Below are 115343 nucleotides of genomic sequence, written 5' to 3'. Positions count from 1 at the left end.
GCATTACCTCGCGTGCGTAATTCTCATCCGGATCGCGCGTAGCATCCCCTTTGTCGTTTCCCTGCATGGACAGAAACATGCCCATCATCGGATTCAATGTCACATCCTGCAGAAGCTGGCGGAAGTTGCCGAAGGCGTCGGCTCCGAGAACGTCGTAATAGTTGGCCATCCCTCGCGGCATGGCCGCGACTCCGGGATTGGTGCTCGCAATCACGAACAACTGTGAGAGCGCATAGGTCACGCGTTGCCGCAATTGATCTTGTCCAGTCAAGGCCTGCTGCCAGAAGCTCTGCTGCCAATAGTTCTCGTCGGATGCGTTGTCAACAAAGAGTGACGCATTGCACTGTATGTCTCCGGCGTTGCATGGCGGGTTATACAAAGCGAGTGCCTGATCGACGAAGGGCTCATGCAATGTGGCCGGGGTGTTGAATTGCTCGCCGAGCCATGCGGGAAATCCGATCGTCGACAAGTGATGGATATCGGCGTCGGTCGCACCAAAGGTCGCCTGGGCCAGAAAACGAGAGGCGTCTTGGGGCGACACCAATTGCACCGGCAGAGTGCCGTTCACCTGCGCGATCAGGTCGGTGGAAGCCGCAGGTCCGGGGCTCGGATTCAAGACCTGGAGATCGAGATTGCCGGGATTGGGAGCGGTGAAACTCGCAGTCAGTTGTCCGCCGCTGTTGAACGTCGTCGATACCGCCGCACCGTTGACCAGGGCCTGCGCACCATTGATGAAGTTGCTGCCCGCGAGGACTACGGTGTTTGTTCCGGCATTGAATGCCATGGGCGTCGCTGACACAAGAATGGGGATCGGATTCATTACGCTGATATTCTGCGAGGCCGACACCTTGCGATTGTCTACGCTAATCGCAGTCAGCTGAACAGTGTTACTCGGGCTTGGCACTATGGCCGGAGCGGTATAAGTTACGCTGCCGTCGGCATTCGATACTACAGTGCCAATCTGCGCATTGCCTCCGGCAATTCCATTGGCGGTCAGGGTCACGCCCGTGTTGTTGGTGCCGTTCACCATCAGTCCGATGGTGAGCGGATTGCTGACGCGTACGCTGGTGCCGTTCGTGGTTTGCCACGTAAGCACTACCTGGCCGGGCCCTACCTGCTCCGAGATCGTAGCGGCATTGGCCGAGCCCGGATCGGGATTGCTGACGGTCAGCGGATATGTGCCGGGAGTGGGCGCAGCGATCGTGGCTGCCAATTGAGAATCCGAGACCAGCGTGGTTGGAACAGGTACTCCGTTCCACACAATCTGTGCGCCATAGACGAACTCCGACCCACTGATGGTGATCAGCGTCGTTCCTTCGGTGAGAGCGGTAGGTGTAACCGTCTTGATGATCGGAATCGGATTGAGGACACTGATGACCGCCGACCCCGGCTTGTCGTCGGGAAAGTCTGTGGCCAGGCTGGTGATAGTTACTGCGTTATTCGGAGTGGGAACACTACCCGGCGCGGTATACAAACCATTGGCGTCGATAGTTCCCAGCTGTGCATTGCCGCCCTGGACTCCATTAACCCAATAGGTGATTGGAGAGCCGGTGAGCTTCGACTGGTTGTTTATTTGCAGCGTCTGCCCAACGCGGACTGAGCTGCTTGGCGCAGAGATGGCCGAGGCTGCACCGTTGTTGGTCAAACCAACTCCGCATCCTGTGATGGCCCATGCGGCGAAGATCGTCGGAATACCGCACACCATCGCGCGGATAAAAAGTTGAGAGTACTTCAGTCTCCGCAGCATACCTACTCCGCATCGGTGTCAAATGGCTCTATGTTGAAGGGTTGGAACGAGGCATTAACATCGGCACTTTTCAGGGGAGTGCCAGTACTTCTTCGGTTCGCGGCCTACAACGAAAGTTGCAGATTGCCGAGAATCGGGCATTGCGCGAAAACCGCAGATTGAAATAAAGGGCAGTGCGAAGGGGTAGGACCGGGTGAGCTCCGATGGCACATCAGTGGTCTAGCCACGGTGCGAGTCATGGACTTTTGTGCAGCATGGCCTTGTCGGTGCGGCGAGAGAAAGATGGCTCCCGGCATGACCAATGACGCGGGAGCCGTCGTTTCTTTAGATGGAGCGCTGCCCAAGAAAGACAGGCGCAATGTGACGCTGATACAGATTCTCCGTCACATTTTTTGCAATGATGGCTTCATTGGCCTCAAGCAGGTCGAGGTAACGGTGGCCCATCTTTGCCGCGATCTTGAAGCCCACATGCAGTAGCTGTCGCAGGCTGCTGTTGTAAGCCGGTGATCCCGGAACATGGCGCAAGGCCGAAGTATATTGTTCCGACGTCCACACGGCTACCTCCTGCGGAGAGGGCAGTTTCGTCGGGTCGATATCGATCACAGTGGCGTAGGGCGCGCATAGCTCGTCCGCGTGAGCGAAGGCCTCCGCGTAGATCTGTTTCGCGAGCGCCAGGCCGTCGCCGTCCGCTTCGGCAAGACCAATCAGTTCTTCGAGCCACGTAGTTCCAGCAGTTTTGAGATGTACGCCTGCGTCAAACCGCCGCATGGTGGCGTGAATTGCGGGATAGATGGAAAACTTATCGCTGCCGGAGTGCACGCTGAGCTTCAGATTATCCGGAAGTCCATATTGGCGGACCGCATACGCAATTGCCGCCACGTCGAGCGCCATCTCCTTCTCGAACTGTGCCACGTCGCCGACATAATCCACGCCCTTGTTGAAGCGGCCGCTGAATTTAGGCGCGATGGTCTGAATCGGTATCCCTTCATCCGCAATGGCAGCGAGGATAATGAGCAACTCGACCGGGCTCTGCGCACGATCCGTCTCGTCCATCGAGATTTCGGGGATGAAGTTGCCGGCGCCCTTCGCGCTTTCGATCTTGCGATAGACCTTTCCAGCCTGTTTGACTGCAGCCAGAAATTTCTCCGCAGTATTTTTCAGGTGTTCTGCGGTGATGCCGAACGCCTCATCGATGCCGCTCAATTGGATCTTCCCCAGGAGCTCCGGATGACGGTTCACAAATTGGTCGATATCGCTTGCGGGCGCGTGTTGGCCAATCGCATCGGCCACATCGATGGTGTAGAAATCGCAAGGCGCGAGAAAACGGTCGACCGTCTGCAGCGTAATGTGGTCGGCGTCACAGAAGTAAGGCTTCTCCCAATGCAGTGCCTTCACCGCAGCGTCGGCTGCCTGTCGCGTCGATGTAGGCTCGGAGCCGATGATGGTGTGCTCGCGGTTGGATTTGTTCCATACCGGCGTCACCTCGACGCCCTGCTGCGAGGCCAGCAGACATGCCTGCAGCTGTGCTTTGGCCTGATGTGCGAACCGATCGCCGGTTCCAACGGAGTATTTATTCAACCGCAATGCCGTGGCTCCTGGGACGCCGCTGTGCGCGGCGGTCTGACCACTAGGATACACGCTCGGGATGGTCAAAGGACCGGCTAGAATTTCTTCCGACCGAAAAAAACCAGTGCTAAGCTCGTTCTTTCCGGTTCCAGCAAGAATTGAAGGAGCTTGCTCAAAATGCCCGGGCAAAAACAGGATGTCAGCGATACTCACCGGACCATGCAGGTGGTGAACCACATCACCTCCCTCATTGAAAACGGCTCCCTTCAGCCGGGCGACAAAATTCCGCCCGAACGTGAATTCGCACGCGCGCTCAAGATCAGCCGGGCCAGTCTTCGCACCGGCATCGGCTACCTTGCCGCGATGGGAGTGATGAAAGTCCGGCACGGAGTGGGAACCTTCGTCGCTGAAGGTCCGGCGCAATTTGGGAAGTCGTCTTTCTCGCTCATGGGCGCCCTGCATGGCTTCCAGCCGTGGCAGATGTTTGAGGCGCGCGTCATCCTGGAAAGCAATCTGGCGGCGCTTGCGGCGGAACGCGGCAGGGAAGAGCATCACACCGCGCTCGCGGAAGAAGTGGCCGAGATGTATGCCGCGGTCGACGCGCCGTCCGAGTACCTCATCCATGATGTGCTCTTTCATCGCATTATCGCGCAGGCATCCGGCAATCCGATTCTCGCTGCACTCATGGAAACGATAACCTCTGCCATGTATGAGAAGCGGCGCAAGACCGCCGAGCGCTCACGCGATCTGCGCGAATCCGCAGAGATGCACCGTGAGATCTATCGCGCCATTCGCACGCGCAAGCCGGAGGAGGCGCGTAGCGCCATGGAACAGCATTTGCGCATGGCCGAAACCGCTCAGGGACTGGAGCGCCCCGCGTCGAAGCAGAACGGGCAGGGCGTGGCCAAGCGAAGAAACAGCCCGCATAAGACGACCTCGGCCTGAGATCTCTTCGCATCCCGGCGAGGGAAGAGTCCTCGCAGTGGTTAGACCACCAAGGCGCGCACCGCGGCAATTCCCGTTATCTCAAAGAACGCAGATGGATGGAGCAGCTAGGCCACTCGGCATAGTGTTTTTCTGCGATCCACCCAAGCGTGCCAGCCAAAATGCCAGTCGGGATCGTTCGAGCATCCAGCAAAGGGCAATTTGAGGGGGTTTTCTCCAAAAAGCACGTAGAATTCTGGTCTCGCCAGCCGATAGAGATGCTTGGAGAACGTTTATCCCACGGGTTGCGAGCGAGGCTGCAAATGCGGAAGTTCTCTGTTTTGGGGAAAGAAGCATCGCATCGACCGCCTGTAGTTTTCTCCATCCGACTGGCGATGATCGCCCACCTGGCGCTTCTCGCCGCCTTAGCCTTCGGGCAAAGCACCCCGGTTGTGATGCCTTCCGTCCAGCTGACCCGCGCCTCTGAGATCCATGAACTGCCGCCCGATCAGGCTTCCCGCGGCAAAGTGCATTTGGTGGGGACGGTCACATACTATGACCCGCTCGACTACGATCTCTTTGTCCAGGATGCAAGCGGCGGCGTCTTCGTAGCTACCACACACCCTTACCCGATCCACAATGGTGACCTGGTAGAGATCACCGGCGTCACTCATCAAGGCTATCGCACGGAAATAGCACCCGACCCCAGCATCCGCGCGATCGGACGCGGGCAGAAATTTACCGCACGCCGCTATGAATATGCGGAATTGGCTACGGGCAAGGAAGATTCTCAGCTCGTCACCATCCGAGGCAAGGTTCGTGCTTTGGATATCGAGCAGCACGAAAATGCTTCCTACATGCACCTGGACGTAGGGCTGGCCGGCGGCGAAGTCGAGGTCTACCTGGGATCTTCCGCCGGCTTCGATCCTAAGTCGGCGCTGGGCTCTCTGGTTGAGATTACTGCCGTCGCCGGCGGCGTCTTCGATGCCAAAACGCAGCTCACCGGGATTGTGCTCTACGCGCCGGACGCCTCGGCAATCCATCGTCTCAGCTCATCGAAGGTCGACCTCGATCAGCTTCCGTTGACTGACATCGACAAGGTCTTTGAGGCTCAAAGGATCGACGATACTTCGCGCCGGGTAAGAGTGCGCGGCGCTGTTACGTATTATCGCAAGGGCGACGCAGCGGTTCTGGAGGGAGATGGCAAAAGCATCTTCGTTCAGACGAGGGAGACGAACGACCTTGCCATTGGCGACGTCGTCGACGCCTATGGGCTGCCTAGCAATCGCGATTACGCTCCGAGTCTTCGCCAGGCGATCCTGATCAAGACGGGCGGCCACGAGCAGATCGAACCCAGGGCGGTCAGCTACGCAGACGCATTCAGCGGCATCTATAGCGACAACCTGATTTCGCTCTCTGGAGTCCTTGTCTCCCAGTTACGAGATAGCGGAACAAACACCCTGGTGATGAATATCGACGGGCATCTGGTGAACGGGTCTCTGCGCGGCAAGACCTCGCTGCCGACGTTCCCCATCGGGAGCCGCATACGCATTGCCGGCATCTGCCGAATCGTCCCGGGAGGCCCGTGGCGGGCGCCGGTCCTCTTTCATCTGGAGATGCGCGATGCCTCCGACATTCAGGTGCTCTCCGAACCCTCCTGGTGGACGGTCGGCCACCTCTTCGGACTCGTGGGCGCACTCCTGGTGTTGGCACTGGTGATCACGGTGTGGGCGGTCATGCTGCGAAAACAGGTAGGCCGCCAGACCGATCGCATCAACCGTTCGATGGTTTTGGCCGGGGAGCGCAGCAGGATTCTTGAAAAGATCAGCTCGAACCACAATCTTGACGCAATTCTCGCGGAGATATGCAAATCGGTGATGGTGTTGCTTCCGGGATTCGCATGCTCCTACTGCCTCACACCGGAGGCCGAACCGGCCAAGGGTGTCGACGAGCGAACCGGCGGCGCCGATGAGCTCACTTATTTCGAGCTGCCGCTTCTTGGCGGTGTCAGCAATGCGATCGGCAAAGTCGTCGTATCGGGGCCGCGCGATCTTGTTCCTGCCGAGGACCAGCAGGAGGTGTACGCGACGCTGTCGGAGCTGGCGACCCTCGCAGTGGAGCGACTGCAGCTCCACCAGCAGCTAGTTCATCACTCCACGCACGATCCGCTCACGGAGCTTCCTAACCGGCGCCTCTGCGATAGCAAGCTGCAATCGGCCCTGGAAGACGCGGTGCGCCAGCAAGCACAGCTGGCCATCGTTTACATCGACCTCAATGGGTTCAAACAAGTCAACGATCGCTATGGTCACAAGATCGGCGATTTATATCTGAAGGAGATCGGCGCTCGCCTTCATGCACAGATGCGTTCCGCGGATACGCTGGCGCGCATTGGCGGCGACGAGTTTCTGGTGATTGCGCCGGTGACCCAATCCACCAGCGCAACCACCCTCATGAAGCGCCTGCAGGCTTGCTTCGATCCGCCATTCCAGTTGGATGAGCATCGGGTCGAAGGATCGGCAAGCTTTGGTCTCGCCCTCTATCCGCAAGACGGAAACACGGCTGAAGAGCTGAAGCGCAACGCCGACCAGTCGATGTATCGCGCCAAGCGCAAGGCTGCCGAAATGCCGGAGGCCGCAAGCCGCACGGGAACCTCCGGGCGAGTTCTCCCCATGCCGCTTGCTCAAGGCACCGATCTGTAACAGGTGCGCATCGATTGCCGCCGCGCGAAGGAACTTGGGCCAGATCCACTGATCCTCGCCTGTCTCGCCGCGTTGATATCGATATTCAACTCCCCTATACTGAAGATGCTTCCGGTGTCTGCTTCTCGCGAACAGACAGAAAAGGGAATCCGGTGAAGTCCGGAACTGCCCCGCAGCGGTAAGCAGGAACGAAAGCCCCGAACAAGGCACTGGTTCTGCAAAGGACTGGAAAGCCGGGGCGAGTAGGCAGCCTGCAAGTCCGAAGACCTGCCGTAAGCAATGTCCCAATGGGCATAAATCGCACGCGCCTCCGAGGGGAAGGTCGAGTGATTGCAGCTTTTGTGCCTGCGCTGCACTCTCCGACCCGGCCATTCGAGACAGAAAGACGTTCCCTAGATGAGAGTCGGCGACAGTTTTTGCCCAGGAATTCTCCATGCCGTTCCTGCGAAAGACGGTCTGCTGCTTCGCATCCGAATCCCCGGTGGGTTGATCGATGCAAGCCAGCTGCGCGCGATTGCCAGGATTGCAGAGACTCTCTCTGATAGACAAGTTGAGATCACCTCCCGCGCCAACGTCCAGCTGCGAGGAATGCAGCAAAAGGATCTCAATCACGCGGTCGAGGGCCTCGAATCCGCGGGCATGTTGCCCTCGCGAGCGCATGATCGAGTCCGCAATATCATTGCCAGTCCTTTCGCCGGTATAGACGGCGACGAATTATTGGACACATCGCCCCTGGTGCGCGAACTGGACGCTCGTTTGTCTGCAGATCCCATGCTGGCGGAGCTTCATCCCAAGTTCAGCATGTCGCTCGACGGGGGCGGGAAGTGGTACAGCCGCGAGCTCGACGACCTCGCACTGCGGGCGGTGACGAGCGGGGGCGAACCTCATTTTCATCTTGCTGTTGGCGGCTTGCCTGCGGGGCTGAGCGTGGCCAGCGATCAGGCGATCGATTGCATGATCGAAGCGGCGAAGCTCTGTCTTCAAATTTCGAAACAATTCGAACTACCGGTTCGCGCCAAGCGAATCGCCGCCGTTCCGGAAGCATGGGAGCGAATGCTTGAAGGCCTCTCCGCATTCATGCAGCCATATGTACCGGAGAAGCAGGTCATCGCCGAACAAGTCATTGCCGAACAAGACTGGCCGATCGGCGTCCACGCAACGCGGCAAGCTGGAGTCGTGAGCGTCGTCCCCTCGATCCCGCTGGGAAGATTGAATGCGCAACAGGCGCAGTTGCTCGCCGCAATCGCGAACGAGTGCGGCGCGAGTTTGCGATTAGCTCCATGGCGCGGCATCGTCCTCGGCGCCATTGCTTCAAAAGATGTATCCAATATCAGCCGGCAACTGGAAGACGCAGGCCTTTCGCTCGACGGACGAGACGGCTATCGCGGCCTTTCTGCCTGTGCCGGGCTTGGCTGCGATGCGTCATTCGCGGATGTCAGAGCGGATGCGATGTTGCTTGCGCAGAATCTCGCCGGCCGTGAAACGGGGCCGGGCTGGTCGGTGAACATTTCGGGATGCGAAAAACAGTGCGCCATGCGAAACGGCGCGACGGCCGAGCTGATTGCGAATGAATCGGGCTACTCTTTGAAACTCCGCGGGACCACCGTCGCATTGCACTGCGATGCTAAGAACGCGATTGAAGCTGTCGCTGCATGCCACGCACAGCTCGAGGCTACAACTCATTGATGAAGATGAATTACAAGAAAGATGCGGCTGCAATCTATCGCGAGTCGTTTTCCATTATCAGGGCTGAAGCGGACTTATCGGCCTTTCCGCAGGATCTCGCCCGCGTCGTGGTGCGCATGATTCACGCGTGTGGAATGACCGATCTCCCGCAGTATGTAGCGGCCTCTTCTGGAGCTGCAGAGATCGGCTTCCGGGCCCTTCGCGACGGCGCAACCATTCTTTGCGACGCTAAGATGGTGGCCAACGGCGTCACTCGGTCCAGGTTGAGTGCGGACAATGAAGTGCTCTGCACGCTGGGCGATCCTCGCACCGCGGAATTAGCCGAGAAGCTTCAGACGACGCGAAGCGCCGCAGCCGTAGAGTTGTGGCGTGACAAGCTGGAAGGCTCAGTGGTTGTGATCGGCAACGCGCCAACGGCACTCTTCCACCTGCTCGAAATGCTGGAGGGACACGTATCGCGCCCGGCGCTCATCATCGGAGTTCCCGTAGGCTTTGTCGGAGCCGCGGAATCGAAAGAGGCTCTTATCGCGAATCGCTTGAACCTTCCGTATCTAACCATTCGCGGCCGCCGCGGCGGAAGCGCCATCGCTGCCGCCGCGGTCAATGCGCTTGCCAGTGAGGAAGAATGATCGAAGCGCAAATGATAGGCCGATTGTTTGGAGTAGGACTGGGTCCTGGCGACCCTGAGTTGGTGACGCTCAAAGCTCTTCGAGCGGTCCGGCAAGCGGATGTGATCGCGTATCCGACGACGAAGCTTGGACAGAGCAACGCGCGCTCCATCGTGAGCGCGGAGCTGACGAGCGAGCAGATCGAATTGCCTATGATGTATCCCGTGACCACGGAGCTCACCGATCATCCCGGCGGCTACGAAGGCGCGATGTCCGGCTTCTATGACGAGATGGCGAAACAGATCGCTGCTCATCTGGAGAGCGGCCGAAACGTGGCAATCCTCTGCGAGGGTGATCCATTTTTCTACGGATCGTATATGTATCTCCACGATCGGCTCGCTCATCGCTTCGCGACCGAAGTGATCCCCGGAGTTCCTTCGATTATGGCTGCAGCTGCAAGGCTTGGAACTCCGCTGGTAAGGCGAGACACCGAGCTTGTGGTGTTGCCCGCAACTCTTTCTGAAGAAGAATTGGCGGCGCGGCTGAATACGTCAAGCGCCTTTGCAATTATCAAGCTCGGTCGCAACTTTGCGAAGGTTAGAAATGTTCTTGTCCGTTTGGGTCTGGGCGACAAGGCGCTCTTCATCGAGCGAGCCACGATGGCATCGGAGCGAATTCTGAAGTTGAGCGAGGTCGATCCGCTCAACGTCGCGTACTTCTCGCTGATTCTGATTCCGGACTCGCGTGAAAACCACAAGGATCGTGTTGCAAATGGTCCAGGACGAATCACCGTTGTGGGATTGGGCCCAGGCTCTCCGGGATGGATAACTCCGGAGGCTCAGCAGGCGCTCTGCGATGCAACGGACCTCGTTGGATATCACACCTATCTCAATCGCGTTCCTATGCGGCCAGGTCAAGGCCGTCACGGCTCCGATAATAAGGTCGAGGCCGAGCGCGCGCGCCATGCGCTGTCGCTGGCCGAGTCGGGCCGCCGTGTCTGCGTCATTTCGTCCGGTGATCCGGGCATCTTTGCCATGGCATCGGCGGTGTTGGAGTCGGTCGAGCAAGGGCCGTCGGCATGGCGTGCGCTCGACATCCACATCGTTCCTGGCCTGTCGGCGATGCAGGCTGCAGCCTCTCGCGTGGGCGCTCCGTTGGGGCACGATTTCTGCGTGCTCTCGCTCTCCGATCGGTTGAAGCCGTGGGAGATCATCGTCAAGCGCCTGCACGCCGCGGCCTCCGCCGATTTTGCTCTGGCTATCTATAATCCGGTTTCCTCGGAGCGCAAGTGGCAGTTGGCCGAGGCGCAGGCCATTCTCTCCGAATATCGCTCGCCTGAGACGCCGGTGGTGCTGGCGCGCAGCGTAGGCAGAGACGACGAAAAAGTAGTCTTCACGGATCTGGGCAGGCTCGATACGTCGCAGGTCGACATGCAAACATTGGTTCTGGTTGGATCCTCGACAACCCGCCATCTTTCGCTCGCAGACGGCCGCCAGCTCATCTACACTCCGCGAAGCTATGGTGCGTGACTCGATGCAAAACGCCACGCGTGCAACGCTGGAAACCGCAGTCCAGCGCTGGTTGACCATCGTCGGTATTGGCGAAGATGGCTGGGACGGTCTCAACTCTGAGGCAAGGCAAGCGATCGAGTCGGCGGACATCCTCTTCGGTGGCGTGCGTCATCTCGCTCTTGTACCTGCGGGAGCAGCGCCAAGAATAGCGTGGCCATCGCCCATGATGCTTGCTGTGCAGGAGCTTCTGACCAAGCATAGAGGCCAGCAAAATATCGTCGTCTTGGCCAGCGGAGATCCCATGCTCCACGGAGTTGGAGTGACTCTAACCCGCGAGCTGGCGCGGACGGAGTTCCGCGTGATCCCACAGATCTCCGCTTTCTCTCTCGTATGCGCGCGAATGGGCTGGCCTGCGACTGAGACGGGCCTGGTCTCGCTGGTGAATCGCCCCATCGAACAGCTGCATCGCCATCTCTATCCGGATCAGCGAGTCGTGGTTTTTTCTGAAGATGGAGCAACTCCCGCTGCGGTGGCGCGGATGTTGACGAGCCGCGGCTACGGATCGAGCCGCATGTGCGTCTTCGAAAGCCTCGGAGGCACGTCGGAGAAAGTTATTGAAGAGGCCGCACGATCCTGGTCCGCGGAGCGCAGCAGCGATCTGAATGCGATTGCGCTGCTCTGCGCCGCAGATGCGGACAGCATGCCTCTGTCTTTAGTCCCAGGTTTGCCCGAAAGTGTTTTCGAATCCGATGGCCAGCTGACCAAGCGAGAGGTTCGTGCGATCACGCTGGCGCGACTCGCGCCATTACCGGGACAACTGCTGTGGGATGTTGGCGCAGGGTCGGGAACCATCGGCATCGAGTGGATGCGTGTGCATCCTTCCTGCTCCTGCATTGCGTTTGAGGAACGAGCCGAGCGAGCGGAGCGAATTCAAACGAATGCGAAGCACTTGGGCGTACCGGCTCTGAAGGTCGTAATGGGCAGCGCTCCATCGAGCTTTGCTGGAATGAATGTGCCGCACGCGATCTTCATCGGAGGAGGGCTCAGCAAAGATATGTTTGAAGCATGCTGGGATCGACTGGCCAGCGGAGGCCGGCTGGTCGCAAACGCGGTGACTGTAGAGAGCGAAGCCATGCTCTCCAGCTTGCAGAAGTTATATGGCGGTGACTTGACCCGCATCCAGGTAGCTCGCGCCGAGCCGGTGGGCGGCATGCTGGGATGGAGACCGTTCATGCCGATTACGCAGTGGGCGGTGGTGAAGCCATGAGCCGATCTGTTTCGATAGGCATTGGCTGCTCTTCGCGCACGACGGCAGGCGATGTGCTCGACCTTATACGTACCTGCGGAGTAGAACTCGCTCCCGATATCGTTCTCGCAACGCTCGATCGCCACTCAACCATCGCGCAAGCGGTCTCGGAAGAACTAGGACTAAGTTTGAAACTCTTTCCCGCAAACATACTCGCCGAAGTTTCCGGCGTAATTACTCATTCGTCGCTGGCTGCGGAAAAGGTCGGCACCTCCAGCGTCGCTGAGGCCTCGGCCTTGGCTGCTCTCGGTCCGGATGCAAAGCTCACCATGCCGCGCCGGACCGGCCATCTCTGCACCTGTGCCGTGGCGGTGCTGCAATGACCGTTCATTTCATCGGCGCTGGCCCGGGAGCCGCGGATCTGCTCACCCTGCGCGGGCGGGATCTGATTCAGAGATCGCAGGTCTGTCTCTATGCGGGCTCGCTGGTTCCGAAAGAGGTGATTGCCTATGCGCCTCCGGGAGCGAGCGTGATCGATACCGCGGAGATGAACCTCGACGAGATCATCGCGGAGATGGTTGCGGCCAATAAAGACGGCCATGATATCGCTCGCATTCATTCCGGCGACCTGTCGATATGGAGCACCATGGCGGAGCAGATTCGCCGCCTCGCCGAGTTGCGCATCCCCTACGATGTGACGCCGGGTGTTCCTTCCTTCGCTGCCGCAGCAGCGGTTCTAGGGCAGGAGCTGACACTTCCGCATGTGGCGCAAACGCTGATATTGACGCGCACCTCGACCCGTTCGACACCGATGCCCATCGGAGAAGATCTCGCGACGCTGGGAAGATCGGGCGCGACCATGGCCATCCATCTCTCCATCACGAATCTGGACATCGTCACCTCGCAGCTGTTGCCTCTCTATGGAGCGGATTGCCCTGTCGTCGTTGTCTTTCGCGCGACCTGGCCCGATCAGGCAATCCTGCGAGGAACCTTGTCCACCATTCAGGAGATCGTTGCCGCATCCGGCGTGGATCGAAACGCACTCATCCTGGTCGGGAAGTCACTCGGTCAACCTGGATTCGGAGAAAGCTATCTCTATTCGACCGGCAGGGAACGCGACGCGTAACTACGCTCAGGAAAAATGAGAAGTATGCAGAAGCTAAGCGGCGAGGCATCGATAACCGGCAATCGGCTCCCCGCTGCTCCGGAGCAGGCCCACCCACGCGTCCTCATCCTCGGCGGAACAGGAGAAGGCGCCGAGCTTGCCGCTTGCCTCGCAGAGAGACAGGACATAACAGTGGTGTCGTCGCTCGCCGGTCGCGTCGCCGAACCCAGGCTGCCAGAAGGATTGGTCAGGGTCGGAGGTTTCGGCGGTGTCGATGGGCTTGCGCTCTATCTCGTGAATGAAAAGATAGCCGCAGTGATCGATGCAACTCATCCCTTCGCGGCAAGGATTAGCCGAAATGCCGAGGCAGCCTGTACTCGGACAGGAGTGCCGCTGATCCTGTTGGCTCGTCCCGCGTGGAAGAGCATCGAAGGCGATCAATGGCACGAGGTAGCCGACTTCAGAAGCGCGGCTCAGTTTATCGATGCGAAGGACGCGCGTGTTTTTCTTTCCATCGGCCGCCAGGAACTGGAGGCGTTTTCCGACTGCAAAGATACCTGGTTTTTGATTCGCGTCATCGATGAACCCAGCGGGCCGCTTCCGCAAAATCATAAACTGCTCTTCCGGCGAGGTCCATTCAGCTTCGAAGACGAAGTGCAGTTGCTGCGCGATCACTCCATTGACTACGTGGTGTCCAAGAACAGCGGCGGCCCGGCGACCTATTCCAAGATTGAAGCTTGCCGGTCGCTTGGCATCCCCGTAGTGATGATTGGCCGGCCATTCAAGTATGCATCCCAGCCCGTTGAAACGGTCCAGGAGGCAATCGTAGCGCTGGGTCGTATTCTTATAGACAAGTTTTGACCCGGAGATACATCAAGAATGAGGAAGCTCTACATCATCGGCATAGGCGCGGGCGATCCGGAGCACGTCACAATGCAAGCCATCCGAGCCATGAATGCGGTCGATGTGTTCTTCTTCTTGGACAAAGGTGAGAGCAAGAGCGATCTGGTAAAGCTTCGCCAGGAGATATGCGAACGCTATGTCAGCAGACCGTATCGAGTGGTCGAAGCAGTCGACCCCGTTCGCGATCCATCGATAGAGTCTTATACGGAGCGTGTGGAGGCTTGGCATCGACAAAGAGCTCTTCTCTACGAGGCGTTCATCTCAGAAGAATTGGGCGAGGAAGACTGCGGTGCAATTTTAGTGTGGGGAGATCCCTCTCTCTATGACAGCACGCTGAGGATTGTCGAGAAGGTCATCGCGCGAGGCAAGGTCAGCTTTGACTACGAAGTGATTCCGGGAATCACCAGCCTTCAGTCTCTGGCCGCGAGACACAAGATCGTTCTGAACGGCATCGGGGAGTCGGTGAGCATCACAACCGGCCGGCAGTTGGCCGCGAACGGATTACCACCCGAGACGGAAAACAGCGTCATCATGCTCGATGGCAACAACTCTTTCAAGCATCTTCTAGGACAGAATCTCAGCATCTACTGGGGTGCGTACCTGGGAACGGAGAAAGAGATTCTATTGTCCGGGAAACTCGATGATATAGCTGAAACGATCGAGGCAACACGCCGCGAAGCGCGGCAGCGCCATGGTTGGATCATGGACATCTACATGCTGACCAGACCTGCTGTATCGAACCATCGCTGACCGCTCAAATTGACTCGTGCGAAACGCTATGTTTCGATGGGACTGGTGACTCAGAAACTTTCTCTTCCGGTGGATGCGCTTCTGCCGGAGATTCTCTCTTCGCTCGCGCGCAATCCCAACCTGGTGATCGAAGCGCCGCCTGGCGCAGGCAAGACGACTCGCGTGCCGCCCGCGCTCCTGAAGAATATTCGGGGCGAAGTGGTGGTTCTCGAACCGCGTCGCATCGCGGCTCGACTTGCTGCGCAGAGAGTTGCCGCCGAGCTGGGCGAGAAGGTCGGAGAAACCGCCGGCTATCAGGTTCGGTTAGAGGAAGCGATAGGTCCGCGCACGCGCATTCGTTATCTCACCGAAGGCATACTGACGCGGCGTCTGCTCTCAGACCCGGAGCTTAAGGGCGTCGACGCGGTGGTGCTCGATGAGTTCCACGAACGTCATCTGGAAAGCGACTTTGCTCTCGCGTTATTGAAGCGTCTGCAGCGCACGCGTCCCGAGTTGCAGGTCGTGGTCATGTCCGCCACTCTCGATGCGGCTCCGGTAGCAAAATATCTGGGTGGATGTCCCATGCTGCGTTCGGAAGGAAGACGTTTCGAGCTTTCCATCGAACATCTGCCATACTCTCCCGAGCCGCTCCAGAAGCAGGTCAGCTCGGCCGTTGAGCGTCTAGTCAGGGAGTCGCCCACCGGCCACATCTTGGTCTTTCTGCCGGGCGCGGCAGAGATTCGCCGCGCAATGCGTGAGTGCGAGCCTGTCGCGCATCGGACCGGGCTACTGCTGCTGGCATTGCATGGTGATCTCTCATCCGCAGAACAGGATCGTGCCGTCTCGCCTTCGTCGCAGCGAAAAGTCATCCTGGCAACGAACGTCGCCGAAAGCTCGGTCACAGTGGAAGGCGTAACCGCGGTCATCGATAGCGGTCTTGCGCGCTACGCCACCTACTCACCATGGACTGGTTTGCCATCGCTTCATATCGGGCGCGTGAGTAAGGCCTCCGCCATACAGAGAGCGGGTCGCGCAGGGCGCACCGGGCCAGGAAGCGTGCTGCGCCTCTATCCCGAAGAAGATTATCTGCGCCGACCGGATCACGACGCGCCGGAGATTGTGCGCAGCGATCTGTCGCAGCTATGCCTCGCGCTTCGCTCGATGCGAATTCCTCACTTCGACAGCATCGAGTGGCTGGACGCGCCTCCCGTCGCCGCCATCGAGAGTGCCGAATCGCTGCTCGATCGCCTCAACGCTTCCGGAGAGATGGCGAAGAAGCTGGCGCGCTATCCGCTGCCTCCGCGTCTATCGCGCATCCTCGTCGAGGCGATAGATCGCGATGCGGGTGACGACGGTTGTGCCGCGGCCGCGCTGCTGGGATCGGGAGCGCGGAGCGAAAAGAACGATCTTCTCGAAGCTCTGGAACTCCCGCGAGACTATCGCACCGAGCAGCATCTGAAGCAGCTTCGACGAATTGCGCGCCTCTCGCGTCAGACGAGTCATAATGACGATGCCCTGCTGATATCTGTGCTCGCCGGATTTCCGGATCGCGTCGCGCGCCGGCGAGCGGGTAATCAAGTGCTGCTGTCGACAGGTGGATCCGCGGAGGTTGCAGGCGCGCCTCCGGCCTATGAGTTTATGGTTGCCGTCGATGCAGAGGATCGAAAAGAGAAACCGCTGCCGCTCGTTCGCATGACCGCGCGCATCGAGCCGGAATGGCTGGTCGATCTCTTCCCAGACCATGTGCGCGAACAATCGAACGTCGTGTGGAACCGCACTGGGGAGCGGGTCGAAGAGGTCAGCGCTCTCCTCTATGACGAACTGGTGATCCAGGAATCGCGCGGTGCGGCGAAGGATCAGGCGGCCGCGGCTGAGCTGCTCGCACAGCAGGCGCTGGAAGCCGGCCTCGAGCGCTTCATCGATGGAGAGGCTTTCGAGCAATGGAAAGTACGAATGGAGTTTGCCGGTTTTGAAATACCGGATATCTCAGGCGCATTGCGCAATCTTTGTTCGGGACTGCGCAGTTTTGCGGAGTTGAAAAATGCGGCGAAGGATTTCATTCCGCTACTCGAACAGACATTGGACGCAAGACTTCTCCGCGAGTTCGCTCCCGTCAGCATCCGGCTACAGAATGGGCGCCCGACAAAGATTAACTATGAGCACGGCAAGGCGCCGTGGATCGCATCGCGGCTGCAGGATTTTTTCGGCATGCGCGAAACGCCGCGGATCGGGCGAGACAAAACGCCGGTCGTGGTCCACCTGCTCGCGCCAAACCAGCGGGCCGTGCAAACCACCACCGATCTCGCCGGCTTCTGGGAGAGGCTCTATCCGCAGGTACGCCGGGAGCTGATGCGCCGCTATCCGAGACACAACTGGCCCGAGAAGCCCTAGGCGCCGTCTCGTCAACGGCGCTTATCAAGAGCGCTCGATTTGAACAATGACCTCAACGCATTGACTGCGATGACGTCCTTGGGCGTAACTCCCGAGTATGCCAGAGCAATGGGCGCAGCCGGGCATGCATTGCCTCCTCCCTTGAAGGTGAAGATCTACACCGTCTCTTCGGGAACACTCGTGAAAGTAAAGCTCACCGTCTGCGAACCCAATCGCGGATGTGTCGCTTTGAGAGTTACAGTTCCCGCTACCTCCTTGGCGCGAACCCAGACAGCTCCGGTTCCTCCGATCAGAGAAAACGGATTGTCGCCGATCAACTCGGCCGGCCCTTCCAACGTGAAGCTCACCGCATCGTTGGCATAGGTTCGCATCGCGCCGAACTCGTCGGTCACGCGCAGAACAACTCGCGTCGTGTCTGCGCCGTCGGCCATGAGCGTAAGATCGTCAGGCAGCAGCGCGAATTTGGTATCGACGCCACGGCCAGAGAGCGACTTCGAGATGACCTGTTTCCCATTGAGATAGCCGTCGATGCGCAGGTCGCCCCAGCCATCCCGGTATTTGCTTACGTCAAGAACAAAGGGAGGATACTTCAGGTGCTCAAATTCGGTGCGGTCGGGATCGAGCTCGGCCAGAGCCACCCACGGATTGCTTTCGATGCTGCCGGAGCGTGTGAAAACCTTGAGGTGATCGCAGTTCGAACAGATCACGGCCTTCGAAAAACCTACTGACTCATCGCCGCGCGCCCAGTGAAAGGCCGGCTCCAAAACGATCTCCTCTTCGGGATCGCACTGCGATTTGTAAAAACCTGCAGCAGCCTTCGGCTCGCGAAAGATATCCGTGACGCCGTGGTAGCAGATGCGGTCGCCGGAGCCGAAGTTCGCATGCGTGTTGTAGTCGAACGCGCACCAGCCGATGCCTCCCGCGTATTGCGGATCGGAAGCAAGCTGGTTGTGAATGCGCGCGTGCCGTAGAGTGTGCTCGCGCTGGCGTTCGTCGTCATCGGTTGTCTTCGTTGGAAATGTGTGGCCGACAAATTCGGTATTCAGGTAGCGAGGGTGATTGGGCTTCTTGAGCGGAAAGCCGAAATCGTTCATCGTAAACACATCTTCGAGGAACTCCGACTCCTGAAAGTAGCGAATGCCGCCTGTCTGGCGCGTCTGATCGAGAGCGTGTGCGAGTGCGTTGGTGCGCACATAAAAGTTGTGATTGTCCTTCGACTCGTTAATGCGCACGCCCCACAGAATAATGGAGGGATGATTCCAGTCGCGGCGAATCATGCGCCCCACGTTGTCGATTGCCACAAGCTGCCACGCCTCGTTGCCGATATGCTGCCAGCCGGGGATCTCCTCCAGCACCAGCAGGCCGATCTCGTCACAGCAATCGAGGAAGTGCCGTGACTGGGGATAGTGCGAGGTGCGAACGATGTTGCAGTGCAGGTTGTGCCGCAGAATCTTCGCATCCTGCCGCTGCGCGCGGGCAGGCATCGCCTGCCCAACGAACGGGAAGGTCTGGTGGCGATCCAGTCCGCGAAGCTTGATGATCTTTCCATTGAGAGAGAATCCGTGATCGGTGAACGTTGCTTCACGAAAGCCAACGCGGCGTTGATCTTCGTCAATCGCCTCTCCGGACTGTAGCAAACGAACATGAACGGTGTAGAGCTGTGGACTGGAAAGATCCCAAAGTTTTACGCTGCCCAGTCCGGTTAGAGTGATGGTCGAGCGCGCCGGGTCGTCGGTCGTTTCGATGCTGGCGTACGCCGGCGCCGGAGTTACAGGGTCGATAGTTGTATCAGCTGTAGCCGCGGAAGGTTTGCGCGGAAGCGCATGAGTACCTTTAGCGATGACCTGGTCTCCATCGCGTAATTCGACTTCGAGCGAGAGTTTGCTCGCAGTAAGATCTCCGGCGAGAAAGCAATCGACATCGATCGAGGGACTGCCGCTCATCACATCCTTGGGGCGGGCGTGAATATTGTCGATGTACGTGTGAGGGACGGCGCGAAGCGAGACCTCGCGATAGATGCCGCCGAAGGTCATGTAGTCGACCTCGTAGCCGAAGGGCGGGATGTCCGCTCTTTCTGTCGAATCGACCTGAACCACAAGAACGTTTTCTTCCTGGGAGCGAAGATGGGGTGTCAGCTCAAACGAAAATGGCGTGAATCCTCCCTTATATTCGCCGAGCGGAACACCGTTGATCCATACCGTTGACGCGGTCATCACGCCTTCAAAGTCCACGAAGACCCGCTTGCCCGCTGCCGATGCGGGAAGCTTGAAACGCCGCCGGTAGGTTGAGACGAATTCGTAATCTTTGTCGTCGAAGTTATGCCAGGGAAGCTTGATATTCGTGTGTGGAACCACAACCTTCTCGAACGTTGAATCGTCGAAGGCAATCGCTTCGGCACCGTCGATCTTCGACGGGTGATATCGCCAATTCCGGTTCATGGGGAGAATCGTGCGGCCTTTTGCCAAAGGCTCTTCGCCCAGCGCCGAAGCATGCGGAAGTGCGGCTGAGGCTAACAACGTACCAGTAGTCTTGAGAAAAATGCGTCGATCCATAAGTTTTACCGAATAGCTCCCATCGAATTGGCTGAAGGCATGTGTGAAATTTGGTGTCTGATTTGTAGAGATTGAGTATTCAAGCGCGAGGTGAAGATCGTCATGTGGTGGCTAACCTCAGAAGCTCCGCGAGATCGACTGCCGAGCTCGACTCCGTGTTGCGAGGCAGCGATGGTCCAATGGCTACGGCTTTATCGTGTCCCTCAAACCACACAAGAAACGAAGATTGATTCCATCCCGGCAGGCGCTGCTGGTTGAGCCAGTGATAGTAGCTGCCCATGTCCGCGTCGACCAGCGAGCCGACAGTGTCGAGCTCAGGGTTGCTGTCTCCATTGGCGAGTAGCTCGTTCATCGGCTTCTGCCGTTGCCGCGGAGCAAAGCGCACCAGCATGGTAAGCGCCTGGGCACGCCGCAGGACCTCGCGGGTTGTCCACTGCGCGAAGGTGGTGCTGAAGATCTGTGTTCCCGAGCCTTCTGTGAACAGCTTCATTTGAAAGCGATCGAGCACGACGTCGCCGGATCCTTTCACCCCGATATCCGATATTGCGAGCTGTGCGAGGTGGGTGCGCAGCTCCTCCGGCCCCATGCCGGGCTTTGCGATTTCCGTCTGGATGTTTTTCAGCAGTGCTGCGCGCATCGGTTCCAGGCCGTGATATGAAGTGCATGTCAGCAGCGCGCTGTGATTGGCCTCTTGTCCTCCATCGATGTACCAATGGCCGTAAGGCGCAGGATGCGCTTCCGCCCGCGCCGCGATGCCTGCCAGCAGTTTTTCCAGTCCGTTATCCGGCTTCACCTTTGTGAAGTAAGTCCCATGCTTGCGCAAATTGCGGAACAGCGGCGCATCGTATGCCGTCACGCCTTGTCCTATGATCGCGATGCCCAATCTCGGCATGGAAAGGGAATCGGTAGGCATTACCGGCTGCAAGCGGTTCCCATACTCTGTCGCAGCCTTGCGGAACGCATCCATCTGATGCGTGCTCCACAGGTATGCAGAGAGCTGCTCTGTAAATTGCGCCGGCTGATTGACCCAATCCACTCGCTCGAGTTTCGGAGAGAGCGATAAGTCGGAGAAGGGTTGAAACCATTCGCGCCTTTGCGCCGGCGACAGAGAGGAGAGCTCCGCCAGCTCGCTATCAATCGTCTTACGCTCCGCCGGAAATCGATAATCGTAGTCGATGATCTCGCGCAACAGGCTGGGCATGAAGCTGAGCGGCAACTGCCGTAGAACTTCGAGATGCGCAACTACCAGCGCCCTCGCCTCGGGAGGATATCCCGAGAATTGTTCGGCTTTGAGATCGCTGGGCAGCATACGTTTAGAGCAGCTCCTTGATGGGCGTGCCCTGGGAAAGCGCCGGGGAGAATCCCATCATCGCGCCCAGGCTCGGCACCAGATCGATTGATTGCACGGGTCGGTCATAGATGACTCCCTCGCGAACTCCAGCTCCCATGGCGATCATCCAGGTGGTGCGCGAAGCTGCGTCACCCGTTCGATGATGCTGAAATCCGTTGCCGCCGGAGTCTTCATCCGCATCCCGGCCGAAATCCGGCAGGATGAAGAGCGTCGTGTTGCCTGCATATTCCGGGTCGCTCTGCGCCGCCTGCCACAGTTCCGCGCATAGTCGGTCGGTGCGCTGGATTGCATCGACGTAGAGCGAATACGCGCCGGAGTGCGCAATATCGATATCGTGCATGGTGATCCACAACAGGCTTGGAGACTCCTGCTGCATCAGGCGGCGTGCAATAAATACAGATAGCTCGTCCGGACTCGATGCGGTCAGGGCATGAGCCTTGAAGTCGTCGACCGAGAGCTTGAGGATCCTCTCCAGTTGCTGCAGCTCAAACTCGCCGCCTGCAATCGGAGGCGTATAGAGCGGCGTCTCATAGTTGTCGCGCAGCAGATGTTCGTAGTCCGTCGATCCCGAGATAGCGGCGCGCAGCAGATGCTTCGGCAGAACCACGCGCGCTCCCAGGTCCGGGCCATAGGAGCGGTTTCCGCTATCGCCAATGCGATTGAAACCGTTGCTGGGAGCGACCACCCACGCGTCCGACGCTGGGCGGCGCAGATCTTTGCGGAAGTATTCGAAGACGGTCGGATGTTCGGGAGGAACTGCGGAAAAATTATTCAGCGTTTCGTAGACTCCGGTCGCCAGGCTCGCTGTTGCGACGTAGTGGCCGAGGATGCCCTGGTTCATCACCTGCGTAAAGAAGCTCGCCTGCGGGATCAGGTCATGAAGCATGTGCGGAATATTCTCCTGTCCCTCCGGCGCAAATGTTTCCTGATCCCGGGCGCCGCCTCCGAAGGTGATCACAATCACTTTCCGTTTCTTTGCCGCCTTCTGGCCATGCACAAACGGGCTAGCGCTCATCAGCGCTGACCCCGCGGCTAATCCAGCCGCTCCGCGCAGGAAATCGCGCCGGCTGCGTCCGAGATATCCCGAGACTTCGCGTGGCGAGCATCGCGACAACATCTCCGCGAACGAGGAACTACGGGATGGAAAAACATTGCTCAAATTCAAATCACCTTCAGCTTGCGAAATACATGTTCAAAGTCGCCGATTCTCAGCCAATCATGGTTTGCTTACGGGCTCAGTTTTGGCCGCATACACGAATTGCTGCACGTCTGCTTTCTCTTTATCGATCACGGCCATGTGTTCGGCGCGCTGCTTCTGATAGACGATGAATTCCGCCTGCGCCTGGTCTTTCCTGCCGGTATGGATGTAGTCCTGCCCCAGCCGGTAATGCGCATCGGGAAGATTCTGGTTCAGCTCCAGCGCCCGGACATATTGCGGTATCGATTTGTCATAAGCATGCTGCCCATCGTAAAGATCTGCCAGCTGTACATGAGCCTCGGCCAGCGAGGGATCGAGTGCGATCGATTTCTGAAGCAGCTCCTCGACCTGGTGAATATCCAGATTCGAATCGCCCGTTCGCTTGCCCTTCCATAAACTCATCGCGTAGTAATACTGCGCCAATCCATTGCGCGGCTCAAGCTCAGCATAGCGGCGGAATCGCTGAATCACCTCGTCCGCCTGCTGCAGCGAGCTGTCATAAGCCTTCGAGAGAAAGAGATAACAGCGTGGATCGCGTGGCGTGAGATCGGCGGCGGCCACCAGCGACTTCACCGCCTCATCGTACTGGCCGCGCGAATACAGCGTGACCCCTAGCCCGATGCGGAGCCGCGCCGAGTCAGGATAGCGTTCGATCGCCTTCTTATACACGTCGATCGCGGGCTCGTAGGTGCGGTGCAGGAGAAATTCGCACGCAAGGTCAAAGAGATTCTCCTCGCTGGGCTCCATCTGCGCGGCGATCTCGAACTCTTTCGCCGCCGCTAGGAACTTCCCATCCTTCTCTTCTACTTCGCCGAGCAGGTTGTGCAGGTCGCCAGAGTTCTTCTGGGCGATCAGAGTATCGATAAGCTGCCTCGCAGCATCCAGCCGCCCGGAGAGAAAGTAGGCCAGCGACAGATCATAGCCATTGTCGTAGGAGGATGAATCCACGCGTTGCGCCTCTTCGAGAAGAGGCAGCGCATCCGTAATCTTTCCGGCGTGGATGTAAAACTCCCCGAGGTTATGGTTCGCATTGTAGTTATGTGGTTCCAGCTCCAGCGCCTTTCGGAATTGCTCTCCGGCTAAATCGAAGCGTCCCGCGTGCGAGAAGGTCGCAGCAAGATTCGTCCTGGCCTCGGGAGAATTGGGTTTGAGCTCGACCGCGGCTTGCAGATGTTCGATCGCTTTCTTGTTTTGCGACTCTGAGGCATACACCAGCCCCAGCAGTTCCTGGACTTCAAAGTTTTTCGGAAGCTGCGGTAGCAGCTCTTCCAGTTGCGCCGCTGCCTGGGGATACTGGCCAGCCTTGTATTGCGCGACCGCCGACTGGAATTCGCGATTGAGTTTTTGTTCCCGGTCATCTGCGGCAAAGCTGAAATCAGCAGAGAGCAACAGCAGGGAAAGAATTGTCAGCCCGAACTGAGGCCTTCTGCTCAACGTTCACCTCCGTGCCGTAGCGTGAGCAAGTCGCTACATAAAAGAAGAGCACCTCGGAATGATCCCGCTTGGGCGGGCATTCCGGGGTGCTCTCATCTTAGCTTAGAAGAACAACTTCAGAGCGAACTGGATCTGTCTCGGATCGTAGGGAGCATCGCGGGTCGATCCAATCTCGCCGAAGGTGGAGCTGGTAAAGTTGCCCGAGTTTCCAACCGACGTAACTCCGTTGCCGCCGAAGTTAGGTGCGTTGAAGTTCGGATGATTGAGGATGTTGAAGAACTCCGCTCGGAACTGCATCGAGAAGCGCTCGTTGATGGGAATCGCCTTGAACGCGGACAGCGTGAATTGGCGGAGAGGCGGTCCATACGTGGTGGAGGGTCCGCCGCCGAGGATGCCCCGGCCGGTTAATGGGAAGCACCCTGCCGTCGGCGTCCCACCCAACGGGCAAGGCTGCTGGAAGGCGTTGGGGTTTCCAAACCAGCTCAGCTTGCCATTCGAATCGGTATGCAGCCCCAGCTTCTGGCTTTGCCCGGGAACTTCGACGTCGTTGCAGTTTGTTCCCGAGGTGGTCGCGGTGGGGCAGGTGAGTGAAATGGGCTGTCCCCCCTGGATAGTGACGATGGTGTTAAGGCTCCAACCTCCTACGACCTCGTCCGCAAGCCTTCCTGAGTTAGCCAGGAACGCCTTGCCCTTGCCGAAGGGCAACTCGTATCCGCCGCTGAGATGGAAGACATTCCGAACATCGAAATCGGCCAGGCCCCAGTCGAATCGTGGACCGTAGCCCGGTAGCCATGGAGCCCGATATCCATTCGTACTGCCTCCGTTGAGCAAGTCACCCGCGTCGGAGAGCGTTTTTGAATAGGTGTAGGTGACGAGATAGTTCAATCCGTTCGACAGCTGCTGTTCGAGCTTGGTCTGCAGGCCGTTGTAGACGCTGCTTCCCGCTGACCGCTGGTAACTTGCTCCCTGTGAAAAGTCGGGGAACGGCACATAGGGTGTCGTGCTGATGTTGGCCGGCAGCAGCTGAGAGACTTCGTTGTTGCCAATACCGATCTGCAGGGAGCTGGCGTCGGTAAGCACGTAGGCCACCTGCGCAGACAAGCTGTGTGTGAGTGCGTATTGCAGGGTCAGGTTCGTGCTGAAAGTACGCGGGGTTACGTAATCGAACTGGAGTCCCTGCAGGCTGAGGCCCGCAGCGTTCACCGCCAGAGGCGTGAATGCCGCGCAGCTCAGGCCTACGCCAATCGGTGCGGCTCCTCCGTAGGGCGCTGCCGTTGCGCAGCTCCCGTAAGGATTGGGGCCGGAGCTGAAGGGTGCGGAATCCGTCGTTCCCTTGAAGTCGAAGTTGTAGACGAAGGGATAGTTCTCTCCGATGTTCGGTCCGTATCCCTGGTTTTCGAATGCGTTGAAGAAGAGGCCTGCACCGCCGCGTGCCACAAGCTTGGGCGTCACTTCAAAGGCGAAGCCGAAGCGTGGTGCGAAGTTGTGCTGCTGCGTCTGGACCAGCGCATTTCCGTATTTGCTGGTCTCTCCCAAAGCAATCTTGTCCTTGGCCAGCAGGTCGAGGAAGCCTTGGCCGTTCAGGGCTGGATTGTTGGCCGTCGATGAGAGTTGCCGGTTGTCCTTACCCGATGCCGGAATCAGGTAGATCGGCCCTCCCGCCGGCGGTCCGGTTTGAACGAAGTTAGCCTGTCCGCCGTTCGTCTCAGAGATCGGGCTGAAATAATCCCAGCGCATGCCCAGGTTGAGGGTCAGCCGCGGGGTGACCTTCCAGTCATCCTGGAAGTAGAAAGCCAGATAGCTTCTCTGGTCATATGTTTTGCTGATGTTCGAGGCGTGGACTTCATTGGCGCCGCCCACGAAGTTAACGCCTCCGGGGACGGTTGCTGCGATGGGAGTTAGCAGAAGCTGTGCGCGGCCGGTCTGATCTCCGCTCTGTCCCGGAACGCCCGCAAAGTTCCCGTTGAAATCAAACTCACCGCGCGCGTAAGCGGGCTGCAGAGTATTGAAATCGACAGTCTGATATTCGAGGCCAGCTTTAAAGCTGTGCTTTCCGTAAATCTTCGTGAAGTCGTCAGCCACCTGCAATGTCTGGCTGACTTCATCCGAAGGGAGGTAGTCATTGCTGCCGAGTTCCTGCAGGCCCTGAATAACAATGGCGGGAAGGCCGCCATTTTCCGAGGTCTGCTGAACGCCCTGAATCCCAAACTGCGCCGGGATGCCGGTCACCGAGCCTTCCGGTCCGAAGCGTGTGGTGTGAAGGTGGTTGAATCCAACGCGTGCGACGTTCACCACGCTGGGCGAAAACACATGAGTCCAGGCGAGAACAGCCTGATCCGATTTGGCAGTCTGCAGACCTTGCTGGAAGCCGCCGCCGTCAGCTACGCCCCCGAAGATGCCGGGGATGAACTGCGGATCGTCCACGTAGCTGAAGCGGAAGAAGATCTGCTCTTTCTGCGAGGGGTTGAAGTCCACGCGAGTATCGAAGGCATTGCGATGCTCGTAGAGGGCAGGGCTCGATGTAAAGTTCGTGCTGAACGAGCCGTTCGTCGGTGTCGGGTAGAGGTTGAGCAGTTTGACTGCGTTCGCATCAATACGGCCCGCGGGCAGTTGGTTCAGGTTGCAGGTGCCAAGCGTGAAGGTCGTCGTGCCCGCTCCGCAGGTTCCGAATGGGTCACGAACAAAGCCGCTTTGGGTTGCCGTTAATCCTGACACGGGATCGACCGTGCCTGCAGTTACCGCGCGAGTCGTAGCCGGATCGAGAATGGTGCCATAAGGAATCGATCGGCCCAGGGAGTCGATGCGCGGCGCGCCGTTCTGTCCGGTGATCAGATCGGAGAGGTTAGTGAAACCGCTGTTGCGTTCCGTAAGAGTCGGCACCGTGCCGGGAAGCACTGTTCCTTGCACGCGCCGCAGACCTTCGTAGTCGCCGAAGAAGAAGGCTTTGTCCTTGATGATCGGACCGCCGATCGCTCCACCGAACTGGTTCTGCCGAAGTTCGCCCTTCTTGATGCCAGCGTTGTCTTCGAACCAGTCGGCAGCATCGAGCTTGTCGTTGCGGAAGAACTCCCACGCCGCGCCGTGGATGCTGTTCGTACCCGATTTGATCGTGGCATTCAGAACCGCTCCGGCGGAGCGTCCCAGCTCAGCGCTGAAATCTCCCGTCTGCACCTTGAACTCCGAGATCGCATCGACCGGCGGAAGAATGACGAAGTTAGTGCCGTTCAGAAAATCGACGGCGTTCGAGTTGTTGTCGATTCCGTCCAGCAGGTAGTTATTTTGCGCCGGACGCAGGCCATTGGCAGTAAATGCGCCGGAAGCGGCATTACCGCGCGTATCGGCCTGGGGCGAGTTGACGCCGGCCCCGAGCTGGGCCAGAAAGGTAAAGTTGCGGCCGTTCAGCGGCAGGCTGTTCACGCTATGCTCGGTGACCGTTTGCCCGAGTGAAGCGTCTTCCGTCTGCAATTCCGCGGGAGCCGTGGTTACTTCCACGGTCTGCGTTGCTGCGCCCGGCTTCAGCTGAATGTTTACTTGCAGATTCTGCGATACGTTCACCTGCAGATTCTTCTGGGTGGTGGTTGAGAATCCCGGCGAGGTCACCGTGATCATGTAGTGCCCGATGCGGACCGGCGAGAAGGTATATTCGCCGTTCGCGTTGGCCGTTGTCTCCAGGGATAAGCCTTGGTCAGTGTTGAGCAGCGTCACATGCGCACCCGGGATGACTGCGCCTGTCGGATCTTGGACAATTCCAGCGATCGATCCTTCATCCACTTGAGCGAAGGCATACCGGTTCTGGGCCAGGAATACCAGGATGCAGCAGAGTGCTGCGTAGCCGAGACTCCGTAGGAGATACCCGGCCTTCATCGTTTTTGCATTTTCGTGAGGACCCATTCGAACAGCCTCCAATTTTGTACTTCTCTCGTTCAAAAGCTGCGGTGTCGGACGTTTGCAACCGCTTACAATCGCGTCAGTAGAAACAACTCGCAATAGCGGGATGAAAGCTACCTGTGTGTAGATAAATTTGTCAATCAAAATGATGAGTCTTCTCCGCATCCTGGGATGGATAAGAGATTTCGGCAGGAAAATCACCGCTTTTGCCGAGGCAAAATGCGAATTGGGATATACCAATTTGGAGAGGATCGGCCCCGATGCTAGCATTGCGACTTCCGGACTGATCACGGGGAACTGCACAAAGATGTCGCATCACCATAACGAAGGAAAGCCGTTTTCCCGGCGATCGATCCTGAAAGGCTTTGCAGCTGCGCCGTTTTTCTTTCGTGCAGCTCCCTTCCTCGGCTGCTCCCCTTGGTCCGGCCTGTCCGAGTTTCCTTCTGCCGCGAATGGCGTGCTCCCCTTTGCGGACGTCCGCTTTACACCGCATTATCCCGCCCAGTCGCCGGTCGAAAATCTATTCAGCCTCGTTGCTCCGGGCAGCGATGAGTTCGTAACTGAAAAATATGCGTACGAAATTGGCCTGCTCCTCCAACGATGGAGTCAAGCCTTGCAGTCGGGCGCGAATGATCTCTCAGCGCTGGCAGCGTTTCTCGACCCCGCCTGTGAAATCTCCCCGCTCACGCCAACTCAGGAACACAAGCTGAGGAGCGGCAGCGGGCTTGAGATACGCAAGAGGCAGTTTGAGTCGAAGAAGCAGCTCATCCCGGGCCGCGAGCGCGTGCTTCACGAAATCCGCAGCTGGCTCGGGGGGACTGCCAAGGTGCGGACGGCGGAGTTCGAGATCACCGCCATCGAGGAGATTGCAGAGACGCCCCTCACCCTCCGTCTGGACATTCGCTACGACATCGTCGCGGAGCTGGAATCCGACCGCCGCGAAGAGCGGGTGGGCGCCTGGCTGACCGAATGGCTGCAGAACGATTCGAAGGAGTGGAAGGTTCGCAAGTGGGAGGCCCGCGAGGAGACAGTAAGCGAAATCCGTGGCCCTGCCTTCGTCGATGTGACGGGGCACGCAATGACGGCGGCTGAATCCTACTCAACCCAGCTGCTTCACGGAACCGACTACTGGCGCACCGTGCTCGACGGCGCCTGTGGGATCGACGTTTACGGGAACAACGGCGTCTCTGTTGGCGACTTCGATAACGATGGCTTCGATGATCTTTACGTCTGCCAGCCAGCGGGATTACCGAATCGTCTCTACCGCAATCGCGGCGACGGCACCTTCGAGGATGTCACAGAGAAATCGGGAGTCGGCGTTCTCGACAATACTGCCTGCGCCCTCTTCGCCGACTTCGGAAACAAAGGCGTACAGGATCTCCTGGTCGTCTGCGGCAGCGGTCCACTCCTGTTTCTCAATCAGGGCAACGGAACTTTCTCGCTCAAGCGCGATGCCTTCAAGTTTAAGCAGCAGCCGCAGGGAACCTTCACTCATGCGGCGATCGCCGACTATGACCGCGATGGCCGCCTCGATATCTACTTCTGCCTTTACAGTTACTATCTCGGCCTCGACCAGTATCACTATCCCGTGCCCTACTTCGACGCCCGCAACGGTCCGCCGAATTACCTGATGCGCAACCAGGGCGATGGGACCTTCGAAGACCACACCGAAGCCGTCGGCTTGAATGCCGAAAACGACCGTTACAGCTTTGCCTGCGCCTGGGGGGACTATCAAAGCAACGGTCTTCCCGATCTCTACGTGGCCAACGATTTCGGCCGCAGCAACTTCTACCGCAATAACGGTGATGGCACCTTCGCCGCCATTTCCGAAGCAGCTCACGTCCAGGATGCCGGAGCCGGCATGAGCGCCGCGTGGAGCGACATCGACAACGACGGCAAGCCGGACATCTACGCCGCCAACATGTGGTCAGCAGCCGGGCAGAGGGTTTCGCAGCAGAAGAATTTTCATGAGAAAGCGCCGGAAGATATCCGCGCCCTCTATCGCCGCCATGCCCGCGGCAATTCGCTTTACCGCAATCAAGGGGACGGCAATTTCCAGAATGAGAGCGCCCGGATTGGCATCGAAATGGGCCGATGGTCGTGGTGCTCCGACTTCTGGGATTTCGATCACGACGGCTATCCCGATCTCTATGTGGCCAACGGATACATCTCCGGCCCCAAAAATCAGATTGACCTGGGCAGCTTCTTCTGGCGTCAGGTCGTGGCCAAATCGCCCGACGACACCACCCCGTCGCAAGCCTACGAGCACGGCTGGAACGCATTGAATGAGCTGATCCGCTCCGACGCGTCATGGAGCGGCTATGAGCGCAACGTAATGTTCGCGAATAACCGCGACGGAACCTTCTCCGAAGTCTCGGGAACCGCCGGACTCGACTTCCCCGAGGACAGCCGTTCGTTTGCGCTGGCCGATCTCGATCACGATGGCCGGCTTGAAGTCATCCTGAAAAATCGCAACGCCCCGCAATTGCGGATCCTGCACAACAGTATGCAGGACATCGGCAAGTCGATTGCCTTTCGCCTGCGCGGCACGAAGAGCAATCGCGACGCCATCGGTGCAGCGGTCACAGTAGAAGCGGGCGGCCTGCGCCAGACAAGATATCTGCAGGCCGGATCGGGATTTCTCGCGCAGCATACGAAGGAAGTTCACGTGGGCATCGGGAGTTACGATGGAAATGTTCGCGCCACCGTCCACTGGCCCAGCGGGCTGACGCAGCAGTTCGAAAATCTTCCCCCAAACCATCGCATCGAGATCGAAGAAGGCGCGTCGACATTCAACGCTACGCCCTTCGCACCGCCGCCGGTCATATCTATTGGAACGGCACCCTCGACAGCCCCAGAATCCCTGCCCTCGCAGGTGGAAACATGGCTGCTCGAGCCGTTGAAGGCTCCGGAATTTTCGCTGCCCGACCTCACCGGCAACATGCGCAGCTTGCAATCGCTGCAGGGCAGCTTCCTGTTGCTCAATTTCTGGTCGACGAAATCACCTCAGAGCAGCGATCAGCTCCGAATATTCCAGCAGCAGCATGCCGCGCTGACAGCGAGCCATTGCGAAGTCCTCGCCCTCAATGTTGACGACCCCTCCGATCTTCACGCCGCACAGGCCGCCGTCTCACCAGACCATTTTTCTTTCCCGGTTCTCTTCGCGACCGAAGAAGTCGCCGGCATCTACAACATCATCTTTCGGTTTCTCTTCGATCGCCGCAAAGACCTGCCCATCCCATGCACGTTTCTACTTGACCGCGAAGTCATGATCGTCAAGATCTATCAGGGGCCGGTGGACCCCGCGCGCGTGCTCGACGATATGCGAACCATACCCACCAATCCGAAAGACCGCCTCGCGAAGGCGCTGCCCTTCGGAGGAGTGCTCTATCAGAGCGCGTTGCAGCGCAACGATTTCACCTACGGCATCGCTCTGCTCCAGCACGGATATCTCGATCAGGCCACAGCATCTTTCCAGCAGGTGCTCGCCGCCAAGCCGGATGATCCCGAAGCCTGCTATAACCTCGGCACTCTCTATCTGCGCAGAAACGATCTCGACCAGGCGAAGAAATATCTCGAACGTACAGTAGCCTTGCGCGCTGACTATCCTGAGGCCTGGAACAACCTCGGCATGATCGCCGCGCAGCAGGGCCGCGCGGACGATGCGATGCAGAACTTTCAGCGATCGCTGCAGCAGAGGCCATCCTATGCCATCGCGCTCGTGAACCTGGGAAATCTCTATCGCCGCCAGGGCGCATTCGACAAGGCGCAGGACCTGCTCACGCGCGCTCTTGCAATCCAACCTGACGATCCGGAGATCGACTACGGTCTGGGCATGCTCTACGCGCAGCAAGGCCAGATACCTCAAGCCTCTGACTATCTCCAGAAGGCCATCGCGCTGCGCCCCGACTACCCCGAAGCGCGCAACAATCTCGGCATCCTTTACGTGCGCGCGCAAAATTACTCCGAAGCGGAAGCGCAATTCAAAACCTGCATCCAGCTCGTTCCGAATTTCGATCAGTCCTATCTCAATCTCGCGCGTCTCTACGCCATGCGCGGCGACCGCGAAAGCGCAATCGCCATGGTGCAGGAGCTGCTCCGCCTGCAGCCGCAGAATCGCGGCGCACTGCAAGCTATGGAAGCACTGCGATGAATCTTCCCCGCCGCCGTTTCCTCGGCTCCGGAATCATCGCGCTCAGCGGCACGCTGACTGAAGCGCTCGCGACGCCGCTGTGGAAGTGGCGCGATCCGTCGCTCCTTCAAACCGCGACGTCTCCCCATGTCGAAACATCTCCAGTCCAACTTGTCGACGTCGCGCAGCACTCCGGTCTCACCGCGCTCAACGTGTGGGGCGGCATCGATCACAAGCGCTCCATCATCGAAGCCAAGGGCAGCGGGCTGGCCTTCTTCGACTACGATCACGACGGCTGGCTCGATATCTATCTCACCAACGGCAACAGGCTCGACGCGCAATGGGCTCCGGGCCAGGCTCCCACGTCCCACCTGTATAAAAATAATCGCGATGGCACCTTTACCGATGTCACGGAAAAATCCGGCATCGGACGCACCGGCTGGCAGACCGGCGTCTGCGTCGGCGACTACAACAACGATGGTTGGGATGATCTCTTCTGCTGCTTCTGGGGACACAACATCCTCTTCCGCAACAATGGCGATGGCACATTTACTGACGTGACGCAGAAGGCCGGCCTTGCGCAGAACATCTATCGCTGGGGCACGGGTTGTACCTTTCTTGATTACGATCGCGATGGCCATCTCGATCTCTTCGTCTGCAATTACCTCAAGCTCGATCCGGAGAAAATTCTTCCAGCCGATAAGACAACCTATTGCCAATGGAAGGGCGTGCCGAGCATGTGCGGCCCGCGCGGACTGCCTGGCGACACCAACATCCTCTACCGCAACAACGGTGATGGCACCTTCACCGATGTTTCGGAGAAATCCGGCATACTGAAGCCCGGCCCGCGCTATTCGATCACTGCTGTCTCCTATGACTTCGACAACGACGGCTGGCCCGATATCTACATCGCCGTAGACTCCGAGCCAAGCATCCTGTTCAAGAACAATCACGACGGCACGTTTACCGATGTCGCTGTGATGGCCGGCTGCGCCTACAGCGACAACGGACACGAGCAGGCCGGCATGGGCGTAGCCGTCGCCGACTACGACTGCGACGGCTTCTTCGATATCTTCAAGACCAACTTCTCCGACGACACCTGCAACCTCTACCACAACAACGGTGACGGCACATTCACCGATGTCACCTTCGATTCAGGCATCGGAGTCAACAATCGCTACGTTGCCTGGGGCTGCGGCTTCGTCGACTACGATAACGACGGCTGGGCCGACATCATCCAGGTGAACGGGCATGTTTATCCGGAGATCGATAACTACAACTTCGGCCAGACATTCAAAAACCCGCGGCTCGTCTACAAAAACCTAGGCAATGGGCGCTTCAAAGACGTCTCAGCAGAGCTGGGCCCTGGCGTCAGTGAACGATTCTCCAGCCGTGGCGCGGCCTTCGGCGACTACGACAACGATGGCGACATAGATGCCGTTATCCTGAACCTCAACGACCCTCCCTCGCTGCTCCGCAATGACGGAGGCAATCGACAGAACTGGATCAAGATTAAGCTCATCGGCACCAAGTGCAATCGCACCGCCATCGGCGCACGTGTCCGCGTGATGGTCGGCAAGCACATCCAGATGGACGAGGTGCACAGCGGGACCAGCGTAATGTCGCAGAGCGACCTGCGCCTCCACTTCGGCCTTGGCAAGGCCGACACCGTAGACCTCATCGAAGTGAAGTGGCCCACCACGCAGAAGATCGAGCGCTTCGAAAAGATGAAGGCAAACCAGATCCTCACCATTCGCGAAGGCGAAGGCGTCATCAAGTGATGGGCAATCTCGACAATGTTAAATTGAATTGCTTTCGGTAGGGCATGGCTTTAGCCATGCCATCACTGGCGTGCAAGAAACGCGGCTTCAGCCGCCGAAAGAAATTCTATCCGCAAAAGCCTGCCTCAGTTCACCGTGGCCGGCTTGTCCTTCAGCACTACTAGAAACTGCTTGATCTCTTTCCGCTGCTGCTCAATCGCGGCCGCCTGTTGCTGGTCCAGCTCACGATAACGGGCAAATTCCGCTCGCGACTGATCATGCTCACCGATGCGCGCATACGCCATGCCGAGCCGGTAATGCGCAGCACTCGACTGCGGATCGGCAGAGACCGCGCGTTGAAAACAATCCGCAGCTTGCTTGAAGTTGCTCTGCGAGAAATACAGGATGCCCAGCTGTAGCAGCGCATCTTCAAACTTGGGATCGGCGGTAACCGCCCTGGTCAGCAGCAATTCGACACGCTGAAGTTGCGCCTTGCTCTCTGACGACTGCTCCGCCTTCCACAGCGTCATCGCGTAATAGTAATTCGCAAGCGCGCTCTCCGGCTGTTGCTCCAGATAATGCGCCAGCCTGGGCTCGACGCATGCAATCGCTGTCGGCGCAGCGAGATCGATCTTGCCCAGAAAAATATACGGAGCCGCATCGGCCGGATTCAAGTCCGCCGCCTCGCACACGCGCGATGCGGCCTCGTCATTGCGTCCGCCGGCAAACAGCGCGGCTCCCAGCGCCGCCAGCATGCGCGACGATTTGGGATAAGCCTTTGCGCCATCTCCAAAAACCTCGATCGCTGGCTTGACCGCGCGATGAGTCAACAGCTCCGTGCCCCACTGAAAATAATTCTCTTCACTGGGATCGAGACGAACCGCCCTCTCATCTTCATTGACCGCAAGCAGCGGCTCACCCAGCTCTTCGTCCAGATCGCCCAGCAGCCGATGGGCATTGGCATTCTCCGCATGAGCCAGTAAATGCTGAGCATGATCGCGTGCCTGCGCCAGTTGCCCAGCGCCTTGGTAAGCGAGAGCCAGGTCGTACTCGTTGCTCGCATTCGCCGGATCGATCTCGTAAGCCGCCTGCAGTGCGCGGATCGCCTCGTGAAAATCTTTTTCGCGCAGACAGAACTCACCCATCCGATGATTCGCCTCGAAGCTGTGTGGATCTTTTGCCAAAGCCGCGCGCAGACTGCTCTCGGATTCGCTCGCGGCATCTTTCGACTTCGCCGAACTGGCCTCGGCCGGTTTGAGCACAACTGTCGCTCGCGTGAGGTCTTCGCTCGTCCGCAATCGCGCGTCGGAGCCGTGTCCGCCCGCGGCAGTCCAGTCGGTTACTCCTGCGACAGTGAAGTTGGGCAGATCGGCAAACTGCATCGCATCGGCAGCGGATGGAGAAGGGGGCGCAGCTGTAGAAGACGGATTCGATTTTGCCCCTGGCGTATTTGCAGCTTCGAGCACAAGATCGACGCGCCGATGCTCGTCTGCTGCCATGACCAGCGGATCAGTCACGCGATTGTGGAGCCCGTTGAGTTCCGAGGTGATGCGATACGTGCCGGCAGGCAGTGCAGAGATGACATAGGCCCCGTTAGAGTCCGTCACAGTCTGCAGCACGCGATGCCCATCCTGAGATTCAAGCCGCACCAGCGCGTGAGCAACCGCCTTGTGATCCGCCTCGACAATGGTTCCCTGAATCGTCGCGCCAATCGATTGTTGCGGAGAGGCTGACTGAGCCAGGCATGTCTCAAATGCCGAGGCCATCGACAACAATAGAAACAGGCCACACACGCAACGAAGGTCTCGAAACCGGCGAGTGCACCACGCATTCCACAGATGAGCCGCGATGCCGGGGTTCTCCTTTGCCGCGACTGGAGTTTCACGACCGCAGGTCAATCGGACAATCTCCATGAGGGATCAACGCTTGCGCCATGCAACATAGTAATACCAGGCTGACGAAGCGGCATCGCCCATAGGGTCTATCGCGACATGGCAACCCGCGCCGGAACCAGCTCTTCCGTCTTGAGATAGTTGCCGTACCCGATGATCAGCGTGGAAGCAATCAACAACCCGAGCCCGGACGCTACCAGTGTCCGGGTCCGCGTGCCCGTTCCACGCCACTCTCCCAATATCAGGCCCCACAACGTCGCGAAGATGATGATGCTGGCCATGTGCAAAGCCCAGCTGGAAAAGTCATACTTGCCCATCTTGGTCTGGCCCATCGAATAGAAAAAGAATTGAAAGTACCAGATGACGCCGGCCAGCGCGGCGAGGATGTAATTTCTCGTGAGTGGCCCGGCGGCGATGTGCTTGGTGAGTGTGCGGGGATCGACATCCTGCAGCGTTGTGCCCGTCTCCGCGCTGGTTCCCAGCGGATTGCTTCCCGGCTGGCCGCCGAATTGCGCGAAAGAGCGGTTTTTCAGAATAAGAATCAGCGACCACACAAAATTTGTAATGAAGCCGCCCCACAATACGACAATCAGCACCGGCAGGTTCTGCCACAGATCCGAATGTCCCGAGGCCAGCAGCTGGACCTTCGCAATCTCTCCGATTGGTTTGCCGGCAGCCAGGCCATAGGCGAAGCACGAGCTCATGATGCCCGCGAAGATGGCCACAGCCATGCCGGTGGCGAAGGAGAAATCGCGCTCGCCGGAGCTGGCCTTTTCTTCCTCTGTAATCTCTTTCTCTTTTGACATCCCGGCCAGGCCGTTGATGGCGACCGCAATCAGGCAGACCAGCACTCCGATGAGGATGACACGGCCCGACGCCTGATGTGCGATGATGACCAGTTGCATATGGCCGTTCTCGCGGCTGAAGATGGGAGGCATGAGCGTGCCGAAAGCAGTGCACAGGCCGAGCGCAATGGCATAACCCAGACCGAGTCCCAGATAGCGGATGGCCAGCCCGAAGGTAAGTCCTCCTGTGCCCCAGAGCATGCCCCAGAAGATGGCGTATCCGATCGCGGATGACGGAGCCTGATGCAGAATGCCGAAGACGTGAGGAACAAAAATAGAGGCCAGCAACGTCGGGGCGATCAGCCATGCGGCCACGCCTTGGATGATCCAGTAAATCTCCCACGACCAGCGTTTGATGCCACGAAAAGGGATGAAGTTGGTGGCCGAGGCGAAGCCGCCGATCCAATGATAGATGACGCCTAAGAACGGGTTAGGTCCCACAAAGAACCCTCATAACAAGAAGAATAACGGCATACAAAGGTAAGACGATTTATCGTAATTGAGTGCACGTGCCATTGGGAAAATATAATCTCTATTGAATTTAATGAATTTCAGGAGGACGGCTCTGCGCGTCGCGCTCTTCATCACCTGCTATAACGACACCCTGTTTCCGGAGACCGGCAAAGCCGCCGTTCGCGTGCTGGAGCGGCTGGGGCACACTGTCGAATTTCCCAGCGGACAGACATGCTGCGGCCAGATGCACTGGAATACCGGTTACCAGGCCGAAGCGCTGCCGCTGGTGCGACGGTTCGTCGAGCAGTTTCGCGATGCCGAAGCCGTGGTGGTGCCGTCGTCCTCTTGTGTAGCGATGATGCGGGATCATTATCCTTTGATGGCCGGGGAGCTGCACGACGAGGCGCTCAAGAGGGATCTGAATGTCCTTCTGCCCAAGGTGTGGGAGTTCTCGGAGTTCCTCACCAAAAAGCTGGGCCTGGAAGATGTCGGCGCCTCTTATCCGCACAAGGTCACCTATCACGCCAGCTGCCACGGTTTGCGAAACCTTGGACTGGGCGATGGTCCGATCCAGCTGTTGAAGTCGGTCCGCGGCATTGAACTGATTCCGATCGAAGGACTCGAGCAATGCTGCGGCTTCGGAGGCACCTTCGCGGTCAAGAACGCGGATGTCTCGGCCGCCATGCTGGCGGATAAGACAAAAGCCGTGATCGATACCGGTGCAGAGATTTGTACCGCCTGCGACAACTCCTGCCTGATGCACATCGAAGGCGGATTGCATCGCCAGCGAACCGGCGTCCGCACGCTGCACCTCGCCGAAATTCTTGCCGGAGAAGAGAGATGAGCCGCATACCGCTCGATCCGGCAACCGCGCCCGCCTTTCCCAAGGCGGCCAAGGTCTCGCTCCATGACTTGCAGCTGCGCAGGAATGTGAAGCACGCGACGAACGTAATCCAGACAAAGCGCCAGCGCGTCGTAGGCGAGCGGCCCGACTGGCAACAGCTGCGCGAGGCCGGCCGGCAGATACGTGAGCATGCACTGGCATACATGGACGAATACCTCGAGCAGTTCGAGCGCAACTGCGAGGCTGCCGGCGGACACGTTCATTGGGCGCGCGATGCCGAAGAGGCGCGGCAGATTGTCGTCCGCCTGGCCACGGAAGCCGGCTCCCGCGAAGTAGTCAAGATCAAGTCGATGACCACCGAGGAGATCCATCTCAACAACGCGCTCGAGGCTGCGGGGATCAACGCGATCGAGACCGACCTCGCGGAGCTGATCATTCAACTGGGCCAGGATCAGCCATCGCACATCGTCGTGCCCGCGCTGCACAAGAGTCGTCACGAGATTCGCGAGATCTTTCTGCGTGAGATGGGACTGAAGCATCTGGGCGAGGAGCCGGCCGATCTGGCAGAGGCCGCGCGGACTTATCTGCGCAAAAAATTCCTCACGGTGCAAACAGCGATCAGCGGAGCGAACTTCCTCATCGCCGAAACCGGCAGCGTCTGCATCGTCGAGTCCGAAGGCAACGGGCGAATGTGTCTCACCTTGCCGCAGACGCTCATCACCATCGCCGGAATCGACAAGGTGCTGCCGCGCTTCCAGGATCTCGAAGTGATGCTGCAGCTGCTGCCGCGTTCGGCCACCGGCGAGCGGATGAATCCTTATAACTCCATCTGGACCGGCCTCCACGAAAACGACGGGCCGCGAAATTTCCACGTCGTGCTGATGGATAACGCCCGCACCGATGTTCTCGCCGATCCCGAAGGCCGGCAAACCCTATATTGCATTCGCTGCGGAGCCTGCCAAAACGCCTGCCCTGTCTATCGCCAGACCGGCGGCCACGCGTACGGCTCGGTCTACGCGGGGCCCATCGGAGCGATCTTGACGCCGCAGTTGCAGAAGATGGAACACGCGCAAAGCCTGCCTTATGCCTCATCGCTCTGCGGAGCATGCTACGAGGTCTGCCCGGTCAAGATCAATATTCCCGAAGTGCTGATTCACCTGCGCAATAAGGTAGTAAAGCAGCAGACGCGGGGGATGGGCAGATTGAATCCCGAAGCCGTCGCGATGAAGGTGCTGGGCATGATCTTCCGCAGCGAATCGCGCTTTCGTGCAGCGCAGAAATTTGGACGGGCAGCAGAGAAGCCGCTCGTCAATCGCGAGGGATGGATCGGCTGGCTGCCCGGCATGCTGGGCGGATGGACGCAGGCGCGCGATCTGCACGCCATGCCGCAACAGACATTCCGCGAGTGGTTCGATGCGCGGGAAAAGAAAGATCGCGGCCATGCCTGAGAGAACCGAAGCACGAGCACAGATTCTGGAACGGATTCGCGCCGCGAAGCCGCAAGCTCCGCCGAGCGATGCGGCCGCGGCATGGGAGAAGATTCGCAGAGAATACAAAGTCGCGCCCGATCTGCCGCCTGCGGAAATTCTTCATCTCCTCGAAGACCGGCTCCGCGATTACGACGCCCAGGTCTTTCACTGCGTTCCAGCGGAGATCGCCGGAGCCATAGCGCGGGCATTGCAGCAGCGCGACAAGCAGAACATCGTGATAGCGGCCGGCACACCGAACGAGTGGCTGCCGCCGGATTTTCATTTTGTAGAAGACTCGAATCTCGACGCGCACGCACTCGACCAGCTCGATGGCGTTCTCACCGGTGCCACGCTGGCCATCGCCGATACCGGAACCATCGTGTTGCAGAATGTGCCCGGACAAGGCCGTCGCGCCTCCACCCTGATGCCGGATTATCACCTGTGCGTGCTCTTCGCGAGCCAGGTGCTGCAATCCGTTCCCCAGGCCATGCGCATGCTCGAGCAAACCGCGACTCTGCCGACCACGTTTTTCTCCGGACCATCGGCGACGGCCGATATCGAGATGACGCGCATCAAGGGCGTTCACGGGCCGCGCTTTCTGGATGTGATCCTGGTACAAGACATAGTGCAGGTACGTTGGATGGCGTCCGATGATTCTCCTCCGATGAAAAGCATTTCCGTTTCAATAGGCAGTTTGTTTCCCAATGAGTGCTGTTCTGGGTAAAATCGGGTGATGTCTCATTTGAATAACCATTCCGGCTCTGCACATGGTGATACGGAGCGCGTGTTTCAGGCGCTCGACAGCTTCCGTATCGAGCTTCCTTCGTGGGGATTCTCGAACACTGGCACGCGCTTTGGAAAATTTGTGCAGCCGGCGGCGGCCACCAATCTCGAAGAGAAGTTTGCCGATGCGGGTCAGGTCAACGCGCTCACCGGCGCCAGCCCTACCGTCGCCCTGCATGTGCTCTGGGATACTCCCAACGGCGTGAAGGATGCCGCCGAGGTTCGTTCGCTCGAGACGAAGTATGGCGTGCGCGCCGGCTCCATCAATCCAAATCTCTTTCAGGATCAGAAATATAAATTCGGCTCGCTGGCCAATCCCAGCGCGGAGATACGGCAGCAGGCAGTCGCGCATTGCATCGAGTCGGTCGAAGTCGCGAAGGCTCTGGACTCGCGCGATATCTCGATGTGGATCTCCGACGGAGCCAATTATCCGGGATCGCAGTCCATCCGGCGTCGCATCGACTGGCTGCAGGAAAGCCTGAAGACCATTCATGATGCTTTGCGGCCCGATCAGCGCATGCTGGTCGAGTACAAACCGTTTGAGCCTGCGTTTTATTTCACTGACGTTGCCGATTGGGGCATGGCGCTCGAGTACGCGCGCAGCGCAGGTCCGCAAGCGAAGGTGCTGGTCGATACCGGCCATCACTACCAGGCGCAGAATGTGGAGCAGATCGTCGCGTGGCTGCTGCATCTGAAGGCGCTCGGCGGCTTTCACTTCAACGACCGCAAGTATGCCGACGACGACCTCACGCTGGGCTCGATCGACCCCTACCAGGTGTTTCGAATCTTCTACGAGATCGTGAGCGGCGCGGGCGACCAGCTCAACGACATCGCCTTCATGATCGATCAGAGCCACAACCTGAAGGGCAAAGTGGAAGCCATGGTGCAGACCGTCGTTGCAGCGCAGGAGCTCTACGCGAAGGCTGCCCTCGTAGACCAGGCTAAGCTGGCCGGGTTGCAGGATGAGTGCCGTCTGGTGGAAGCCGAGGAGCTGTTTCGCGGAGCCTTCTACACCGATGTTCGTCCAGCCGTAGCGCAATGGAGAGTGACCCGCGGCCTTCCTCACGATCCGCTGAAAACGTTATACGAGAGCGGTTACGTGGAGCGTGCCGCCAAACAGCGAGCTGCTAAAAATGCCGGCAGTGTCAGCAGCTATGCCTGAAGTTCAATACGTAAAACTGAAGAACGAATTTCCTATTGGAAACATTACCTTGCCGGGCATAATAGGATTCGATCCCCAGTTCGGAGCAGGTTTTGCGTAAATCGAATAAGCGTCTCTACTTAATCCCCGTTCTTTCCAAGGCGCTGGACATTCTGGAGCTGCTGCAGAATGAAAACCAGCCAATGTCGCTCGAGTCCATCTATCAGCGCACCAAAATATCCAAGACCACCGTCTACCGGGTGCTGAAGACTTACACGCATCGCGGCTATCTCGCGCAATCAACAGACGGGCTCTATCGCGCCGTAAGCCGTCCGAAGAAATTGCGCTTCGGTTTCGCCGGGCAAAGCAAGGACATGCCCTTCAGCGTCGCCGTCACCGAGAGCCTCAAGGCCGCCGCTACATCCATGGGTGTGGACCTGATGATTCTGGACAATCAATATGACGCGACGATCGCATTGCGCAATGCGGAAGAGTTCGTGAAGAGCCGCGTGGACCTAGTCATCGAATTTCAGGTCGAGCAGGAAGTCGCTCCGGTGATCGCCGACAAGATTTCAGCGGCGAAGATTCCGCTCATCGCTGTGGATATTCCTCACCCCCACGCTACTTTTCTCGGCGTAGACAATTACCGCGTAGGCCGCGACGCCGGCGAACTGCTTGCACAGCACGCGCAGGCCAACTGGGGCGGTAAAGTGGATTGGGTCATCGGCCTCGATCTGCCCGAAGCCGGAACGCTGGTGCAGAGCCGCACCACCGGCGCATTTGAAGCCATCAAGTCGGTGCTCGGAGAGATGCCGGTCGAGTCGTTCGTCCGCGTCGACGGGCGCGGCATGCGCAATGTAAGCAGGGAATTGGTTGCGGATTTCCTCAAGCGGCACTCGAAGGAAAAACATATCCTGATCGCGGCTGCGACCGACACCAGCGCTCTCGGAGCCGTTGATGCGGTGCGCGAGGCGAAGCGCGAACGTCATGTCGCGGTCGTAGGCCAGGACTGCATCCCGGAGGCGATGGAAGAGATGCAGAAGCGCTCCTCGCCACTGATCGGATCGGTCTCACACGAAACCGGAACCTATGGCCCGGCGCTGGTGAGCCTGGGGCTGGCATTGCTGAGCGGGCAGACGGTTCCGCCCTACAACTACGTGAGCACCAGGACAGTCACGCCGTCGCTCCTCAACACTCCGCCCGCCGGCGTTTGACCAGAATGATCGGATCGCGAAATGCCGCTATATTCCTGCTCACTATGTGCCTATAGGAATAATTGATCTATTGGTAAAACCGTGAAACGATGGTTCGGGGCGCTATGCGTCCAAATTGAAGGATGGATATCGATATGGCTGTGAAAAGTGGTCTGCGTTTCCTCGAAGACCGCTGGGACGATGCGGTTGCCGCCAAGCTGGATGCGCCCGAGCTGCTGCGCTACCGCTCGAATTTGCTTGGCTCCGATCTGCGCATTACAAACTTCGGCGGCGGCAACACCAGCTCCAAGCTGGACCAGGTCGATCCCTTGACCGGCCAGAGCGTGAAGGTCCTGTGGGTGAAGGGAAGCGGCGGCGACCTGGGCAGCATCAAGCGCCAGGGCTTCGCAACGCTCTACATGGACAAGCTGCTGTCCATGGAGAAGGTCTATCCGGGCGTCGCCCGCGAAGACGAGATGGTGGCGATGTACCCGCTCATCACCTTCGGCAACAACCCTGTCGCGGCTTCAATCGATACCCCGCTTCACGGCTTTCTACCCTTCCCGCACGTCGATCATCTCCATCCCGATTGGGCGATTGCGTTGGCCGCGTCGGCCAACGGCAAGATCAAGATGGAGGAGTTCAACAAGCAGTTCGGCCACAAGCTGGTATGGCTGCCCTGGCAGCGTCCGGGCTTTGAGCTGGCCATGATGCTCAAGCGTGCTGTGGAAGAGAACCCCGGCTGCGACGGCATCATCCTCGGCGGCCACGGCCTGTTTACCTGGGGCAACACGCAGCGCGAAAGCTATCTGAACACCATTACCATCATCGACCAGATCGGCCAGTTCATCGATGCCCATGCCACAAAGAAGAGCGCAGCAGCATTCGGCGGATCGCTGCATAAGACGCGCGAAGACCGCGCGACGGTTGCGCAAGCGATCTTTCCCCGGCTGCGTGGAGCGGTATCGCGCAAGCAGCGCTGGATCGGCACTTTCACCGATTCGCCGGATGTGCTGGAGTTTGTGAACTCGAAGCAGGCGCAGAAGCTGGCGCACCTGGGCACCAGCTGCCCGGATCATTTCATCCGCACCAAGATTCGCCCCATGTATCTGCCCTGGAATCCCAAGGGCGATGCGAAAGAGCTGCAGGCGTTGATCGACACGACGCTCGAGACCTATCGCAAAGAGTACGGCGAGTATTACGCGAAGCATGCGCTCAAAGATTCGCCGGCGATTCGCGATGCTAGCCCGACCGTGGTGCTGGTTCCTGGCGTGGGCATGTTCACCTTCGGGAAAAATAAGACCGAGTCCCGGCTGACCGGCGAGTTCTACACCAACGCGATCCATGTGATGCAGGGCGCGGGATCGCTGGGCGAAGAGATCGAATGTGTCGATGTGCCGCAGGCTGGTCCGGCCGCCGGTCCCGGTGAATTTACGGTGTACGAGAATTACGTTGCATTGCCGCCGAGCGAAGCCTTCCGCATCGAGTACTGGGCGCTCGAAGAGGCGAAGATTCGTCGCCAGCCTCCCGAGAAGGAGCTGAGCCGCCGCATCGCGTTAGTGGTCGGCGGAGGCAGCGGCATCGGTCGCGAAGTTGCGTTGCTCGCAGCCGAGCGCGGAGCGCATGTAGTAGTAGCCGACCGCGACACCGCAGGCGCCGAGAAGACGGCTGAGGAGTGCAAGAGCATCGCGGGCAAGGAAGCGGTTCTTGCCACTTCGATCGACATTCGCAATCGCGAGACGATCAAGGCCGCGCTGCATGCGACGATCAAGCAGTTCGGCGGCGTGGACATGATCATCAATACCGCCGCGATCTTCCCCTCTTCGCCTGATGGTGTCGTCAGCGATGCGCAGTGGGCATTGACGCTCGAGATCAATGTGACGGCGAACTACCTTCTGGCCGACGAGGCGCAGAAGATCCTCGACGAGCAGGGGCTGGACACCACGCTGACTCTGACCAGCTCGGCAAACGCGGTAGTCGCGAAGAAGGGAAGCGAGGCTTACGATGTCTCGAAGGCCGCTCTCAGCCATCTCATCCGAGAGCTTGCTGTCAGGCTGTCTCCGCGTACGCGCGTCAACGGCATCAGTCCAGCCACCGTGGTGAAGGGCTCGACCATGTTTCCGCGAGATCGCGTGAAAGCCTCGCTGGCCAAATACGCCATCGCCTTCGCGGAAACCGAAAGCGACGACGAGCTGCGCAACAAGCTGGCGCAATTCTATGCACAGCGCACGCTGACCCATGTGCCGATCGATCCGAAAGACTGCGCGCAGGCGATCCTGTTTCTCGCCGGACCGCTCACCCCCGTAACCACAGGCCATCTCATCCCGGTGGATGGAGGTCTGGTGGAGGCGTTCCTTCGTTGAGCGATTCGCCAGACCTCGGCCGCACTCCGGCTGATCGCCGTGCACTGGTTGCTGTCGATCTTGGAGCCGAGAGCTGTCGCGTCTCGCTGTTGCGTTGGCGCGACGGACGGCCGCAGTTTGCGGTCGTGCATCGCTTCGACAACCGGCCTCGCGAAGTGGATGGCGGCTTGCGTTGGGATCTTCGCAGGATCGAAGCGGGCATCGACGACGGAGTTCGTAAGGCTGCGGAGATCGCCACGGAAGGCATTCGCTCCATCGCCGTCGATGGCTGGGCCGTCGATTATGTTCGATTGAATGATGATGGAAGCCCGGTAGCCGATCCCTTCTGCTATCGCGATGAACGCACGGTCCACGCATTCGGCTCTGTGCACGGCAAGTGCAGTCCCGACCGCATGCACGCGTTGACCGGAGTGCAGCAGCTGCGCATCAACACCCTCTATCAGCTCCATGCCGATCACTTGGCCGGTCTTCACCATGACCGGCCGTGGCTCAATCTTCCCGAGTACATGCTGGCTCGCTGGGGAGGAGATCGTGTCGCCGAGCTGACCAACGCAACGCACACCCAGTTAGTGAAGCTGGGCAAGGCGGAATGGTGCGAGGAGATTTTTCACGCAGTCGGCATCGATCCCGACGTGGCCGCAAAGATCGTTCAACCGGGCGCCATCGTTGGTAAGCTCCATGGCTCCCTGGCGAAATTGTCCGCGCTTCGCGATACTCTGCTGATCGCGCCTGCCTGCCACGACACAGCCTCGGCCATCGCCGGTATTGGCGCGGCTGGCGATGACTGGGCTTACATTAGCTCCGGCACATGGTCTCTGGTCGGAACAGTATTGAACGAGCCATGCAACAGCCCCGCCGTGCGCGCGGAAAATTTCACCAACCTTGGCGGAGTCGGCAATCGCATCTGCTTTCACAAGAACGTGAACGGCATGTGGCTGCTGCGCCAATGCATCGAGCAATGGTCGATCGAGGGAAGGGATTGGATCGTCAAGGACCTGGTCGCTGAAGCCGAACATGCGACGCTGCCCCCTGATCTTATCGACGCCGAGGCCCTGCTCGATCCCAATGCTCTGATCGATGTCGATGACTCCGATCTGCTGCTGCAGGGCCACATGCCTGCGCGCATCAATGCGCAGCGTGCGGCTCGCGGCCTGGCCGCGCTCGATGAGCGCCCCGCGAACGCTCCGCAATTTGCGCTCTTGATCTTCCACTCCCTCGCGGCACGCTACGCCGAAGTGCTGGCGCGCATCTCGGAGCTCAGCGGGAAAAACTTCAAGCGGCTCTACATCGTTGGAGGAGGCAGTCAGAACGATCTCCTCAATCGCCTTACCGCGGCGGCAACCGGCCTCGAAGTGCACCGTGGAGCCGTCGAAAGCTCGACGATCGGCAACTTTGCGGTGCAACTCGCCGCTCTCAATCAAGATCGGAATGGCGGCAACGGCGTCTCCGCAAAAGCCGTCTCCGCATGGGCCACGCTGCTGGGTTCGGCGCATCACACCGCTGCTGGATAAACGACGCGGCCGAAGATGAGATGTAAGAAATCTGTTCACCCTGGCTCATGGCAGCGGTTATGAGGATGGCCGCCCATGCGCATGCAAGCCAGGTGAAATCATTCAAGAATTCGTAAAAATAGTCATTTCCCTTGACGCCGGATAGCTTATGTTGATATCAACATAAGCTATCGAGCCGTCCGGAAAATCGGCCATATCGAAAAAGATACGCACTTGCGGAAATTCGATAGGCGCCGATGCAAGCGACGATAGGGTGAAGATTGACAGCAGAGATCGTCTTGCGCTTGAGAGACTGCAGAACCCCATAGAGCCTGTTATGCACTTTTGGACAGCGTCGCCGGGAGCCAATTTTTTTGGATTCTAGAAGTGAGGAGCGACGAATATCGGGAATCTTCGAGCGACGAGCGACAACGAAGCCGGAAAAATTGGCCCCGGCCCTTCGGGTTGCGGCGCAAAGCGGTCCATACTTCGTTGTCGCCCTCGGCGGTGGGACCGCCACAGCCTTCGGACGCCGTCTCGTCTGGACCGCTTTTCGCTCGCAACGACAACTGCCCAAAAGTGCATGACAGGCTCTAAACCAAGCTGCCCGAATGGAGATCGTTATGTCATTCGTTCGTGATTTGAAAATCGCCATCCGCTCGCTGTCGCGAGTTCCGGCGCTGTGGATCACCGTTGCCCTGACGCTGGCCCTCGGCATTGGAGCCAACGCAGCCATCTTCAGCGTGGTTCGCGCGGTACTTCTGCGCCCGCTCGCCAATCGCGATGAGGATCGCCTGCTTTACATCCGCCAGAGCGCTCCCGGCATCGGCGAGAGCAATGCGACTTTCTCTGTTCCTGAAATCCAGGATCTCGGCAAGGGCCTGAAGAGCATCACCGAGCTCGGAACCTTCTCCGAGATCAGCTTCACCGTTGTGGGTCTCGGCACTCCGCGTGAGATCCATGCCGGCGTAGTCGATGGCAACTACTTCGATGTGATGGGTCTGCGTCCCGTGCTGGGCCGTTTGCTGACCTCTGCCGACGATGGCCCCAACGCCGCCGGTGCGGCCGTGCTCACGTATCGGTTCTGGAACACATCGCTGCACTCCGATCCCGGAGTGATCGGGAAATCGGTGCGTCTGGAAAGCTTCGCAGGCCCGCGCACCGCGGTCATCGTTGGAGTGCTCGAGCCATCGGTGCCTTATCCGGTTGAGACCGAGATCATCGCCAACGTGGTCACCAGCCCTCATCATCTCTCCGCAACCATGGTGACCGGCCGTGAGCATCGCATGACCGAGGTCTTCGGACGGCTCGCGCCCGCTGCCAGTCTCGACACGGCTCGAGCCGAGCTGCGGACGGCCTACTCCGCTATGGTGGCCGCGCATCCTGAGGTCTACAAATCCAGCGATCACTTCCAAATCGATGTGAAGCGGATGCACGAGCAGATCAATTCCCGCGCGAATACCATCCTGTGGATCTTGTTCGCCGCATCCGGCCTGCTGTTTGTGATCGCCTGCTCCAACGTTGCCAATCTGGTGCTCGCACGAACCGTGCGCCGCGAACCGGAGCTGGCCGTGCGCTCGGCGCTGGGTGCAAGCACGGCAGCTTTGCGCCGATCGCTGCTGGCCGAAAGCATCGTTCTATGCGGAAGCGGAGCATTGGCTGCGTTGCTCATCGCTGCTCCCATGGTGGCAATCCTGGGGCGCTATGCGTCGCGCTTCTCGGTGCGCGCTGACGGCTTGACCCTCGACTTCAGCCTGGTGTGGTTCGGAGTGATTCTTTCGCTGGCCGCCGCTGTCTTTCTGGCCTTTGTCCCGCGCCTTCCCACTGCCGATGTGTCGCGAGGCCTCGGTCTGGCCAGCAGCGGAACGCGCGTCGCAGGTGGAAGCAGCCGGCGCCTTCGCATCTTTGCCGTAACGCAGATTACCGCCTCGTTCCTGCTGCTCGCCGGTGCCGGCGCGTTGATGAGAACGCTCTTTGTGCTCGAGAAGACGCAGCCGCAATTCGAAACCGCGCGTGTTCTGGCGGTGAATCTGCCTGTGATGTCCTATGGCCGAACTCCGGAGCAGGTGAGAAATTTCTATCGCGACGTGCAGCAGCGTGTGAGCGCCCTGCCGGGAGTCGCGCATGTGTCTTCAGGGTTCAGTGTTCCATGGCGCGATGGCCAGGGCCTGGGCATAAGCTTCTCCTTCGCCGTGCAGGGCGCGGTGCGCAAGAATGGTCTCGACGATTTGCGTGCCCGCTTCCGCTCCGTCTCGCCGGGATTCTTCGAAACACTCGGGATTCCCGTTCAGGAGGGCCGCGATTTCCGCGACACCGATAAAGAGGGCTCCGAACCCGTGGTCATCATCAGCCGAAGCGTCGCGCAGACCCTCTTCCCGGGTCAGCAGGCGCTGAATCGCGAATTGCGCTGGACGGACGGTGTGATGAAGTTCATCGGCATCGGCACCGAGCCGCGCAGGATCGTCGGCGTCGTCGCCGATATTGACGATGAGAACATCATCCCCTCGCCGGCCATGACCGTCTATCAGCCCTCTGAGCAGGAGGGATGGAATGGCCGCCTGTTCGTGCGCACCCAGGGCGATCCGTACACCCTCGTGCCGCTCATCACCCGCACCATTCATAACATCGCAGCCGATCAGCCGGTGGAGCGGGCTAACACGCTCGAAGATATTCGCGCGGAAGTGCTGACACCCAACCGCCTCAATGCCGTCGTCTTCGGCGGCTTCGCCGGCGTCGCTCTCCTGATCTCTGTGGTTGGAGTTGCCGGCGTTCTCGCCTTCTCGGTAAGCGGACGCACGCGCGAGTTCGGCATCCGCATGGCTCTAGGCGCGCAGCCGCGTAGCATCCTCACCAATGTTCTCGCCGAAGGCCTGGTGATCGCGTGCATCGGAGTGGCTGCAGGATTTGTCGTTGGCCTGGCCTTCGCGCGCATCGTAAGCAAATACGTGGCCGAGGCGCAGCCCCCGGGCATCCTCGCCTTTGTCGCATCAGCCGCAGTGATAATAGCCGCGGCCATCGTCGCATCGGCTGTGCCCGCCGCGCGCGCTGCACGCATCAATGCCGTAGAGGCCCTGCGCTCCGAATGAGGATCAATCACCGCAAGAAAAATGGGAATGCCGTCACCGGCATTCCCATGAAAAATGAACTACATCCTCGCTATTTAGAACGCGTAGCGCAGGCTGAACTGCAGCTCGCGATCCGACGCGTAGGTATTTCCCTTCGAGGTCACCTCACCAAACGTTGAGCTGGTAGGGTTGCTCTGTGGCGCATCCAGGTTGGGATGGTTGGTGAAGTTGAATGCCTCGGCCTTGAAGGTCAATACATGATTCTCCCTGCCGGGGATGATATGGATGTTTTTCAAGAGAGCCATGTTCCAGCTCTGGAAGCCAGGACCATAGACCAGATTGCGGGTGCCGCGCGGGGCCAGCGTTCCCGGAGCCGGCTGCACGAAGACTGTCGGGTCGAACCAGTCGCCCGTGCTTCCGTTTCCGCTGAAATGTTTTTCGATATGCGGGGCGCGTGTCACATCCCACAGCTGCGTTCCCGCTCCTGGTCCCACTCCAGCGAAGTCATCCCCCGTGCCGATCTGGATGGGAATTCCCGACTGTGCCTGGGTCACACCGGAAGCCTGCCAGTTGCCAAGCACGGAGCGAACCACTCGATTGCTCGCGTTGGTCCCGTATGGAATATCCCAGACATAGTTGACGACAACGATGTTACGAATATCGAAGTCGCTGGGGCCGTAATTCGGTGCAGGATTGTAGACGTTCGGAAGCTCATAACCGACACTCGATCCGAAGTCCATGCTCTTCGACCACGTATACGCCACACCGAACAACACATTCTTGGTCATGCGGCGTTTGAGGTTGACTTGCAGCGAATGATAGATCGAGCTTCCGCCATTCGAGTTCTGCAAAATCGTCGAGAATCCCTGATAGGGACGTAGAGCATCCGGCGCGATTACATTCGGATTGGCCTGCACCGTACCCGGCTGGAGCTGGTTGATGTTCTCCAATTGGGGCAGGTGAATTCCTCGCCGTCCGACATAAGCCATGGTGAGTGTAGCGAAGCCGGGGACATCCTGTTCGACCGTGGCATTCCAGCCCCACGATTCCGGATTCGGAAAGTTGTAAGCCTGCGATGAAAGCGCCAGAGGCAGAGCATTTGTGCCTGCGCCTCCCGGGTTATCCGCGGATCCGGCGGTGACCGTCTCGCTGTCCTGGAAGGGTGCATTTCCACCCACCTGCACCTGGTCGCTAACACCCAGACGCTGGACGAAGCGGCCGGCTCCAGCCCGCACCACGGTCGTTGGAGTAAGTTGATACGTGATGCCGAAGCGCGGCTGAACATCCGACCATACGGTCTTCGAATAACCCGCGCCGAATCCGCGAAAGAGATCCTGAAATTGGCCGCTGAGAATGTTTGCCGGCAGATGTCCTTGAGCAGAGCTGGGAAATCCACTGCCCGGAATCACCACGCCATCATAAGGATCGCCTCCCGTAGCGAATCCCGTCGTGGGATTCACGGTTGGCGCGGTTGCGGGGTTATACGAGCCTGGATTGAAGACCGATTGATTCCTCCACAGAGCGTAGTAAGGCTGGATCACGCTGTATCGCACGCCATACTCCAGCACCATCTTCGGCGTGGCGCGCCACTGATCCTGTCCGAAGCCTTCGTACATATGCCCGCGGAAAAGCGTATAGGTCTTTTGTCCGATTTCGCCGTAGGTATCGAAGAGGCCGAGCGCGGTATTTGCAACCGCCGCGTTGGTTGTTGGATGGCCCGTGCGCGTGTCAGTAAAAATAAACTGACCATTCTGATTATTCGTCGCGCCGGGAGTCGTGCTGCTCACGCTGATCTGGTCGTTATCGTTTTCTCCCGAGTATTGCCACACCCCGCCAAAGACCAGTGTATGTCTTCCTAACACCTTGGTTAGGTTATCGGCAAAGTTGAAGATGGGGCCGCCGGAGTGCGAGGGATAAGGACCGCCATTGAGTGTGGTGAAGTTGGCGATCTCGATCGTAGGTATCTTGTTGGGCGTCTCTTTCTGTGCCCCCGGAAACAGATAGGGATAATCGATTCCGTACAGAGCACGGTTATACAGGCCGCTGGATAAGTCATTGGTGATGGTGACATGATCGGCAGACGCCGAAAACGTCGCATCATTCACGGTCGTCGGACTGATCGTCCATGTGTAATGGACGATGCCCACCTGGTTCGGCCAGTTCCACACCTGAGGCAGTTGCGTGAAGTTGCTGGAGAAGGGACTTATCTGGTTGTAGTTGTAATTTAAGACGCTGAAGCGGATGTGGTGAGCCTCCCCCGGCGTATAGTCCAGGACCAGCGTGTCCTTCCTCTGATTTTGCGGGTAGGGCTCGGAGGCCTCCCAGTTGAAGCCGTTATTACCCGTCTCGTTCGCCGCAGGATACGCATTGAGCAAGCCGATTCCGTTAGGGCTGAGACCGGTTGTGATTACATTGTTCGGATAGGGAACGCCCGTCGCCGGATTCACGATCTGCACCGGCTGCTGATAAAAAATATTCGGCCCCAGCAGCTCGCTGAAATTTCCCTGGCGCATCAGCGCAGTCGGCACCGTGCCGGTCTGCGTTGCATTTTGCCGGTAGCGAAGAAACTCCTGTCCCGCTTCGAAGAAAAGCTTCTGCTTGCCCTGATTGAAGAGGTGCGGAATGTATACCGGTCCGCCGAGATTCCATCCAAACTGGTTGAAGCGAAATGGCGGCGGATGTCCGTTCAGCAGCGCCTGGTTCGACTGATTCCTCGTCCACGTGTTCGCGTTGAAGAAGGAGTTGCGCAGGTACTCATATCCGGTGCCATGGAATTGGCTCGTACCGCTCTTGGGAATCTGAACGATCACACCGCCCGAGGTCCCGCCGTATTGTGCGGGATAAGTCGTGGTCAGAATCTGGACCTGTGAGATGGAGTCGACATCGGCAACACCGATCGTCGTCCCATCCGCGCGAGTGCGGATCATCGGTGCTCCGTCCAGCGTGACCAGACTCTCGTTGCTGCGTGCTCCATTGATCGTCGGACCGCCAAAGTCAGGAGTGAAGTTGAAAGAAGACAAGGGCGCATTGCGGGCAACACCCGGCTCCAGCTGCGAGAGATAGATGGGGTTACGGCCGTTGAGCTGAATGGAGCGCACCTGCTCGCTCGTGACTAACTGTCCTACGGCAGCGGACTCAGTCTGCAGCGTATTCGCATCGGCCTGCACCGTCACCGTGGTGCTCGACTCGCCGGGTTTGAGCGCGGCGTCATAGCGGCTGCCGATGTTCGGATCGAGATGCGTTCCTCTCTGCTCCACGGTTCCAAAGCCCTTTGCCTCCACCTTCACCGTGTAATCTCCAGGCAGCAGATTGGTGATGGTGTAGGAACCCGAATCATTCGTCTGAACCGTACGCTCTTCTCCGTTGGCATTGTTGTGCGCGGTCACGCGTGCATTCGGTACCACGGCTCCGGTTGGATCGGTCACCGTTCCGCTAAGTGAAGAGAAGTTTGACTGCGCATTGGCAATCGGGGGCGATAACTGCAGAAACACCAGAAAGAATGCCGCCGCCACTGACATACGACGACGAAGAAGAACACCAAACGGGGGAAAATCGTAAATCCTGACGATGCAACTCAGAATGAAAGATTGAAGGGAATTGCTCTTCACCATAGTGTGCACAGCACCTCCACAAAGACAGCTTGTCGTTTTTTGTTTGCGTGGGAACTTACAAGACATTCGGGACTGTTTCGCAAATTGGGAACGTTCCCAAATCGCCTCAAATAGTAAAACTGCTCTTCACTTTGTCGTGATAGCACCTCCACACAGATTGGCTTGCCTTTTCGTGCTGCAGATTCTGCGTGATGCTGAGAAGCAGCACTTGGATTGGGAACGTTTCCAGCCTGCCGCCAATATTAGAAAGGTTGTGAGTTAACTGTCAATAATTTGTTCCACAGGCGTCTATTCGCTGCATTCCATTGGCGAGCGCATGGAGTTTGTGAAACCATCCTTGCGAATGGAGTGGACTGCATGGATCTGGGTGATTCGGATCGTCAATGAGTAAGAGACACGCGCAGCCCACCCTCTCTGACGTTGCTCGCCTCGCCGGCGTAGGCGTCGGGACGGTATCGCGCGTCGTGAACGGCGGAATTAATGTAAGCCCGGAGACATTCAGGAAAGTCGACGCCGCCATCCAGCGGCTTGGCTACAGGCCGAACCACGCTGCCCGCGTGCTCAAAGGGGGACGCACCAAGACCATCGGCCTGCTGGTGCCGAGCATCGCTGACTCATTTTTTGCGAGCTGCGCAGAGGCCGCAGGCCGAGTGGCCAGATTGCACGACTCGCTGCTGATCGTCTCCGTCACCAAAAATCGGCACGATGCGGAGATGAACAGCCTCGACGTGTTGATGAGACATCGGCCCGATGGGTTGCTTCTCGTGCCGTCGAGTTCTTCCCAGACGGACTTATCTCGTTTGCTCAACAGAAGCCCGATTCCAGTGATCACCTTTGACAGACCGCTCCCTGGAAGCGGCTGCTCGAGTGTGCTCACCAACAGCTTCGAGTCGGCGCGAGAGGCAACCGCGCATCTGATTGGACATGGCTACAAGCGCATCCTGTGTTTTGGCGGTGAGCCGGAGCTGTACACCATTGCGGAGAGAGTGCGCGGCTATCACAAAGCAATGGAGGAAGCCGGCCTGCCTCCCATGATCGATACGAGCCTGGGGCCTGACGCAAGCCGGGCATCCTCGCTGCTCGCCGTTCATCTCAAAAGCAAACGGCCTCCCGACGCCATCCTCACCCTCAAGAACAGCTCAACCATCGGCACCTTTCAGGCATTGCAGGAGCTCGGAGTTCCGGTGCCCTCGCGCGTGGCGCTGCTCGGCTTCGACGACTTCGAGCTGGCGACGACATTGCGGCCCGCGATCAGCGTCGTGCAGCAGCCGATCGAAGATATTGGCCGAACCGCCGCCGAGCTGCTCTTCGCACAACTCGAGGGCGCTTCCCGCACGAAGACCTCAAACAGGCTCAAGCAAAATCAGGTGATACTCGCCAACCGATTGGTGATACGCCGTTCCTGCGGATGCGGCTCCGTCTAGAAGCCGTCTGGACCGCAATATCCAACCAATACTTTGGTATGGATCGATACTTTAGTCCAATGGATTCGCCGCTGCGCTTCTGCCAATCTCGCCTTGAAGAGTCACCGCTCGACATGGAAGCGAGCACGAAATGAACGGCACAAATGGACTGAAAGATGCCACAGCGTGACCGCTCCTGTCCCGTCGAGCACCCTGAGTGTGAATGTTTTTACCGCCCCGGGAAAAGCTATGGTCGGCGAGCGGCCAAAGCCCTTCGGCGAACCGCTCGGCTTTGACCCGGCCACGTCGACGTTAATCTTCGGCAAGCACGATCGGACTGATCGTCGCTGGAGACGTTGTGTACAACCAATGCCGCATGTACGTCGGCGACACCAACTCCAAAACCCGAAAGAACTGGATCGAGGCGCTCGACCGGTTGGCGGCGCTGAACCCGTCGATTGTTATCGTCCACTTCAACTACATACGAGCATAGTCAATCGAAATGAGTCATCAATGAGCAGCGTACAAGTCGAGCAGAAGAGCTATGAGATGCCCCCGCGAGAGGGGCTCAGCATCGCGCATTTTCTCACCGTCGCCGACATCAAGCGGTCGGCTCGCTACTACGAAAAGGTCTTCGGCGCTCGCATTCTGAGCCTCGGCGACGGCGATGCGCCTGGATACCTTCAGCTTGCGAATATCTGGATGATCCTCAACGTCGGGGGCGGCCCGACCCCCGACAAGCCGACGGTAACGCTCAGCGTCCCCGACCCGAGTCACATCAACAGCTTTTTGAATTTCCGAGTTGCGGATATTCAAGCGTGCTACGAGCTATGGAAAAGCCGAGGAGCAGAGTTCATCACAGAACCTATCCCCAAGTATGGCGAGACGCGCTGCTACATCCGCGATCCTGACGGATATCTCATCGAGGTCGGACAGAGCACAGACGTCACGTACGGTTGACGCTCGGCCCGGAAAAAGCATTCCGGAAGAAGCATTCCAGATAAAGCATCAGCATTGGAGCCAACCACTCTGCATAGGCTCCTTCAGCGCGCGCGAAAACTTCACCCGAGACCCTTCAATCTGCCCAACCTCATCGAGTCCTCGCTCATCACTCAGGATTTCTATGCGAAAATTAGCCCGTTGCGCAGCTACGATGGGGCGACAGCATTCCACCGGTATCGGAAGTGTCTATCGTTATTTCCCGCGTGTTGCTCAATTGGAGCAAAGAGAGTGGCCGGCCATGTCTCGTATTCTGAATCTATTGCTCTCGCTGAGCACATCCCTATTCCTGCTTATGCCTCTCACGCAGGCGCAGTCGCCAGAGGCACTCCGGCTTTCTGGAGATGTCCAGGGAACCCACGATCCCTCCATGATTCATGCCGGCAACACCTGGTATGTCTTCGCGACAGGCAAGGCGTCCGACGGAGGACAGTTTCAGATTCGCTGCTCCAACGATCTCCATGCGTGGAAGCTCTGCGGCCACGTCTTCGATCAGATCCCGGAATGGATTCAGAAAGAGAGCCCGGGCACGAAAGAGCTATGGGCACCCGACATCTCGTATGCAAACGGCGAATACCAGATTTACTATGCCTACTCGCTCTTCGGAAAGAATACCTCCGGCATTGCTCTGATCACCAATAAGACACTCGATGCATCGAGCCCGGACTATAAGTGGATCGACCACGGCCTGATCCTGAAATCGACCGAACAGGATGATTACAACGCCATCGATCCGAACTTCATCGCCGACGCGGAAGGCCATCACTGGCTAGCCTTTGGCAGCTTCTGGAGCGGCATCAAGATGCGGCGCCTCGACGACCAAACCGGTAAGCTCTCTTCTGTCGATACCAAACTCTATTCGCTCGCCAGCCGTGCCCGGCCTGCGGACGCGGCCCCTGCACCTCCAGGATTGCCGCCCGACTGGGAAGCAGTGGAAGCGCCCTTCGTGGTCCATCACGGCAATTACTACTATCTCTTCGTCTCCTGGGACCTGTGCTGTCGCGGCCTGAAGAGCACTTATCGCACCATGGTGGGACGTTCCCGCAGAGTCACCGGTCCCTATGTCGATGAACAAGGACGCGCGATGATGGATGGCGGCGGCACGCAGTTGCTGACCGAAAACAAGAAATGGCTCGGACCGGGCGGCGAATCAATCGTGATGCAACCGAACGATCAGGATCTTATCGTCTTTCACGCATACGACGCGACCACAGGCAAGCCTTCGATGCAAATCTCGACCATCACATGGGACGGAGATTGGCCGCACGCTGCGTTGCAAAATTAGTCTGTTACTTCTGCTCGACTCAAGTTTTTGAGCTGCGGATATCGGGCAAAGATGCGATGCTGATCATCGGGCGACAGCTCTCCCAGGCGCTTCGGCTTGTCCTGAGGACGAATGCCCTTTTGATTTAAGACATTCATCAGGCTCCATTCACGCTGAGGTGATTGAGGCTCTTCAGCCTTCAGGTCATAGCGGGTAAAGTCGATAGCTAAGGCAGGAGCATCTTTCGTCCAGTCGCGGAGCAGCGCCAGCCGAAACTCCTCATTCATGAACCATTGAATTTCCAGATTCTTCTCTGAGCCCGGAGCGCCAGTCCCTTTCTCATCGAAGCGGTAGTTGAGCTTCTCATTGTTGGGATTGTTCTTTCTCCACTCCAGTCCAAAATCACCTTCCGTCGTAACCTTGGTATCGGGCCATCTCTCTCGCACCGTCTCAAGCCAATAGGTCAGGTCTTCGTCGTGGCCGATCGATGTTTCCCATATAGCCGTCACCCAGCCGAAGCCATTCATCGCATAGCCGCCGTCAAAGTGTATTGCGGTGGTGTCCATCATCTCGCGGCGGCCTGCAACTACGCCCAGGTTTCCTACAGTCTCAATCGGGCCCACGCCCAGGCGACTATTGAAGCCGCCTTCAAAGCCATTTCGTCGGGCCGCGAGAAAATCACAGGTCCAACCATCCAGGCAAACACAATCGATGAAATCACTCGCCCCTTGTGCCGGCTTGAGGTAATGCTCCCTGCTGGGGTAGTAGGGATAGCAGATGCCGCCGTCGCCATCTCCGTTATCGATACCGTGTTGACTCCAGATCTGCCCCTGGCAAACATGAATCCCTTCGTCCTGAGCGAGCAGGCGCTGATTCTCCGCGTCCATGAATCCCGCGATCAGGCATTGCGGCCGATAGCCGCCGCCCACCATCTGCGATACCTGCCCCAGCGCGTCGTGGATCGTTTTTCTGTTGTGTTCACGCGTGTCGAACATCGGAGCGAAGTAACCGCCGGGAATAAAGGTGATCTCGTCGCCATAGCGATCGTGATACGAAGCAAGCAGACGCCGTGCCTCCTGATATTCTTTGCGATTGTCCTGGAGCGCGAGCCAGCTGATGGCCCATGTCATGCGGCCATCGGGGCAGCCCGCAGCGAAAGCGGCTCGACGTGAACGAATTCGCTCCGGCCGATTATCGATAGCCTCATCTTCGCCAATGGAGCGGGTCGGCGTCACCTCGATCTGGTTCACACGCACGATGGAGACGTGGGTAAGAAACCGGCCGCGCATCGTTGACGATCTCGCAGCTTGCGCTTCCACCCTTGCTGCAGCTCCTGCAAGCGCGAGTGAAGATGCCGCAACTGCCGCTTGGCTCAGAAAATGCCGTCTCGTCCACATCGTGCTCACTCAAGGCTCCTGTTCTATAGCCGCATTCCAATTTCGCAAATCTTGACGCACCGCAATCCTCGGGCATCGATCAGGCACTCGTTGGAATCTTACACTCGCACCATGCTGCATACTGATGGTGTGCGGAGAGAATCCATCTCTGCAGCCCGGCCATCAGGAGTGCGAGATATCAAAATTCGCAATAAGGCGCAACGATCCGCTGCCGCCGCTGTCCCGTATACTTTAGCTCGGAAGCGTCTCGAATTATTTACTCGATGCACGCAAGGAGCAGCTATTTCCGTCGTCGGTAAAGGTAAGAGAACGCCCATTCGCATTCTCACCTGGATTGAATGGACCATTCTTCATCGGTTCGTCTTGATCCCGATATTGCTCTTGTCGATTCCTACGCCGGCGAAAGCACCAGCCCAGCAGATCGCGCCCATCCATTTCCGTGACATAAGTCAGCAAGCTGTACTCCAGGCCTCGCCGCCGTCCAATGATGAAAAACACTACCTCGTCGAGATGATGGGTGGAGGCATCGCTCTCTTCGATTGCGATAACGACGGCAAGCTCGACATAGCCGTCGTCAACGACTCAAGCATCGAGCACTATCGCAACGGCGGCGATCCCATGATTACCCTCTACCACCAGGATGCCGATCTAAAATTCAGCGACCAGACTCAAGCAGCCGGATTGACCGCGCGCGGGTGGGGAATGGGGATTGCCATCGCCGATTACGACAACGATGGCCTTCCCGACATTTATATAACCGGCTATGGACACAATGTTCTCTATCGTAACCTTGGCGGTTGCAAATTCAAGGACGTCACAGCCGAAACCCACACCGCCGGCGGGGGCTTCAGCGCCGGCGCAGCCTGGGCCGACTACGATCGCGACGGCCGCCTCGATCTTTTCGTCTCGCGGTATGTCGACTCCGATATCGATCACCTTCCCAAAACTGGCATGTCCTCCTTCAACTATCAGGGTTTAGACATGGAGGTCCCGGTTTCCGGTGGAGAAACCGATTTGCTCTTCCACAATGGCTCTGGCAATACCTTCGAGGAAGTTGCGAAGAAGGCCGGCGTCGACAATCCCGATAAAAAACTTGGCATGGGTGTCATCTGGTCCGACTACGATCACGACGGCTGGCCCGATCTATTCGTCACCAATGACATGGGCCCCAACTTCCTCTACCACAACAAGCACGACGGAACCTTTGAGGAAGAGGGCATGATCTCCGGCACCGCACTCAGCGGCGAAGGCCGCACCATGGGCAACATGGCGGCCGATTTCGCAGATTACGATCACACCGGGAAACTTGGCCTCATCGTCACCCGCTATGGCTATCAGCCTATGACTCTTTATGCGAATCAGGGCAACAGCGAGTTTAAAGACGCAAGCTGGGACGCCGGCCTTACCCAGTTGAAGTATCAGCCCGTACGTTGGGGCGCAGGCTTTGCCGACTTCGACAACGACGGCTGGCCAGATCTCCTCGTCGCCAACGGCAATGTAACCTCGCTCGTCGACAAGCTACCGAACGATTTGAAGTATCGTGAGCCTCTCCAGCTCTTTCGTAATGGCGACGGGCACAAATTCTCGGAGATGGCCAACGCCGCCGGACTGAACGATGGTCCGATGTACTCCCGCCGCGGCACGGCCTTCGGAGATATCGATAACGACGGCAGCATCGATGCAGTTGTCTACAACGTTGGCGCTCCACCATCCATCTTTCTCAATGACACTCGCAACGCGAACCATCGCGTTCTCTTCAAACTTATTGGCTCGAAGAGCAATCGTGCAGCGGTAGGAGCCCGCGTCACTGTGATCACGGCAAAGATGAAGCAGGTCGACGAAGTACGCGCCGGTGGAAGCTATCTCTCAACCAACGATTCGCGCCTTCACTTCGGCTTAGGCTCGGACGCGCTGATGAAAGAGGTCGACATCGAATGGCCCAGCGGACAAAAAGAGAAAATAACCAACATTGCCACTGACGCTATTTATGTGATCGAAGAAGGAAAGGGAATCACGCAGTCAACAAAGCTCCATGCGCCGCCCAAGTAGCTCCGTCACACCGAACAAAGCGAGAGGGAACTGACTTAAGGATTGAGCGCAACCTTCGCAGTCACGCCCCGGCCTTCGACGAAGGTGTAGATAAAATCCGACGCTAGATGAGGAAACGACTCCGTCTTCCCACTCGGCCAGACGATCTGTATCGAATCGATCGTCTTTGCTGCTCCCAATCCGAAATGCAGCCGCGGATCATTGGAGGAAAGATAGCTCCCGCCCGCCCGTTCTTCCTGAAACTGCGTCATCCCGCCGGCATGCACCGTCACGCGCGCCCCAACTCCCGACCGGTTGCTCTTGGTTCCTTCCAGCGCGATGAGCACAGCATGTCCCGCATTGGGCGTCCGGTTCAGCAGCAGCGTGGGAGGCCCGTCTTCATTGAGGATCAGAACATCCAGCTTGCCATCGTTGTTCACGTCCCCAAAGGCGGCGCCGCGCCGCGACAGCAGTGGTAGTTTCGTCAGCGTCTTCGAAATATCGGTAAAGGTGTGATTGCGATTGTTGTGGAAAAACTGAATAGGCTGTCGATACGCTGCCGATCCGGGAATCGCATCTGCCTGCGGAAACACATGGCCGTTGGTGAGGAAGAGATCGTCCCATCCGCTGTTCGTGAAGTCGGCGAGCGCCGTGCCCCATCCGACATAGGGATAAGTCGGGCCACCCACCCCGGCGCTCGCTCCGATATCTTCGAAGGCTCCATCGCCGTGGTTGAGATACAAGGCGTCCGGCTGGAAAGCATAAGTCGAGACCGTGAGGCTCAGATGCCCGCTGTGATCGAAGTCTTCCGCATCCACGCCCATCGATCCGCGCTGCTTGCCGTTGCCGTCCAGCGCCGTTCCTGAAAGCAGGCTGACGTCCTCGAAGGTGCCGTCGTGTTGGTTATGGTAGAGATAGTTCGCCCCAGAATCGTTGGCAACATATAAGTCCGGCCAGCCATCCCCATCGTAGTCGAACCACAGCGGCTGCATGCCATAGGCTCCACCGGGATTGTCCACATGCGCTTTCTTCGCTATCTCCTGAAAGGTGCCGTCGCCGCGGTTCCGATAGAGAAGGTCGGTTTCGCCGGGTAGCCCTAAAGGCCCGCACTGCACGGGTAGATTCATTACCGTGCATGACGCCTGCTTGCTGCCGAACTCCGGCAGGTGGTTCATATCCAGTCGAACATACCGTGCCACGAAGAGATCCAGATGTCCGTCGCGGTCGAAGTCGCCCCACGCCGCTCCGGCGCTGAATCCGCCGCCGCGAAGTCCTGCTTTCTCCGTTACGTCTTCGAATTTGCAACCGCCAAGGTTACGATAAAGAACATTGCCGCCGTAGCCGGTGACAAAGATATCGGGCCTGCCGTCGTTGTCGTAATCGGCCACGGCAACGCCCATGCCGAATCCCTTATGCGTGAGCCCTGCGCTCTTGGTGATGTCAGTGAAGTGGAGATTCGCATCCTGATGGTAGAGTGTGACCAGCGGATCGCCGCCCTTCTGGTAGCGATCCACGTTCGATCCATTCACGGTTACGATATCGAGTTTGCCGTCGCCATCGCAATCGATGAAGCCCACTCCACCGCTCATCGATTCGACAATGTACTTCTTCTCCGGCGACGAAATGTGGGGAACAGTCAACCCCGCCTTCGCTGCGATGTCCTCAAACAGCGGCGCCGACTGCCCGCTTGCGACGGGCGTCAACATCGACAGGGAAGTACAAACTATGGAAACTACTGCGGCTTCCAAAGACCGTCTATAACTTCGAAACAATACCAGCATCCGGCCCGTCGCCACCTCGTCTGGCATTGTATTGACTGGAAGACGAGGTAGCCAACTCTAAGCGCCGGGCATGACTCACACTTGTACATTCGAAACCGCAGATGGCGCGTGAAGGCAGACTACGATGCCGTTCGCCGCATCGGCTGCGGCTTCCAGTAGGTAAGCGATCGCCATACCCACTCCAGCGGCCCGAACTGGAAGCGCGCCAGCCACAGCGGCGAAATAATCAGCTGCAGCGCCCAGATGGCCAGCACGATCTCAAACTGTCCCACCCGGCTTATCTTGCCAAACAGTCCCAGTCCCCATCCGTAAAACAGGAAAGTACACAGCACTGTATCCAGGATGTAGTTGGAAAACGCCATGCGTCCCACCGCAGCCAGCCGTCGGCGTACGCCGGGCAGCCATCCCTTCTGGCAGATCAGCATCACCAGCCCAATCCAGAAGAGGCAAACCAGCAGGCTCGCCCAGTAGTTGTACTGGAAGTCCAGAAAGAAGCACTGCCGCAAATCCCAGTGGTGAGCAAACTCCTGATGCATGCCGAAAGCGATGATCGGCAATCCCGCCAACAGTCCCAACGCCATGAACCCGTAGTACATTCGTGCCGGAAGCTTGGCGCTGAACACCTCCAGCTTGAACAGCCCCATGCCTACCAGCATCAGCCCATAGGCTCGCCAGAAGGCCAGCATGACGTTGCCCTGCAGCTGCATGCCAATATTTTGAACCACGCGATCCTCTTCTTCGGTCAGCCAGCCCGCCCGGTAAGTGGCCAGCTCCTTCTGTACCGCCGCCTGCGAGGGAGCCCAAAGCTGCTCTCGTATCTCCTGCGCAGTCTTCTTCGGCCAGTAGGGAAACGATGCGTAACTGCCGACAAACAGTACCGTCGACACCGCGGTAAAGAGCAGCCCCGTGACGATCAGCCTGCGAGGCTTCCACTGCCTCGCCAGAAATGCGACGGCCCCGCCCAGCGCATACGTGAACAGAATGTCCCCAGGCCACAGCAGATAGCCGTGCAGGCAGCCGAAGAGCGCCAGCCATCCCATCCGTCGATAGTGAATCGGTCCCGACCGCCGGCCCTTCGCTTCGACGCGGCTGGTCATCAGCAGAATCCCCGCGCCGAACAGCATCGAGAAGATCGACATGAACTTGAGGTCGGCAAACATGAAGGACAGATACCAGACGTCGTAGTTCCATCCATGCAGATCGCCGTAGGTAGTCGGATTCAAATACGCCGCACCGATCATCGAGAAATCCTGGATGTTCATGGCCAGAATTCCCAGCAGCGCCACGCCGCGCATCACGTCGATCGAGGCAATCCGTTCCTTGCTCGTCACCGGGCCGGCATTTACGACCGCCGTCGGATCGTCAGGAACAGATGCGGCCGTTGGCAACGCACTCGAAGTCGTCACGAATTCCTCCTAAAGTCCGAATGGCCATGAAGTCCGGACAGTCATAACTCCGGACCACCCTATCGAAGCGGGTCCACGAAATTTTAGCGTCTTCCAGCTGATGCGGCCGTGACATTCGTCATCCGAAACCCAGTTCATCTCGGCAAAGTTGCCGCTGACGCCTTTTTTTTTTGCGACTGCTTTTCGATTGAGGGAACCGCTGCCGCCCGGCTCCCGTATCTGCCTGGCATGAAGATGAAAATCGCTCTCGCCGCCCTGGGGCTCGCTGCAGTGACAACTTTAAGCGCCCAGGCACAGGATTCCGAACACTCCTGGTCGAAGACCTACGCAGTTATCGGCAGACCCACGCTCAATTTCGAGACCTCCGATGCCAGCGTCGATATCCGCTCCTGCGGAGCCTGTCGCGAGATTCGTATCCACGTTGAATTGGAGGGGAAAAAGCTGAGCGACTATCGCCTCGATGTGAGCCAGAGCGGCGACCAGGTCCACTTTCTCTTCAAGGAAATCCAGCATCCCGGCGTCCACATCGTCTGGCGCAAGACGCAAACTCGCGTCACTGTCGAAACTCCTGCCGATCTCGCCTTGGAGGCGAAGACCGCTGACGGAAATGTCCATCTCTCTGATCTACAGGGCGAGATCGGTCTGACCTCTGGCGACGGCAACGTGACGCTCGATCACTTATCGGGCAACCTGCGCGTGAAATCGGGTGATGGCCAGGTCAACATCGCGAACGCATCCGGCGCGATCGATGCCCGCACCAGCGACGGCAATCTCACTGTCGATGGTGTCTTCCACGCCGTTACCCTGCATACCAGTGACGGCCGGCTCGACGTCAGTCTTCGCAACGGCACGAAGCTCACTGAGCCATCGAGCATTCAATCGTCAGACGGTGGAGTAGCGCTCCACCTCCCGCAAGCTTTCGCCGCCGATCTCAACGTGCACACCAGCGATGGACATGTCGATTGCGCCCTCCCCCTCACCATGGACCACTACCACAGCAGCAGCGGTGACGGCCGCGAACTCCACGGCCACCTGAACGGAGGCGGTGTGCCGCTCACCATCCACACCAGCGATGGCAGCGTGAAGATCGATCAGCTCTAGGAGCTGGCCACAAGCGAGGATACAGGGTCGTCCGATCTGGATGATGTATTGACGAGATCGAAAATTGACTTGGAAGCAGGGCCTGTTAACGCCATTCGTCCCAATGGCATGAACAGGCCCTAGCTTCGTTTCTGGGAAAATTTCGGTTGGGTTGAGAAGAGAATCTACAAGACCTGATACTCGACCCAACGCAGGAGGGTACGGGGCGCCTCTCAAGAATCGGAATCCACTTGCCGATCCTTTGATCGTGGCAGCAAAATGCAAATGGCGCCCGAACGATCAGGCTCCCGTCTAAGCATCAGTATTCTGAAAGAAGCATGCGCATCAAACTCCTCCTCTTTGGCATTCTCCGAGACTTGATCCCCGACCTGGTTTCCCGGAAAGACGGCGAACTCGAACTCCCCACGGGCGCAACCGTTGCCGACCTGCTTCAAACCTGCCGCCAGTCGCTTGCCGGGCACGATCAGCTCTGGGCTTCCTGTGCCGTCGCCGTGAACCGCGAATATACCGCCGCGGCCCACGTTCTCCGGGAAGGCGACGAGGTCGCTCTACTGCCGCCGGTGAGCGGAGGCTCCTCCAGCGTTGCCGTGGGCAATATCGTCCACCTCACCCGTGATCCCATCGACACCCAGCAGATCGTCCGCCTCTTGAAAGATGGATCCGACGGAGCCGTGACCATCTTCGACGGCATCGTCCGCAACAATACGCATGGCCGTAGAACCCTCTTTCTGGACTACCAGGCCTATGAAGAGATGGCGTTGAAGCAGATGCAGGAGCTTGCAACGAAGTCCATCGCCGAGTTCAAGGTCCGCCAGGTAGCCGTCGTCCATCGCCTCGGCAAGCTGGAGATCGGAGAAACCAGCGTGCTGATCGCCGTCGCCTCGGCCCATCGCGGAGCCGCCTTCGACGCCTGCCGCTGGCTTATCGACACCCTGAAGAAAACAGTCCCCATCTGGAAGAAGGAACACTTCGAAGATGGAGCAGTATGGGCCGATGGCGAGCCTTTCCCTGCAGAAATTCTGAGCCAGCCGGAGCCCAGGCTATGAGCCGAATGCCCGAGGAGTCTCCCGCCAAAGAGAATTCTATTCATGAAGGGTACGGGCTTCAGCCCGTACATACCGAAGCGCAAGAGAGTGGGGCTTTAGCCCCGGAGGGAAAGACCTCGAAGCGTTTCTTGGCTACTCTCACAATCTGGATTGGTCTGATCTTGCTCGTCCCCATTGCAAGGGCCCAGCTCGCGCCCAACATCTACGGCCCGCCGGCGCAAAGCCCGCTGCCGCCCATCCAGGTCAATGTTCACCTGGTAAATGTATTTGTCACTGTGACAGATGCAAATGGAGCGCCCGTCCCCGGCCTTGGACAAACCGACTTCGCCATCACCGAGGACGGCCATCCCCAGAAGATCGCATTCTTCGAGCGCGATACAGGAATGCCGCTCTCCATCGTGATGGCCATCGATACCAGCGGCAGCGTGCACAAGGATCTGGCCATCGAGAAGAATGCTGCGCACAACTTCATCCACGCCCTGCTGCGCCCGGTCGATCAGATGGACCTGATGGACTTCAACTCCGATGTGCGCGAGGTGGTGTCTTTCACCAACAACATGCATCGCATCGATTCCGGCCTCGAAAATCTTTCCACCGGCCCGGCAACCGCTCTCTACGATGCCATCTATCTGGCCTCGCAGAGCCTCGCCTCGCGCCGCGGACGCAAGGTTCTCGTACTCATCTCCGATGGCGGAAACACGGTGAAGGGAACGGACTATCCGCAGGCTCTGGAACAGGCCTTACGCGGAGAGGTGATGGTCTACAGCATCATCGATCTGCCTATCATGGCCGATGCCGGCCGCGACACGGCGGGTGAGCACGCCATGATCACGCTCTCCGAACAGACCGGCGGCAAGTATTACTACGCCGAGGGTGGCAACCTTGAGGCGATCTTTCACAAGGTGTCGGAGGACCTCCGCACCCAATACCTCATCGGCTATTACCCAACGCGCCGCATCGCCGATTCGCAGTTCCGCGCCATCAACGTGACCCTCACCAAGCCCTCGCCAGCCCGCGAACCTTACGTCATTCGCAACCGCACCGGTTACTACGCAAACACCGGCCAGTAACTGCTACCCTTCGCCTTTTATGTGACAACATGCCACCAAATCCCCTAAAATTTTAGTGTTAGAGGTATATCAAGTTTGAGTGGAAGCCATGATCCACAAAGCTAAAGATCTTTCCCCCGATCAGAGGGCCGTTGTCGAGAATCTTCTCGGTCGTTCTGTCTCTGAGGATGAAGCCATCAGTATCCGGACAATTGCGCCCTCCTTTGCCCCCGAGTGGCTTCAAAAATCGTGGAAAAGCGCCAAATATCTCGGCCTGGATCGACTCTCCGCTGATGAAATCGACGCCGAGATTGATGCTGCAAGAAAACTGCGCAGTGCTGACGGGCAGCCCCCTGACGCAATAATCCGGGAACAATGATAAGAGGCAATGACTAGGGTCGTTCTCGACACCAATATCGTCATTTCTGCCTTGTTAAATCCGCGAGGCTCGCCTGCTCAGGTATTTCTGAGCGCCATATCTGAGCCTGACGTGCTCCTTTGCGTGAGCGGCGATATTTTCGCCGAATATGAAGAAGTCATCCGGCGTCCACGCTTTAACCGCAGTGCTGGCGAAATCGATGCTGCGCTTCAAACGATTCGTGAAGAGGGATGGTGGGTAGAGCCTCGCCAGCGGGTGAAAGCCTGTTCCGATCCCGATGACGATAAGTTTTTGGCATGTGCGCAGGCGGCCGATGTACATTACCTTGTCACGGGAAACTCAAAACACTTTCCCGCGGTGTGGTTCAACACGCGCGTAGTGACAGCCCGCGAATTTGTCGACGCCATCTTATAAGTAAGCACCCATGCCGAACGCCCCATGTCTCGCTCTAGAGAGGTAGGCCTTCACAACACCGCTCGCGTCGATATCTGCTACTGCGGCTGCGCCTGGGGCTGCGGCTGCTGGGTTTCATCCGGGTCCTGCTTATCCTTCTTGCCGCCAAAGATCCGGCTGAAGAATCCGCGCTTCTTCTCTTTCTGGTACTCCTGCTGAAGCACGGACTGAGCCGGCTGTTGCGGCGTTGCAGGAGTAGCCGCAGCCGGAGGCTGCGATGTGGGCGCGCTAGCTGCTGCGCCTCCCGGAACCGGGCCCGGGTTGGCCGGCTTCTCACCTAGCCCAAAGATCCGCTGGAAAATATTCCGCTGATCTCCACTGGCGTGGTCGCATGTGTCGGTCGGCTGTGTGCCTTCGAGGAAGGTCGCAGTGTAGTCCTCGGTGCAGCTCGCGTCGGCCAGCAGATTCGTTGCCTTATCCAGCTTCACCTGCACCAAGCCCTCGGGCGGAACGAAATCCTTCGTGTCGGAATACTGCGGCAACTCGACTGCCTTCTTCATGAAGGCTGCCCAGATGGGAGCCGCGGCATGCGCGCCTTCAATCTTGATGTCGGTATAGTCGTCGTTGCCCACCCAGACGATGCAGATCAGGTTGCTGGTGAAACCGGCGAACCACGCGTCATGCGAGGTTCCCGTCTTGCCTGCGGCCGGAGCCCGGAAGCCCGCCGCGCGCACCACTTCCGCCGTGCCGTGGTTGATCACGTCCTCCATCAGAGCGGTAGTTAGAAAGGCAGCTCGCGGATCGAGCACCGGCTTGGTGGCCGGCGTGTAATCCGATATCGGATCGCCATTCGGGCTGCGCACCGACGACACCATCCAGGGATCGATCTTCACTCCGTTGTTAGCGAACACCGTGTAAGCGCCCGCCATCTGCAGCGGAGTCGCATCATACGCGCCGATGGCCATCGCCGGTGTTCCTCGCGCCGAGGTGATGCCCGCCTCGCGAGCCAGCGAGGCGACGTTGTTGTAGCCCACCATCTCCGCCAGCGAGATCGTCGCGTTGTTTAGCGACCGCTCCAGCGCCTCGCGCGCCGTCACCTGGCCAAAATATTTGCCCTCGAAATCTTTTGGGGAATAGGTCTGGTTGCCGGCAAAGGTAAAGGTAGTCTGCTCATCGTTCAGAATCGTGACCGGCGTGAAGGTGGCGCTGGCTCCATCGGAATTGGTAAGCTGTGCCCCGGCCAGGCTGGTGTTGAATGCCGCAGCATACACGAACGGCTTGAAGATGGAGCCCGTGGGACGATGCGACACCGCATGATTGAACTGGCTCGCGCCGTAATCCCGGCCACCCACCAGCGCCAGCACCTCTCCTGTATGCGGATTCAGCGCAATCAAAGACACCTGCGGATAAACGATAGGCGTATCGTCGCCGGCCTTCACCCGCCGCGCGTGCAGCCGTTCCACCTGCACATCGACGTTCTTCATCTGCTCGGCAACCGCTTCCGTCGCCGCCCGCTGCAAGTCAGGATCGAGCGAGGTATAAATCCTCAGTCCCTCCTGGTTGTAGTCGCTGTCGCCCAGCCGCTGCGCCAGCTGCTCGCGCACCAGATCCACGAAGTACGGCGCTTCGCCCGCATCCACCGCGCCCGGAGCCAGCTTGACCGGCGTGGCCTTCGCTTCTTCCGCCTGTTCCTTGGTGATCGAGCCCGTCTCCACCATCGCATCCAGCACCACGTTGCGCCGGATCGTCGCGCGCTCCACGTGGCGGTAGGGATTCAAGCGGCTCGGGCTCTGGATCAGCCCCGCCAGCAGCGCGCACTCGGGCAGATTCAACTGCCGCACGTCTTTGCCGAAATAAGCCTGCGCGGCCTCGCCGAAGCCGTTGATGGAGAAGCTGCCGCGCTGTCCCAGCGGCACCTGGTTCGCATAGATCTCGAAGATCTTCTGCTTCGAGAAGCGGTGTTCCAGCTGGAAGGTGATGACGATCTGCAGAAATTTGCGTTTGAACGTGCGCTCCGGCGTGAGGAAGAACATCTTCGCCAGCTGCATGGTCAGCGTCGACGCGCCGCCCGAATATCGGCGGTCGCCGCGCAGATCGTGCCAGGTCCAGCCCACAATGCTGTAGTAGTCCACTCCGCCGTGTTCAAAGAAACGCCGGTCCTCGATCGAGGTCACCGCCTGCACCACGGTCTTCGGCAGCTCGTCGTAAGTCACCAGCCGCCGCTTCGTGCGGCTCTGGTCGGAGAGATCGGTTACCAGCAGCGGCTCCAGCTCATAGGCTTCCAGCTGCTGTCCGTTGGTGCCGGTGATCTGGCTGATCGCGCCCTTGTCGAAGGTCACCGTCGCTGCGTCCGGAGCATGAAACGATTGCGGCCCGGGATGGATCGTGATGCTCTCCGCGCCCGCGGAGTAGGTGCCTAGCGAAGAAGCCTTGCCCTCGCCGTCAATCGAGTAGCCGGCATCGCGAAGCTGCTGCGCAATGAAGCGCACCGTGTACTTCTGCCCGGGCCGAAGCTCCGTGGGAGCGGCATAAATTTTCGCGGTATTGGCGAAGAGCGGCTTCTCCAGCCGGTCATCCACGATGTGCTGATATTTAAAGTAGAAGAAGCCGAAGATCGAGGCGAAGACGAGGAAGCAGAATGCCACCGCCGCGCCCGCGACGAGAAGGACCTTCCGCGTGAAAAGGGACTGCATAGCAGCGGATCGCGAAATCGGCCCGGCGAGTTTGATTTTTACAGCCAAACGGGATTCTCTTTCAACATTCTATCGATTCCAGACCAAACTGGCTTGACCCTGCGGCTCCGTAAATCTCCAGGTAGCAAGAAATTGCAGTGATATCGGACGCGCATGCATGTATGACGTTCGGATGCAGAATGCAGTGCAACCGCAATGCCGAAAATTGCGAATACGAGAAATGCCCTTCCGATGTTCCGCGGCGGGTAGGCTCGGGGAGCCGCGCTGTGGAACAGGGAATGTGTTCCTTCCCCAAGTCTTTGCGTCTAGAATGTCGCCCGAGGAGATATTTATGGGCATATTCGAAAGCTATCCTCGCGTGACTCCGTTTCTGTGGTTCAACCGCGAAGCCGAGCAGGCCGCTGATTTCTACTGCAGCATCTTCCCCAACTCCCGTCGCTTCGAAGCAACGCGCAATCCTCAGGATGGCAGCGTGCTGGTCGTCGGCTTCGAGCTCGACGGCCAGAAGTTCACCGCCCTGAACGGCGGCCCACTCTTCCCCTTCACCGAAGCCGTTTCCTTCGTGGTGCGCTGCGATTCTCAAAAGGACATCGACGAATACTGGGCGAAACTAACCGCCGATGGCGGCAAGGAAAGCCAATGCGGATGGCTCAAAGATAAATTCGGGCTCTCCTGGCAGGTGGTCCCATCGAAAATCGGAGACTACGCCCGCAACCCAGCCGCCATGCAGGCCATGATGGGGATGAAGAAGCTGAATATTGAGGAACTGGAGCGGGCTGCACTCACTAGCAAAGAGAAGTAGCTCGGCGTCTCCGCGTGGGCGCATCCGGGAAGCTCTCGAATCTATCAATCTCCATTTCCGTCGAGATAAAACCCGATGCTTTTCCACATGATGGTGGTAGTGTGTTGCTCGGACAGCTCGCAGCGAAAGGAAAGACCGGCATGCGACCGTATTTGCCACCAGCCGAGCCTCAATGGTTCGACAAATTATCCGATCTCTGTTCCCTCGGTGAACTTATCGAATTGAAAATCGGCCATGAGGTGAACCTCATAGGTCATCGCATGGAATGGCTTGTAGTGTCGGAGGCGTTTTTGTTCGGCGCGTTTGTAGGTGTGGTCACATGCAACAACACCGTGATGCACACAATTTTCAAATCTGTCCTGTTATATATGTTCCCGATTTTGGGAATCGTTCTCGCTGGTTTAGCCGCCATGAGCGTACGCGCGGCCATTGCCGTGGCCAACCAGCTCCGGGAAGCTCGCGCGGTGGTAGACGAACATTTGCGCCGGGTCACGAAAATGGATCAGTTTCCGAATCTCGGAAACAGCTCCCGCAGTCACGGTCTGGGGTGGACCGAAGCCTGGGGAGCAATCTCGGCCAAATGGGTTCCTGCCGCATTGGCTCTTGCCTGGACAGTCGCTCTGGGCTTTGTCATTTACGCGCCTGGAGGAGTTCCAGTCACTTCGTCTCTGACGCTACAACCAGTGCCGGTAGTAGTTCTGCAATTTCCAGATCCACCGACAACGCCGAGGCCCGTGTCACCAGCTCCACCTTCCCCTCCGCGATCTTCTTCCCCACATTCACGCGGAAGGGAATCCCGACCAGGTCGGCGTCCTTGAACTTCACGCCCGCGCGCTCGTCGCGATCGTCAAGCAGCACATCGAATCCCGCAGCTTCGAGCTTCTCAGCGATCTCCGTTCCCGCAGCCAGCAGGGAAGCGTCCGATATGTTGGTAACGGTCACGACCACATCGAACGGCGCAATTGCCCGAGGCAGCCAGAAACCGTTCGCATCGTTGTTCTGCTCGATGGAAGCAGTCAGGATGCGCTCGATGCCGATGCCGTAGCAGCCCATGATCGGCGTCACTTCCTTGCCGTTGGGATCGAGCACCCGCGCCCCCATGCTCTCCGTATATCGATCGCCGAGCTTGAAGATATGCCCCACCTCGACCGCCTTCGCGACCTTGAGCGGCGATCCGCATTCGGGACATCCCTCGCCCTCAGCCACATTGCGAATATCCGCCAGCAAGGTCCAGCTGAAATCGCGGCCAGGTGTGACGTTGCGGAAGTGATAGTCGAGCTTGTTCGCGCCGCCCGCCATGTTCTTGCGATTCTCGAGGCCAAGATCGGCGATCACCTTCAGCCCCGGCTCATTCACACTCTTTACCGGCGTAAGACCCACCGGCCCGAGATAACCAGCCGGTCCGTGGAAGTACTTCTCCAGCTCCTCGCCGTTCATGGGACGAAGCTCGCCGGCCTTCACCAGGCCCATCAGCTTGGTCTCGTTCACGAAGTGATCGCCGCGCAGGAAGACCACCACCGGCTCCCACACCGTCTCTTTGCCTTTGCCGGTATCGGATAAGCGGGCGGCCATGTACGCGACCGTCTTGATATCCGAAGCCGGAGAGATCTGGAAGAACTCCGCCACATCCGCAATTGCCGCCTTGCCCGGAGTATGCACCAGCTCGGGCAGACCGTCGCCGGTAGGCTCCATCTCCGTCACCGCGCTCAGCCGCGAAGTCGCCTTCTCCATGTTGGCCGCATAGCCACAGCTCGCGCAGCTTGCGATCAGATCCTCACCGGCATCGGTGTAGACCATGAACTCCTGCGACTGCGATCCGCCCATGGCGCCAGAGTCGGCTTCGACGGCGACAAATTGCAGGCCGCTGCGCGTGAAGATATTGCGGTAAGCCTGATCGTGCTTGTTGTAACTCTCGTCCAGGCTCGCGGCGTCGAGATCGAAGGAGTAGCTGTCCTTCATGATGAACTGCCGCACCCGCAGCAGTCCTGCCTTCGGCCGTGGCTCGTCGCGATACTTGGTCTGAATCTGGTACCAGATCTGCGGAAGCTGCTTGTAGCTGCGCAGCTCTTTGCGCGCGATATCGGTCATCACCTCTTCGTGGGTCATGCCCAGGCACAGCCACGCGCCCTTGCGGTCCTGCAGCCGGAACATATTCTGTCCCATCGACGTCCAGCGGCCGCTCTGCTCCCATATCTCGGAAGGCATGATCCCCGGCAGCAGAAACTCCTGCCCGATGGTGTTCATCTCCTCGCGCACGATGGCGATGATCTTATTGATCGACCGCTGCCCCATAAAAAGATACGAGTAAATGCCGGCGCCCAGCTGGCGCACGTATCCCGAGCGGAGAAGAAACTTGTGGCTGGCGACTTCGGCATCCGCCGGAGCCTCGCGAAGGGTGGGAACGAACAGTTTTGACCAGCGATGCATCGCGTGCAACGTCTTTCCAGCCGCGAAATCGCCGCGGCGCAGGTTTAAATGAAATCAGTCACCATTCTAATTGGTTCGCACCGCCGCATGCCTCTCCCCTGCCGCCCCGCTCGGATTGGGAATCGGGAAGATCGGATCGGTTCCCGTGTTTTACCGATAAGACATATGGGCGAGCTGGTTCGAGACCGATCTTGCTCCTCCATACGGACCCGCTATATGAGACGCTTAAGATTCCCATAACGAAGGAGAGGACGCGCAATGTGTTTTTCCGCCACAGCGAATTTCGTCGGCAGCGGAGTTCTCGGAGCCGTAGGCGTGGTCACGCTCACCCGCGTCAAGCATCGCCGCGAGCTGCTCTTCGCCGCGCTGCCCACCCTCTTCGCCATTCATCAGTTCATCGAGGGATTCGTCTGGCTGGGCCTGGATGGAATTCTCTCGCCCGCCGTGGCACACGATATGGGCGCGGCCTTCGTGCTTTACGCTCAGGGATTTCTCCCCTTTCTACTGCCGCTCAGCGTTCTCCTCTTCGAGCCCGACGTGCGCAGCCGCCGAAGCATGTTGCCCTTCCTGCTCATCGGCGGAGGAACCACCTTATATATCCTCTGGGCGCTTACCGCTTTTCCCCTGCAGGTTTTCGTCCAGCGCAACAGCATCGTCTACATCAATCAGGCGACCAACAATACCGTCGTAGCGGTGCTCTACATCATCGCGACCTGCGGATCGCTGTTTTTCTCGAAGGTCCGAGCCATGGTTCTCTTCGGCATAGCCAATCTGGCGATTCTGCTGGTTGTAATGGAAATCAAGCGCTACGCCTTCACCTCCGTCTGGTGCGCCTATGCGGCGGTGGCCAGCGTCATCATCCTCGGCTACTTCTGGAAGAGCCATCCCATCCGCCCCTTCCGCTACGCCGAGAGCATCTAAATTCCTCGTCTCCTGGGTCGGTGATTCCTTACATAAATTGTCATCCCGACCGTAGCGAAGCGAAGTGGAGTTTTCCGCTTAGGCCCGTCGCTGCGTAAAGATCCATGGACTTATTCTTCAAAGACTAGCGGCTAACCGAAAATCATAGAACGATAGCGTCAGCCGATCGACTCCTGTCCTCATCCCGTCCGCCCGCAAAAAAATAAAGTCGAACACCTCTGCTCCCTCTCCCGTCTTTGGGAGTGAATGTCGCCCGAGCATGGTGGATGGGATCGAGTTGGGAGCAGAGAAGCAGAAGACGAGCAAGCCGCATTCGAGGCGCTCGTGAAGCGCCAGTCGCGCTTCGTCTTTCGTGTCGCCTACGCCATTCTCCGCAACAGCCACGACGCCGAGGACGCCGCCCAGGAGAGCTTTCTGAAGCTCTATCGCAACCATGCATGGAGGGGAATCGAAAACGAGCGAGCCTTTCTCGCGCGTGCAGTATGGCGCGTGGCCGTCGATCGCGTGAGGCAATTGCAACTCCCGCATGCCGTGCTGGAGGACGAACTGGAGCCGCCTTCCGCCGCGCCCAGCCCGGAGCAGGAAGCCATCGCCGTCGATTGGCAGGCTGCAATCCATCGCATGATCGACGCACTACCCGAAGAACTGCGCCAGCCGCTCGCCCTCTCCGCGATCGACCAGCTGAATTCCCGCGAGATCGCCGCCATCCTCGGAATCCCCGAGGGCACCGTGCGCACGCGCCTCATGCGCGCCCGGCATAGGCTCAAGGAAAAACTGGCCGCCCTGCACGGCGCGGGGAAGGAGAACCACTATGCGCGATAGAGAATCCCCAGATCGAGAGTCCCCACATAGAGACGAGCTGGACGCCCTGCTCGATGCCGCGCTTGCCACCTACGCCGATCCCGCGTCGTCGTCGGACATCGCCTCGCAGGTTTTTGCGTCTGTTCGAGAAAGCGGCCGCTGCCGGCGGCGGTACGGCCGGCTGCCATGGGCGATTGCCGTTCCTGTTTTCGCCGCGCTGCTGATGATGGTGCTTATTCCCATGCGCCACGCGCGAAGCCGTGGCAGAACATCAACGACTGTAGCGAATCTTTCTTCTCCCTTCGAGCGACCGCAGCCGCTGGCCCACCATCCGGCGACACCGCAGGAGCGGCCATCGGAACCGGCGCAAACCCAGGCGGCCCCTTTGGTGGATAGGGGCGTGAGCCCGCACCGAACTGCTCCCCTACCAATCCAGTCTCAGCAGCCGAGCGATAAATCTCTGCCCAAACAGGAGGTCTTTCCCACCCCCGCGCCGCTTTCGAAGGACGAGCAGGCGCTTGTTGCATTCGTTGATCGCAGCCCCGGCAAGGTCGCGCAGGCGGTCGCCCAAAGTCAGCAGCAGCCCGTGGAACCGATCGACATCGCCGCCATCCGCATTCAACCCATCGACACTTCACTCAACGCAGCCTCCGGCAACGGCGGCAACTAAGGAGCCAATATGCGCAAGCTCGCCATTCTCAGCTGTCTCTCTCTTGTTTCCGTATTTTCTCTGCCCGCATCCGCGCAGGACGCGAAGCCGCCTGCGGATGAGGTCCAGCGGCCCGCCATCGATATTCACCCTTACCGCATCGAATTCGTCGTTCGGGAATTAAGTGAAGACGGCAAGGTGGTGAACAGCCGCAGATATCAGGCCGCGATCGGGGACATGTATGATCATGCCTCCATTCGTACCGGATCACGGGTCCCAGTGCGCGCCAATGACAAGGGCGACCTCAACTATATCGATATAGGCATCAACCTTGATTGCAATAGCGCGCATGAGGTGCCCGGAGGGCTTCACGTCGGAATCAGCGCGGAACTGACGAGTCCGGCCCCACCCAGCGCTGCTGCTGACTCGTCAATTCCGGTAATCCGGCAAAACCGCTGGACCGCCTCCACCGTGCTGGTCATCGGGAAGCCCACCCTGATCTTTTCTTCCGACAATCTCGAAAGCAAGGGCCGGATCGAAGTCGAGGTTACCGCCACGCCGGTCCGCTGACCGGCAAAACCACATGGGTGAAACCGGCCGAAGTAATGTCGGCCGGTTACTCTGGAAGAGCACAGTAGAAAGCAACTAACCAAGTCGCCCATCCGTCAACTGTGCGTGAGGTGAACCATGCTTCTGCGGAAGTCCCCGGCGGTTTTCATCCTCGCAGCATCCTTCGCAGCCTGCATCGCCCAAACTTCGTCACCCAGCCCGAACCAGCCCGGCGATACGACGCAGACCACGAACACCCAGGGCGTCAACCAGGGTTACACCTTCCGCGCCGAGTCGCGCGTCGTCCTCACCGATGTCACGGTGACCGATGCCAAGGGCAATCCCGTTCATGGCCTTCCGCAGTCGGCCTTCCACATCTTCGATAACAAGAAGCCGCAGGTCGTTTCCTCTTTCGAAGAGCACTCGCATACTCCGGTGGCGGCAATTGTGCCCGCAGCCGCGCATGGCGACTACAGCAACGACTTCCTTCTCCACCTGCCCCCGGTGCTCAATGTGCTGGTCATCGACATCGTCAACCTCAACATCACCGACCAGATGTACCTCTATTACGAGCTCACCCGTTTCATCAAGCAGATGCCGGAGGGACAGTCGCTCGCCGTTTATTTGCGGCCGGGAACCAACACTGTTCTTCTGCAGAACTTCACGCCCGACCGCAATCTCCTGCTGGCTGCGGTACACAAGGCGATCCCGCGTTTTCCGCCTCACGGCCGCGAATATCTCAGCGATCTGGATACGCTGCGGCAGATTTCGCTCTCCCTCAGCCAGTATCCCGGCCGCAAGAACCTGATCTGGTTCAGCGGCGGCTCCACGCTCTTTCTGCGCCCCGATGCCAGCAGCTTTCAGGATGCCGCCGCCATGCGCGCCATCTATGACGAGCTGGAACAGGACCGCATCGCCGTCTATCCCATCGATGCCCGCGGCCTGACCATCTCCGCTGGCCCCGCCCAGTGGCAACAGCACATGCTCATGAATGACGTAGCCACGGCTACCGGCGGCCACGCCTTCTACAACACCAACGGCCTGCTGGAAGCAGCCGGGCAGATACTCGATTCCAGCGGAAGCTTCTACACCCTGACCTATTCACCGCACGACTTCCGCTTCAACAACAAGTGGCACAACATCCGCATCGCAGTGGAAGGCGACGCGTACCATCTCAGCTATCGAAGCGGATACTTCGCCGACGGCGCCGTCAGCGGCGCGGAGCCCACCGGCAAAAAGCGCACTCACATCCTGGTCGGAGGCGACAGGCTCGAAGAGGATCCCGACCTGCGCAGTCAGCCGATCATCTTTCAGGCCCGCGTTCTGCCCTCATCCGACCCTTCAATTGCCGCGCTGCCGAAGGCCACCGCCGTGCTCCCGCCTCCGGAGGCGAAGAAGGGAACTGTGCCTTTCTCCATCCGCTATACGCTGCCTGTCAACGCTTTCACCAAGAGCACCACTGATAGCAAAACTCAAATTGTCCTGGGAGTAGGGGCCTTCGCCTTCAACCGCGACGGCAGCCCGGTCGCTCGCGAGGCCGTGCGCATCACCATGACGCTCAATGCGGAGTCGCTGCGCCTCCACCCCGACGCGCCCTTCCTGGTCGATGAGCAGCTCAATCTCGTCAAGGGCGACGAGACTCTCTACCTCTCCGTCTGGGATATGACCAACGGCCGCCTGGGAACCCTGCAGATTCCCCTCGAAGTGCCGAAGCCATCCAAAGTGAAGGATGAAGCCGCGAAAAACTGAGGGAACGATCGAGAGAGCGCTCGATTAGCTCCGCAGCATGTTCTTCGCCAGGAACAGCACATTTGCCGGACGCTCGGCCAGCCGCCGCATGAAGTACGGATACCACTCCGCCCCGAACGGCACGTAGACGCGCACGTTGTATCCTTCCGCCACCAGCGCTCGCTGCAGATCGCGCCTCACCCCATACAGCATCTGGAACTCGAACTGATGCCGGTCGATGTTCTTCGTCCGAACGTACTCCTTGGCGGCTGCGACCATGGCCTCGTCGTGCGTAGCGATGCCGTGATAGAGGCTGGTATCCAGCAGTTGTTCGGTCAGCCGGATGAAATTCGCATCCACGTCCTTCTTCTCCGGAAACGCGACCGCTGGAGGCTCCTTGTAAGCGCCCTTGCACAAGCGAATGCGGATGCCCTCGCCCGTCAGCGTCGCAATGTCCTGCGCGCTGCGGTAGAGGTAAGCCTGAATGACAATTCCGACATGCCCGCGGTTCTCCGGCTTGGCGTGGAGCGCGCGCACCAGGTCGATGGTCGCCTGCGTGTATTCCGAACCCTCCATGTCGACGCGGACAAAGGTGCCCGCCGCCACCGCGTGGTCCACCAGGTCCGAGACGATGCTCCGCGCCAGACTATGCTCGGGATCGAGATCCATCCCCATCTGGGTCAGCTTCACGCTGACGTTCGCCTTGAGCCCGCGCGCCTGGATCGCATCCAATAAACGGTGATAGATGTCGGCTGATCGCTGCGCCTCGGCCGGCGTGGTGACATTCTCACCCAGGCTGTCCAGGGTGGAGGCGATGCCTTGTCCCTGGATCGACTCTGCGGCGCGGAGCGCATCCTCAATCGTCATTCCCGCGACAAAACGGGAAGACATGCGGCGGCCCATCGTCGAGCGTTCGGAGAAGTGGCGGAGGGACTGGTTGCGGGAGAGGGCTATGAAAGCGGATCGCAGAATAGGCATTGAGGTCAAAAGCCGGCAGGCTTCCCGGCCGACTTGCTATTCTCGCACACCAAAGTAAGTAAATTTACGCTCCGTTTCCAGACGTGGCTTTAGGAAAGCGAATATTATGCCGACATTAAATATTGTCGCGGCATCCAAACTTAAGCAACTCCACTCCGGGTATTCCAGCATCTCAAGTTAAGTTAGCTGACATAACGACAAGTAACGGCAGGGCTCGATGTGGAAGTACCCACCTGTCGCGTTAAACCACTACTAGAAAAGCAGTAAAAGTACGTGACAGGGCACGGACGTGCCTTGTTCGGAGAGATTCCATGTTAAAGAGCTGCGCGAATCCTCAGTGCGCGAAGCCACTCCACTACCTGCGCGAAGGCCGGATCTTCGTTTTTGACGCCGTCCGCACTGCGGGTGATGGAGAGGGAATGAAGGCCCATCGTATGGAACACTTTTGGCTCTGCGGCGCCTGTTCCGAAATCATGACGCTGGAACAGACCCGGAGCGGTGTTCGCGTGGTGGACAAGGTGAATCTGCGGATGCGCCGAGTCGAGGCGCTCACCAAGCGTGATCTTGTCGGCCAGGTGCTCGCTTCCTAGGTCGCATTGTCGATTCAAACGAAAAGAGCGCCCATCGGGCGCTCTTTTTCTTTTCAGGAAAATGCATTTAGCGATGAAGCCGGAGAACCAACCACCGGCTGTTTGATCAAATCATCATGATTCAATCATCACTCTGAGCGAAGTGAAGAGCTACAGCGAACCCAGGTTCCGCTCAACGGAACGATTACCCTTTAGCCGGCGGCATCTGCGGGACAAATTCTTTGACCTCCCGGTTGTAAGAGCCGATAAAAGCATTCCACCGGATGTACACCAGCTCTTCCAGCATCTTGATGCCGTCTTTCAGGTAGCTGATGCGGGAACGCTCATCGTGTCCCCAGGTCACCGGAACCTCGCGAACTTGATATCCGCGCTTCAGCGCAATAAACAGGATCTCGGGATCGAATCCCCAGCGCTCGATGCGCTGCAGCTGAAAAACAGTCTGCGCTGCCGACCGGGTAAACGCCTTGAAGCCGCACTGGGTGTCGGCAAAGGGCAGCCGCATCACCATACGCGTCACAGCGTTGAAGCAGCGGCCGAAAAACTGCCGGTAGATTGGCTGGTGAATCGTCTGCCGTCCGCGATCAAGCCAGCGCGACCCGATGGCCACATCGGCGCCTTCTCGCAAGGCTCCGAAAAGCCTCTCGGCTTCGTCCATTGGGGAAGAGAGATCGGCGTCTGTGAACATCACCACGCTGCCCGCGGCTTCGAGCATTCCATGGCGCACGCTGTATCCCTTGCCGCGGTTGCCGTCATTTTCAATGAGCCGGATGATGGGATGGTTGGCGGCAAAAGCTCGCACAATTGCAGCGGTGTCGTCGCTCGAGCCGTCATTGACGACCAGCACCTCGGCATTCCAGCCGTTTTTTTCGACCGATCGCACCACTTCGATGAGAGCCCGACCGATGCGCGCACTCTCGTTATAAGCCGGGATCACAATACTGTATTGAACTGGCACGGAGAACCTGTCAACTTTTTTCGAAAACCCAGCGGATATCATACGCTTTATTAGATTCAGTTGGCATGCCAATTGCACCCGAACAGTAACCGTCGTTCCTAAAGATGATTCGGGCGAGATGAAAGCGATAATTCTTTCAATGCGTGCATAAATTTCCCGCATCTACTATTGTGATAACGAGTTACCCTATAGGCGAGGCGCGGCTCACCATGACAAAGGCAGAATTGGTTGAGGAAGTCACACAGCTTGGCGATCTGACCAGGCGCGACGGCGAAGTTATCGTCGACACGATCTTCGACGCGGTTATCGGCGCGTTGAAATCGGGCGACAAGATCGAAATCCGCGGATTCGGCAGCTTCCGTATCCGCCAACGCAAGCCCCGCATCGGTCGTAATCCCAAGACCGGCGCAAAGGTCGACGTGCCCGCCAAGCGCGTGCCCTACTTCAAACCCAGCAAAGAACTGCGCGATCTGGTCAATCCGGGCGGCGCAACGGCTGACGAAGAAAAAGACACCTAATCGGCTTTTGAGGCTGCGATCATAAAGCCGCCGGTTCGCAACTGAAACTGAACAGGGAAGCAATTGAGCCGCATGCCTGGGGTCACGACACCAGGCATGCGGCTCAATTGCCGTTCCCGCTGCAGCCTCCAGATCGCAATTCAGAAGCATCTTGATGGAGATGTCCGGCCATCGTCATCTCAGGAAGGTGAATTCACCTTGAGCGGCGCAGCATCCTATCTGCGAACGCTTAGCCCGGGTCTCGACATGCGTAGTTTCGGATCGGCATCGCCCAAGAAAATGAATAGGGGATTGAGCAGGGAAGCAGAAAGCGCCGGATGGTAGTTGTCTCTAGCCAAAAAAAAAGACGGCACGAATTTTTAAGGTTCGTGCCGGGAGGCCAGTGACGCAACTTATAAACTCTAAAGTTGGTGGGGAGCACCGCTCAACCTGTCCAACTTGTTTCTACAATAAATCAGATGCGCGATTCTTGCAAATGGTAGAAGTATTTTTTCTTACTTTCGGCATTTTTTCTTTTTTAAGCCGTTTGCTGCTTATGTTCAGGCATTTGCGCCTGCTTGAATCTAATATCTAAGACGCTGCGACTGGCAAAAGTGTTTCCATTTTTTGTAGCCACCCCATATTTTTTTGGAATTTCCTTCAAGAAAGCAGGTCGAGACCCCCATGGCTGCTCCCCAACGGCCGAATTCTGACACAGCAACGCCGTCTAGCTCCGCCACAGCGACGTCGCCCGAATCCAGCGCAGCCTCACCTGAAGACGCGCCCCCATCGAGGAAAACGCAGCGATGGCTGCGCACTGCTCTTTTTTTCGCGGGTTCGGCCGCGTTCGGCGGTCTCGCCGTTGCCCTGTGGGATCGGAAGCTGCTGACCGCGATGCGCAGCAAAGATGGGGAAAGAAATCCGGAGCCCCAGGCGTCCGAGCGCACGCGGGACGAAGATATCTATTAGGTCGTCGCCGGCCGGCTATGCCGTACCGTGGCCGCCAGCCGCTTCAGCTCAGCGCGTTGATGGCCTCTGCCAGCTCGAAATCCCGCGGCGTCAATCCACCGGCGTCATGGGAGATCAGAGCCAGACGGACCCGGTTGTAGCGGATATCGATATCGGGATGGTGACCGGCCATTTCCGCCTTCTCCGCCACGGCGTTGACGAAATCCATGGCGCTCACGAAATCGGCAAAGGTGCTTTCGAGGACGATCTCGCCCTCTACCAGCTTCCACTGCGGCAACCTTTGCAATCTGGCCTGCGCTTCGTTTGGAGTCAAAATAGGCAATTCGACCTTCCTGATTAAGGATGTTGATTGGCTATGTTAAAAATTAGGGCCGGCGCCAGCCGTGCCCTCGAACGACAACGGAGAAAAGCGCCCCCGCAAACCTATTTCGGCACGGAGATCGCTCCAGATCTGATCCGGCATGGTCAGGAACGCTTTAACCACCTTTGGATCGAACTGGCTGCCGCTGCAGCGCTTGATCTCTTTGCGCGCGGCGTCGAAGGTATTGGCCCTGCGATAAGGGCGGTCCGAGGTGATCGCGTCCAGTGTGTCGGCCACGGCGAAGATGCGCGCGCCCAGGGGAATCTGGTCTCCCTTGAGGCCGCGCGGATAGCCGCTGCCATCGTAATGTTCCTGGTGGCTGTAGACGATGTCGGCCGCGCCTTGCAGGAAGGGAATCTTGCGCACGATCTGATAGCCGCGCAGGCAGTGTTCGCGCATCATGGTCTGCTCGTGAATATCGAGCCGGCCAGGCTTGAGCAGAATGGAATCCGGGATGGCCATCTTGCCGATGTCGTGCAGATAGGCGCCGCGGGCCACGGTGCGAATCTCGAGCGATTCCACATCCATGGCCCGGGCCAGGGCGATGGTGTAGGCGGTGACTCGCTTCGAGTGGCCTTCGGTCTCCGCGTCCTTCAGATCGAGGGCATCACCCAGAGCCTCGAGCGTGATGTCGTACGAGCGCTCCAGATCGGCCATCGCATGGTGCAGCATCTCGGTCCGTGCGGCAACCAGTTGCTCAAGATTGTGGCGATAGATGCTGTTCTGCTGCACCAGACGCCGGTATTCGAGCGCGCGCTTCACGGTGGCCAGCAGTTGTTCCTTCTCGAATGGCTTGAGCAGATAATCGTATGCGCCCTTGCGCATCGCGGCGATGGCCACACCGATGTCGTGAATGGCCGTCACCATCACCATCGGAACATCCGGCTGGGCGGCGCGCACCCGCTCCAGAAGGCCGATGCCATCGAGGCCGTTCATCATGATGTCGGAGAGAACTAGGTCGTACGGCGGATCTTTCTCCAACCGCTCGATCGCCTCCAGGCCATTCGACACCAACACTGGAGAGTAGTGGGAGATCTCCAGCATCGCGCACATCACGGCCCGAACGTAGGGTTCGTCGTCGACAATCAGAATTCGCTCAGAAGCCATCTTTTTCCACCGAAATTAAAACAAACGATACCTGTTGGCCAGCGAGGCTTCATCGGGGTAATCCATTTCGGCGGGAGCTGGGGGGCCGATTTTTGTACCCTTATCCTGATGGCTAACATATAACAAATTGTTGGTTTCGCCTAAGGCCGCGGGTTGGCTTCTCTGATCCTCTGCTGTTTGGCCCGCGCGGGCAACCATTAAGCTGGCCTACCGCTCTAAAGGTATATCTTTCATCGTCATCCCTCGTATGAGATTTCAAGAATTCGATGGTATCCAGCCGATAAAACAGTAAACTGATATCAGACGTAAGGCAGGTAAGCGATTGTTCGAGTTCGAACCATTGAACACCGGCAACAAGATGGTGGAAGTCACCATCACCAGCCGCCAGATGCAGCGCGCAGAAGATCGACGCCGCGACATCTACGATAGCCATCGCCATCGCACCTTCGCTCTTGCCTTTTACATGACCGGCAATGAGATCGAAGCCGAGAAGATTCTCACCGACACATTCGTAGCCGCATTCTCCGCCGCCCCGGAGCCCAGCGCCCAGGATGTAGACGCGGCGCTCGTCACCGAATTACGGTCGCGGTTTTCGCTCAACGCGCAGGCTCCCATGGCCACCCCCGAATACGCGGAGCCAGGAAGCGCCAACCTTTCGCAGCGCAATGTTCGCCGCACTGACTTGGAAGAGGCCATCCAGACTTTGCCGGATTCCGAGCGGCTGCTGTTCCTGTTGCGAGATGTGGAAGGCTACACGTCTGCAGCCATTTCAAAGCTGCTGCAAATTCCCGAAACCCAAGTCAATCGCTCTCTGCTCTCCGCTCGCATTCGCCTGCGCCGCGCTCTCGCCGAAGGGCAGGAAGCAGCAGCTGAAGCGGCATAGCAGCTTGCCCCTCCCACATCTTAAGCATTCGCGCACGGCAGCATTCACCCGCTGTCTCTAGTGCTCGTCATTCTGAGCAATCCCGGGTTCCCGGCACGCGCGATGTTCCTGTATTGGGGGGTAGCGAAGAATCTCAACGACGCTGGTGCGTAAACTGCGCTGAGATTCTTCCTCTCCGGCCGTCAGTACATGGGATGACGGCTCAGGCGACCGATCTCATGGCGTCTCGACTCAGCGGCGCGGTCCATCTTTCTTGTTGATCGCTTCTTCTACGCGCTGCTTTCGCGCCTTCGCCCAACCGTCCTTCGTCGTCTGCCTGGAGCGGCCCAACGCCAATGCTCCTTCCGGAACATTCTCGGTGATCGCTGAGCCCGCTGCGATATACGCGCCGTTGCCCACAGAGATGGGCGCCACCAGCGTAGTGTCGCTGCCCACGAAAACGCCGTCACCAATCAGCGTGGTGTGCTTGCTCACGCCGTCATAGTTGCAGGTGATGGTTCCGGCCCCGATGTTGGTGCCCGCGCCTATCTCGGCATTTCCGAGATAGGTGAGGTGGTTGGCCTTCGATCCCTTGCCGAGCTTGATCTTCTTCGTTTCGACGAAGGCGCCTGCATGCGCGTCTTCGCCGATCTCCGTCTCCGGCCGCATGTGCGTGAAGGGTCCAATGAACGCGCCGTTATCGATACGCGAGTTGGCGATCACGCAGCCCTGGCGAATGAGAACCCTGTCGGCCACCGTCGTGTTCTCGATGACGGTATAAGAGCGGATGCGGCAGTCCTCGCCGATCTTTGTATGCCCGAGCAGTTGAACGTACGGCTCGATGACGGTATCGGGGCCGATCTCAACGCTCGAATCGATGACCGTAGTCTCCGGTCGAAAGATGGTGACGCCGCGGGCCATCAGCTCGCGTGCGGTATCGAGCCGCATCTCGCGATCGAGATCCATCATCTCGGCGATGGTGTTGGCTCCCAGCACTTCCACCGCATGGGCTGCCTGCAATGCGAGCACGCGCTCTTTCGCCTTGACCAGAATGCCGGCCATGTCGGTGAGGTAGAGCTCCTGATGCGAATTCTCGGCCTTCAATTCGCCCAGGTGCGCGAAGAGCGGCTCGGTGCGAAAGGCATAGATGCCGGAGTTGATTTCGCCGATCTTCTGCTGCTCGGTGGTCAGCGCTTTTTGCTCGACGATGGCCGTGACTTCCGTCTCCGATTTACGCAGAACGCGTCCGTAGCCGGCAGGATCGTGAGGAACGGCAGTCAGCACGGTCATAGCTGCCCGGTGCTCGAGGTGGAAGTCGCGCAGCTGAGCGATGGTGAAAGGCTTGAGCAGCGGTACATCTCCGGAGAGCACGAGGATATTTTCGTAGCCCTGGACCGCCGGCTCTGCGGCCTGCACCGCGTGTCCGGTGCCTTGCGGCTCACCCTGATCGACAAACTGCACACCTGTATCCTGGACCGCGGCCCGTACCTGCGCGGCCTGATGGCCGACGATGACATAGATGTCCTTAGGCGCGACGATCTGGCTGGCGCTGGCAATGACATGCTGCAGCAGCGAGCGGCCTCCGATTTCATGAAGAACCTTCGCGCGCTTCGACTTGAGCCGCGTGCCTTTGCCCGCAGCCATGATCACGATTGCTAATTGCATAAAGACAGGGTACAGGCTCTCGGGGCGAAGGTGCACGGAGGCGTATTTCCACAATGCCGTCGTCTGCGATTCATGCTGGTTACGAGCTTCGAATCGAAGCTCCGGTTGTCTGAGGACGAAAGCCCTTCACGCCTTCCGCCTGCAACTCCCCCTACATCTCCCCCTGCATCTCCCCCACATCTATTGATCAGGCAGATCCCTCTCAATTGCCTGCAAAAGATGCCGGATTCGAGCCGGTCTCGGCCGCAAGGCATTTCATTCTAGGGGCTTCGGAACCTTTCTCCATGGGCACGGCATGCCGAAAGTTGTATAGACCGTTCCCCGATCCAACGATAAACAAGGAGAACGGCCAATTGTGGCGCATTCTTCCCCCCGGATGCCGAGCCTCGCCTCTTTCCCATACTTGCGGACGACAAGGGATAGAGGTGCACCGAGGAGCAACATGTGTTTGTAAGCGGCTACAACGGATGGTTCGTTCTCATCTCGCTGCTCATTGCGATCCTGGCATCCTATACCGCTCTGGATATGGCCGGCCGCATCGAAGCCGCCACCGGAAGGCTTTCCGCATGGATATGGCTCGCCGGCGGTTCTTTCGCCATGGGACTCGGTGTCTGGTCGATGCACTTCATTGGCATGCTGGCCCTCGATATGCCTATGCCGATGGGCTTCGACGTCCGCATCACGGGACTGTCTCTGCTGATTGCCGTGGCCGCCTGCGGATTTGCGCTATGGTTGACGTCGCAGAAAAATCTCTCCTGGCCGCGTCTGGGCGGCGGCGCTCTGTTGATGGGCGGAGGGGTTGCCGCGATGCACTATACGGGCATGGCCGCGATGCGCATGACGCCCGCGATCTCTTACGTCCCTTCAATCTTTGCGCTCTCGATTGTGATTGCTGTGGCTGCTTCCGGTGCCGCGCTGTGGATCGCCTTCCATCTTCGCCGCAACTCGTCGAAGGTCAGGCTGCTTCGCGCCGGCGCTGCGATAGCGATGGGCATTGCCATCGCTGGAATGCACTACACCGGAATGGCAGCTGCCCGCATTCCGGCGGGAAGCATCTGCGCAGCCGCGCACACCGGTGCGGATCCGCGGTGGCTGGCGGCGCTGGTCATTGTGATCACCTGCGGCGGCCTCTCGGTGGCTCTTCTCATGTCGGTTCTCGACATGCGCATGGAATCGCGCACCGCGATCCTGGCTCAGTCGCTGGCGAATGCCAACCGGGAGCTGACTCACCTCGCGCTGCACGACAATCTCACCAAGCTGCCCAACCGCGTCCTGCTCGAGGACCGGCTGCAGCAGGCAATTCAAAATGCGAAGCGTGAAAAAGGCCGTTTTTCAGTAATGTTTCTCAACCTGGACGGCCTCAAAGCAGTGAACGATGCCTTCGGCTACCGTACGGGCGATTCGCTGCTGGCCGAGGTCGCGGTGCGCATCAAGGTCAATACCCGCTCCAGCGATACACTGGCGCGCATCGGCGGCGACGAGTTCGTCCTGCTCGCGGGCACCAGCGATCCGGCGGACGCTGCCGGCGTTGCGGAGAAACTGCTCGCCGCAGTCCGCCAGCCTTATCAGGTCGAGGACCGGGAGCTGTCGGTTTCGGCGAGCATCGGCATTGCGATGCTCAATGCCGAGGACCAGTCGCAGCACGAGCTGTTGATGAATGCTTATGCGGCGATGTATCACGCGAAGGCGTTGGGACGAGACCGCTACTGTTTCTTTGAAGCATCGATGAATGCCAATGCGCAGGAGCAGATGCAGCTGGTGCATGATCTGCGCCGCGCTCTCGATCGGCATGAGTTCGTGCTGATGTATCAGCCCAAGTTCGATGCCGTTTCGCTGGCCCTCACCGGCGTCGAAGCCCTGCTGCGCTGGCGGCATCCGGAGCGCGGGCTGGTGCCCCCCGATCAATTCATTCCTATTGCGGAGAAGACCGGGCTGATCGTGCCCATCGGAGAATGGGTGCTGGATGAGGCCTGCCGCCAGATGGCGTTCTGGCGGGAGACGATGAACGCGGAATGGACTGTGGCCGTCAATCTCTCGGCCGTGCAATTCGGCCACGCCGATCTGGTCGAGATGGTGGGCGCAACGCTGTCCCGTCATCATCTGGATGCGAGCTATCTGATGCTGGAGGTCACCGAGTCGACCGCCATGCGCGATGTCGACAACAGCATGCTGATTCTCGACCGGCTTACCGACATGGGCGTGCGCATCTCGATTGACGACTTCGGCACCGGCTATTCGAGCCTGCTCTATCTCAAGCGTCTGCCCGCCAGCGAGCTCAAGATCGATCGCGGCTTCGTGCGCGATCTGGCCACGGACGCAGAAGACGCAGCGATCATCACCGCGATCGTCGCGCTGGGCCGCTCTTTACATCTGAATATCGTCGCTGAAGGCGTGGAGACCGAGGTGCAGCAGGCATTCCTCACCCGGCTGGGTTGCGGCTCTCTCCAGGGATATCTCTTCGGGCGGCCGATGGCTCCCGAACAAATCGCCGAGGCCGCACTGGCCCCATCATCCGGCTCGCAGGACGATTGGCGTCCCACGCGGGGCGTGGAAGTCGCGACACACCGGAAGTCTTGACTCTGTCTGCAAGTGATCTCAATTGCAAGTGAACTGAGCTGCAACAGGGTTTCCGTCAATCTGTATCTATCGCTGCGCTATTTATTATGGGAAATGTGAGCGCAGAGGAATTCAGCGTAGAGCGGGATTATCCGCAGGCATGGGCTCGCCGCCGCACGCGCAGACGCATAGCATTTTGCCTGCTGGTCATCGCCGGCATTCTGCTCATCTTCGGCGGAGCCGGCTCGATGCGCGATTTGGCGTGGGCTCCGATTCCGCTGGGCCTCATCTTTCCCGTTCTGATCATGGCCAATCTGGTGTGGAGCTGGAGCCTGCTGCTGCGCTGTCCGCGCTGCGGGAAGCGCTTCATGGCCTCCCGCAGAGGCGGCTTGACCGGAAGCGATCCCTTCGCCAAAAGCTGCATGAGCTGTGGGCTGGCGCTGCGGATGAGCCGGCAATCACTCTGACGGGGCCGCCTGGTATTGTCAGGGCTCGAAGCTAGCGGCCTCGAATTCCAGTTTCCTGAGCTGCATTTTCGGAGATGGTTCGCGCCACTATCTCCGCAATAGTTTTTAACGCATTCGTTTTTGCGATGGCTGCCCCGAGTACTTTGGCGCGGTTTCGATAACTCGGATCACTTAATATCTGAACCACCGCCTGGCGGATCTGTTCCGCCGTGGGGGCGCCAGTCTTCAGATCGATGCCAGCACCGCTCCAGCTCACTCTCGCACATACTTGCGGCTTATCTTCGCTCGCACCTGCTGAAATAATAGGAACACCGTAGCTGAGGGCTTGCTGGACACCGTTATAGCCGCCATTGGTTACAAAGACACTCGTCTTCGGCAGTATCTGCTCATACGGGACATAGGGTTCCACGATAGAGTTTTTCGCCGCAACAATCGCCTCCACGGGACCGCCTCCCGCCGTCACAACTACTTGAAGGTCTTCGCCGGCAAGGCCGGACAGAGCAGGATTCACGAGCTGATCGAAATCAAAGTTCGCCAACGTGCCTTGCGTTACGAAGACCACGGGCTTTGAGTCGTCCAGCTGCAGCGAAGCTTCCGTCAGCCCCTTCTGTTGAGGCAGAATCGGCCCGACAAAGCGCAGGTTCGGCCGCCTGTTACGCATGGGAAATTCGAACTCCTTGGAGCCCAACTGGAGAAAAAGATCCGGAAGACCATACATCGTATCGGTGAGGTCGAAGCCGCCAGGGACCGGGGCGCCAAGCTCTTGGAGCACTTCATTGACGTATATGTCCGCTGGAGCACGCCCCTCTTTCCATTTCCGGCTATCTTCGAGGTTCCGTTTGAGTCCTTCGGGGGTCTCGTCCGGTCCGGTCAATATGGAAAAAGCAGGGTCATGCCACATCGGGGCGGTCGTGCCGCAGGAGAGCACAGGTGGGCGAGGTTCGTTGCGTAAGAGCAGCGGGAAAATTCCCCAAAAACCGACGTCTGTCATCACGAGATCGACATTCTCCTCGTCGATGACCTTGCGTAATCCGCGATACTGATCCGGGATTCGGTCTCCCAACATATGCTTCACATAGCTGTTGGATAGATCGATCGGCGAAGTGAAGGTCCTCAAGCCTGGGATGAGTTCTCCCAGCTGGCGATAATCGTAGTTTGCGTTTCCCATCAGGGGGAGAAAACGCAGATCGCGGGCTTCCGCTTTTTCGCGAAAGAAATCAGAACTACTGAAAAGAACGTCATGTCCTTGTTGGCGCAGATATTCAGCGACAATCAACATCGGACCGGCATGCCCTGCCAAGGGCGCTGCTGCTATAAGAACCTTGCTCATGCAACTCCTTCTATACTCTCGAAACCACTCCGGGGCCCTGCCAGAGCTAACACCTGACGCCGCTGTTTTATTCCTGCTTCACTAACGAAGTGACACCTCGAATCAACTGCGTGCCAGACGCCAGGTGGCGCGGACTTCCTCAAGAGCGTTTTGTGAGTCATCGACATCCATTTTTCGTGCCTTGGGCGTGCTGAAGAGAGCCTTCAGCGCGAACTGAGTCTGACGGCTGGTCGTCATTAGTACTTGTGATTTCTGCGCCCGCAGGCTGGACGGTTCCGGCCTGACTGAAGATACCGTTTCTGTTCGTGCTGCTGCAGGCAGAGTGAAATTACTGCGGTTCCGCGTATTCAGCCATCGTCGTTCAGAAAATAGAACAACTTGTTCATACGTTTTTTGATTCAAAATGTGGGCTGCAGATACAAGAATCGGTGATGGAGAGGCAGACTGCGGGTCTCCCCTTCGCTCAGGATGACCGATTTCGAGGTGAGCCGGAAATCGTATCGATACATCCCCGGTATCGCTGAGATTCTTCCTCTTTACTAGTCGTCAAAATGACGGTGTATTGCAGGAATTCGGGGATTGCTTTCGCGGCGAGATCCCGTCTCTAGCTGGCGACGGCCGCGATCTTCTTGGCTGCGCCCAGATTCCCAGCCTGCAGCGCGGTGATGGCGCGGTCCGCTGAGAGCGGACGCGAGAACAGATAGCCCTGGAAGAGATCGCATCCCTTGAGGCAGAGCATCGACATCTGCTCCGTTGTCTCGATGCCTTCGCCTACGACGCCCAGCCCCATATTCTGCGCCATGTTGATGATGGCCTCCAGGATGGGCAGGGAACTGTTCGGCTCGTTCAACGCCTGCATGAAAGAGCGGTCGATCTTCAGCCGGTCGATGGGCAGGCGATGCAGATAGTTGAGCGAGGAGTAGCCGGTGCCGAAGTCGTCGATGGCGATGCTCACGCCCAGTCGCTTCAGCCGCTCCATCTGCCGGGTGGATTCGGCGAAGTCTTTGACCACCACGCTCTCCGTCATCTCCAGCTCGAGAAACTCCGGGAGCAGCCCTGTCTCTTCGAGAACTTCGGCTACACGCTCCGCGAAGTCCTGTCGCGCAAACTGAATCGCGGAGATATTCACCGCGACCCGGACCGGAGGATGCCCCTCGAGCTGCCACTGACGATTCTGGCGGCACGCCTCGCGCAGCACCCAGTTACCGAGGGGAACGATCATCTGGCTCTCTTCCGCAACCGGTATTAAACGCGACGGCGGCACGACGCCGAGCGTGGGATGCGTGAAGCGCAGCAGCGCCTCGACGGCCGCGACGCGTCCATCTGCATCGCACTGCGGCTGGTAGTGAAGCTCGAAGCCTCCGTTCTCGAGAGCCGAGGCCATCTCTACTTCCAGCTCGCGCCGGTCGATGGTGGCCTGATTCAAAGCGGGCGAGAAGACGCGCGTTCCGTGGCCGCCGAACTTGGCTTCATACATGGCCAGATCCGCATTACGCTCCAGCGCATCGGAGGAATCTCCGTCTTCGGGGAAGAGAGAGATTCCGATACTGGCGTCGATGCCCAGCTGCAGATCGTGAAAGGCGATGGGCGGCTGCAGGGTTTCATGCAGCGACGCGGAGACCGCCTCTGCATCGGCCCGCCCCGGCAGGCCTTCGAGAACCACCATGAATTCATCGCCGCCCATGCGCGCGACGGTATCGCTTTCGCGCAGCCTCTGCGAAAGCCGGATGGCCACTTCCTTGAGCACGAAGTCGCCCGCGGAGTGTCCGTGGACATCGTTAATCTGCTTGAATTTATTCAGGTCGATCCAAAGCACGGCAACCGACTGGCCGATCCGCCGGGCGCGGCGAATCGCCGTCTCCAGCCGCTCCTCGCCCATCAATCGGTTGGGCAGCGCGGTCAGGCTGTCGTGGTAAGCATGTCGGCGCAGCTCCTCCTGCAGATGGCAGCGTTCGAGAACCATCGACGCCATCTGGCAGTGAGTCTCGAGGAGCTCAAGATCGGTTGCAGTAGGCGGAAATTGCAGCCGCGTGTAGATGGTGAGCGTGCCGAGCGGGTTCTTGTCCGGACCGAAAAACGGAGACGACCACAGCGACTGGATGCCGTTGGCGCGCAGCAGCTCAGTCCAGGGCTTGCGATCGGCGGCGAGATTTTCGAGGATGAAGGTCTTCTTCTCGCTCAGCGCGACCAACTCCGGCACGCCGGCCAGTCCCGCCGATAACTGAAGCAGATTGCGAACCAGCTTTTCGGGAAGATCGGCGGAGGCCTGCAGGCGAAGCGTTTCGCCATCGAGAAGATGAAGCGCGCAGCTCCAGATGGATCGGTGCCTGGCCAGAACCTCGACCAGCACCCGGAAGATCTCTTCGGTTGCTTCGTCGCGAGCCAGCATCTCCAGAATCTGATTTCGGCCGCGATTCAATTGCTCGATCCGCAGGCGCTCCTTGACCTCGGATTGCAGCTCGGCGGTGCGCGCCTGAATGCGGTTCTCGAGGGAGCTGCGCTCCTGGCGAAGCTCGGCTTCGATCTTTACGCGGTGCTCGATCTGCAGGTTCATCTCGCGCTTCAGCCAGACCATGCAGAAGATGGTGGTCAGCAGCAGCACAGGCGTGGAGAGATCCATGCGCTCCACCCAGAGGTGAATGCTGCGCGCACTGGCTTCCAGCGCCTGGATATCCGCTTCCGCGATATTGGCCATCGACTGGCCGCGCTCCAGAGAATGTTCGATATCGGCGGTCTCGCGAAGATAATCCGCCATCCACTGTGCATCGAGATTCAGTCTTGCCGCCAACTGCTGGAGCTCGACGGCCTGTGCGGCAATCGTGGTGGAGTTGTTGTCGAAGTTGGTAGGAGCGTTCTGAACAAACTCGCGCAGCGAAGATGCCAGCGTGCTGGCGAAGGCGCGTTGCGTTCCCAGGTCCTCGCGATTCTTCTCGTTCTCCATCAGCGTCTGCAATCCGTCGAGACGCGACCGATAGGAGGTAAGCGTCGCGCGTTGCGTCAGAACCGTGGAGTCCATGCTTCGCAAAAAACGCGAAGCGATCAGGATGCCAGCAGAGATAGCGATCTGTAGTACGACAAGCGCATAAAAGACCTGGTTTCCGATCCGCGAGCGCCACTCCAGCTTGAACGAAGGCAAGGGAAACTCCAAAATGACTGCAATGACAGCAATGTATCTTTTCTATCGGCCTCGGCCCTGCCTGTTTCCATGGCGGCGCGGACGCGCAGAGCTATAGCGATGAGAAGAATGTGATGGGATCAAACGCCAGTAATGGCGCGGCTGGAACGAGGTTCGACCGCGCGACGGAACACGCGGTGCCTGCGAGCGTTCCTCTTCGGCTCCGTGAAAAAAAGGTAAATTTCAGCTTGTACTGTAGTCCTAAAATCTCTCCGGGAGCCGCCACTGAAGAAGCGGCAGCAGGCTGGAGTTGTCGTCGGTCCACGCCGTGACTTCCGCCTTGCGATGAATATCCATCGCCAATGCTGCGATCTGCGGTTGCGCGAGAAACGCGGAGTTGCTTGTCACCAGCACCCACGTCGCGCGGTATTCGCCGCGCGCACTGTTGCCGGGAGTATCGACGACACGGGCCTGCATTCCCGCCGCAGCGGCCAGCTCAGCAATCTCGGGCGTGAGATCGACATACTGATTCGACACATGGAAGGCCAGGATGCCGCCCGGTGCAAGCTGGCGGCGGTAGATCTGCATGGCCTCCGTGGTGAGGAGATGCAGCGGAATCGCATCGCCGCTGAAGGCATCGATGGCCAGCACGTCGAAGTTCTCCGCAGGCTCGACATCCAGCGAGAGTCTGGCATCTCCCGGCGCGAAGCTGATCTTTGCGGGCGAGTCGCGGAGATAAGTGAAAAGATTTTCCGCAATAGGCCGCACCGCCGGGTTGATCTCATAGAACCGGATGCGATCGCCGGCCTGGCCGTAGGCAGCGAGCGTTCCCGCACCCAGTCCAACGACACCGATGTCGCGCGGACGGCCATCGCAGCAGAAATGAAGCGCGAGTCCTATCCCGGAGTCCGGAGCGTAATAGGTCGTCGGCGTGCGGCGAAACTCCGGGGCGAACCACTGCGTGCCGTGCTCGATAGTGCCATGCAGTAGAGTCCGCACGGTGTGGGCCTGCGGAGGGTAGTGCGATTGCCTGACTCGCAGCGCGCCGTAGAAGTTGCGTTCCTCGACCAGCGTGCTGCGCGCGTAAACGATATGCAGCATGATGACCAGAGCCAGCAACAGTGCGGTTCCCACCGACCACAGCAGCCGCTGCGCCCAGCCCTCCTGCCATGTAACTGCCAGCGCAAGAGCGGCGGTCGCCAGGAAGGCCAGCGCGATGTCGTAATTCGCGTCGAAGAGCAGCGGACAGCCGATGGCGATGAAGATGGTGCCGGCCGCTCCGCCCGCGGCCAGCAGAAGATAGAAGAGCGTAGCCTCCGACGGATCGCTGGGACGCAGTCTGTAAGCCTCCGCGTGGCAGAAAAGGCAGGCAAAAAATAATTCCGCCAGGAAGAAGCCGATGCTGAGCAGGATGGGCACGCTCACATCGGTCTTCGACAGCATGTAGCCGAGGCTGGCCAGCATCACCACCAGCAGGCGCACCACCAGCCATCGCCTGTAGAGCCCCGGGGCCTCGAAGGCCACGATAAAGGTGAGCAGGTATACGGCCAGCGGCAGCACCCACAGCAGCGGGATAGCGGCAATGTTCTGGCTCAGGTGGTTGGTCACCGCGCACAGCTGCATCGCCGCTCCGGCGGGCAGCAGAAACCAGAGTATTTTCTGCCGCAATCCACTGCGCGATGCGCCTTCGGGAACGCTGGGCTCGGCACGGTCGAGCGGCATCGCGCTGCGGCTGCGCCAGGCCAGGATGCCGCAAAGGATTGCATAGAGAACGAAGCCGCAGCTCCACGTGAATCGCTGCCGGCCCAGAGAAAGATGCCGCTCGATCACCGTGGGATAAAGCGCGAGCGCCAGCAGCGATCCCGCATTCGAAAGCGCAAAGAGACGCCACGGCACATCGCGGTCTTCCTCGCGTGCCAGCCAGAGCTGCAGCAGGGGACTGGTGGCGGAGAGCATGAGAAACGGCAGGCCGATCGTCAACGACAGAGTGGCGAAGATCGCCGTCAGCGGATGGCCGGCTGCTCGCGCAAGATCCGGCTGATGGATGAGCGCGAGCATCGCCGCAGCCAGCGCCAGCAGGACTATATGTAACAAGGCGGCGACTCGGGCGGATCGTGTCCGTCCCAGCCAATGCGCGTAGAGATAGCCGAGCAGCAGAGCGACCTGAAAAAAACAGAGGCAGGTGATCCAGACGGCGGAAGACCCGCCCAGGGCCGGCAGCAACTGCTTCGCAGCCATGGGCTCGACCGCAAAGAGCAGAAACGCCCCCAGAAAAATTGTCCAGCCATACAAGCTGCGAAACGAGCGAAAGACCTGAAGCATCCCGTTAAAAAATTACCATGTGGGGGTGTTCTTACGGATGGCCGCAGCGGTCTTGTATTGGGGATGAAACAGCCGCCTATGCGTGAAACGCTCCCGCATCTGGAAAAAGCAATGTGGACAGGCAACCATGCGAATTCTCTACGGCCGGCAATCTCTGTAAATCATTCATTCCAGGCGATTATCTTGCCGGCGACCGGCTGTAACTCATTGTTTGCATGAGACTTTCCAGGATGTCATGGAGAATCTCGGATTCAGTGCAGTGTGATTGATTCTGCGGCAGTTGATGCGCGGTCATTGGTGAGACTGAACTTACTCATCACGACGCTCGATACTTCGTGCTCAGCGACGGGGTTGTTGCGGCAGGGAGTGCGATTGCGGGCTGGCGGTCGGTGCGTCCGCCGAGGAGGGTGTAGGTGCAGAGGGCCAGATTGGGCATGGCTTCCTCTATTTGCGCATGAAAAAAGGACCGTGCTTTGGAGCGGTCCTTTTTGGTTTCTTGATCTAGTTCTATTTTAGCTGGTTGGGTGGTAATTATGCGCCAGGGGATCTGATATCTAAACGAACTGCCTGTATCTGTATCTGAATCCGGTGCAAGTCTGGCGGTAAATGTTTAGCATCAAAGCAACTCATGGTTCCCGTCTCCGTATGTTTCGAGGGTTGATCCTCATCGTTCACACTCATCGAACCCTTCATTGGTAAGTAGGAACGGCCAAAATATAAGCAAGCCATGGAGCGACCAGGAATGCTGACATTCGACAATTTGCCTATTAGAGCTAAGGCCATTCTTACGTTCATTGACGAAAAGTGGGAAGACCTTCGGGCAAATGCCCGCCATGGCCATCAAGATCGCTTTTCGGACTGGGAAGCCCTCGCTGCGACGTCAAAAGATGGCCATTTGGACGATCTAGATCCCCAACGACCTTACATTCTTTTCCTTCCGAATGACTTCGTCACACCCGGCGGCCGATTCATGGTTCAGTTCTACTGGGACAGTTACTTCGTCGTTAAGGCACTGATTTGCACTGAACGATTTGAGTTGGCTAAAGGTATTGTGGAGAACTGCCTTTTTTTGGCGGACCGCCATGGAATGGTCATCGCGAATCGCAAACGGTGGGCCGCGGGTTCGCAGTTACCGTTCTTGTCTGAGATGGTGAGGGAGGTTTACAACACAACGCGAGACAAGAAGTGGCTCGCATGGGCGGCTTCTATTGTGGAAAGAGAATTCATCGGTTATTGGCTCAACTCCGATCATCTCGCCTATGAAGGCCTGAGCCGATATCACGCGCCTCCCTGTTATCCTGCCGAAAATATCGCGGATATCACCATGGACCATGAAGCGAGTTGGGATCTTTCTCCCCGATTCGATCGAGGGGACGTCCTAGAGCTTCTGCCAGTGGACCTCAATAGCAATCTTTACGCTTACGAGATGGATCTTGCCGTCTTTCATGAAGAGCTTGATTCTCCAAAAGAAGCTTCGCTGTGGAGGAATCGGGCGGAACAGCGGGCGCGGGCGGTAAACGCTTTAATGTGGGACAGTGCGGACGGAATCTATTACGACTTCAACTTCGTTACCGGTCAAAGAAAGAAGGTGAAGTCGATGGCGACGTTCTTTCCCCTCTTTCGCAAGATTGCGAGCCGCGAGCAGGCACGCACCATTGCAGAAAAGATCGAATTGTTCGAACGCGAATACGGTATGGCCGCATGCGACCAGAGCTACGGGTACATCGATAGGCAATGGAATTATCCGGTGGGATGGCCACCTCTCCACCTGGTCAGTTATCTGGCATTAAAAAGTTACGGGCATATGGAGATTGCCGGGCGCATTGCCTTGAAGTGGCTCAATCTCAATCTCAGAATATGGGAGCAGACCGGTAAGCTATTCGAAAAGTATGACGTTGAGATCGGTTCCGCCGAAGTGCTTGAGGATCGCTATAAAAATCAGGATGGATTTGCGTGGACAAACGCAACCTTTCTTTATTTATTGAAGGATCTCGCCGCGGGATCTAAACTCTCCGTACAAAGTACGGGTTAGAGAATGAATGACCAACAGTTGTCCCAGTGCGAGTTCGAGGCGCTGTATCGGGAGATACAGGAACACGGGACCAGGCTTTTTCAAGTTATGGCGTTTTGCGTGGGCGGATCTACTGCTCTGCTGAGCTACGTCTTTACGATAGACCCCCAAAAGCTTCCTTTTCATGATCTTTTGCCGCCATTCTTGTTTTTGCTGCCGTTTCTCGTTCTTACTCCGTGCCTCATGCTGGTGCAATCGTCACTGCATTCGACCACGAGGATAGCGGCATATCTCATCTTCAGATATGAGGAGAGAAATTTTGGGGTGTACTGGCAACGGTCAATTCAGGCGTATCGGTCGGGCCACAACGACGGTTTCCGCCACCGGCCCTTCCGGTGGGCCCTGATAGCCGTTTTTGGCAGCCTGGGGACCGCCAGCCTTGTTGCCTCGATGGTCTCAACGATTTCAGTCGGCATTCACCACTGCTTCACGCCGCCGCTCAAAGGACACGCTTTTTTCTGGATTTACGGATCACTGTTTTCGGTCCTAACTGTGCTGCTAATTGTGGCAAATCTGAGCCTGTTTCACGGTTGGGGTCGGCAGCCGTTCGAACATGAGTTGGCCACCTGGAGAAAGATTGGCGAACCCCCCTCCGTTGCGAACGCTGTAGGCCCGCCTAACACTCCGAGCGCATTCTGATGCGGATGGCTCAGGATTCTGCCGGAGCCCTCCCGTTTTGTTTCAATCAATTGCCCGTAAAATCCCACCATGTTATTCTTGTTGCAGACACTTAGGAAGTGTAGAGAACATAGAACACAGGAGTAACGCACACACCGTGCTGGCACCCACTAGAAAAACCGAAATCATTACGCAGTTTCGCACCCATGACTCCGATACCGGCAGCCCTGAAGTGCAGATTGCCATCCTCAGCACGCGCATCGGCGAGCTGACCGAGCACTTCAAGACCCACGCCAAGGATCATGCCTCGCGGCGCGGCCTGTTGATGCTGGTTAGCAAGCGCCGCCGTCTGCTTGACTACCTCAAGACGAACGACTCCGACCGTTACCGCGAAGTCATCGGCAAGCTGGGCATACGCAAGTAGCCTGAAGATTCCCTTGTCTCCTACGCAGACGCGACGGAAATCGAATCGAGGATGGAACGCGTTTTGCCCGCATCTCCCAGGAGGGGTGCGGGACAGCCGTTCTTTCCACATCTCGAGGGCGAGATGTGGAGCACCCACCCCTGCGATGTATCCAGCGGGCACGGGGAGTGTTTCGCTGTGATGCGAACGCTCTCCGCGGTCTCCTGCCAGAATGTCTTCGGCAGGACCGCGTTGCCTTCTTCGTTTTCTTTCCTTTGTGCTGCGACCCTCCCACCCCCGATCACTCGCCCGGCTTCGGCCGAGAGCGGCGAGCCTTCGTCCGCCTGGCCACAGGCTGCGACGAAAGCTCCGCACAGCGGTGCGCGCATCCTTCGCGCCTCCGCCGATGGCTGCGTGATCGCCATCCGCAATTCGAATCGAGGAATTTATGAAGCAAGACGTTACAGTTGAGCTTACTGGCGGCAAGAAGCTGCATTTTGAGACCGGCCGCATGGCCAAGCAGGCGCCGGGTGCGGCGCTCGTCACCCAGGGAGAGTCGGTAGTGCTGGCGACGGCAGTCGCCTCCCCGGACCCCAAAGAAGGCATCGATTTCTTTCCCCTGACCATCGACTATCGCGAATACGCCTATGCAGGTGGACGCATCCCCGGTGGCTTCATCAAGCGTGAAGGCCGTCCCAGCGAGCGCGAAATTCTCACCTGCCGGCAGATCGACCGGCCCATGCGCCCGCTGTTCCCGGAAGGATTCCGCAACGAGACTCAGGTGATCGTGCTGGTCTTCTCGGCCGACAAAGAGAACGATCCGGACATCATCGGCATCAATGCGGCCAGCGCCGCGCTGTCGCTCTCGGATATCCCGTTCGGCGGCCCGGTAGGCGCGGTGCGCGTGGGCCAGGTGAACGGCGAGTTCGTCGTGAACCCGACTTATGCGGAGCGCAAGGAGAGCCCGATCAGCATCACCGTCGTCGCGACCATGGAAGGCATCACCATGATCGAGAGCGGCGCGCAGGAAGTGGAAGAGAACGTGGTGCTCGCGGCCATCGAGTTCGGCCATGCGGAGATCAAGAAGATCGTCGCGGCGATCAACGACCTGGTAGCGCGCGCGGGCAAGACCAAGCGCACGGTCGCTCCTCCGGAGTTCGACCAGGCCTACTACGACGCGCTTAACGCCAAGATCGGCGATCGCTTGAAGGATGCGCTCGACACCAGCGCCCACCCCAAGTTCGAGAGCGCCGCATTGGTGAAGGCGATCAAGGACGAGCTGGCCAAGGAAGTCGCCGAAGGCGAAGATCCGGCCGCAGCGAAGAAGAAGCTGGCCAAGTATTACGAGGCTCTGCGCGAGAACATCTTCCGCGAGCAGGTGACGAAGGATCGCATCCGTCCCGACCGCCGGGCGTTCGATCAGATTCGCCCCATCACGATTGAGACGGGCGTATTGCCCCGCACCCACGGTTCGGCGCTCTTCACCCGCGGCGAAACGCAGGCTCTGGTCACCGCGACCCTGGGCACCAACGACGATTCGCAGCGCCTGGAGAGCTTCGAGGGCGAGCAGAAGAAGCGCTTCATGCTGCACTACAACTTCCCGCCGTTTTCCGTAGGCGAAACGGGCCGCATGACCGGCGTAGGCCGCCGCGAAGTGGGTCACGGAGCCCTGGCGGAGCGCGCGATCAGCGCGGTGCTGCCCAGCGAAGCCGAGTCTCCCTATGCGCTGCGCGTGGTCTCCGACATCCTCGAGTCCAACGGATCGTCTTCGATGGCCTCGGTGTGCGGCGCGAGTCTCGCGCTGATGGATGCGGGCATTCCTCTGAAGGCCGCAGTTGCCGGCGTAGCCATGGGTCTGGTAAAGGAAGGCGATGCCTACGCTATCCTGACCGACATCGCCGGTGCGGAAGATCACTACGGCGACATGGATTTCAAGGTAGCCGGAACCCGCAAGGGCATCACCGCTCTGCAGATGGATATCAAGATCAGCGGGTTGACTCCGCAGATCATGCGCGAAGCGATGGAGCAGGCGCTGCGTGGCCGGCTCTTCCTGCTGGACACGATGGACGCCGCGCTGAGCGGACCGCGTGACGTCAAGTCGAAGTACGCGCCGCAGATTCGCACCCTGCAAATTCCCACCGACAAGATTCGCGATCTGATCGGACCGGGCGGCAAGACCATTCGCGGCATCATCGAGGCCACCCAGGTCAAGATCGATGTCGACGATACCGGTCGCGTCAATGTCGCTTCGAGCGACGCCGAGGGTCTGGACAGGGCTTTGGCCATGATCAACGACCTCACCGCCGTGCCCGAGATTGGCAAGACCTATCTGGGCAAAGTGGTTCGGCTCGCCGAGTTCGGCGCGTTCGTCGAGATCTTCCCCGGAACCGACGGTCTGCTGCACATCAGCGAGATCGCCGAGCACCGGGTGAAAGAAGTTAAAGATGAATTGCGCGAAGGCGATCAGGTGCTGGTCAAGGTGCTGGGCATCGAAGGCAACCGCATCAAGCTCTCCCGCAAGGCTCTGCTCAAGGAGCAGCGCCAGAAGCTGGGTCTGCCGGAGCCGGGTGCCGCGGGTGACATCGCTGCGTCGGGTGAGGGCGAGAGCGGCGAAGGCCGTCCGCGCCGCGAACGCCGGCCCGAGTCGGGGCGTGCGGAGTCGAGCCGTCCTGCTGTTCCGGCGGAAGATCGCCAGCCAACTTCGAACGCCAGCACCATCACCATCGAAGGCGGAGACGACTTCGAGGATGGTGAAGAGGGCGACGATGAGGGCGGGGAAGAGATCAACTTCAACCGTGCCGACGGCACACCGGCCCCCGCGGGCGAGCGTCGTCCCGGCGGCGGTGCAGGTGGACCGGGCGGAGCTGCTGGCGCAGCTGCACGCGGCCGCAGGCGGCGTCGCGGCCGGGGTCGTGGACCCGGCGGTGGACCGGGAAGCGGACCGGGCGGCGGCAGCGGCGGCGGTGGAAGCCGCGGACCGCAGTAACCGATAACCCGAAAAGGGCTGCGCTCCGGCGCAGCCCTTTTCCTATTGTGGGCAAGAATGTGACTAATGGGAGCGAGATCGCGCCTGACCTATGGACTTTGACCGCCTCCTGCCGATGAAATGGCGTGTTACCGCTGTGTATCTTGCGGTGGGAGCGATCTGGGGCAGCGCCTGGATTCCAAACCAGACACTGTCTCAATCGCTGCCCGAACTGGAGGTTGGCGTCCTGCGCTTCGGCCTGGCGGCAATTGTGTTGGGCGTCGTTGTGACCCTGAGACACTTTGGAACGTCTACCAAAGGTAAGGCGGGCGCGGGGCCAGGTGCGGGGCCGGATGCGAGGCCGGATGCGAGGCCGGATGCGGGGCGTTCGACGCAGGGGCAGGCGGCTCCGGCACGTTCGGCGCTAGGATTGCTGTTTCCTTCCGCTCTGCTGGGGGTGACCATGCTGGCCCTGCCCTACGCTCTCACGGTCTGGGCGGCAGAGCAGCTTTCGGCGGGAGTGGTAGCGCTCTGTTTTGCCACCATGCCCCTGTTTCTGCTGTTCTTTGCAGGAGCGGAAAATACCGGGCCAGGAAATACCGGGCCAGATCGCGGAGACCAGGGAAGCGCCATTCCCGCGGTCGCCCTGGGGATCGGCGGCGTGGCGATGGTCGTTGCACCGGGCCTGTCTGTGAGTCTGCTGCAAGCCAGGGGCGCGGCAGCCCTGCTGCTGGCGGTGGCATTGGAAGGGTTCTCGATGATCTATACCCGACGACTCTACGCAAGCGGAAGGCTGAAGAGCGGCGAGATCCCTGCCTTTTCTGCAATCCAGTTCGCGTCTGCCTCCGTATTCTTAGCGGTGCTGACTGTCAGCACCGGGCAACATTTCACTTTTCGACTCGATGAAACGGCAGCTCTGCGGCTTGCAACGATTGCCATTGTCATAAGCGCCGGAACGCTGCCGCTCTTTTATTGGCTGCTGCAAAGCATGGCCGCGTGGCAGCTGGGCACCCTGCAATGGGTCGCGACGCTGGTCGCCGTGGGTGAGGCCGCTCTCATGATCCGCGTGCGACCCAGTCTGGAAGGGTGGATCGGGGCTGTGCTCGTGCCGGCCTGCATCGCCTGGATACTCTCCCGAACCCAAAATGAGACTTCAGGACGGGTAACTCCTCAGATAACAATCGATACTTTCTCCGGCCTGGCAGCATCGGATAAAGACAGGGATTCAAGGTAGACTTCGGCTATGAGCGCGTCCATGTATATCGTTGTAGAGGGCGAAGATCCCGGGTATGACATCTTCGTCAACGGGCACGCCCTGGCGCGGAACGAGGATGCGCTGGAGAAGCTGGCATTACGTCTGGGAGTGAAGCCGCTCCTGGAATTTTTTTCCGCGGACCAGAATTCCATGGCTCTGCTGCTGGAAGAGGGCGCGGGCGATCCGGAGTGGGCCAAGACCCTGCCTCCGCCGCAGTGGTTCTCGCCGGGCGATGGCCTGACGAGCATCTGCGCGCTCCTCGATTGTCTCAAAGGCGCGCCGACAACGCTGGGCTCCGATACCGCCCCGATCGTCGCGGAGCTGGAAGAGTACGAGCGGGTCCTGCGCAAGACCGCACAGCGCAGCTTGCGCTGGCAGCTGGCGGTTAGCTGGAAGTAATCCGCTGATCCGGGTTAACGCACACTTACATGGCGGCTTACCAGGAACCCGCTGATAGCGGATACTAGCGGCGCTGCGATTCCCACAGAGATGACGGACATCCGATGCGATAGGGGACCTCCCTCGGACCACCCCGCAGCTCCGTAAAAATCGAAGAGAACAAATGCGGTTAGGACGGCTAACAACACCCTTCGGGGCGTGGATACCGGGAAGAGCCAACCGAGGGCGCGGGGCTCGATGCGGGCGAAAAAGTAAAGCAGTATAAGTGCCGTGGGGATTCCGAAGACGGCTAAAAGCGTCCATGGCGACCAGCCAAAGCCGCGCTCAACCGCATACATATCCTGATAGAGATCTGTTCCATCGGTAAAAGTGCGTATGGGCACATAATCGATGAGATTGCCGATGCTAGCGACGCAGACCCAGTAGCAAAACATGGCCCATCCGCGTGCATTCCACCGCCGGGCCACGCACCAGCCCCAGAGGCTGAGCGGGAGGGTGACCAGGGCGTTCCCAAGGAACGCGCCGGCTGCGCTGATGATGGCGGCCTGCATGCCGTGGCCGCTGGCAAAGATGGGCGCCTCATCGACATTTTGGTTGATGCCGAACTGGATCAGAAAAACAGTCCAGGAGGGGTGGGCGTAGTCCAATGCCAGCGGATTGGCCTTCCAATGGAGAATCCAGGCCACGAAGGTATGCGCGTATTCATGCGCGAAGAAGGCGCACGCATGGGCCGCCCATAGCTGGACAACAAGTAGGCAGAGGAAGGCAGGCCATCCCCACCTGCGAGCGCTCGGGCTACGGGGCGCTTCAGATTGCATTCGTTAGTCTCCGATCGCCTGATCGTACTCGATCGTCTCGCCCAGACGAGACTTTTCTCGGCTGCGACTTGGTGCCGCTCGTCCAGGCACCCGGTTCGGGTTGCGCCTTTGGCGCTTGGATATGTAATGGCAGTAACGGTTGTGGAATCCCACATCTCAGAAGCGAGATGTGGGGCACCCGGATTTGCTGCGCGGCGTTCTATGACGAGTGCGCTTATTCTGTTAGGCAATGAAATTTTCGGCTTGGTGTATTGGACTTTTTCTTCTTCTGTCGGGCGCGACGTTCGTTCGTGCTTCCGATCCCGTTGTCATCACGGTGGACGCGTCGAAGTCTGTGGGCGTTTACAAGCCGGCCTGGAACTACTTCGGCGCCGACGAGCCGAACTACACCTATGCTCCCAATGGCGAGAAGCTGTTACGCGAGCTGGGCGGGCTCACTCCTGCCCCGGTTTACTTCCGCACCCACAACCTGCTCACCACCGGCGATGGTTCGTCCTCGCTCAAGTGGGGATCGACGAACGCCTACCGCGAGAATCCCGACGGCTCGCCGCTCTACGACTGGACCATCACCGACCGCATCTTCGACGCGCTCATCGCGGCGCATGTCCGTCCGCTGGTCGAAGTGGGATTCATGCCCGAAGCCTTGTCGACGCATCCCGAGCCTTATCGCCACGACTTCCCCAAGGGAGATGTCTTCACCGGCTGGAGCTATCCGCCCAAGGACTATGCGAAGTGGAGCGCGCTGGTCACGGCGTGGGCGCATCATCTGCACGGCCGCTATGGCGCGCAGGTCGATGGCTGGCTCTGGGAGGTCTGGAACGAGCCGGATATCGGCTACTGGCATGGAACGCCGGAAGAGTATGACAGGCTCTATGACGTGACCGCTGCGGCCATCCGCGGCGAGCTGCCGCAGGCGAAGATCGGCGGCCCGGAGAGCACGGGTCCAGCCAACGACCATGCGGCCGCCTTTCTGCGCCTTTTTCTCGATCACTGCGCTCACGGCACGAATGCCGCCTCCGGCAAAACAGGTGCGCCGCTCGACTTCATCAGCTTTCATCCCAAGGGCAACCCGAAGTTCATCCAGGACAGTGCGGGCGGTCATGTGCGGATGAACGTTGGCGCGCAGCTGCGCAACGTCCAGCGCGGGATGGAGATCGTCGCCTCTTATCCTGAATTCCGAAACACGCCGATCATTCTGGGCGAGAGCGATCCCGAGGGCTGCGCCGCCTGCAAGGGCGCGCAGAACGGCTATCGCAACGGACCGCTCTACGGCGTGAGCGTGGCCGAGGCCATGATGCGCACCTATGAGCTGGCGCGTCTGGAGAAGGTTCGTCTGCAAGGCGCAGTGACCTGGGCCTTCGAGTTCGAGGACCAGCCCTATTTCGCCGGCTTTCGTGAGCTGGCCACCAATGGCATCGATAAGCCGGTGCTGAATGTCTTTCGCATGATGGGCATGCTGGGCGGCGATTGGGTCAATGTCACAAGCAGCGGTGCTCAGCCTCTCAGCGATGTGGTGGCCAGGAGCGTGATCGAGTCTCCGGATGTGAATGCTGTAGCCACGCGGCAGGAGCACGAAGTCGATGTGCTGCTCTGGAATTATCACGACGACGATCTTTCGGCGGAGCCGGCACAGGTAGCGCTCGCGCTCAAGGGGCTGCCCAAACAGAAGGCTCGGATTGAGATTTATCGGATGGACGCTGATCACGCCAACGCTTATTCTGCCTGGCAGCGCATGGGCAGTCCGCAGTCTCCTACGGCGGAGCAGGTTCGGGAGATTGAAAAATCTGGCACTCTGGAACCGGAGCGGCTCATGTCGAACGCCGCAGGAGACGCCGTTCCGGTGAGCGTCGATCTTTCCTTGCCGCGCCAGGGCGTTTCTTTGGTCCGCGTGACATGGTAATGCGGATTGGGTGATGCTGGATTTCGCGTCGTCCGGGGCCTTAGGCGCGTCTAATGAGGGAACATGGCCGATCAACTTTATCTGAGTGTGTGGTACCCCAATTTCCGCCTGGCTGCTCTTCCGGCGGCATTGGAGAAGGTAATGCAGCAGTTTGCCGCCGTCGCCGGCTCCGCGCGCGTGAAGGCGGTCACCGTCTATCCCATCTCCTGGACCGAGCCCGAGGTCTATCAGCGCATCTATGACGAGGAGCACGAGCCGGATCTACCCTTGTCCGAGCCGCGCGAGGCCATCGCCGCCGCGATGGAGACTGTCCATGATGACTTCGCCTATGAATTCGAGCTGGTGTGGGAGCTTTGGGCCCCCGAGGTCGGAGGCGGTCTGGAGCCGGTGTGGAGAAAAGAGCCGCGGGTGGTGCGCATCGTCGGCTATGGGCCGGAGTTCGACGAGGGAGCTTACGAGCAGAACGGGCATGTCCGCATCGACTTCGGACCGGATACGCCGTTTCTCCAGGAGGAAGTCGATCTGGATGAGGACACGGCGAGGCATGTCAAACAGAACGTGCAGATGCTGGTGGATTTCACGAATGCCGTGCAGCAGCATGGTGGGATATCGAGCCGGCTGCTGTGGTCGGAGTCGGGGGAGAGCCTGGCGCAAAAGCTCATCGCCCGCCTCCAGAGTGTCAATTAGTCGACGACAGCTGAAAGGCGGGTCGCTAAAAAGCGGGTCGCTAAAGTGCGGTCAGCTGAAGAACGGTTAGCGTAATTGGTGGATGGTATGCGCTGCGGCCTTCGAGGAAAGACTTGCAAATAGGATTTGGATTAGAAACTCTAAACTTCGCTGTTCTGCCACGACCGTTCTAGCTAGCCGGGTTATCCCTGACCGGACTTTAGCCGCCCGTTTGTTCGCTACCAGCTTTTTAGCCAACCGCTTTTTAGCAACCCGCTTCCCAGCCACCCGCTTCCCAGCCACCCGCTTTGCAGCCACCCGCTTTGCAACTACCCGCATCTGAGAAAATACCTTTATGCGTCTGACCGTGGCGAGGCTTCGCCAGAGCATTGTGTTGCTGGCTTGCCTGCTGTTTGTGGTCCTGGCTGCTTTCTTTCTGTATGCCCGGTATCGCTTTCGCCATTTTGAGAAAGACCTCCCGGCCAGGCTGGGAATCGACATCCAGCAGACCGCGGATGGCTTTACCTTTTCTCATTCCGCGCAGGGGCACACGCTCTACACCATTCACGCCTCGAAGCTCTTCCAGTACAAGCAGGGCGGCCACGCCACGCTCCACGATGTGCAGATCACGCTGTATGGCGCGCCGGGATCGAATCGCGCCGACAAGATCTACGGCTCGGAGTTCGATTACGACAAGTCGTCGGGCATCGTGAGCGCCAAGGGCAATGTCCAGATCGATCTTTCCGGGCTGGGCGACGACAGCAGCGCGGGGAAGGCCGCTCCGGCGAAGACTGGTCAAGCGAATCAGACCAATCAACCCAACCAGGCCAACCAGCCCGGCCAGACTGGCCAGGACGATGCAAAGGCGCAGCAGCAGATCATCCACATCAAGACCAGCGGCCTGGTCTTCAACGAGAAGACCGGCGACGCCGTCACCTCGGAGCACACCGAGTTTTCGCTGCCCAAGGCGGCGGGAAGCTCGACCGGAGCCAGCTACAACTCGAAGACCGGCCTGCTCGTGCTCGATCAGGAAGTGGTGCTGACCACCAGCAACAACGGCAATCTGGCTATCGTTCACGCCACGCACGCCACGCTGCTCCGCGATTCGCGGCAGGCATTTCTGCTCCATCCTTCCACCGACTACCAGACCGAGAAGAGCTCGTCCGACCAGGCCATCATCTACTTCCGGAAGGACGGATCGGCCTCGAGCGTGGACTCTCAGGGGCACGTGCGCATGCTCACCGATAGCGGAGCGGTACTGACCGCGGAGAACTCGCATACGCAGCTCGATGCGAAGAGCCAGCCGGTCCAGATCGATGTCGCCGGCGGCGTGAACTTCGTCTCCAATGGCGACAACAGCAGCATGCACGGCACGGCGGTGAGCTGCACGCTGACCCTGGGCGCGAATTCCACGCTGAAGCACGGCCGCTGCCGCGATGCAGTCAGCTTCGTGGAGCAGATCTTCAAGCTGGCCAACGACCCCAGGGGCACGGCATCGCGTCAGGTGCAGTCCTCCATGCTGGATGTGGACTTTGTCCCCGGCCCGGATGGCAAGAAGAGCATCGCGCAAAAGGCGCTCGCCACCGGGAATGCTCAGGTCAATCTGCATACGATTCCGTCGAAAGGCGGCCAGGAGCTGACGAATATCAGCGGCGATCAACTGCTCGCAACCCTCGATCCCACGGGAACGGCGATCAAGCAGCTGGATGGTTCAGGTTCGACCAAGATCGTCGACCTGGCTCAGGACGGATCGACCAACACCAGCAGCGGAGACCGGCTGCACATGACCTTCACGCAGCAGCCGAAGGCCGCGAAAGAAACCGATGCGAAGGCCGGTGCCGCCAAGGCCAATGTCGTAAAGACCGTAGAGAAGGCTGCGGCTGGTTCGGATAAAAAATCAGCCAGCGACGCCGAAACCTCGCAGATCGATACCGCGATTCAAGACGGCCATGTGGTGATGACGCAGACTCCGGTGAAGAAAGAGGGCGCGAAGAGCGATCCGACGACGCTGACCTCCTGGGCCAACCACGCCGAGTATCATTCGTCGGATCAGATCCTGCACCTGACAGGAAGCCCGCGGCTCAAGGATGGCGACGCTCTGCAGATGTCCGCCCAGTTCATCGATTACCACCGTGACTCGGGCGACGCGACGGCGCAGGGAACGCTGAAGGCCACCTACCGCCAGCAGAATGCCTCCGGTGCGCAGCAGCCTATTGCAGGCGCAGGTGTGCCCGATCTCGGGGGCTCAGGCCCTGTCTACATTACTGCGGATCGCGGCGACCTGCGCCATGCCACGAATGTAAGCCTCTTCTACGGATCGGCCACGACTCCGGCGCGCATGTGGCAGAGCGACCACTCCATCGCCGCGCCGGTGCTCGAGGTCAGCCAGAATCCGCAGGCGTTGAAGGCTTATGGGCCGGAGGGCAGCACCGCCGCGGTGGTGAGCGCGAACCTGACTTCGAATCTGGGAGCGAAGCACCAGCCGAGCGTGGTGCGCATTCACAGCCGGACGCTGGAGTACTCCGATGCCGAGCGCCGCGCCGATTTCCACGGCAGCGTGGTCGCAGAGGAGCCGGACGGCGTGATCCACTCCGACGCGGCCCAGGTGTTTTTATCGCCCAAGCCTGCAGGGAATCAGCAAACGGGCAATTCGAGCGCGGCGAAGACGCCGGCCTCCGGTGCGCAGCCGCAGGACGTGAGCCAGATCGATCACATGGTGGCGACGGGCAATGTGGTGATGACGCAGCCCGGCCGCAAGGCCACGGGAGAGAAGCTGGTGTACACCTCGGACGACGGCAAATACGTGCTTACCGGCGCGCCGGGGAACCTCCCGCATGTCTTCGACAAGGTGAAGGGAACGACTACTGGAGCGCGTTTGATTTTCAATAGTCAGGATGATAGCGTCGTGGTAAGCGGGGGGCAGTCGAGTGCCGTCACCGAGACGCGTACTCCGAAGTGATGCAGAAGCTTTCGACCGATGAGATCGGCAAGTCCTACAAAGGACGTCAGGTAGTTCGCGGTGTCAGCGTTCATGTCAGCCAGGGCGAAGTGGTCGGGCTGCTTGGTCCGAACGGCGCCGGCAAGACGACCAGTTTCTACATGATCGTGGGGTTGATTGCGCCGGATTCTGGGCGCGTCCTGGCCGATGGCGAGGATATCACCCGCGTTCCCATGTACATGCGCGCGCGCCAATACGGCATCAGTTATCTTCCCCAGGAGCCTTCGGTCTTCCGCAAGCTTACGGTCGAGGAGAATATCCTCGCGGTGCTGGAGGTGCAGAACGTCTCCCGCGAGATGCGCCGCTCGCGCACCGAAAAGCTCATCGAGCAACTGAATCTGGGGACCATCCGCAAGACACGCGGCTACGCGCTCTCCGGCGGCGAACGGCGCAGGGTGGAGATTGCCCGCTGCCTGTGCATCCAGCCGTCCTTCATCTTGCTGGACGAGCCCTTTTCGGGAATCGATCCCATTGCGGTACTCGACCTGCAGGAAATTATCTTCGACCTTAAAACCAGCGGCATCGGCGTCCTGATTACGGATCATAATGTTCGTGAGACGCTCTCGGTTACCGATCGCGCTTATGTGATCAACGAGGGCAAGATCTTTGCCGACGGCACGCCGGACCAGCTGGGGAATGACGCCGAGGTGCGCAGGCTGTACCTGGGCGAAGGCTTTTCCCTCAGCTAAAAGCCATCCGAGCTGACGCCGAAGGATCTCTCGCGTGATCTATGGCTATAGGGCCCGATGCGGCTGTGGGCCGAGTCTGAGAATCATTGGACGATTTCGGCGTGGTCCGATTTGGTAAATCCAGCCTTGTAATTTCAAGATTCACAGCATTTTAAGGGCCTTCCTGCTGGCGCGGGTTCCTGCGAAAGAGTTAATGTTCAAGGGGGACGCTCTCCAGCATGTAAACTGGGAGACAACTTCACCACAATTTTTCGTTTTCTAGGATGCGATGGCATTACTCCAACCCAAGCTGAGCTTGAAGGTAGCGCAACGGCAGATCCTGACCCCTGGCCTGATGCAGATGGTCAGCGTGCTGGCGCTGAACAAGCTTGAGCTGAAGGAGATGATCAACGCCGAGATCACCGAGAATCCGATCCTGGAAGAGATTGAAGAGAACGTCCCTCTGCTCGACGAGGTTGCGGCCCAGGAGATCGAGCATGACCGGGCGGTAGAGCTCCGGGCCACCGAAAATGAGCCCGAAAAGAAGACCGATCCCTTCGAAGAGATCGACTTCGGCTCGTATTTCCAGGATTATCTCGACCCCGGCTTCCGCACTCCGAACAGCTTTGAGATCACCGAAGCGCCCTCGCTCGAGAACTACCTCTCCTCGCCCGGCACCCTGACCGACCACATCTTCTGGCAGCTCGGCTCTCTCAATCTTCTTCCGGCAATTCGCGACGCGGCCGAGTACATCATCGGTAACCTCAATGAAGACGGCTACTTGCGGGCAACCGATGAAGAACTGCTTGACGGGTATCTGCGTGAACAACTGTCTCCCGACGCCTCCCATGGGAACGGCCATCATGCCATCGCCGACCTGCCGCCGGCCATGTTGGAGCGGGCCCGGGCGCATCTGGCAGCGGGGCTGGCAATCGTCCGCCAGCTGGACCCGATCGGCATCGGAACGCGCGACCTGCGGGAGTGCCTTCTGGTCCAGGTCGAGGCTCACAGCAAAGAATTCGATCTGATCTTCAAGAAGCAGCTTGACCGGCAGCAGCGGAGCGGCAGCGAGCACGCGGATCGCAATGGCCACTCAGAAAATGATCATCGAGAAAACGTTCAGGGAGGAAATGGTCACCGGGCAGAAGAAATCTCCGGGATCATCCTCGATCCCGATCAAGCTGGGATCGATCTCGCGGCTGCTGCCGGCCTTCCGGCGGCGGCGGATCTCCACGCAAACGGGCACGTCAGCAACGGCAATGGATACGTCAACAATAACAATGGACACGCGGGATACGCGGCCAACGGGCACGGCGGCAACGGGCATGTTGGGCCGGCCGGAAGCTCGTCCGATGCACCACCGGCTATCCCTTCCGCCGATCTGCATGCAGCTCCGGAGACGCCGCCTAGCGTCGAGTCGAATGGCCATGCGACCGGGTTCCAAGCGACTGCGTTCCAGCCGACTGGGTTTCAGGCGACTGGGTTTCAGCCATCCGAACCCCAGCCATCTGGACCCCTGTCTATCGACCCGCGCATCGAGCTCTTCGAGACCGCGACCAGGATCATCGACAAGCACCTCCAGCTGCTGCAGAAGCGCGACCCTCGCGAGCTGTCCAAGGCCGTAGGCCGCTCCATGGAAGCGGTGCAGCAGGCCATAGATTTTATCCGCACCCTCGATCCCCGGCCCGGACAGCGCTTCAATCGCTCGGACGCGCGGCTGATCGAGCCGGATGTGGCCTTCGTCAAGCGCGGCGACGAGTACGTTGTAGTCATGAACGAAGAGGACCTTCCCAACCTGCGGCTTAACCAGGGTTACCGGCGCATGCTGACCCAGGAGGGTGCGGAAAAAGAGGTCAAGGATTATGTGAAGGAGCGCTACCGCTCGGCGCTGCAGCTCATGCGCAATATCGAGCAGCGCAAGAACACCATCCTGCGCACCTGCGAGGCCATCGTCCGGCGGCAGCAGGACTTCCTCGAAAAAGGCGTCGAGGCCTTGCGGCCTATGATGATCAAGGAAGTTGCCGAAGAGATAGGTGTGCATCCTTCCACGGTGAGCCGCGCGGTTTCAAACAAGTATGTCCACACCTCGCAGGGTGTGTATGAGCTGCGCTTCTTCTTCTCCGAGGGAGTGAACGGGCCGGAGGGCTCGGGCACGCCGCTGATGCTGCTCAAGCGCAAGGTGAAGAAGCTGATCGAGGAAGAAGACCCGCGCAAACCGCTGACCGACGATCATATCGCCGCCATGCTGCAGAGCCAGGGCATCGATGTCACCCGCCGCACGGTGGCCAAGTATCGCGAAGATCTGCGTATCCCCAGCACGCATCAGCGCCGCGTGCGAGGATAGCGCCGCGTGCGAAGATAATGAAGTGAGGCCGATCTCCGGCCTCTGCAAGCACGGGAGATGACCCAATCATTCGTTCCCTGGCAAGCCCCGCTGGTTCGTCCCGGATTTCCCTCATACCCTCCATCCTTGCCCTGTTCGATATCCGGTCCGATCCGGCCCCTCCCATCTTTGGGCAATCCTTCCGAAAAGGGTATAAAATCGCCATCTTTAAGTCTGGTAGTTTTCGGAACTCTTTCAGACACTTCGTTGATCTCATCTTTATCCACCGAGAAGGGAGTTATCCCCATGCAGGTTGAGTACACCGGCAGACAGGTGACCGTAACCCGCGCCCTGCGCACTCTGGCCGAAGAGGGCGTGGATCGAATCACCAAGCTCTTTCCCAGGATCACCAGCGTGCACGTCGTTCTCAGCGCCGAGAAGTACCGGCAAACCGCTGAGGTGACGATCAAGACCCGGCTGCACACCTTTGTCGGCATCTCCGAATCTCCGAATATGGAGACTGCTTTGCGCGAGGCGTTGGACAAAGCGGAAACGCAAGCCATCAAGTGTAAGAAAAAACTCGAAGCCAAGAAGCGCGCTCCAAAGGAAGAGAAGATCACGGCGGAGGCTCAGCTGCTCCGACCGCGGCGGCGGGCAGCAGCTCTCCCGGCCGACGGCACGGAGGCCGCAGTCAACGGCAACGCCCATTCGAACGGCACGGCGAAATCGAATGGCCATAAGGCAAATGGAAAGGGCCGCTCGACTCCGGTGATTCCGGTGACCGTACACAGCTTTCCCTCGAAGACGCCGATCCCCGAGCCACACATCGTGCGCTCGACCGACTCCGTAGCCCTGCGCCCCATGACGCTCGAAGAGGCGGTAAAGGAAGCCGAGTTCCGTGACCGCGAGGTCTTCGTCTTCCGCGACGCCCGCGGCAACGTGAAGGTGCTGCATCGCAAACGCGACGGCAAGATGGAGCTGATTGAAGAGCCTTAAAGGCAGGGGGTAGGGGAGAGGGTTTAGGGGGCAGCGAGGCAGCGTGCAGGGTCGAGTGGTCTTCCGCGCATTTGTTTGGCTTGCGGATTCGCTGCTTCACCCTGTGACTGTTGCGTTCGCTTTATTCCTGTGCTCTGAACCCTGCGTCCCGCACTTCACGCCTGCACACTGATGCCTGCTCCCTGCACCCTAACCCCTACACCCTGGGTTGCTGAGCCCTATCCCCTACACCCTATCCCCTGTACGATTGTTTTATGGCTCGACCGCACAAGAAAGCTGTTGCGCGGCGAAAGTCGCGTCCGGCGAAAAAAGCCGATGCGGCGGCGCAAAAGGCTGGTCATGCAGATACGAAACGGGGAGACACCAAGCGCGAGCTGGTGATTCTCACCGGCCTTTCCGGTTCCGGCAAGGCCTCCGCGCTCAAAGCATTTGAAGACCTCGGTTACTACGCGGTAGATAACCTGCCCGTCGAGCTGCTGCCGCGCTTTGCCGAGCTGGTGGCGCAGTCGATGGAGATCACGCGCGCCGCGCTGGTCGTCGATGTGCGCGAGGGGCAGCGGCTGGAGAAGTTTCCCGCGCTGCTCAAGCAGCTTCGTGAGCAGCTCGATACCACGGTCGTCTACCTGGAGGCATCGCAGCCGGTTCTTCTGCGGCGGTTCTCCGAGACGCGGCGGCCGCATCCGCTGGGTCGCGAGAAGATGGTTGGTCCGGCGATCCAGGCGGAGCGCAAGCTGCTGGACCCGGTTCGCAACGTAGCCGACATCCTCATCGACACCTCGCGCTTCAATGTCCACGAGCTGCGGGCATACATCCAGAATCAGTTCGAGCGGGAGTCGGATGGCAAGAGCCTGCTCGTCTCGTCGATCAGCTTCGGCTACAAGAACGGAGTGCCGCTGGAGGCCGACCTGGTCTTCGATGTCCGCTTCCTGCCCAATCCGCACTTCATTCCCGAGTTCCGCAACCTCACCGGCCGGCATCCCAAGGTGATTGGCTACGTGGGGCATTTCCCCCAGACGCAGGAGTTTCTCAAACGCGTGACCGAGATGCTGCTCTTTCTGCTCCCACACTACATTCACGAGGGCAAGAGCTACCTCACCGTCGCCTTCGGCTGCACCGGAGGCCAGCACCGTTCGGTGATGATCGCTGAAGAGATCAAGAAGCGGCTGGCCAAGGAAGGCTATCGGGTGAAGACCGCGCACCGCGACATGCCGCGTTAGCTTTCATTGTGAGAAGCCGATAGCATTGAAGCTGTATCGGAAGAAGACCTCGCCAAAGAAATGCCGTCGAGACATTTCGTCGTCTCCGGTCACGGAAAGCGAACGATAGCCCAACGAAGGAGGCGCCGGATCTCACATGGTGACGTCGACTGAAAAAGTGTCGGCTGCGAAATCCGGCTCCCGCAGCCGGCATCTCAATCTGACATTTGCGATTCTGGTGCTGGTTGCGGCTGTAGTTCTCGCGGTCGCCGTGCGCTTCGAGCACCACAAGCCGAAGCGGGACGAAGTGTCGCGCGCGACATCGCCGGACGGCAAAGTCACGGCCGTGTTATACGAGCTGCCGGGAAACGCGAAGACCTCCTTCGACTACCAGGTGGCCGTGATTGGCGACGGAAAGACGCAGGAGGTCGCGGAGCTCTCCGGCGCCATGCGCAACGACCGTGCTTACGGCGTGAATCTTCACTGGCTGAGCGACGACCATCTCAGCATCGATTACTTCACCACGCAGAGCGTGCGCGTCATGATGAGCAGGGTTGAGGCCGGTGGCCGCGTTGTCCGCGTGTCTTTACGCAACGGTATACGCGACAATAATGCGCTGCCCGGCGGGATGCTCTTTCATCTTCAGCAGGCGCCGTAGAGTGTGGCTGGATAGAAGCAGGGAAATGGCCTCGTGGACTTCTCTCAGCTTTGGCCGTCCGGTCAACTTTGAGCCGTAAACATGTCGCGCGCGGAGCGAGATTACCTCACGGAAAATTCCCATTGGAACAAGCTATTGCTTCGACCTGTGGAGTTACTTCCCAGAATGTATGGTCCGCCGCGCGACTGCAAGGATTAGTTCGTTCGAGAGACAAGTCTGCGGCAATGTATTCGGCCTTTG

General features: G+C 58.9%; 82 protein-coding genes and 1 riboswitch (1 of these 83 running past the window's edge). Of the genes, 56 read left to right on the top strand and 26 right to left on the bottom strand.

The features are described 5' to 3' along the window. Both XX99_RS27840 and XX99_RS22015 read right to left on the bottom strand, forming a co-directional pair. Nucleotides 1-1747 carry the 5' portion of a DUF1800 family protein gene (locus XX99_RS27840; protein WP_197081930.1) on the bottom strand. 1097 nt of this gene lie to the left of the window's left edge, so only the first 1747 of its 2844 coding nucleotides appear in the window; it begins with the start codon at nt 1745-1747; the stop codon falls past the left edge of the window. 324 nt (nt 1748-2071) lie between these two features. Then, the gene (locus XX99_RS22015; RefSeq protein WP_050061785.1) at nt 2072-3331 is read right to left on the bottom strand and encodes a tagaturonate epimerase family protein; all 1260 of its coding nucleotides are present in this window, start codon (nt 3329-3331) and stop codon (nt 2072-2074) included. Between the two features lie 159 nt (nt 3332-3490). On the opposite strand from XX99_RS22015, the gene XX99_RS22010 reads away from it, so the two are divergent. The 11 genes from XX99_RS22010 (at nt 3491) to hrpB (ending at nt 17115) form a co-directional block, all read left to right on the top strand. Next, complete coding sequence (locus XX99_RS22010; protein ID WP_050061573.1) at nt 3491-4258, top strand: FadR/GntR family transcriptional regulator; 768 nt, start codon at nt 3491-3493, stop codon at nt 4256-4258. 302 nt (nt 4259-4560) lie between these two features. Then, entirely contained in the window at nt 4561-6936 is a 2376-nt protein-coding gene (locus tag XX99_RS22005; RefSeq protein ID WP_050061572.1) for a diguanylate cyclase domain-containing protein, read from the top strand. Nucleotides 6937-7031: 95 nt separating this feature from the next. After that, nucleotides 7032-7225: riboswitch (cobalamin riboswitch) on the top strand. A gap of 107 nt (nt 7226-7332) precedes the next feature. Continuing rightward, nucleotides 7333-8622, top strand: a complete 1290-nt coding sequence (cobG, locus tag XX99_RS22000; RefSeq protein ID WP_050061571.1) for a precorrin-3B synthase — start codon at nt 7333-7335, stop codon at nt 8620-8622. Next, entirely contained in the window at nt 8589-9251 is a 663-nt protein-coding gene (locus XX99_RS21995; protein ID WP_231581559.1) for a precorrin-8X methylmutase, read from the top strand. The genes cobG and XX99_RS21995 overlap by 34 nt, the downstream gene beginning before the upstream one ends. After that, the gene (locus tag XX99_RS21990; protein WP_050061570.1) at nt 9248-10759 is read left to right on the top strand and encodes a precorrin-2 C(20)-methyltransferase; all 1512 of its coding nucleotides are present in this window, start codon (nt 9248-9250) and stop codon (nt 10757-10759) included. The genes XX99_RS21995 and XX99_RS21990 overlap by 4 nt, the downstream gene beginning before the upstream one ends. A gap of 4 nt (nt 10760-10763) precedes the next feature. Continuing rightward, nucleotides 10764-12008, top strand: coding sequence for a bifunctional cobalt-precorrin-7 (C(5))-methyltransferase/cobalt-precorrin-6B (C(15))-methyltransferase (locus XX99_RS21985; RefSeq protein ID WP_050061783.1), 1245 nt, complete (start codon nt 10764-10766; stop codon nt 12006-12008). Beyond that, nucleotides 12005-12370 carry a cobalamin biosynthesis protein gene (locus XX99_RS21980; protein WP_050061569.1) on the top strand — a complete coding sequence of 122 codons (366 nt, stop codon included), beginning with the start codon at nt 12005-12007 and terminating at the stop codon, nt 12368-12370. Before XX99_RS21985 ends, XX99_RS21980 begins: the two co-directional genes overlap by 4 nt. Next, complete coding sequence (gene cobM / locus XX99_RS21975; protein WP_050061568.1) at nt 12367-13113, top strand: precorrin-4 C(11)-methyltransferase; 747 nt, start codon at nt 12367-12369, stop codon at nt 13111-13113. Before XX99_RS21980 ends, cobM begins: the two co-directional genes overlap by 4 nt. A gap of 24 nt (nt 13114-13137) precedes the next feature. Further along, nucleotides 13138-13953 (top strand): cobalt-precorrin-6A reductase, encoded by an 816-nt coding sequence (locus XX99_RS21970; RefSeq protein WP_082125830.1) that lies wholly within the window; start codon nt 13138-13140, stop codon nt 13951-13953. An 18-nt stretch (nt 13954-13971) separates the two neighbouring features. Then, nucleotides 13972-14745, top strand: a complete 774-nt coding sequence (cobF, locus tag XX99_RS21965; RefSeq protein WP_050061567.1) for a precorrin-6A synthase (deacetylating) — start codon at nt 13972-13974, stop codon at nt 14743-14745. 36 nt (nt 14746-14781) lie between these two features. Further along, nucleotides 14782-17115, top strand: a complete 2334-nt coding sequence (gene hrpB / locus XX99_RS21960; protein ID WP_050061566.1) for an ATP-dependent helicase HrpB — start codon at nt 14782-14784, stop codon at nt 17113-17115. Between the two features lie 155 nt (nt 17116-17270). On the opposite strand, the gene XX99_RS21955 is transcribed toward hrpB, so the two are convergent. From XX99_RS21955 to XX99_RS21935, 5 genes are all read right to left on the bottom strand, one after another. Beyond that, nucleotides 17271-19667 (bottom strand): glycoside hydrolase family 2 protein, encoded by a 2397-nt coding sequence (locus XX99_RS21955; protein ID WP_050061565.1) that lies wholly within the window; start codon nt 19665-19667, stop codon nt 17271-17273. Between the two features lie 100 nt (nt 19668-19767). Further along, nucleotides 19768-20976: a hypothetical protein gene (locus XX99_RS21950; RefSeq protein ID WP_050061564.1), complete on the bottom strand. Its 1209-nt coding sequence runs from the start codon at nt 20974-20976 to the stop codon at nt 19768-19770. A gap of 4 nt (nt 20977-20980) precedes the next feature. Next, the gene (locus tag XX99_RS21945; protein ID WP_231581558.1) at nt 20981-22177 is read right to left on the bottom strand and encodes a hypothetical protein; all 1197 of its coding nucleotides are present in this window, start codon (nt 22175-22177) and stop codon (nt 20981-20983) included. 57 nt (nt 22178-22234) lie between these two features. After that, complete coding sequence (locus XX99_RS21940; RefSeq protein WP_231581557.1) at nt 22235-23650, bottom strand: tetratricopeptide repeat protein; 1416 nt, start codon at nt 23648-23650, stop codon at nt 22235-22237. A 102-nt stretch (nt 23651-23752) separates the two neighbouring features. Then, nucleotides 23753-27541 carry a TonB-dependent receptor gene (locus XX99_RS21935; RefSeq protein WP_231581556.1) on the bottom strand — a complete coding sequence of 1263 codons (3789 nt, stop codon included), beginning with the start codon at nt 27539-27541 and terminating at the stop codon, nt 23753-23755. A gap of 304 nt (nt 27542-27845) precedes the next feature. On the opposite strand from XX99_RS21935, the gene XX99_RS21930 reads away from it, so the two are divergent. Next, on the top strand, nt 27846-31691 hold the full coding sequence (locus XX99_RS21930; protein ID WP_050061779.1) for an FG-GAP-like repeat-containing protein: 3846 nt from the start codon (nt 27846-27848) through the stop codon (nt 31689-31691). After that, nucleotides 31688-33451, top strand: a complete 1764-nt coding sequence (locus tag XX99_RS21925) for a CRTAC1 family protein (RefSeq protein WP_050061562.1) — start codon at nt 31688-31690, stop codon at nt 33449-33451. Before XX99_RS21930 ends, XX99_RS21925 begins: the two co-directional genes overlap by 4 nt. A 125-nt stretch (nt 33452-33576) precedes the next feature. Here the strand turns inward: XX99_RS21925 and XX99_RS21920 are convergent, their stop codons facing one another. Both XX99_RS21920 and XX99_RS21915 read right to left on the bottom strand, forming a co-directional pair. Next, on the bottom strand, nt 33577-35328 hold the full coding sequence (locus tag XX99_RS21920; RefSeq protein WP_184084994.1) for a tetratricopeptide repeat protein: 1752 nt from the start codon (nt 35326-35328) through the stop codon (nt 33577-33579). An 83-nt stretch (nt 35329-35411) separates the two neighbouring features. Next, nucleotides 35412-36608: an L-rhamnose/proton symporter RhaT gene (locus XX99_RS21915; RefSeq protein WP_050061560.1), complete on the bottom strand. Its 1197-nt coding sequence runs from the start codon at nt 36606-36608 to the stop codon at nt 35412-35414. 124 nt (nt 36609-36732) lie between these two features. On the opposite strand from XX99_RS21915, the gene XX99_RS21910 reads away from it, so the two are divergent. From XX99_RS21910 to XX99_RS21875, 8 genes are all read left to right on the top strand, one after another. Next, nucleotides 36733-37464 (top strand): (Fe-S)-binding protein, encoded by a 732-nt coding sequence (locus XX99_RS21910; protein ID WP_050061778.1) that lies wholly within the window; start codon nt 36733-36735, stop codon nt 37462-37464. Then, complete coding sequence (locus XX99_RS21905) at nt 37461-38912, top strand: LutB/LldF family L-lactate oxidation iron-sulfur protein (protein WP_050061559.1); 1452 nt, start codon at nt 37461-37463, stop codon at nt 38910-38912. The genes XX99_RS21910 and XX99_RS21905 overlap by 4 nt, the downstream gene beginning before the upstream one ends. Continuing rightward, complete coding sequence (locus XX99_RS21900; RefSeq protein ID WP_082125828.1) at nt 38905-39657, top strand: LutC/YkgG family protein; 753 nt, start codon at nt 38905-38907, stop codon at nt 39655-39657. Before XX99_RS21905 ends, XX99_RS21900 begins: the two co-directional genes overlap by 8 nt. A 9-nt stretch (nt 39658-39666) precedes the next feature. Continuing rightward, nucleotides 39667-40878: a TIM barrel protein gene (locus tag XX99_RS21895; protein ID WP_050061558.1), complete on the top strand. Its 1212-nt coding sequence runs from the start codon at nt 39667-39669 to the stop codon at nt 40876-40878. 92 nt (nt 40879-40970) lie between these two features. Further along, a complete protein-coding gene (locus tag XX99_RS21890; RefSeq protein ID WP_050061557.1) occupies nt 40971-42071 on the top strand; it encodes a substrate-binding domain-containing protein in 1101 nt (366 codons plus the stop codon). Between the two features lie 134 nt (nt 42072-42205). After that, nucleotides 42206-44413, top strand: a complete 2208-nt coding sequence (locus XX99_RS21885; protein ID WP_050061777.1) for a bifunctional rhamnulose-1-phosphate aldolase/short-chain dehydrogenase — start codon at nt 42206-42208, stop codon at nt 44411-44413. Beyond that, nucleotides 44410-45924 (top strand): rhamnulokinase, encoded by a 1515-nt coding sequence (locus XX99_RS21880; RefSeq protein WP_050061556.1) that lies wholly within the window; start codon nt 44410-44412, stop codon nt 45922-45924. The genes XX99_RS21885 and XX99_RS21880 overlap by 4 nt, the downstream gene beginning before the upstream one ends. Nucleotides 45925-46526: 602 nt before the next feature. After that, the gene (locus tag XX99_RS21875; RefSeq protein ID WP_050061555.1) at nt 46527-48989 is read left to right on the top strand and encodes an ADOP family duplicated permease; all 2463 of its coding nucleotides are present in this window, start codon (nt 46527-46529) and stop codon (nt 48987-48989) included. A gap of 74 nt (nt 48990-49063) precedes the next feature. Here XX99_RS21875 and XX99_RS21870 read toward each other — a convergent pair whose 3' ends face one another. Continuing rightward, the gene (locus XX99_RS21870) at nt 49064-52459 is read right to left on the bottom strand and encodes a TonB-dependent receptor (protein ID WP_231581555.1); all 3396 of its coding nucleotides are present in this window, start codon (nt 52457-52459) and stop codon (nt 49064-49066) included. 503 nt (nt 52460-52962) lie between these two features. On the opposite strand from XX99_RS21870, the gene XX99_RS21865 reads away from it, so the two are divergent. The 4 genes from XX99_RS21865 to XX99_RS21855 all read left to right on the top strand — a co-directional run bounded on the left by XX99_RS21865 (nt 52963) and on the right by XX99_RS21855 (nt 56266). Further along, nucleotides 52963-54003 carry a LacI family DNA-binding transcriptional regulator gene (locus XX99_RS21865; RefSeq protein WP_050061554.1) on the top strand — a complete coding sequence of 347 codons (1041 nt, stop codon included), beginning with the start codon at nt 52963-52965 and terminating at the stop codon, nt 54001-54003. Between the two features lie 337 nt (nt 54004-54340). Beyond that, nucleotides 54341-54475, top strand: coding sequence for a hypothetical protein (locus XX99_RS28440; RefSeq protein ID WP_260315376.1), 135 nt, complete (start codon nt 54341-54343; stop codon nt 54473-54475). A gap of 20 nt (nt 54476-54495) precedes the next feature. Next, the gene (locus XX99_RS21860; protein ID WP_050061553.1) at nt 54496-54942 is read left to right on the top strand and encodes a VOC family protein; all 447 of its coding nucleotides are present in this window, start codon (nt 54496-54498) and stop codon (nt 54940-54942) included. 280 nt (nt 54943-55222) lie between these two features. Further along, nucleotides 55223-56266 carry an arabinan endo-1,5-alpha-L-arabinosidase gene (locus XX99_RS21855; RefSeq protein WP_050061552.1) on the top strand — a complete coding sequence of 348 codons (1044 nt, stop codon included), beginning with the start codon at nt 55223-55225 and terminating at the stop codon, nt 56264-56266. On the opposite strand, the gene XX99_RS21850 is transcribed toward XX99_RS21855, so the two are convergent. After that, the gene (locus XX99_RS21850) at nt 56263-57642 is read right to left on the bottom strand and encodes a DUF3863 domain-containing protein (RefSeq protein ID WP_050061551.1); all 1380 of its coding nucleotides are present in this window, start codon (nt 57640-57642) and stop codon (nt 56263-56265) included. The genes XX99_RS21855 and XX99_RS21850 overlap by 4 nt on opposite strands. Nucleotides 57643-58023: 381 nt before the next feature. Between XX99_RS21850 and XX99_RS21845 the strand changes: the two genes are divergently transcribed. After that, complete coding sequence (locus XX99_RS21845) at nt 58024-59691, top strand: CRTAC1 family protein (RefSeq protein ID WP_184084997.1); 1668 nt, start codon at nt 58024-58026, stop codon at nt 59689-59691. 35 nt (nt 59692-59726) lie between these two features. On the opposite strand, the gene XX99_RS21840 is transcribed toward XX99_RS21845, so the two are convergent. Continuing rightward, a complete protein-coding gene (locus XX99_RS21840) occupies nt 59727-61376 on the bottom strand; it encodes a CRTAC1 family protein (protein WP_050061549.1) in 1650 nt (549 codons plus the stop codon). Nucleotides 61377-61570: 194 nt separating this feature from the next. Beyond that, nucleotides 61571-62857 carry a DUF418 domain-containing protein gene (locus XX99_RS21835; RefSeq protein ID WP_156186150.1) on the bottom strand — a complete coding sequence of 429 codons (1287 nt, stop codon included), beginning with the start codon at nt 62855-62857 and terminating at the stop codon, nt 61571-61573. Nucleotides 62858-63091: 234 nt separating this feature from the next. Here XX99_RS21835 and XX99_RS21830 point away from each other — a divergent pair, with 234 nt between their 5' ends. The 5 genes from XX99_RS21830 (at nt 63092) to XX99_RS21810 (ending at nt 66846) form a co-directional block, all read left to right on the top strand. Then, nucleotides 63092-63958 (top strand): DUF4097 family beta strand repeat-containing protein, encoded by an 867-nt coding sequence (locus XX99_RS21830; protein ID WP_231581554.1) that lies wholly within the window; start codon nt 63092-63094, stop codon nt 63956-63958. Between the two features lie 317 nt (nt 63959-64275). Then, the gene (locus XX99_RS21825) at nt 64276-65004 is read left to right on the top strand and encodes a molybdenum cofactor biosynthesis protein (protein WP_050061546.1); all 729 of its coding nucleotides are present in this window, start codon (nt 64276-64278) and stop codon (nt 65002-65004) included. Nucleotides 65005-65132: 128 nt separating this feature from the next. Further along, the gene (locus XX99_RS21820; protein ID WP_231581553.1) at nt 65133-66074 is read left to right on the top strand and encodes a VWA domain-containing protein; all 942 of its coding nucleotides are present in this window, start codon (nt 65133-65135) and stop codon (nt 66072-66074) included. Nucleotides 66075-66162: 88 nt separating this feature from the next. Further along, the gene (locus XX99_RS27475) at nt 66163-66432 is read left to right on the top strand and encodes a hypothetical protein (protein ID WP_156186148.1); all 270 of its coding nucleotides are present in this window, start codon (nt 66163-66165) and stop codon (nt 66430-66432) included. A 9-nt stretch (nt 66433-66441) separates the two neighbouring features. Next, on the top strand, nt 66442-66846 hold the full coding sequence (locus XX99_RS21810) for a putative toxin-antitoxin system toxin component, PIN family (RefSeq protein ID WP_050061544.1): 405 nt from the start codon (nt 66442-66444) through the stop codon (nt 66844-66846). A gap of 77 nt (nt 66847-66923) precedes the next feature. On the opposite strand, the gene XX99_RS21805 is transcribed toward XX99_RS21810, so the two are convergent. Continuing rightward, entirely contained in the window at nt 66924-69518 is a 2595-nt protein-coding gene (locus tag XX99_RS21805) for a PBP1A family penicillin-binding protein (RefSeq protein ID WP_156186147.1), read from the bottom strand. A 331-nt stretch (nt 69519-69849) separates the two neighbouring features. Here XX99_RS21805 and XX99_RS21800 point away from each other — a divergent pair, with 331 nt between their 5' ends. Then, nucleotides 69850-70320, top strand: coding sequence for a VOC family protein (locus XX99_RS21800; RefSeq protein WP_156186146.1), 471 nt, complete (start codon nt 69850-69852; stop codon nt 70318-70320). A gap of 657 nt (nt 70321-70977) precedes the next feature. Here the strand turns inward: XX99_RS21800 and XX99_RS21795 are convergent. After that, a complete protein-coding gene (locus tag XX99_RS21795; protein WP_082125823.1) occupies nt 70978-72747 on the bottom strand; it encodes a proline--tRNA ligase in 1770 nt (589 codons plus the stop codon). Nucleotides 72748-73005: 258 nt separating this feature from the next. Between XX99_RS21795 and XX99_RS21790 the strand changes: the two genes are divergently transcribed. From XX99_RS21790 to XX99_RS21770, 5 genes are all read left to right on the top strand, one after another. Continuing rightward, nucleotides 73006-73668, top strand: a complete 663-nt coding sequence (locus XX99_RS21790; protein ID WP_050061540.1) for a DUF6629 family protein — start codon at nt 73006-73008, stop codon at nt 73666-73668. Between the two features lie 246 nt (nt 73669-73914). Then, nucleotides 73915-74490: an RNA polymerase sigma factor gene (locus tag XX99_RS21785; protein ID WP_050061539.1), complete on the top strand. Its 576-nt coding sequence runs from the start codon at nt 73915-73917 to the stop codon at nt 74488-74490. Beyond that, nucleotides 74480-75139: a hypothetical protein gene (locus XX99_RS21780; RefSeq protein ID WP_050061538.1), complete on the top strand. Its 660-nt coding sequence runs from the start codon at nt 74480-74482 to the stop codon at nt 75137-75139. Before XX99_RS21785 ends, XX99_RS21780 begins: the two co-directional genes overlap by 11 nt. A 9-nt stretch (nt 75140-75148) precedes the next feature. Further along, on the top strand, nt 75149-75688 hold the full coding sequence (locus tag XX99_RS21775) for a hypothetical protein (RefSeq protein WP_050061537.1): 540 nt from the start codon (nt 75149-75151) through the stop codon (nt 75686-75688). A gap of 117 nt (nt 75689-75805) precedes the next feature. Next, entirely contained in the window at nt 75806-77416 is a 1611-nt protein-coding gene (locus tag XX99_RS21770) for a VWA domain-containing protein (RefSeq protein WP_050061536.1), read from the top strand. A 24-nt stretch (nt 77417-77440) separates the two neighbouring features. Here XX99_RS21770 and XX99_RS21765 read toward each other — a convergent pair whose 3' ends face one another. After that, nucleotides 77441-78286, bottom strand: coding sequence for a proline dehydrogenase family protein (locus XX99_RS21765; protein WP_311732236.1), 846 nt, complete (start codon nt 78284-78286; stop codon nt 77441-77443). 398 nt (nt 78287-78684) lie between these two features. On the opposite strand from XX99_RS21765, the gene XX99_RS21760 reads away from it, so the two are divergent. Then, nucleotides 78685-78963 carry a hypothetical protein gene (locus XX99_RS21760; protein ID WP_050061534.1) on the top strand — a complete coding sequence of 93 codons (279 nt, stop codon included), beginning with the start codon at nt 78685-78687 and terminating at the stop codon, nt 78961-78963. A gap of 184 nt (nt 78964-79147) precedes the next feature. Here the strand turns inward: XX99_RS21760 and XX99_RS21755 are convergent, their stop codons facing one another. Next, on the bottom strand, nt 79148-79960 hold the full coding sequence (locus XX99_RS21755; RefSeq protein WP_050061533.1) for a dolichyl-phosphate beta-glucosyltransferase: 813 nt from the start codon (nt 79958-79960) through the stop codon (nt 79148-79150). A gap of 167 nt (nt 79961-80127) precedes the next feature. Here XX99_RS21755 and XX99_RS21750 point away from each other — a divergent pair, with 167 nt between their 5' ends. Both XX99_RS21750 and XX99_RS21745 read left to right on the top strand, forming a co-directional pair. Continuing rightward, nucleotides 80128-80436 carry an integration host factor subunit beta gene (locus XX99_RS21750; RefSeq protein WP_050061532.1) on the top strand — a complete coding sequence of 103 codons (309 nt, stop codon included), beginning with the start codon at nt 80128-80130 and terminating at the stop codon, nt 80434-80436. 663 nt (nt 80437-81099) lie between these two features. Next, the gene (locus XX99_RS21745; protein ID WP_050061531.1) at nt 81100-81384 is read left to right on the top strand and encodes a hypothetical protein; all 285 of its coding nucleotides are present in this window, start codon (nt 81100-81102) and stop codon (nt 81382-81384) included. Between the two features lie 43 nt (nt 81385-81427). On the opposite strand, the gene XX99_RS21740 is transcribed toward XX99_RS21745, so the two are convergent. Together XX99_RS21740 and XX99_RS21735 are read right to left on the bottom strand one after the other, a co-directional pair. Continuing rightward, complete coding sequence (locus tag XX99_RS21740; protein WP_050061530.1) at nt 81428-81706, bottom strand: 4a-hydroxytetrahydrobiopterin dehydratase; 279 nt, start codon at nt 81704-81706, stop codon at nt 81428-81430. 36 nt (nt 81707-81742) lie between these two features. After that, complete coding sequence (locus tag XX99_RS21735) at nt 81743-82852, bottom strand: HD domain-containing phosphohydrolase (protein WP_050061529.1); 1110 nt, start codon at nt 82850-82852, stop codon at nt 81743-81745. A gap of 322 nt (nt 82853-83174) precedes the next feature. Between XX99_RS21735 and XX99_RS21725 the strand changes: the two genes are divergently transcribed. Further along, complete coding sequence (locus tag XX99_RS21725; protein WP_050061527.1) at nt 83175-83735, top strand: RNA polymerase sigma factor; 561 nt, start codon at nt 83175-83177, stop codon at nt 83733-83735. 231 nt (nt 83736-83966) lie between these two features. Here the strand turns inward: XX99_RS21725 and glmU are convergent, their stop codons facing one another. Next, nucleotides 83967-85379 (bottom strand): bifunctional UDP-N-acetylglucosamine diphosphorylase/glucosamine-1-phosphate N-acetyltransferase GlmU, encoded by a 1413-nt coding sequence (glmU, locus tag XX99_RS21720; RefSeq protein ID WP_050061526.1) that lies wholly within the window; start codon nt 85377-85379, stop codon nt 83967-83969. Nucleotides 85380-85823: 444 nt separating this feature from the next. Between glmU and XX99_RS21715 the strand changes: the two genes are divergently transcribed. Next, the gene (locus tag XX99_RS21715) at nt 85824-87956 is read left to right on the top strand and encodes a putative bifunctional diguanylate cyclase/phosphodiesterase (RefSeq protein ID WP_050061525.1); all 2133 of its coding nucleotides are present in this window, start codon (nt 85824-85826) and stop codon (nt 87954-87956) included. A gap of 95 nt (nt 87957-88051) precedes the next feature. Beyond that, entirely contained in the window at nt 88052-88402 is a 351-nt protein-coding gene (locus XX99_RS21710) for a hypothetical protein (protein ID WP_156186145.1), read from the top strand. Nucleotides 88403-88433: 31 nt separating this feature from the next. Here the strand turns inward: XX99_RS21710 and XX99_RS21705 are convergent, their stop codons facing one another. The 4 genes from XX99_RS21705 to XX99_RS21695 form a co-directional block, all read right to left on the bottom strand. After that, a complete protein-coding gene (locus XX99_RS21705) occupies nt 88434-89732 on the bottom strand; it encodes a glycosyltransferase (RefSeq protein ID WP_050061523.1) in 1299 nt (432 codons plus the stop codon). A 102-nt stretch (nt 89733-89834) separates the two neighbouring features. Next, nucleotides 89835-90134, bottom strand: a complete 300-nt coding sequence (locus XX99_RS27470) for a hypothetical protein (RefSeq protein WP_156186144.1) — start codon at nt 90132-90134, stop codon at nt 89835-89837. A 202-nt stretch (nt 90135-90336) separates the two neighbouring features. Further along, nucleotides 90337-92868, bottom strand: a complete 2532-nt coding sequence (locus XX99_RS21700) for a putative bifunctional diguanylate cyclase/phosphodiesterase (RefSeq protein ID WP_156186143.1) — start codon at nt 92866-92868, stop codon at nt 90337-90339. 240 nt (nt 92869-93108) lie between these two features. Further along, on the bottom strand, nt 93109-95169 hold the full coding sequence (locus XX99_RS21695; RefSeq protein ID WP_050061521.1) for a spermidine synthase: 2061 nt from the start codon (nt 95167-95169) through the stop codon (nt 93109-93111). 742 nt (nt 95170-95911) lie between these two features. Between XX99_RS21695 and XX99_RS21690 the strand changes: the two genes are divergently transcribed. Both XX99_RS21690 and rpsO read left to right on the top strand, forming a co-directional pair. Then, nucleotides 95912-97201, top strand: coding sequence for a trehalase family glycosidase (locus XX99_RS21690; RefSeq protein WP_050061520.1), 1290 nt, complete (start codon nt 95912-95914; stop codon nt 97199-97201). Between the two features lie 814 nt (nt 97202-98015). Next, nucleotides 98016-98282, top strand: coding sequence for a 30S ribosomal protein S15 (gene rpsO / locus XX99_RS21680; RefSeq protein WP_050061518.1), 267 nt, complete (start codon nt 98016-98018; stop codon nt 98280-98282). 20 nt (nt 98283-98302) lie between these two features. Here the strand turns inward: rpsO and XX99_RS21675 are convergent, their stop codons facing one another. After that, a complete protein-coding gene (locus XX99_RS21675) occupies nt 98303-98650 on the bottom strand; it encodes a hypothetical protein (protein WP_156186142.1) in 348 nt (115 codons plus the stop codon). Nucleotides 98651-98709: 59 nt separating this feature from the next. On the opposite strand from XX99_RS21675, the gene pnp reads away from it, so the two are divergent. The 3 genes from pnp (at nt 98710) to XX99_RS21660 (ending at nt 102880) form a co-directional block, all read left to right on the top strand. Beyond that, nucleotides 98710-101247: a polyribonucleotide nucleotidyltransferase gene (gene pnp / locus XX99_RS21670; RefSeq protein WP_050061516.1), complete on the top strand. Its 2538-nt coding sequence runs from the start codon at nt 98710-98712 to the stop codon at nt 101245-101247. Between the two features lie 91 nt (nt 101248-101338). Next, the gene (locus tag XX99_RS21665; RefSeq protein WP_050061515.1) at nt 101339-102460 is read left to right on the top strand and encodes a DMT family transporter; all 1122 of its coding nucleotides are present in this window, start codon (nt 101339-101341) and stop codon (nt 102458-102460) included. A 21-nt stretch (nt 102461-102481) separates the two neighbouring features. Then, nucleotides 102482-102880: a hypothetical protein gene (locus tag XX99_RS21660; RefSeq protein ID WP_231581552.1), complete on the top strand. Its 399-nt coding sequence runs from the start codon at nt 102482-102484 to the stop codon at nt 102878-102880. Between the two features lie 14 nt (nt 102881-102894). Here XX99_RS21660 and XX99_RS21655 read toward each other — a convergent pair whose 3' ends face one another. Further along, the gene (locus XX99_RS21655; RefSeq protein WP_050061513.1) at nt 102895-103698 is read right to left on the bottom strand and encodes a hypothetical protein; all 804 of its coding nucleotides are present in this window, start codon (nt 103696-103698) and stop codon (nt 102895-102897) included. Nucleotides 103699-103927: 229 nt separating this feature from the next. On the opposite strand from XX99_RS21655, the gene XX99_RS21650 reads away from it, so the two are divergent. The 8 genes from XX99_RS21650 (at nt 103928) to XX99_RS21615 (ending at nt 115103) form a co-directional block, all read left to right on the top strand. Then, nucleotides 103928-105598 carry a GH39 family glycosyl hydrolase gene (locus XX99_RS21650; protein WP_050061512.1) on the top strand — a complete coding sequence of 557 codons (1671 nt, stop codon included), beginning with the start codon at nt 103928-103930 and terminating at the stop codon, nt 105596-105598. Nucleotides 105599-105661: 63 nt separating this feature from the next. Continuing rightward, the gene (locus XX99_RS21645; protein WP_050061511.1) at nt 105662-106285 is read left to right on the top strand and encodes a hypothetical protein; all 624 of its coding nucleotides are present in this window, start codon (nt 105662-105664) and stop codon (nt 106283-106285) included. Nucleotides 106286-106619: 334 nt separating this feature from the next. Continuing rightward, complete coding sequence (locus tag XX99_RS21640) at nt 106620-109223, top strand: LptA/OstA family protein (protein ID WP_050061510.1); 2604 nt, start codon at nt 106620-106622, stop codon at nt 109221-109223. Further along, nucleotides 109223-109951, top strand: coding sequence for an LPS export ABC transporter ATP-binding protein (lptB, locus tag XX99_RS21635; RefSeq protein WP_050061509.1), 729 nt, complete (start codon nt 109223-109225; stop codon nt 109949-109951). Before XX99_RS21640 ends, lptB begins: the two co-directional genes overlap by 1 nt. Nucleotides 109952-110219: 268 nt before the next feature. Beyond that, nucleotides 110220-112274: an RNA polymerase factor sigma-54 gene (rpoN, locus tag XX99_RS28195; protein WP_231581551.1), complete on the top strand. Its 2055-nt coding sequence runs from the start codon at nt 110220-110222 to the stop codon at nt 112272-112274. A 285-nt stretch (nt 112275-112559) separates the two neighbouring features. Beyond that, entirely contained in the window at nt 112560-113249 is a 690-nt protein-coding gene (hpf, locus tag XX99_RS21625) for a ribosome hibernation-promoting factor, HPF/YfiA family (RefSeq protein ID WP_050061508.1), read from the top strand. A 254-nt stretch (nt 113250-113503) separates the two neighbouring features. Beyond that, nucleotides 113504-114466, top strand: a complete 963-nt coding sequence (gene rapZ, locus XX99_RS21620) for an RNase adapter RapZ (protein WP_050061507.1) — start codon at nt 113504-113506, stop codon at nt 114464-114466. 136 nt (nt 114467-114602) lie between these two features. Next, nucleotides 114603-115103 carry a hypothetical protein gene (locus tag XX99_RS21615; RefSeq protein WP_050061506.1) on the top strand — a complete coding sequence of 167 codons (501 nt, stop codon included), beginning with the start codon at nt 114603-114605 and terminating at the stop codon, nt 115101-115103. Nucleotides 115104-115343: the final 240 nt, after the last annotated feature.

This window comes from Silvibacterium bohemicum, assembly GCF_001006305.1.
Lineage (GTDB): Bacteria > Acidobacteriota > Terriglobia > Terriglobales > Acidobacteriaceae > Silvibacterium > Silvibacterium bohemicum.
This window is presented reverse-complemented; position numbering and strand designations above follow the sequence as displayed.

Coding starts and splice junctions, on each gene's coding strand:
- XX99_RS21785 (WP_050061539.1), top strand. CDS start 73,915: ATGTCGCCCGAGCATGGTGGATGGGATCGAGTTGGGAGCAGAGAAGCA.
- XX99_RS21855 (WP_050061552.1), top strand. CDS start 55,223: ATGTCTCGTATTCTGAATCTATTGCTCTCGCTGAGCACATCCCTATTC.
- XX99_RS21955 (WP_050061565.1), bottom strand. CDS start 19,667: ATGGATCGACGCATTTTTCTCAAGACTACTGGTACGTTGTTAGCCTCA.
- cobG (WP_050061571.1), top strand. CDS start 7,333: ATGAGAGTCGGCGACAGTTTTTGCCCAGGAATTCTCCATGCCGTTCCT.
- XX99_RS21735 (WP_050061529.1), bottom strand. CDS start 82,852: ATGGCTTCTGAGCGAATTCTGATTGTCGACGACGAACCCTACGTTCGG.
- XX99_RS21690 (WP_050061520.1), top strand. CDS start 95,912: ATGCTGACATTCGACAATTTGCCTATTAGAGCTAAGGCCATTCTTACG.
- XX99_RS21655 (WP_050061513.1), bottom strand. CDS start 103,698: ATGCAATCTGAAGCGCCCCGTAGCCCGAGCGCTCGCAGGTGGGGATGG.
- XX99_RS21885 (WP_050061777.1), top strand. CDS start 42,206: ATGGCTGTGAAAAGTGGTCTGCGTTTCCTCGAAGACCGCTGGGACGAT.
- XX99_RS22005 (WP_050061572.1), top strand. CDS start 4,561: ATGCGGAAGTTCTCTGTTTTGGGGAAAGAAGCATCGCATCGACCGCCT.
- XX99_RS21935 (WP_231581556.1), bottom strand. CDS start 27,541: ATGGGTCCTCACGAAAATGCAAAAACGATGAAGGCCGGGTATCTCCTA.
- XX99_RS21810 (WP_050061544.1), top strand. CDS start 66,442: ATGACTAGGGTCGTTCTCGACACCAATATCGTCATTTCTGCCTTGTTA.
- XX99_RS21745 (WP_050061531.1), top strand. CDS start 81,100: ATGGCTGCTCCCCAACGGCCGAATTCTGACACAGCAACGCCGTCTAGC.
- XX99_RS21750 (WP_050061532.1), top strand. CDS start 80,128: ATGACAAAGGCAGAATTGGTTGAGGAAGTCACACAGCTTGGCGATCTG.
- XX99_RS21675 (WP_156186142.1), bottom strand. CDS start 98,650: ATGCGCGCACCGCTGTGCGGAGCTTTCGTCGCAGCCTGTGGCCAGGCG.
- XX99_RS21615 (WP_050061506.1), top strand. CDS start 114,603: ATGGTGACGTCGACTGAAAAAGTGTCGGCTGCGAAATCCGGCTCCCGC.
- XX99_RS21840 (WP_050061549.1), bottom strand. CDS start 61,376: ATGTTGACGCCCGTCGCAAGCGGGCAGTCGGCGCCGCTGTTTGAGGAC.
- XX99_RS22010 (WP_050061573.1), top strand. CDS start 3,491: ATGCCCGGGCAAAAACAGGATGTCAGCGATACTCACCGGACCATGCAG.
- XX99_RS21860 (WP_050061553.1), top strand. CDS start 54,496: ATGAGCAGCGTACAAGTCGAGCAGAAGAGCTATGAGATGCCCCCGCGA.
- XX99_RS21930 (WP_050061779.1), top strand. CDS start 27,846: ATGTCGCATCACCATAACGAAGGAAAGCCGTTTTCCCGGCGATCGATC.
- cobF (WP_050061567.1), top strand. CDS start 13,972: ATGAGGAAGCTCTACATCATCGGCATAGGCGCGGGCGATCCGGAGCAC.
- XX99_RS21800 (WP_156186146.1), top strand. CDS start 69,850: ATGGGCATATTCGAAAGCTATCCTCGCGTGACTCCGTTTCTGTGGTTC.
- XX99_RS21775 (WP_050061537.1), top strand. CDS start 75,149: ATGCGCAAGCTCGCCATTCTCAGCTGTCTCTCTCTTGTTTCCGTATTT.
- XX99_RS21645 (WP_050061511.1), top strand. CDS start 105,662: ATGGCCGATCAACTTTATCTGAGTGTGTGGTACCCCAATTTCCGCCTG.
- XX99_RS21830 (WP_231581554.1), top strand. CDS start 63,092: ATGAAAATCGCTCTCGCCGCCCTGGGGCTCGCTGCAGTGACAACTTTA.
- XX99_RS21640 (WP_050061510.1), top strand. CDS start 106,620: ATGCGTCTGACCGTGGCGAGGCTTCGCCAGAGCATTGTGTTGCTGGCT.
- lptB (WP_050061509.1), top strand. CDS start 109,223: ATGCAGAAGCTTTCGACCGATGAGATCGGCAAGTCCTACAAAGGACGT.
- XX99_RS21895 (WP_050061558.1), top strand. CDS start 39,667: ATGTCTCATTTGAATAACCATTCCGGCTCTGCACATGGTGATACGGAG.
- XX99_RS21995 (WP_231581559.1), top strand. CDS start 8,589: ATGCCACGCACAGCTCGAGGCTACAACTCATTGATGAAGATGAATTAC.
- XX99_RS21850 (WP_050061551.1), bottom strand. CDS start 57,642: ATGTGGACGAGACGGCATTTTCTGAGCCAAGCGGCAGTTGCGGCATCT.
- XX99_RS21770 (WP_050061536.1), top strand. CDS start 75,806: ATGCTTCTGCGGAAGTCCCCGGCGGTTTTCATCCTCGCAGCATCCTTC.
- XX99_RS21695 (WP_050061521.1), bottom strand. CDS start 95,169: ATGCTTCAGGTCTTTCGCTCGTTTCGCAGCTTGTATGGCTGGACAATT.
- XX99_RS21780 (WP_050061538.1), top strand. CDS start 74,480: ATGCGCGATAGAGAATCCCCAGATCGAGAGTCCCCACATAGAGACGAG.
- XX99_RS21705 (WP_050061523.1), bottom strand. CDS start 89,732: ATGAGCAAGGTTCTTATAGCAGCAGCGCCCTTGGCAGGGCATGCCGGT.
- XX99_RS21795 (WP_082125823.1), bottom strand. CDS start 72,747: ATGCATCGCTGGTCAAAACTGTTCGTTCCCACCCTTCGCGAGGCTCCG.
- XX99_RS21660 (WP_231581552.1), top strand. CDS start 102,482: ATGTATATCGTTGTAGAGGGCGAAGATCCCGGGTATGACATCTTCGTC.
- hpf (WP_050061508.1), top strand. CDS start 112,560: ATGCAGGTTGAGTACACCGGCAGACAGGTGACCGTAACCCGCGCCCTG.
- XX99_RS21970 (WP_082125830.1), top strand. CDS start 13,138: ATGCAGAAGCTAAGCGGCGAGGCATCGATAACCGGCAATCGGCTCCCC.
- XX99_RS27475 (WP_156186148.1), top strand. CDS start 66,163: ATGATCCACAAAGCTAAAGATCTTTCCCCCGATCAGAGGGCCGTTGTC.
- XX99_RS21665 (WP_050061515.1), top strand. CDS start 101,339: ATGGACTTTGACCGCCTCCTGCCGATGAAATGGCGTGTTACCGCTGTG.
- XX99_RS21875 (WP_050061555.1), top strand. CDS start 46,527: ATGTCATTCGTTCGTGATTTGAAAATCGCCATCCGCTCGCTGTCGCGA.
- XX99_RS21805 (WP_156186147.1), bottom strand. CDS start 69,518: ATGCAGTCCCTTTTCACGCGGAAGGTCCTTCTCGTCGCGGGCGCGGCG.
- XX99_RS21985 (WP_050061783.1), top strand. CDS start 10,764: ATGCAAAACGCCACGCGTGCAACGCTGGAAACCGCAGTCCAGCGCTGG.
- pnp (WP_050061516.1), top strand. CDS start 98,710: ATGAAGCAAGACGTTACAGTTGAGCTTACTGGCGGCAAGAAGCTGCAT.
- XX99_RS21990 (WP_050061570.1), top strand. CDS start 9,248: ATGATCGAAGCGCAAATGATAGGCCGATTGTTTGGAGTAGGACTGGGT.
- XX99_RS21755 (WP_050061533.1), bottom strand. CDS start 79,960: ATGATATCCGCTGGGTTTTCGAAAAAAGTTGACAGGTTCTCCGTGCCA.
- XX99_RS21950 (WP_050061564.1), bottom strand. CDS start 20,976: ATGCTGCCCAGCGATCTCAAAGCCGAACAATTCTCGGGATATCCTCCC.
- XX99_RS21650 (WP_050061512.1), top strand. CDS start 103,928: ATGAAATTTTCGGCTTGGTGTATTGGACTTTTTCTTCTTCTGTCGGGC.
- XX99_RS21905 (WP_050061559.1), top strand. CDS start 37,461: ATGAGCCGCATACCGCTCGATCCGGCAACCGCGCCCGCCTTTCCCAAG.
- XX99_RS21925 (WP_050061562.1), top strand. CDS start 31,688: ATGAATCTTCCCCGCCGCCGTTTCCTCGGCTCCGGAATCATCGCGCTC.
- cobM (WP_050061568.1), top strand. CDS start 12,367: ATGACCGTTCATTTCATCGGCGCTGGCCCGGGAGCCGCGGATCTGCTC.
- rapZ (WP_050061507.1), top strand. CDS start 113,504: ATGGCTCGACCGCACAAGAAAGCTGTTGCGCGGCGAAAGTCGCGTCCG.
- XX99_RS21900 (WP_082125828.1), top strand. CDS start 38,905: ATGCCTGAGAGAACCGAAGCACGAGCACAGATTCTGGAACGGATTCGC.
- rpoN (WP_231581551.1), top strand. CDS start 110,220: ATGGCATTACTCCAACCCAAGCTGAGCTTGAAGGTAGCGCAACGGCAG.
- XX99_RS21865 (WP_050061554.1), top strand. CDS start 52,963: ATGAGTAAGAGACACGCGCAGCCCACCCTCTCTGACGTTGCTCGCCTC.
- glmU (WP_050061526.1), bottom strand. CDS start 85,379: ATGCAATTAGCAATCGTGATCATGGCTGCGGGCAAAGGCACGCGGCTC.
- hrpB (WP_050061566.1), top strand. CDS start 14,782: ATGGGACTGGTGACTCAGAAACTTTCTCTTCCGGTGGATGCGCTTCTG.
- XX99_RS21980 (WP_050061569.1), top strand. CDS start 12,005: ATGAGCCGATCTGTTTCGATAGGCATTGGCTGCTCTTCGCGCACGACG.
- XX99_RS21760 (WP_050061534.1), top strand. CDS start 78,685: ATGTTAAAGAGCTGCGCGAATCCTCAGTGCGCGAAGCCACTCCACTAC.
- XX99_RS21825 (WP_050061546.1), top strand. CDS start 64,276: ATGCGCATCAAACTCCTCCTCTTTGGCATTCTCCGAGACTTGATCCCC.
- XX99_RS21790 (WP_050061540.1), top strand. CDS start 73,006: ATGTGTTTTTCCGCCACAGCGAATTTCGTCGGCAGCGGAGTTCTCGGA.
- XX99_RS21765 (WP_311732236.1), bottom strand. CDS start 78,286: ATGTCTTCCCGTTTTGTCGCGGGAATGACGATTGAGGATGCGCTCCGC.